This is a genomic window from Bacteroides sp. HF-4919 (assembly GCF_018860125.1).
Genome location: NZ_JAHKNF010000003.1, coordinates 173,015 through 288,357, shown reverse-complemented (window position 1 = coordinate 288,357; position 115,343 = coordinate 173,015). Strand labels below are relative to the sequence as shown.

Sequence of the window (115,343 nt, the reverse complement as noted above, 5' to 3'; positions counted from 1 at the left end):
GCAGGAAATAACCATTCTCTTTCAGCTCGGCCGTCATCGCATCCATTTCCTGCTCACAGAAGGTTGCCAGATGAGGTGATAGACTGTTCGGGTTCTTGTCGCGAATGGCCGACGGGGTCGCTACATGACTCATAACCACCATCAACTCCTGCTGGAGGGTATGCAGCAACCTTTGCCAATCATGTGTTTGCGGAAGCAATGAACGGATGATGCCGATCACCGCATTCAATTCATCGATGGTTCCGTTTGCTTCAATCCGGATATCGTCTTTTTCTACCCGTTCTCCACCATGAATACCGGTTGTTCCCCGGTCGCCGGTCCGTGTATAGATTCGTTTCATTATTCAAATAATTTAAGTAAATCAATCTCTCCCCAGTATAGATGCGTGTAACTGGCTATCACGTTTTTGTATCGGAACACAGGTGTACCGACAGGTATTCCCTTGGCATTGTATGCCTGAGTGACAGACTCCGGCAGTTCTTCCGTCTTCGGTTCGAATTGCGTATAGTGGAACTCGTGGCCGCGAAGATGCTGTCCGTTATAATCGAAAGACCGATACCCCAACGTCAAACGCCTATCAGCTTTACGGCTTGAAATATAGAAAGGAAATACCCCTGTTTGCGGTCCGGTCGCAATCCCCGGATGTTCCGGCCGGTCGAAGAGAATACCTTTAGAAAGGTAAATCATCCCTCCGCATTCGGCAAGCACGCGCCCGCCCGCCTCTACATAGTTACGGACAGACTGCATTCTTCGCCAAGCCCGACTCAGCCGGGTATGACATTTCTCCGGATAGCCTCCGGGAAGATAGAGCAGATCGGTTCCTTTCGGCAACGGACGATTGTGTTCAGGATTGAAAAAGGTAACGGTTCCCAAACGGCGAAGTATATCCAGATGTTCCTGATAGATGAAAGAAAAAGACTCTGCACTGCATGCCACGGATATTTTTAAATCTCCTTGTCGGAAAGTATCCGGAGTAGAAGGTATGGGGGCAGGAAGCATTGTCTCTTCAAGCAGGCGGGTATAGTCGATGTGTGTTTCCATTAAGGCGGTCAACTCCTCAAGTGCATCCGTCCCTCCCGAACGGCTGAAGTCCAACCCCAAGTAACGGGATTCCTGCACCAGATTCTCCCGCTTAGGCAAATATCCTAAACAGGAAATACCCAATTCGCTACATACTTCCTGTAGCATTTCGTAATGACGGGGAGACCCTACACGGTTAAAGATAACTCCCGCTATTCTTATCTCAGGACGGAAATGAAGGAAACCCGAAAGCAGAGGAGCCATCGAGTAGGCCGCCGACTTGGCATCGACTACCAATACGACGGGTAAATTCAGCAAGCGGGCTATTTCGGCCGAAGAACCCCGGTCACGGTCATATCCGTCATACATGCCCATCATCCCCTCCACAATACAGGCATCGGCCCCTGTGGCATAGCGGGCATAAAGTTCCCCCACATGCTCTGCCGAAGCCATAAAGGTATCCAGGTTAATGGAAGGACGCCCGCAAACTGCCGTATGATATTTGGTATCGATATAGTCGGGCCCGCACTTGAAAGGTTGTACTTTCAACCCTTTCTTTATCAATAGTGCCATTAATCCGCGACTGACCGTTGTCTTTCCGCTGCCCGAAGAAGGGGCTGCTATCAGAAACTGAGAAATCATCCTATACTCCATATTGTCAGTTTTTATCCTGCAAAGATACGGATATTTCTCTCTAAGGGTATATCTTTGTCTGTAAAAATGCGCTATGGCTGCTGGGTCGGCACCAGTTCCAGAAACATGGTCGTGGTCAGTAAAATCCCGATAGATACGCAGACAAGAATAAGTAACCAATTAATATATTTTGCTTTAGGCTTGGTATCGGCATGCAGATTGTTGAGGAAATACTCCCGGAAAAAGAGGTATAATGCGGGAATCGTTGCACTGGCCAGCAGAAAATCTTCCGGAATATTAAAGAAGTAAGTTTTCGACAAACCGATAAGAGACCAATGGCACAGGAACAATACCAGAAACATATTCACTTTGCGCGAGAATAACAGAAGCAGACCGATGGTGAAAACGGTTACCGAGCAAGGCATCACCGGCGATGTAATGCCGGGAAAAGCAAGTCCCCTTGCGACAGACACCAAAGGATATACGAATGGCAAAGCCAACAGCACGTACGAAAGCATATCGTATTTATGCGTACGCTCAAAAGTGGTATATCCGGTGACGGCATCCCACACCCATATCGTAGCCATAACAATCCAAAACACAGCCAATGCCCCGTTATAGCTGCGCTCGTCACAACAGATGGCATAGTATGCGATGGCAATCCACAAATACAGAAAAATCATATACAGTTTCATGCCCATCTTCACCCATGGACGGGGATTCTTTATTAGCATCACTGTCAGCAGCAAGCCGGCAACAATGATCAGCAACTGATAGATCCAGGTAGCAGAATTATAATACGCAATAGTTTTCCAGAATATCTCCATAAAATATAGATTCTTATTAAACAGATTAATTTATTAATGCCGCGTCAGGGAAAATGCTTTGTGAGGAAACAGGAACATGGGGAAAGTGGCTCCCACCGCCAACATAAAGATAACGGTACAGGTCACCAGTCCGTTGGCAAAGAATGTCTCCATGTATTTACCCAGCCGCTCCGGCTCGTTCATTGTTTGCAGACTCATAATCAGTGAAAACACCATGTTATAAGCAAACTTACCCGGAATCATCGGAAGCAATGCCGGTATATAGAGTACGGTCATCGGGCAATATACTTTCTGCCCGAGCCACAAGCTGCCGAAACCGATAATCAATGCTCCGAACAAAGAAGCCGTAGCAATATCCACCCCCAGAAAAGTCATCAGGCAATAACGGCAGGCATGTCCGGCAGCCGCAAGTAACGCAATCATCTTGAAAGCCCGCAACGGCGGATCGGATATAGCCCCAAAACCAATACCCGCAATTGCGGCAAAAAATCCATCGGAAAGAATATCTAAAGCTATCATATCAAACTGTTTTTAACCATTAACAATGTAAACGAAAGACCTATCGCAATGCTGACAATCAGCAGGGCAGCCTCCGTCAACCGGGCAAATCCCGTGAGGATATATCCTTCTACAATATCGATCACACCATTGATCAGCGGCACGCCCGGTACCAGATAAAGCACGCTGGTTGCAAGGGCTATCTCAGAGGTAGTGTCAAAAATAAGTGCTGTCGACGCACATAATGACGCAACAAAAGCGGAAACAATAAAAATGATATAATGATTTATTTTCTTCTTCTGCATCTGTTGCTTCAGGAAAAGTCCCGTGATAGTAGCCGAAAAGACAATGCTCATAGAAATGATATCACCACCAAACAACTTACAGAACGAAGCATTGGCGAATCCAACCAGCAAAAGCACAAACAACGGATCTATTTTCGGTGCCGATATAATTTTATTGAACTTGTCCGCCATCTCGTGTAAAGGCAGATGTTTGTCATAAACCTCCCAACTCAAAGCACTCAATTCAGAGTTGTGTTCAAAACTGATCGGATGGGCAGGAATATCAATTACTTCGTTACAGGCCTCACCCGTTTCGTTATCAATAATGGTCAGGATAATGTTTTTATGAAAAACACTCAACTTCACATCCACCCCATAGGCTTCTCCGATACGCTTCGAGTTACGGATGACACGTGAGGTGTGCACACCTGCTCCCATCAGATGGGCCGAATATCCGGCAATGAACTTGGATATGGAAATCAAAGATTCATTTGTAGTCATAATGCTCACTTTTTTAAATCGGGCGCAAAAGTACAAAAAAGATAGGAAAGAAAGACATGATGCAACCTTTCATTTTATCCAAATCTTGTTTCGCACCGCGTAATGTTGTTATTTCTAAAGTTAACCTAATGCCAAAATAAGGATTTGTGCAGTAAGTACCCGCAGGAACATGGTCAATGGATAAACCGTGGCATAACCAACCGCAGGCGCATCGCACGAAGTCAGGTCATTACAATAAGCCAATGCCGGCGGATTGGTGGTCGATCCGGCCAGCACACCGATCAACGTGTAATAATTTAACTTAAAGACACAACGTCCGATGATTCCTGCCAATAACAGAGGAAGCACAGTGATAATGATGCCATAACCAATCCACACATAGCCTCCCTCATAAATAATTGTTTCTACAAACCCTCTGCCGGCTCCCAGTCCCACACAAGCCAGAAAAAGTGATATGCCGATTTCGCGAATCATCAGATTAGCACTCATTGTAGTGTAGGTAATCAGTTTATACTGCGGTCCAAAACGGCTGATAAGGATGGATACAATCAATGGTCCTCCTGCTAATCCCAGCTTGACAGGCTGAGGAATGCCGGGAAACATAAAAGGAAGACTCCCTAAAATACATCCTAAAGCAATACCCAGAAAAATAGGAATCAGATTGGGATGGTTCAGCCGTTTCATCGAATTACCCAATACTTTCTCAGCGTGGCTTACTGCTAACTCACTCCCCACAATGGTAACACGATCTCCCATTTGTAACTGTAGTTGCGGGGCGGCTACTAAATCAACTCCCGAACGATTGACACGAGTGACACTGGCACCAAAATTATTGCGGATCTTTAGCTGTGAAAGTGTTTTGCCGTTCAATTCTGGTTTAGTTATCAAAATACGGCGGGACACTAACTCCTTATTCAACTGCTCCCATTCCATATCAATCGGTTTACCAAAAAAAGCTGTGATAGCCTCCATATCTATTGGAGTGGCAATCACCAATATTTTATCCTGCAGGTGCAATACCGTATCAGAGTTGACCAGCTCCGTCTCTTTCTTTCCGTCATGGTGACGGATACGTGATACAACGAAATTGCGGTTTACCAACGGACGTATTTCTTTGATTCTTTTCCCTTCCAAGGCTTCATTTCTGACTTCCAGAGAAACAGGCCGGACAGTTAGTTCCTGTAGATGTCCCAACCCCTGCTCTGCGTGGGCTTCCTCTTGTTTTGTATTAATATGAAGAAGATATTTTAGTCCCAGCAAAGACAAAATACACCCTACCACTCCCAACGGATACGCCACGGCATATCCCAAAGCGATCTCCGGGGCATCAATTCCATTCAAATCACTATTTGCCTGTTGAGCCGCACCCAGTCCGGGAGTATTGGTTACCGCCCCTGAAAGGATGCCCACCATGGTCGTTATAGGTATACCTGTTATAAGATGTATGGAAACCGTAATAATGACTCCCGCGAAAACAACCGTCATAGCCAATACATTCAGTGTAAAACCTCCTTTCTTGAAAGCGGAAAAGAACCCTGGTCCCACTTGTAAACCAATGGAATAAACAAACAGAATCAGTCCGAATTCCTTCAGAAAATGAAGTAAGTGCTCGTCCAGGTTCAAATTAAAATGCCCGAATACAATGCCGACAAATAAAATCCAGGTGACTCCCAAAGAAATACCTGCCACTTTTATTTTAGCCAACATGATACCAAATGCAATGACAAGCGACAAAATAAGTACGGAGTGTGCCACTCCTCCACCCCATAGGTTGGGGTAACCTTCAAAAAGATTTCTTAAAAGTTCCATAGTATAATATAGTTAGATTCGTTCAATACTTAGCTTTCCGGAAGATGTGTCGTCCTTCACGCTATGTGCAATGTCCTCCAAGCATGAATGACACAAACAGTCTGTGTAATTTTCTTTAATATAAGCGTATTGGAATGCGTCCAGTTTTACACTTGCACAATGACACAACCTTATATTGTCATGCCGGCACTCAAAAGCAGCACCACAACGAGGACATACCTTTTTCATCGGCATACCACCTTTCCATCTTTTTTGAAGTTAATCTTTTTTCGTACTGCTTTCCTAATCCCACGAGTAAAAACAGCCTTTGATGAATGGCAGGTCTTCTGACTTACTCCTTATCCTGAAGCCTTCCCGATGTTTCAAATCCGACACCAGTGGCAAAAGATGTTTCCAAGATATATAAACGGAGCTTCACAGCAGCGGGACTGTTTGGGACTTACACCCAATTCCCTTTTAATCCGAATGACGAGAATCTTCATCCGAAACCAATTCGGAACAAAGATAAAGAAAAAAACAGAGCGGGGAAGAATAATCAATAAGAAATGTAAAATACAATCCCATTCAGCATCTTCCATCATTGACATTTTGACATTCTGTCATCTTGTATTTTCTATGTGGCTTGTAGCACATTTTTCGGAGTCTGTCCCAGGCTTCTCCGGAAAAAGCGCCGTATTTACAATTCTCCAAAAACAAAAGAACATTCGTGAACATATCTTCTAAGCAAATTAAAATGTATCCACTGTATTTTGTAGCATAAAGAATATAAATAACTAATATTACAATCCAAACGATTAATCCGGCCGAGCATCGAGACGAAGTCAATCAGCATAAGAAACAGAGCTTTTAGTGCCTCTTTTTAGAGTGTTAACCTCACCCGGATACAATGTTAACTTCCTCTGAACGCAATGTTAACTTCCTCCGAGTACGATGTTAACTTCATATAAAGACAATATTAACTTCCTAAAGGCAAGAAATCGATCATCTCTGATCATCCAAAGTATATTTAATCACAAAACAGTCCGGATATCGTATACTAATGCCATATTTATGCGGACTACTTTTCTATTTCACACATATAGAATTCTTCCCTTGTTTTAAAAACAGAGTAAATCCCTTCTTTCTGCTACAAATAAGCAGTAAACCGCGTCCTTTTGACTGAAAGACATCCGCCTTTCCCAATATAAAAGGCTTCACTTCTCCGATATACCTATAAATAAGTATATTCTTTAATTTATTTCTATATAAACTAATAAATGTATATCTTTGCCCCCGCTTAGGTGATGCAGTCGAAACATTCCGTTCGATGCATAAAAGGGAATCCGGTGAGAATCCGGAACAGTGCCCGCTACTGTGATCCTTTTTTTGTAAATATTCAATATTTGCAAAGAAAAAAATGAAAAGCATTCTGCATATATACCACTGTCTAAACTGAAAAATTATGATGGGAAGGTAGCTTTTTAAAAAGGATAGTCAGGAAACCTGCCTAAGTAAATATAGTCAATAGTGTTATCTCGGGGTCAGGATAGCCTTTTATTAACTCTTTTCTACTTAACTTATGAATAAGAAAAGCTTAAACTCTTTTTTAAAAGAGAGTTTTTGTACTTTATGTAAGAACATGAAGTACAAAAAGTCATCCATTGTAGTAAATGACATTTTATTCAAAACTACTAATCTGTTTATCTTATGTTTTTTATTTATTACATGTTTTATAAGTTGCCAAGATGAACAACTTATTCTTGAATCACCGGTATCCACACGTTCAATTCCAACTCCTACTTTTGATTGGGAAAATGCAGATTGGATGCCAACACCAAGTGGGCAAAGTCGCATACCAAGTCCTTGGGTAGGACAAGGAAGCATTGCATCAATTTATGGTATGGATGTGATTAATGACAGGAAATCCTCAGATGGATGGGTATTATTATATAATACATTCGAAACCAAAGCTTCCGGTCCACTAGTTAATCCCTACTTTATACTTTATAATAAATACCGTGGAATCATGCGTATTTTTCTTTATACTACAACTCAATTTATCTCACCATCGACCTATCTTCAAGATGGGATTTCAATCATCTCTAATCATAAATCATCTCTACTCAATTTTATGGGAGAAGCTATAGTAGATGGAAGTAAAAACAAAGAAACTTACTCACAAATGCAACCAGCTCCAGATGACGGTTCACTTCCATTGGCATCTAACAAATGGTATATGATGCAATATGAATTAGCATATGATGAACAAATAGCACAATTACCTTATAACTCAATTCAGTTAAACTGGTATATGAATTATTATAATGTTGAAAAGATTGATCTAAATGGGGACTTCGTTGGAACAATTAAAAGTGCTATAGGTTCATCATCTGGGAATAACATTTTTTCAGGATTAGGAAATGTAGGCAAAGTAACAGGAACAGGTATCTTAGCAGGCATTGGAGATAATTTTTTATATAAAAACACCATAAATGAAGAGACTGGAGAGAATAAGTTAGGTTTGCCCAAAAGTATATTCAAATCTGCGGTAAAAGGTATTAAAAGTGCTATTTCCAAAAGTTCTAGTGATCTTCCTGGCGCCATTATAGGTGCCTTTAGTGCAATGTTTAGTAGTGGAAATGGAGAGAGTAAGTTAATCAACTTAAATATAGATGCTAAAATTACATTAGAAGGTACTGCTAAAAGTAGTGGTTCATTTCCTGGTAGTCCTATATCCTTTTGGATTCCAGGAACCTCTATACCATCTTCTGCAACAGGATATATACCTTATTATCAAGAATCATTAGGTGTATTTAATTTTATAGGAAAGCCCAAAATAGAAGTCACAGGGAAGGGAGAATACATTTACTATGATTATTTTGACGAAACTCCTGTTTGGGCTACATTAAACTTCCCCAAACTAGATCTTTCACAGTATATAAGAATTAATCCAACCTTAAAAAATATAGCAGATATACAAATAAGAGAAGCAAATTTTTTACTTGTTCCATATGTCGTTAAAGACTACTCAGATATGAATGTAGTATCAGTAACATGTGATAGTATAGGGGAAGGGTACATTAATACCTACACAACGAAATACTATGTAAACCCGACTGAAATCTTTTATAGATTTGAAGATGGTCCAAGTCCAGAATCAGCCTTTGATTTTTATGCTCGGATAATTCTTGATGTTAAGCCATATAATGGTAGTCCCACAATCACGATAGAAAAATTATTTTTATTAGAACAAGATTTTTCTAAAGTAAATGTAACAATGCGTAATTATCACTGATAATAATTCATAATATATATACAATAAAATGAGAAACAAAAGATGCTTACTGACCATTCTCTTGGGAGGATGTGCAGCGGTGGGTGCGTTTGCACAGCAACACGCAACAGGCAAAGACAAAGAGATGACTGTGGACCTGAACCCTGTAGTTGTGACAGGTACCGGTACACACCAAAGACTGAAAAACACACCGGCTCCGGTGGAAGTAGTAACTGCCAACGAAATAAAGAAAGCCGGTATCACAGACTTTCAGCAGGCAATGACCATGCTCGTTCCTTCCCTTTCATTCTCTACCAACTCAATGGGTTCTTACCTGATGATGAACGGCCTCTCTAACAAATATGTACTTATACTGATTAATGGCCGAAAACTGACAGGAGACATATCCAATAACATCGACCTTTCGCGCATCGACATGAGCCGCGTGAAACGCATCGAGGTGCTTGACGGCGCAGGTTCATCACTTTATGGTTCTGATGCCATTGCAGGTGTAATCAACATCATCACCAATGAACCGAAAGAACTGATGCAGGTGACTTCTACCACCCGATATGAAGATCATCGCCAACTGACACAAATGGTAAATGCGGACATCGCTACCGAAAAGTTCGGTTCGTATACCTCCTACAAACATGAACAAAGCGCAGGGTGGAGAAACAGTGACTTAGCATACGTAACAGATAGTAAAACAGGAGCAGTATCAACTATTCCCACCGTATCGCCTACATCCAATGGCTTCCACTCAAATTTAGTAAATCAAAAGTTCACTTTCCAACCGACTGAGAAGCTCTCTTTCTATGCTAATGGAGGTTACTACTGGAAATTAACAGATCGCCCTGTATACGATAAAAGTATCGACGGAGGTTCTAAATATGACTTGCATTACGAATCATATAACTTCGGTGTAGGCGGACGCTATAAAATCAATAAGCGTTCTTCTATTCAGTTGGATTTGATGAATGACAACTACATGCAAAATTATAAATATACTGTGGCTGACGACAAAAGCAAGATTGCCATCGGAGACTATGCCAAAACTAAAGAACAACATTTCTATGACGCAGAGTTAAAAGGTATCTTCAATTTTGCCAGAAACAATATGACTGTAGTCGGAGTAGATTACCGTTCAGAAAGCCTGGACCGTCCCAGTACAAAGGTAGATAAGTCTGTGTATACAGCATCTGCTTATGCGCAACACGAAATTAAATTATGGAATTGTCTGACCGGTATTGCCGGTGTACGCTACGATTATCACGAACTGGCAGGAGGACGCTTTACTCCGAAAGTGGCTGTGATGTATTCAGTAGGTGCTTTCAATATTCGTGGTACTTACTCCACCGGTTACCGTGCCCCTGGTCTGGACGAACTTTATTATTATATGAATAAAGGCAAAACGATCACACAAGGTAATAAAGATTTGAAAGCAGAACACAGTAATTATTATTCTGTTAACTTGGAATACAATACAAACCGCTTAAATGTCTCTGTTACCGGTTATTTGAATTATATAGATGATATGATTAATTCTACTACATATAAACTTGCAGATCTTCCTAACGGTGAAGAGTTACGTGCTCAGGCCCAAAAAGAGTTCAACCTGACAGACTCTGAAACAAAAGCGTTAGCTAACTACAAACTCTACGGCAACCTCGACAAAGGTGTTGTCAGAGGTTTTGAAGTAAACGCAGCCACCAACCTCGGTGCAGGCTTCAGCCTGAATGGAAACTATGCTTTCGCTTATGCACGTGGTAAAAGTGTGGACGGTGTGTGGGGTAACATCGAACGCTCGGTACGCCATACAGGAACCGTAGCGGGGAATTACAGCCATTCCTGGGATGACTATCTGCTGAACATCAACATCAACGGACGTTTCCAGAGCAAACGCTTCCATCCGGGACACAGCTATGGTGACGCTCCGGGTTATGGGGTGTGGAACCTGAACGTGAAACATTCACTGACAGGATTCGAACACCTGGGACTGGACTTCGGCATGGGGCTCGACAACATTTTCAACAAACGTGATACCCGTCCCAATGGCGTTAACTACGCACTTCTTTCTCCGGGACGTATGGCATATGTAAGTTTAACTCTCCGATTCAAGAAATAACCAATGAAAACATCTATTCTCTCTTTACTCTTGTTAGTTTCCCTCTTCTGCTCCGCGCACGAAGGGGGAAACTTCGTGGCCTCCGATATGCTGGCCACCATGCAACCGGGCGATAAAGCCGCCCTTCTTATGGTACACTTCGGTACTACATACGATGACACCCGTACCAAAACAATCGATGCCATCAATGCCAAAGCCAAAGAAGCATTCCCACAACTGGAAATGCGCGAGGCTTATACTTCACGTATTGTCATGCGCCGCCTCAAAGCTCGCGGCATTGAGAAACCCAGTCCACTGGAAGCACTGTTGAAACTTCTCGGAGATGGCTATACACATGTCATTGTGCAGAGTACTAACATTATAGAAGGTGTTGAGATGGAGTCGTTGAGACGTGACGTAGCCTCAGTAGCGTCATTCTTTAAAGAGATCCGGGTAGGTAACCCTCTTCTTTATTCGGTAGAAGACGCTGAGGCTGTAGTGGATATCCTGGGCAACAGCAAGCCGGAAAAAGGCAGTGTGGTCCTCGTCGGACATGGCACTTATACCCCAAGTACAGCTACTTATGCCATGATCGACTATATGCTGAAAGCCAAAGGATTGAAAAACTTTCATGTAGGTACCATCGAAGGTTACCCTACATTCGACACCATGCTTCAGCAACTGAAGGATAACAAAACCAAGCAAGTGACATTGGTTCCCTTTATGTTTGTAGCAGGTGACCATGCCAACAACGACATTGCCGTCGACTGGAAAGAAGCTCTTGAAAAGGAAGGCTTGAAAGTAGATGTACGTATGCAGGGATTGGGTGAAATACCCGCTATCCAACAACTGTTTATCGACCATGCCCGGTTTATGCTGAAGCACAAAATGGTGGACATTATGAAGAAAAAAGCCAAATATGCAAAAGAAAAAGACGAATGAAAAGAGTGATATTAATGGCAATAGGCAGTGCACTATTGCTCCCCTCGCAGGCACAGCTGCAAAACAAAAAATATACCAACTTCAATGATTCTATATTCTCAATCAACGAAGTAGTAGTGGCAACCAACTACAGACGAAAGACCGATGCCCTGAAACTGGATGTTCCCGCCAAGTTCATTCCCATTTCAACCAATTCAATCACTTCCGGGATGCTTGAGAAACGAAATATCCGGGACATACAGGAAGCTGCCCGTTTCCTCCCGGGTGTACGCTTCCGCACCTCCTACGGAGCCTTTACGCAGTTCTCCATCCGCGGATTCGATAATTCCGTGATTATGGTGGACGGAGTGCGTGACGAACGTTCATCCATCGACAATTCCTATCCGTTTATGGACCTGTCTTCCGTTGAAAGTATCGAATTGCTGAAAGGTCCGGCTTCGGTACTTTACGGACAGTCCGCCGTAGGTGGCGTTCTCAACATTGTCCGTAAAGCTCCCGTAAGCAAACAAAGCGTATACGCACGTCTCGCTTATGGCAGTTATTATAACAAACAGGCTACAATGGCGTTAGGCGGCAAACTGGTAGGTCCCCTAAACTATCGTGCAAGCGTCAACTGGCAAGATCAGGAAGGATGGAGAAGTAATGCTACCAAACGTCTTTCTGGATACCTGGCCCTTGGCGGACATCTGACTGAAAGCGACGAACTGGACATCCGTATCGGCGCCAACCGCGATTTCTATCCGACCGAGATCGGTTTACCTCCCACAATGTCTTATGATATACTCTCAGCCACAGACGGCAGCAAATACCTAAGCAAAGGAGATGCCCTGCCCGGACTGAACAAAAAAGCCCGCTACAACAGTGAATCGGACTTTATGTACAACCGTGGTTTCAACATATCCGTCCTGTATAAACACACCTTCAGCGAAGCGTTCAAGCTGATGGACAAACTCTCTTATACGTATGACGATATTGATTACTTCGGTACCGAGTCATTGGACTATCTGACAAGTGACAGCCCTATTTATGATCATTATTACATGACCAAAGACGAGCAAGGTAACGACACCAAAAAGTATATCTGTCTGGATTCCATCTATTACAGTTATCCGCTACGCTTCTCACATATCGCTAAAACAGTGAACAACCAACTGGAAGCAAGCGGTAAGTTCTATACCGGAGACATTGTGCACAACTATCTGGGCGGTTACTCTTTTGTATCCCTGATGCGTGAATCTTACATGGCTTATCGTAATAAAAGCACTGGAGCCACCGGCCCCGGAACCACAGGACACGGTTCGGTATATAATCCACACAGCATTGGCTGGATGGAAGCGCCTTTCAGATTTGTCACCGCACAGAAAACATTCACCCACGGATTTTACCTGCAAGACCTGGTGGAGTTCAGTGATAAACTGAAAATGATGCTGGCAGGACGTTATGACTTGTTCATGTACAAGACCGCCAACCTGAACACCAGCGACGGAGGACGCCATTATGACAAACCGGATGACGATGCATATAACAAAATCACCAACGGTGCCTTTACGTTCCGTGCCGGATTGGTGTATCTGCCTATTGACAAAGTGTCCATTTATGGTTCATACGGTACTTACTTCAAACCTATCCGCGCATTTTATGACGCTAATACCATTTACATTGATAAGGATGGTAAAGAGTTTATTCCGATAAATGGTAAAGAGGTATTCAAGCCGGAGAAAGGTTTCCAGGTAGAAGTGGGAGCACGATACGAGATCACACGTACATTGCAGGCTAACGTAAGCTTGTTCTATATTAATAAAGATAATATCCGCCAGACTCTTGCAAACAAAGGAGACATTGCCAATGGTGTAGAACTGGACAAAAAAGTTGTAGGGCAAGTGGGTAGAATGGATTCCAAAGGATTCGATATTGATATTACCTGGAGTCCTATTTACAACCTGTCTATGAGTGCCGGATACGGATACACCGACGCCAAAGTGCGTGACCTGGCCAACAACCCTTATATGCAGACAAACGCAAGCGAAGGCAAGCAGTATGCTTATATCCCTAAAAATACTTTCTACGCTTTCGGTGCCTATACGGTTTCAAAAGGTATGCTGAAAGGTTTGGGAGTGAATCTCTCTACCAGTTTCCAGGACAAAGTGTACCGCAACTCAGACAATACAAGTTCGTTCGATGCTTACTGGCTGACCGACCTCGGTCTCTCTTATACATTAAAGAGCAATGTGCGTCTGGGAGTCAACGTCAACAATCTGTTCAACAAGGAATACTGCAACCAGGCACTTGGCAATCAATTGATACCAAGCATGCCACGTAATTTCATGCTTTCTGCGTCTTATACTTTATAATGATGATCACGAAATTGATGTATACCATTCACAGGGTACTGGGCACACTGCTCAGTATCCTGTTTTTAGTTTGGTTCCTATCAGCTTTTGTCATGATGTACCACGGATTTCCACGTGCATCTCAAGCTGAAAAATTAGAGAAACTGGAACCCCTGTCTCCTTCACTGCCTTCTGTCGGCGAAATCACTTCCCGACTGCCCGAAGGTGAAAAAGTGAAAGGAATCCGGATAGACCGACACCTCGGACAGACCGTCTTCCACATCCGCACGGACAAAGGTGAACATAATCTGCCCGCTGACTCTGCTCAGGTACTACCATCTGTAGACGGATCCCGTATCCGCCGGATAGCGTCCCTATGGTGCAGTGCACCGGTGGAGCGGATAGATACGCTGAACCGGCTCGACCAATGGATTCCGTTCGGTAGCCTGAAGAAGGAGTTTCCCATTTATAAGTTCCATTTTGCCGATGCGGAGAGACACCAGTTATACATCGGCTCACAAAGTGGAGAAGTATTGCAGTTCACCACCCGTAACGAACGTTTCTGGGCATGGCTGGGGGCTATTCCACATTGGGTTTACTTCACCTGGCTCCGGCAAGATGCCGCTTTATGGAGCGTCACGGTGATCTGGCTGTCGGGCATTGGCTGCCTGATGACGATTGCAGGACTGTGGGTAGGTATCGACATCTGGCGCCGCTCACGCAAACAGGGAAAAGGTTTCTCTCCCTATCGCAAAAAGTGGTATCACTGGCATTATGTGACGGGAATCGTTTTCGGCCTCTTCGTGCTGACATTCTGTTTCAGCGGAATGATGTCACTGGCAGAAGTTCCGTCCTGGATCAGCAAACCGGTATTGGATAAAAATCCCACACGCGAAATAAAGAAAGGAGCACCGAGGTTAGAGCAGTATGTGCTGGATTACCGCCGGATATTAACCGAATATCCCGACGTACGCCAGATAGAATGGAGTAATTTCCGCTCGCAACCTTACTATATAGTAAAACGAAGTGAAGGAGATCTATATATCGATGCATCGGACTCCCTGTCGCGCCCGCTGAAACTGGACGAAAAGCAGATAACGGATGCCGTGAGAGCCATACATGGTGACAGCGCCCGGCTACATGCAGCACTGATCAACGAATTTGAAACCTACTACAGGGATATGACCCGAATGTACCGTAACCGCAGTCTGTTGCCCGTCTGGAAAGTCACTGTCGGCGACGCAGACAAGAGTTGTTACTACATCCATCCGGAAACGGGCACCGTACGATATGTGAACGATACGGCCCGTTGGAAATACTGGATGTACACTGCCCTGCACCGCTTACGCATACAGGGGCTGAACTCTTCGCCTACACTCCGTAAAACCGTTCTTTGGGTACTATTGCTGGGCGGTACTGTCTGTTCGCTGAGTGGTGTAGTACTCGGAGTGAGGTACATCGAACGTAAATGCAGAAAGAAAATAAAAAGATAAAATGAAAGGGTCCACCCATCTTTATGTTCCCGAATAAAAGGCTAAAAACGGATTAATCCGTATCTTTGCTACATAGTTTCTCTAAATCAGGAATAGGAAATGAATCAGGTTCACCACAGAGGACACAGAGGACACAGAGTTTTAATCTCTTGTTTATATGGATGTTTAAGAGAAAGATATTCTCTGTGTCCTCTGTGTCCTCTGTGGTGAATAATACTCAAAACCATTGCAATTATGAAACAACCCAAGATAATCGTAGCCGGCATCGGGCCGGGAAGTGAACAGGATATTACCCCTGCGGTGCTCGCTGCCGTGAGTGAAGCAGATGTAGTGGTGGGATACAAGTATTATTTTCGTTTTATCCGTGACTTTGTCCGTCCGGATGCCGAATGTATCGACACCGGAATGAAGCGCGAACGGGTTCGTGCCGAACAAGCTTTCGAATACGCCGAACAAGGCAAAACAGTCTGCGTCATCAGTTCGGGCGATGCAGGTATCTATGGCATGACTCCCTTGATATATGAAATGAAACGCGAACGACAGAGCGATGTGGAAATCATCGCCTTGCCCGGAATCAGTGCTTTCCAAAAAGCTGCCTCCCTGCTGGGTGCTCCGGTAGGACACGATTTCTGCGTCATCTCCCTCTCCGACCTGATGACTCCGTGGGAACGCATTGAACGCCGTATCATCGCCGCCGCACAAGCCGATTTTGTAACTGCCGTCTACAACCCCAAAAGCGAAGGACGCTACTGGCAGCTATACCGCCTCCGGGAATTGTTTCTGCAGGAAGGGCGCTCGCCGGAGACTCCGGTGGGATATGTCCGCCAGGCGGGCAGAGATGAACAGGAAATACACGTAACGACTCTTTCCGCATTCGATCCGGAAGAAGTAGACATGTTCACGGTCATCATCATTGGTAATTCGCAAACCTACTCTTTCGGTGAAACGATGATTACTCCCCGCGGGTATTATCGTGAGACAAAAGAAGACGCAACCGGCATCGGACAGGATATTATGATACGCAGTTTCCGTACCATCGATGGAGAATTGAAAAACAAAAACATCCCGCTCGACCATAAATGGGCTTTGCTCCATGCCATCCACACAACGGCGGACTTTGATATGGAAAAATTACTCTACACCGACCCCGGTGCAGTGGCTTCACTTTATCATGCCATCGGTGAGGGAAAATTGAAAACGATTGTCACAGATGTGACCATGGCTGCATCCGGCATTCGCAAAGGTGCCTTGCAACGTCTGGGTGTCGAGGTAAAATGTTACCTGAATGATGAAAGGGTAGCAGAAATGGCTGCCTCTAAAGGCATCACCCGCACACAAGCCGGTATCCGCCTGGCCGTAGAAGAACACCCGGACGCTCTATTCGTATTTGGCAATGCTCCCACGGCACTCATGGAACTGTGCGACCTGATCCGCAAAGAGAGAGCGCACCCGTCCGGCATCGTTGCCGCTCCCGTAGGTTTTGTCCACGTACAGGAGTCCAAGCACATGACCAAACCCTTCGTTCACATCCCCAAACTGATTGTAGAAGGCCGTAAAGGAGGCAGCAACCTGGCAGCCACACTGGTCAACGCCATCCTCTGTTATCCGGATGCCGAACAATTAAGACCAGGAAGAGACGTTTAAAAGGAGAGAAAACCCATTAGAAACTTAAAGACATGACAGATCACCATCATCCCACCCAATTCATTGTCATCGGTCTGGACGACAGCCCTGCTCCTTATCTCCCACCCTCGATACAGGTACTGATACGCGAGGGTAAGGTCTTTTCTGGGGGCTTGCGTCACCATGACATCATCTCCGCCTTCCTTCCCGAAGGGGCGGAATGGATCGATATCACTGTCCCTCTCGACGCGGTATTTGCCCGTTACGAGGCCTACGACCACATTGTTGTCTTCGCTTCGGGCGACCCGCTCTTTTTCGGATTCGCCAATACCATCCGCCGGCGTTTGCCCGAGGCGAGGATACAACTTTATCCTACCTTCAACTCCCTGCAAACACTGGCTCACCGATTAGTCATGCCTTATGACGACATGCGCACCGTATCCCTCACAGGGCGTCCCTGGCATGAATTTGACCGGGCACTGATAGAACGCACACCGAAAATGGGCATTCTCACCGACAGGGAACACACCCCTGCCGCTATAGCCCGACGTATGTTGGACTATGGCTACACTCATTATACGATGTACGTCGGCGAACATCTGGGCAACCCGGAACGGGAACGTATCCGCCGGCTGGAACTTCAAGAGGCGGCAGAACTGACCTTTGAATATCCCAACTGCCTGATTGTCCATCAGTACCCCGACACCTATACTCCTCCCCACCCCGGAGCGCGTATAAGTCTCCCTCCACTCGGAATCCCCGATGAAGAGTTCGAACTGCTGGACGGGCGCACCAGGATGATCACCAAAGCTCCCATCCGTCTGCTTACACTCAGTGCGCTGGAACTGAATCGCCGCGTCTCTTTCTGGGATGTCGGTTTCTGTACCGGCTCCGTATCCATCGAAGCCAAACTGCAATTCCCGCACCTGCACGTTACCTCCTTTGAGATCCGTCCCGAAGGACAAAGACTGATGGAGGTCAACAGCCGGCGTTTCGGCACTCCGGGCATCACCATCCTCATAGGTGATTTCCTTGAAGCCGACCTCGACACCATTTCCCGCCCCGATGCCGTCTTTATCGGCGGGCATGGCGGACATCTGAAGGAGATGATTGCACGCATCTCCCATTACCTCCTTCCGGGAGGATGCATTGTCTTCAACTCCGTATCCGAAGAAAGCAAGTCGCTCTTTATCGAAGGGATAAGAGAAGCCGGACTCCGGCTCCTCAGCGGAACAAGAATTGCCGTCAATGAATACAACCCCATTGAAATACTCAAAGCCGAACAACAATGAAAACAGCTATTATCGTAATATCAGAAGCCAGCATATCCATGGCGAAAACCCTCAAGCAGGAACTACCTGAGTCTGAAATTTTCTCTACCATCGCAAATGCCGACTGCCGGCATATCCCGGCCCTTCAGGAGGCAGTTCCACAACTGTTCCGCGACTCCGACGCACTTATCTTTATCGGGGCGATGGGCATTTGCGTGCGTGCCATCGCTCCCTGCATTGAAGATAAGAAGACAGATCCCGCCGTGCTATGCGTAGACAGTACGGGACGCTACGTCATTTCCGTACTCTCCGGACACGTCGGCGGTGCCAACGGACTCACCCAATATGTGGCAGGCATTCTGGGTGCCGAACCTGTCATCACCACCCGTAGCGACCGCACCGGACTCTGGGCACTCGACACCCTCGGAAAGAAATACGACTGGCAGCCCATCCCCGGCGAAAACTGCGACATGAACCACCTGATCTCCCTTTTCGTCGACCGTGCACCGACCGCTCTGTTACTCGATATTCGTGACGAAGGCACTGCCCAACTGGAACACACCTTGCCGTCACACGTAGATGTGTTCTATAACTTCAAGGACATAGATACCGGCAAATACCGCCTGTTGCTGCTCGTCACTCCTTATTTGTATGAAACTTCCGGCATGCAAGCACTCTACTATGTACCCAAAGTGCTGCACATGGGTATGGGACTGGCACGTAACGCCGGCCCGAAGAATGCCGTCATCACCCGCCTGATGAACACCTTACTGGAGGCAAACATCATACCTGCCGCCATTCGGACCATCTCCTCCATCGAAGAGAAAAAGCATGAAGAAGTACTGAAACTGCTTGCCGATGCTTATGAACTGCACTTGTACACAGCCAGCCAACTCAGCCAGGTAGATGTACCTACCCCAAGCGAGGTAGTCGATAAATACATGGGTACGCCCAGCGTATCCGAAGCCTCAGCCTTGCTGACAGCCGGAGGCGGCCCGCTGATTCTGCCGAAGCAGAAATGTGAGAACTTTACCGTTGCCATCGCCCTGGACAGCGCAGCCGTACGCCAAGGGCACATCGAAATTGTGGGAGCCGGTCCCGGCGATCCCGAACTGATTTCGGTACGCGGACGCCGTTTCCTTGAAGAAGCCGACCTGATTCTCTATGCCGGTAGCCTCGTCCCGCGCGAACTGACCGAATGTGCCAAAGCCGGAGCCACCATACGCAGTTCGGCGTCCATGACTCTTGAAGAACAGTTTGCCCTGATGAAAGACTTTTACGACCGCGGACAGCTGGTAGTCCGTCTGCATACGGGCGATCCCTGCATCTATGGTGCTATCCAGGAACAGATGAACTTCTTCGACCGATACGGCATGCGTTATCACATCACTCCGGGCATCTCGTCATTCCAGGCCGCGGCCGCTGCCTTGCAATCACAGTTCACCATCCCCGAGAAAGTACAAACCATCATCCTCACCCGAGGCGAAGGACGCACGCCCATGCCCGAGAAAGAGAAACTCAGCCTGCTGGCACGTTCGCAAAGCACCATGTGCATCTTCCTCAGTGCGGGTGTGATCGATCAGGTTCAACAGGAATTACTTGAACATTATCCTCCCACTACCCCCGTTGCCGCTTGTTATCATCTGACGTGGAAAGACGAACGCATCTATCGTGGCGAGCTGAAGGATCTGGCACAAATCGTAAAGGAGAACAACCTGACACTGACCACCATGATTGTCGTAGGCGACGCCATCGACAACCGTGAAGGATTATCACGCCTGTACTCACACCAATTCAAACATCTATTCCGTAAATAAAATGATACTGATATTAGGAGGAACAACCGAAGGAAAGAAGGCCGTCGGCATTGCCGAAGAAGCCGGAAAAACTTATTACTATTCAACCAAAGGAGACGAACAGGAAATCAGCCTGCAACACGGAATACGGCTCACAGGTGCGCTGACCCAGACCACCATGAAAGCCTTCTGCCGAAAGAACGGTATCCGCCTGCTGGTGGATGCCGCCCATCCCTTTGCAGAACAACTGCACGCAACGGTCACCGCCGTTTCACAAGCGCTCGGCATCCCTTGCGTTCGGTACGAACGCATGTATGATGACCTGTTCAAGCTGTTTAATGAAGAGATGTACGATGAATATCCGCTCAAATTGAGGGAAAAGTACGAAGAACTGTCAGAGTTACTCAACGAAGAAGGTATACATCGGGTACTTGCCCTGACCGGGGTCCAGTCCATCCCCAAACTAAAACCCTTCTGGAAGAAAAAGGAAAGTGAGTGTTACTTCCGCATTCTCGACCGCGAAAGCTCCCGCGAGATAGTCCGGAAGGCAGGCTTTCCCGAAGACCGCCTGGTCTATTATACTCCCGGCAAAGAGAACCTGCCCGAACTCCTCCGGCAACTCTCTCCGGAAGTCGTTCTTCTGAAAGAAAGCGGCGTGTCCGGAGGATTCTCCGAGAAAGTGAACATCATTACCGAACAGGGAATCCGTCTTTATATCCTTCTTCGCCCTTCTCTGCCCCCGTATGACCAGACAGTGAATGGAGTGAATGGAATGCGCCGTGCCATCGAGCACTTTCTGCCCGACTTCCTGCCCCTGCGCAGCGGACTTACCACCGGGACATGCGCAACCGCAGCCGCCAGCGCAGCTCTGCGGAAACTCCTGTCGCCCATACCCGGAAATAGAATAAAAGATGTTTCCGTTTTGCTCCCCAACGGAGAAAAGATTGCCGTCCCTGTCCATTCCGTTACCGGCTCGTTCACTGACCGGCGCATGGAAGTCTCCTGCACTGTGATCAAAGACGGAGGCGATGATCCCGATGTCACGAACGGGCTACCCATTGTAGCTACCGTATCCATCGATATTTCTGAAGAAAAGCCGCACACCGGAGGTGAGCGGCAACAGGTTATACAAATCCACGGCGGACAGGGTGTCGGTACCGTCACCCTACCCGGATTGGGACTGGAAGTAGGCGGACCGGCCATCAACACCACTCCCCGGCAAATGATTACAGAAAATCTGCTGCACATCCTTGACAGACACCCCCCCGTGCCCACTGCCCCCATACATGTCACCATCTCTGTCCCCGGAGGCGAAGAGGTTGCCGCTCGCACCTTCAATCCCCGCCTCGGTGTTGTAGGTGGCATTTCCATTATCGGCACCAGCGGTATTGTGAAGCCATTTTCTTCCGAAGCATTTGTCAATTCCATCCGCAAAGAAATGTCGGTAGCCCGGGCTACAGGTTCTCCCCGCATCGTCATCAATTCGGGTGCCAAGAGCGAGAAATACATCCGCAGTCTCTACCCTGAATTACCCTCACAGGCTTTCGTCCATTATGGTAACTTCATTGGTGAAACCATTCGGATCGCTGCCGAACTCGACATCCGGCAACTCACGTTGGGGGTTATGATCGGTAAAGCCGTAAAGCTGGCAGAAGGACATCTCGACACGCATAGCAAAAAAGTAACGATGAATAAGGAATTCCTGAAAGAGATAGCCCGTCAGTCCGGGTGCAACACTGCCACTGTAACAGCCATCGAAGGCATCACGTTGGCACGGGAACTTTGGGAACTCCTGCCCGAAGCGGAACTTCAGGCATTTTGTTCATTACTGATCGAACAATGCCATCGCCATTGCGACCCACTGTTGCCCGACGGAGAACTGACTATTCTGCTGATAACGGAAGAAGGGAAAGTGATTCGTTAACTGATTTTAATTACACACATCATTCTCTTCTTTGCCTATGATACCATTTTCCGAGTTTTTCTTTGCAACATAGAAACCACGTCCGGGCGTCCACTCCACACAAAACAATTCACTGACGTCCGGATACCCCTGCCGGGCAAGATTATCCTTCAGCCACTCTTCCGTTTTACCGGCACTCTCCAATGAAGAATCCAGCACTGAGCCACTGTTTACGAAAAGATACGATTCCGATTTGGAATTGCGGGTCGATACCGTAAGTTGCCCGTTTGTTTCAAAGCGCACATCATCCACATCCATCATCGAGAAGATGCCATTCTCACGCAAAAGGGTACGGAACTGTTCCATTTCCAGCCCGTTTCGTTTAAATTCTTTCAGATTAATCTGACCATTGCGGACAATCATCACCGTATCTCCCTTTATAAGGCGACGCAACGTTTTGAAACGAAGCAGATAGCGAATACCCATGTTGAAACAGGTCCACACCCCCAAAGAGAAAACGAGTTGCCATGCCGATACATCGGGACTATAGATAACACCTCCGACGAGCGCACCCAGCACAAAAGCATTGACTGAATCAAGAGGAGTCAGTTGCGCCATCTGTGTTTTACCGGAGATACGAAGAAAGAAGAGCACGCCCAGCATGCCTACCACAATTTTGACTATAATAGTAAGGTACATCATCTGCAATAATAGGATTTAATTTTACAAATAACAACATCCGAAACGAGATTTTGTTTACGAGCAGACCAAATTCTTCCCTCTCTTGTCACCACAAACATAGCAATCAGACTAATCCTACCAGTATACTCCCATTTACACTCTTGGACCTTATAGTAGCCCTCCTTTCTTTTTGTAATCTGTCGAATCCTTCGTAGCGACAATGAAAACAAGCACGTTTTTATCAGTTATTAGCAATCATCACCTTTGAATCAGATGAATTGTATCATTAAAGTAACCTCTATACTTTCCTCCCTCAGGCACAAATACGCCTTTTATTTCTTTAGAAGCAAAGTCATTACCAGTATAATAAATGCCAGAAGCTCCTACATGCCAGAAACCTGCCTTATAAACACAAACAAACTGAATGGTAGGTATATAAAACGTTGATTGCCCTGCTATATTATTATTCCAATAGTTCCCAGCCTCAATTCTACATACCTGTGTTCCCACATTGCGTTGTTTATGCATATTGCTCCCGTTTGCATCATGATAAAAATAATAGTTATCATTCAGGTAGCAAACTTCCAAAGCACATCCATTCATTCCTCCTGTCACTACAACCGTTCCATCCTGAATAGGAGTTTGTATCCCCACATATCCGGCATTGCCCTGCACATATGGAAAATAAAAATCTGTTGAGTGATGATTAGCAATGTCCCAATAAAACACTCCATTCTTCAACTGTTCATTTATCTGTACAGTACATCCTAAAGGAGTTTGAACTAAATTACGTGTATCAACAAAAAAATGTTCGCTACTCAATACTGTTTGCGGATTTGTTCTTAACTGCGTCAGTCCCATATAAAATATAATTATAGTCTCCTACTCTATTTACTATCAGGATTTTCGGATTCTTCCTTATAAGCTTACACCTCAAAAGTAGAAGCTTTACTGACGACAAACAACTATTTTCTCTTATTGAATTGCTATTTCTTCTGACTACCCCATTAATTTTTTAATATGAATGATAACCGATATAAACCGAGCAAGTCCACCTTTCCCCACCGGGAAAGCATGGACCTGCAACAAACAAAACAAGCAAGGGGAAGCGTCTGTCGCAGATAGCTTCCACACTATTAAGATATATGATTATTCTAAAATGATATTGAATGTATAGTTATTGTTTCGGCGGAGAGAATAGTCATTGATATCACTCCTGCCCAGATCAATGGTTTTTGTATACTCAGTCCCCCCTTTCGTTGCTTTTATTTGGAGTTGCGTGCGTTCATCCCGGTTTGTTCCTGTGGTTACATTTTCCGCCATATAGTAATAACGATAAGAAGAAGTTGTTCCCAATGTTCCGGCAGTGGTGATCACCTCTTCCGTATAATCACCGCTTTCCGGTGCCAGATACGTATCCGAAGGGAATAGATAACCTTTGGTCTGCGCCCGCTTCAATTGAATTTTCACGTTGCTGAATACTCCTGCCGTCTTGGCCGAAACAGCTATGTTGAGCCTGCATACCAGACGTCCCAATACCACATTCACAGCGGTGGTTCCGGTAGTAATCTCTCCTTCATAATAGCCGAAAAGACATACATTCCGGTCCGCACTCCGTTCTTTCATCCAGCCCATATCTACCACCAGACTTTTGAAACCATTCAGGTTATCAGGCCACGCGGGAGTCTCCGCATCTGTCAGATTGCCTACTATGCAAAGGGTGCTGCGCCCGGTCCTCAGTGCGACTCCTTCAAGCGTTGTATTGAGTACCGGTGTGGTCAGCACTATCTGTTCACTGCCGATCAGGATACCTTCACGGTCAAACTGCAGAATCCACAAATTACCAATCAGGTTTTCATAATCGGGTGCCATCGGCTGCTCCGCACGGGTAACCGCATCATTGGTAAAAGAAGCGGCAGTAAGCCCAATCGACACTTTTACCACGTCCTCTTCCTGATCCATCGGTTCATGGGATATGCAGGCACCCAACGTAAGCAGACAAACACTAAAAACGATATATCCGAATCTTTTCATGGGACTATTATTAAGTATTACTCTAATTTGTTCATTTCACCACAGATTACACAGATTAACACAGAACTTTTAATCGTAGATATCAACGAGATAAATTATAAATCTGTGTTAATCTGTGTAATCTGTGGTGAGCTCTTATGTATCCATTTCCACATTTTCCGTCCACGAACGGTTTTGCCAGGTCAGCACAGTCACCCCGTTACTGATCTTCACCGTAGCGGTATAGTTATACGAATGCCCTGCTGTCAGATACAAACCGGTCAGCAACATCTGATATTGAGTGGGGTTACCATTCACTTTCAGATTCAGCAACACGCTGATAGAGTGGGAACGTGCATCTGTGGGCAATATGCCGGTATGTGCCATCAGGCTGTTATCGGCATTTTGGGTGGCCTGTGTGATACGTACCGATGCACTTTGGTCACCCACTTTCACGGGCAGCACCTCTCCATTCACCCAGTCAAAACTGGTTGTATTGTCCAGTGGTTGCTGTATGCCACTGATTTCAATTCCTTCGGCAAGCATCTCCAAGGAGTGTACGCCCTCACCCGCTTTGACAGTAAACTGCATCCGTGCCGTCTGGTTGATGATGGGGGGCAGATACAGGGTCTGAACATTGTTCAATGTACCCCCTTCATCAATTTTCGTAATGGTCACCGCCGTCATGGCTGTTTGCGTATACCGGTCGTCGGTCGCAAGCAGATATTCTCCATTACCGATATTGACAAAACCCTTTGAGTTTAAGGCCTTGGCAGGTGACAGGATTCTGAAGTAATAAGTACCTGCCTTCATATAAAGAGGAGTGCTGCTTGAAGATATTACCGTCCCGTCGTCGTCTACTTCGCAGGGATAAAGCAAACTGCTGCCTGACGTACCGGCGTTACGTACCAGATAGGCTTTGGAATACTCTTCCATTAAGTTCTTGGCATTATCATATACCACCAGACGTATCGTACTCCCGTCTTCCAGCAGATAAATCGGTTTATCCTGCAATGTTTCACTATCCTGTGCCGTTGCACGGGTACGGACCGAAGGAAGCATAGAAGCGTAATATCCGCCAGCAATGGGATTCACCTGTACCAGTTCCTCCGTACTCTCCTCTTCGGGAGAGGCAGGGACACATGCCGTACAGAGCAGAACCATGATTACATACAACCAACTTTTGAAGACAATCATTCTTTTCATACTTACCATTTTATTGTGAAGTGACATCCCGCACACAACGAACGGAAACACCGGCAGCCCTATTCATAGAGTATAACGCAAAATAGCGATGGCTGGTATTACCTACATATTTAAACGAAGCGCCATACATATAAGCACCGGTAGGGGTCGATGTCGCGTATACTACCTCAGCACCGGCATTATACAGTACCGCTTGATCGGGATAAATATAACCGGAAACAGGAAGATTGATAAAATCACTGGGATGCGCCCAATCATAATCCGTATTACAAGTACTTATATTCAGGTCGGCATTTTTATCACATGGAAACCTCGAGATTGTAACATAGGCGCGATAGCGTGTTCCATTATCCGTTACAGACTGGTTGTCTCCAACCATCCCCAGTGTCCACATTAGGCGGTATGCTTGTGGAGTTCCCTGATACTTAATTGCATAAATGACTCCATACGATGCACCACTTGCCCGTTGACATACATAAACTGTTCGGGCACCTGCCTCCGGATCATTTGAAGCAACCTCTCTCCAGGATGTTCCGCTATGGTTTACAAATGTCAAGTCGCCATATCTCTCTGCCGTAGGCATAATTCCATCAAAATCCGCTTTAGTAGGCACGCGCCAGCCCGTCGGACAAGGGTCATTCTTTGTGTTCTTCCAATAAGTAGCACTGGTAGCAGTAGTATTATCCCAATCACCACTGACCCTAACGTAACTAAATGCCTTACCGGCATCTCCCGGATTAAGCGCTAAGGTCGCCACCGCAGGCCGCCCGATAGGAGCATCGCTCTCATGTTTCACTATCTGTGGGTAAGGGCTTGCACCTCCGTTTGCATCAATCATACTTTTAGGCCTTTGACGCATCACTCCGTCACTTCCCCTATAGTTTACTGTTTTAGGCAGATAATACGGAATACTTCTTCCCATCTGATACACATATCCTCTGGCTCCTTCCCATCCCTCAGCGGTTGTCATATCCGCACTGGTAGCCCCAAGATTCCGGTCCATCCACATCAGGCCATTAAAAGTCAAGGGTTGCCCCAGATATTGCGAATCATCATCATGTTCAATCCAATCGTATCGGCGGGGAATAATAGTAATAATCTGTACATCACTGTTAGTGATCGTAATGGTGAGTGCATACTCGTAATTGGGCAGGAAGCGGAAAGGCTCCGTCACGGTTTGACCACTTTCATCTTTCTGAACGTTCCCGTCATCTCCCATAACCGGAACACGAATTTCATACGTATCCGTTCGATTTCCACTGTTCGTTCCCATCGTAGCTACTTTTATTTTAAGTCCCTCCGCAGCCGTGGTTAGAGTCGGGAATATCAGGCATTCGGCAGCCGCACTGCCCGATTGCCCGTCTATAGTTACAGACTGCACACTTTCCGTCACAACTTGAGAGAATCCGCTGCCCAGAACCGCACGGTCACTTTTCCCTCCCGTATGGCTGTATTCTCCGGTCGAAAGCAAGAGCGCTCCTTCGCTATAATCACTGACAGAGATACCTTGCAACCGGATATTTTGCAATACATCTGTACCCGTTGAACCGCTTTCCGGTTTTTGCTTCACCACCTCAAACTTCAACTTAGACAAAGTATGCTTGAAGGGTAAGGTAATCACTCCCGAGTTGATACCCGATTGTCCTGTCAGCACAGCACGGCGCAAATCGGGCAGTGCTCCTCCGGCAGAGGAAGCGACGTTGCAAACAGGTAAGCCATCTGCTTCGGAACCGCATACCGGCAGAGTCGTATTACCGTATGTCAGTGCATAAAAGTCGAGGATTCGGCCTTCAAAACGGTCTTCGTCAGTACCTGCACTCAGATATTCTATCTGATGTGTGCCGTCCGCATCCACGACCTCCGTACCCTCCTGCCCATTCATCGTAGAGAGTCTGCCGCTCCACGAACTCCCTATAAGTCCGTATAGCCGGTATTTAGTACCGACTGTAAAATGATTCACCGACACATCTCCCGCACGGGTGATGGCCTGCTCTTCACTCGAGGAGAGTGTAAAGCTGTCACCACCCTGCGCAGGTATGTGTTCCTCTTCGGGAGTGCAGCCGGTAACCAGTGCAGCAGTCACGGCTACGGTTGAAAGAAAGAATCGTATTATTGTTTTCATATATTCAGCTCTTTTTATTTAGATTCACCACAGAGGACACAGAGGGCACAGAGTTAGAGTATTTAAGTTTACAGCCCCTCCCTTGTTCATCGTTCCCTGTTCACCGTTCATCTATGTACTTGGAACCGGTTCAGGAACCACCACGGGAATGGTCATTTTTCCTCCATCCCCCCACTCTTTCTCTTCGCCTTCCAGCGTAAAAGAGTCGATATCAAAATTGAGAGTGGTTCCATACGACTCTCCGGCTTGCAACTGAGTTACCGGGGCTCCGGATTGATCCATGAAATTCAGGTTGCCATCCAAAACAGGAAAGCTTGCCTTTCGCGCTCCTGTCGTAAAATTTACATCCTTGGCCACATCCGCTGTCAACGTAAGCCCCGGTGTACCCACAGAGGAAATATTGGTCAGCAAGTCGGTCGTGGCACAGGGTATCAGATAGAATACCGCAATCTGCGTATCTTCCGTACTCAATATCTGACCGGGATGATCGATAACCAAATCGGCGGAAGCCGGAGCCGCTACATAGTGTTTCACCCCCGTATCCCATTTCACCCCTCCGCACACTAACCGTGAGGGTACTGTCAACTTGAGGTTCTTGACATACAGCTTACCGACCGTGTTGTCCGTACGCCTTGCCTTGAGCACGATGCGTACGGCGGCATGCGCGAACTCCAACGCCCGTCCGAAAGGTTGCTTCCTGCTGCCCGTAACTCCATTCGGAGTAACCAGCACATCGGTCAGTCCTGCTCCCGAAGACGGTAACGAATAGGTGCCGTGATTGTCTGCCATAGTCATGGACGAAGGGCAAAGTCCCATCACCACCACCCGGGAGTTATCAGCCGGATAGTCCGCTTCCGTATTATAGGGTGCATCGGCGTAATCACCGATCCCCCCTGCCGGAGTGGAGATTTTATAAGGAGAGCCCAATGTCCCCGTACTGAAATCCGTCTCTTTCCAGAACAGCAGTAACGGAGTGCTTTCGCTGCCTGCCACCCCATCCGTACGGGTGAGAGCTACCTCCATGGGTACCTCCTGTTCATACTCTCCTTCTCCGGATGCACACGAGGCAGACAACAGACACAGGCAAAGCAGCAGGCATGCCCGGCAGAATCCACTCTTTTTTTCTTCTTTATTCATAGTTGTATGCTTTCTTTTTCAGCTTTCACCACAGAGCAACACAGAGGGCACAGAGAACATATTTTTCTCTTCAATACCCTATAAACAAGAGATTAAAACTTCGTGTCGCTCTGTGGTGAATCATATTTATTTTCCTTTCTACGTCGGCCTGACTGTGATTGTATTACCCGAACTCGTCACCCAGTCCGTCACTTTCATCGTGGCACGCATCGGCTGCGGCAAAGCGGCCGAAGGCAGGCTGAACCGGGTAATACGCAGCAGATAATAACGGTTGCGCAAAATGCCGGAATCCGTACTGAAAGCAATTGTGCCGTCGGTAGCAATTGTACCGTCTATATAAGTGTAATAATAGCCGATCCCGCCTTCGTAAGCGGTAAAATCAGTACGTTTCAAGGTACCCGCACCGATGACGGCCTTCATGCCCGCATAGCTGTAATAGTCACTCCCGTTGGTAAAGTAAGTGCCTGCCGCATGTGCTTCCGCATCGGCAGGTGTCGTCGTTGCGGGCAAGTAAGTAGCGGCATCGGCGGGAGATGTCAGGGTTTGCGTGGTTCCGGCCCCGGTAATAATCTGTTTGGGGACAAACTTCGCCGCTACCAGCAGATGGGTAGCCACCAGGCGGGGAATCTCCGCTTGGGTTGAACTGAGCGTTCCTGTCAGATCCAACCCGCCTTCAAGAGAGGCAGTAGAAGTGGCAGTCGTGTTCTCCGGACAATACAGTCCACCGGTATAAGCGCCGCTTGTCGAGGAGACAGTGACCGTAGCATTGTACCGGGTGGCGTCATACGCTTCCGGAGCGCTACCTTCTGCCCAGACACTGCCCAAGGTACGGTAAGCGAATTGCTGTTCAGACACATCGGGTGCCGACACATAATTTCCGCCACCATCTTTTACCACATACGGGTCTACTTCATAATTAGGATCTTTCCCATCCGAAGGCGCATTCAGATACACCTTCCGGTTCACCGTATTGAGGGCATACCGCACTTCCGACAAACGGATCCAGCCCTGATCATCCGCCGGACGAGCCGCATGATCGGACATCCGTACATACGCCCCTCCGTCGTCCGTATAGGTATCGCACACCAGCAGCACTTTAGCCACCACCCTTTCGAGCGCGACAGGCGAGGCCGTAAGATCTATATTCACATCGGTACCCGCACTGACCGTTACGGCATCGGCGGCTTTTCCGGTCATGGCAATGCCCTCCGCCTGACGGGCAAACTGTCCGATCACTTCGTCATATCCGTCTCCGGCAGCAGTATACAGTCCCAGGCCTCCCGCCTGCCCGCAAATGGCATGCACCTGGCCGGGCAACAGATTGGCACCCACATAGACCTTCTTCCGTCCGGGAGCGGTCGGTATGCGGGCCTGATACACGTCCGTCGCACCACTTGTCGCGCCGTAAACCACTTCGTACTGCACATCATTCCAATCTTCGTTTCCGCTCCCGTCGACAGATACCAGAAAAACGGCGACAGAAGAGATCTTCTCCTCAACCGCTTCGCCCGCCGATACGGCCGCCCGGGTACTTGCTCCCGCCACCCGCACCGAGAAACAGACACACGCCGTCACCCGGTCCGTCCCTGCCGGAGTGCCCGGCATATCGGTATCGTCGGAGCATCCACATGCCAGCAGGCAGAGCAGAAACCGAAAAAACAAGATAAATATGCTGCCTTTACAGTTGTGCATCATTCAGTCTGATAATCCATCCGTTAATGTTCAGCGCCTCCAGCCTTCCCATCGGGGTAAGGTAGAAAATCACGTTGAACTGATCTTCGTAATCAAGGTAATCCTGGTCGCTGAGCTCCACACCGCTGCTCTCTTCAAACAGGGGACGCGTCATCAGCAGATAATGCGTCAGGTCGACGTCCACTACTTTCTGTCCCGAGGTGCGGTCCGTCACCACCAGACGGGCCTCCTGCCCTGCCAGTAGGCGCAATGTATTCAAGCGGGCACGTGCCAGGCTGACTTCTCCCGTACGGGTGGCCGCCGGTTCCGTTTCGGACGCGGACTCCGTATGGTAGGCGGCATAAGTCACCCGGTTGCCCGTTATTATCTCGTTGTCGGCATTCAAGTGACCGTTATCCGCCAACAGGGTAAAGTCATAATCATCGGCATCCAGCCCCTCGCCCGAAGTGTCGTGCAGGGTGATGATGAACCGGTTGCTGTCCTTCAGCATCGGCACACTGACCGATGTCAGTTCCGAAGGCTGTATCCGGCTCAGCCGGACATGCCCATACCACAGGTGTCCCAGTTCGTCATCCTGACGTCCGTCCCCGTCACGTTCCAGCCAGAGGACCAACTCGTCACGGGTCGAACTGCCCGGTGTGAGCTGCGGTATCCGGTAATGCCGGTTGTCCCCTCCCGCCCAGAACACCAGTTCGTAAACATCTCCGTCTTTATATTCCAGTGGCAGGGTAATGATAGATCCGTTTTCAGTCAGCGATTGCCCGTTTTCAGTGTGCAGGCAGACAAACTGCCCCTGTGCGTCGAACACGTAGAGGGACAACGTGTCAATCTCGTCGGTGATGATGCCTATCCCGCTACCGGGCTGTATCTGTGCATGCAATGCAGACTGAAGACGAATGCGAAAACCACTGGGACAGTCACTGCGATCGTCCTTGGTCCACGAGCAGGCGGATAAGCCTGCCAACAGGCAAAACCATAAGAACGGCAGAAGCCGACTGCCGGAATGGGAGAAACAGGAGGTCTGAAAGTTATCGGACATGGTTGGGAAAATTTTATGATTGAACAGGGGGGGCACCACAGAGGACACAGAGGACACAGAGTTTTATGCTCTTGTTTATAGGGTATTGAAGAGAAAAATATGTTCTCTGTGCCCTCTGTGTACTCTGTGGTGAAAACCCATCTCAAAGCAATTACTTTTTTAGAGAAGACAGTGGGTTAACGTCCCAATACGGCACTATTCGTGCGTACTGTCCAGGGTTTGATACTTAACTTCACATTCAGCAATACGGTGGTCGGATCATCGGTTTCGGTATCGGTGATGATATCTTCGGTTACACCGTCTTTGCCCACACCTTGAATACTGGTGACAGTTACTTTATAGACATTGTTGCGGACAATGCCGAACTCCATCACGTCTTCTACCACATCGTCCGAAGAGATGTGCTTGATCCAATACGGATAATAACAAACGAACTTGCCATCGGCACTCCCTTTTTTGAAGCACTGGACGTCGTTCTTCTTCAGGTCAGCAGGGGCACCACTGGCAGAACTGGAAGTAGTTCCGTCCGCCAGCAATACGCCGGCTTCCTTCAGCGCTGCAATATCCTTGTAAAAGATGCCGGAATGATAGAAGATTTCAGACATGCTGGTAAATGTGGAGTTCTCTTCCACACCACCACTACCAGCCTTTTTTTGCATCATTTTACTCGGAGCTATTTCCGCTTTAAATACGATACCGGTTGTATATCCATTCTTCTGTTTATCCTTCAGCATCGTGTTTTCATAGCAGTAAGCGGCGACTTTGGTTTCTGCTGCACTGGAAGAATAACCCGGCATAGCCGTATAAGTTCCCCCAAAAGAGCCGAAAGACGACAAACCGAATGCACCTGATCCTTGCAGATACCAGTCGGCATAGCTACCGGCTAAAGCAGGGGTGGCAGCAAAAGTTTTACTATACGTTTGCGGATCTACCACATACGGCAATGAAGTGCTTGAGTTACCATAATTTGCCTCAGTCAAAGGACTCGTTGCAGTGCTTTCTTTATCCACATGACGGAAATAATAGCCCTCTTTCCGTACATTGACTACATAATAGCCTTTCAGGGTAATATCCGTAATATTTCCGATAGCAGTCACTGTGGTAGAAAACGAAGTGTATTTATTAGCAGTAGCAGCAGAATTTACACTGGTTCCTCCTGTCGTCACCGTAATCTTTCCCATCATACGCTCTACCGTTGCCGCAATGGTTTGTTCCGGATCTTTGGTGATCGTCTGGGCAATATAAGGAAGAGTATTCGTTTTATCATTGTTGGGAGAACGGCTCGCCATCACCAGTCCGGCCTCCGGCACAGCAGCTATCACGCCCGTAGCGTCAGCCGTTGTCTTTGCAAGGAAATCGGCTTCGGTCAAGCTATTCTTGCTGCTGTTATCCACTCCATTGACCGTACCGTTCACCACAATGTAAATACGATAGTCTCCCGGTGTCAAGGCTGTTTTCTTACTGGTCCATACAATCGTTTTAGCGTCGGCAGTGCTGGCTGTCATTTGTGTAAACTGGTTGATGGAAATAATCTCTTTCAACGTAGCGCTACCAAAGCTACTACCCGCTCCTCCCGGAAACAAATACAGGTTGGCGGTCTTCACTTTGTATTCATCCTCCATACCGGCTTCCGTATCTGTACCGCTATCATCTGCCGTCGTACCGGCTCTTGTTTCCGCCACGCCGTTCGGTACGGCAATGGTCACTGTGGTATAAGCTCTCGTTTCTTCCGGATTCTCTCCGCCCGGGATGTCCGTATCGTCGGAACAGGCGGACCAGGTTGTCAGCAGCAAAGCAGCCAACCCCATCATACTCATGTACTTTAGTCTTTTCATTTCTTTTTATATTATGTGATACACTTATTGCGTTATACCGGTTGTCGCGGCCCGTTGTTCCGCATTCATCTTTTTAAGGTTTTCTTCCGCCTCCCGGTTTCCGGCTTTCGCCGCTCTGTGCAGCCATATCGCGGCCTCTTTGTCGTCTCCGCACAACAGATGGCATACTCCCCGTACGTTCCACGAACGTTCGTCCGCCTCTACTGTTTTCAGCAGCCGGAATGCTTCTTCATAATCCCGCACCCGAATGGCGGCTATCGCACGGTTCACCGTATCCGCCACACTGTCAGGACGGTTGGCATACTCCACACGGATGTAGCAGGCATCGCGCAACTGCGGATAGAGCACATCCAGCACCGAACGATACGGACGCCCTCCCGCCAGAGCTTTCAGCCTGTCGTTCCGTTCTTCCTCCGGATGGCTGCGGAGAATGGCAAGCACCTCCTCTTTATACGTCATGTCGCTTTCATTTACCAGTTCGGCCAGCCTGCCCCAGTCTACTCCCCCGGCATTCAGTTCAAACAACGATACAGGCAGGTTCATACGGACCGAGAGAGCATGTCGTAAAGCCTCGGCACGTTTCGCCGACAACTTCCGGTTCAGCTCCGTCGCTCCTTCGGGCGAAGCATATCCGGTGATCGAGATACCTTGCAGGAATGCGCAACTGTCCGCACGCAGCAATCCGATGGCTTCCGTTATCCGGCGCAGGTTTCCGGCATTGGCCGAATATAGTGTATCCACCACTGCCGACGCCGCACGGAAACGAATACCGATGCCGCTTTCACGCAGGGGACGGCTACCTGCCTCACACAAGAACGGATAGTCAGCCGCATGTTCCGCTACCGACCGGCTCACCTGCGGAGCAACCTCACAAACCGAGGGACGATAGGGCAAAGCCACCGGAAAAGCACCGGAGGAAACGACGCTCCCCACCGTCTGTACCCGGCAGCAACCTTCCCGGTCGATGTCGAGCCGCAGGTTCAAACCACTCTCCATCCACGGAGCATAGCGCAGCGTATCGGTATACAAGAAGGTATCTCCATTGCGGGCGGTCAGCCGATGACCCGCCTCACCGGCACTGCCTTTCAAGAGACGTTGTTGCCTCGCCCTGCGTGCCATGATGCGCCCCGTCACCACAAACGGGCTGAGCAACACACTATCCGAGGCGTTGCCCAGACAAGGGGTAATCACCCAGCGGTGACGGGCACGCACTGCGCGGGGGGCTATCTTTATGGCAAACGAGACATATACCTGTCCACCCGCACGCTGCATTCGGACAGCAGTAAGGGCCACTCCTCCGGACGGCCCCGCCGCACGGGCAGACGGCATGCCGGAACACAGGGCAAAGGCCGCCAGGCAACAGGCTGACGCCAAAGCCTTCCGAAAGCATATTCTTAAACGGGTCGATCGTATCTTCTCTTTCATAAAACTTTTCATTTTAGCATATAAATCAAGCTGATGCCCACACGAGTCGGTGCCAGGAAGTTTTTCTTATCCGCTCCCCGATATTCGCCACAGGCAGGGCAATTAAAACGTTTGTACTCGGCATGTACCCATCCCGCGCCTACGGTAGCCTCCAGATTCCAGCGTTTGCCCAGCACCCACGAGTAACCGTATGAAAACCCTGCCATCACCGCCCACCCCTCGTAGCGGGAAGAGGCCGAATGGGAAACAAAAGGCAGACGCACCCGGCTCAGGTTGTACTCTCCCCCTCCGGCATGCACGCCCAGAAAATGCCCGTAGAACGATTGGCAAAGCCAATAGCGCGCCTCCCCCTGTGCCATCCAGAATTTCCACTTCCGGTTGTTCTCAAAGCTCCACGGACAGGCGCTTCCCGAAACATCGAGTGTCCATCGGGAGGCCAACGCCCACTCGGCGGCAAGCGAAGGAGCGGTCGTGACATCGTACAGTAGGTTGGTTTTCACCGCTACTTGCTGTGCCAGCGCAGAGCCCGAAACGAGCAAAAGCAATATGAATAGTTGTTTTTTCATTCTGTTAGTTTATCTGAAACAAACCGGCAATCCGTTCATAAATCGGTCAAAGGTATCTCCGACAGATAGACGCGGGTCATCTGGTTGATGATCCCTAACTTATGGGCGGCACGATGATAGCGTGCGTACATTTTCTCACAATCCGGTTGATTACAATTCAGATATTGGTTCGTGGCTACCATTACGTCAAGCAGGGAAATTTGGAAAAGAGGACGGGTCAGCTCATAGATTTCCGGAGTGACATCACCGGCGTGATCCGCCTTGACACGTATCAGCCCTGCGGATTCCAATTGCGCCAGAAGTTTGTCAAGAGACTTACAACTACATTCTAATTCCTGGAAGTTTACTGTTTCCTGAAGGGAAATATGACGCAAGACAGATATGGCTGTCAAAGTTAACGGCGTAAGCATAAGCTATTTTGTTTTGTTGTGTGATCGTCCGTTACTTTGTAGGTAACGGCATTTAACATAAAGTAGATTCGGATAGGGTTCCTGACAGAATACTGATATTTAAATAATAAAAAACATCTGATGATGGCAATAGAATATTCATCCGCGTTAAATAACAGTAAACGTGGCCAACCCCTCTTATAGTTTTTTTAGGAGAAAATAGGGAAAACTAATGCAAAGCATGCATCTTTTTTAAAATTAATTGCCTTTTTTATAAAAAACTTGTCTTTTTATTTGTTTGTGTGAAAAATAATATCCAATTTTGCAGCAATAATTAAATGCCGTTACCTACAAAGTAACGGTCTATACACTTCTCTGATTACAAGAATAATACACTCTATTTTTCGTTTTTCAAACCGCATTCAGCACATAGCGGATTATCTTCCTGTTTGTCCGATCTACTTCCCTATCTCCAAAAGGCTTCAGGTAAGTTTCCGTCACCTTCACCGAGGAGTGTCCCAACGCACGGCTGATAACTCCTACGGGAGTCTCCTGATGAAAAGCGACCGTGGCCCACGTATGGCGGGCGGTATATGAACTGAGCCTGCCTCCCAGTTTCAACTCCACCGAAACCCGTTCCAACTGCCGGTTCAGGTTACGCAGGGCACATTGATATTCCTGATAAGGAGTGGGGTTTTTCTTTGTATGCCGCTTTCGAGTACGGGGTTGCCCCAGGATAGGCAGCAGATAGCTCGGATGGCAGTTCTCAGCCATCCTCCTGTTGATAATTTCCATCGCCTCATGCGGTACGGTGATGGTCACCTCCTGCCCCGTCTTGTGGCGGCAGTAGGTCAGCACTCCTTTATCGAGATTATTCCTGCGCAAGTGAGCCAGATCGACAAACGGGATTCCCCGAAGCATAAACATCAGCACAAACCAGTCGACGGCTTTCCCTGAAGCGTTTCCATCCGGATGTCCTGCCATCCGGATCATCCGCCCCACTGTCCCCGGACTGACAGCACGTTTCACGTCGGAGCGCGTACCGGTGTATACCTTATCGAAAAGCCCGGTCACATATCCCGGGCGGCCTTTCATCCCTCTGTTGTAGCCCGCACGCAAGGCACGCATGTAAGTCGATACCGTGTTCCAGCTCAACCGTTTTCCCAGCAGCCAATGTTCATACTTGTCCAGAAACACCGGACTCACCTCTTCGAATCCGATCTCCTCTTTTCCTGCACTCTCCCTAAGTGTACGCAGCATATTATGGTAGATACGCCGGGCCGGTTCACGCCCCTCTTCTTTGAGCCTTTCAATCTCCGAAATCATAAATACTGTTAATGTTTCATTCATCTTATTCATTGTTTTTAGTTTACAAATTTCCTTTAGATATAAATTGTGTAAATAGCCGGATAACAGAATCTATATCTTTACAAAAAACATCTAAAGAGACTTTGCAGAACAATCCCCGGGACGATATGCTATACTCTTTTTGTATATCTTTGCCGATCCTAACGTCGTTTTAACAAACATTGGCATCCGCCATCCCATACAAACCTCAAAGTAAAATGAAAAAGAGCATTCAAGACCTGAAAGAGTCATTAAGAAAGAAGGAAGAGAAACAACAGCGACTGCGTGAAAAAGAAGAATCGATAGAAAAAGACATCCGTGTGCTGCGCTACCTGATAGTTAGGGAGGAACAAGCCGCCTCACCACAAGCCCCCCGGAAACGAAAAATCACCCGAAAACAGGTAGGCAGCTTTTTCAGCCGGATCGCCCTATTTTATGAAGACCTGCAACGACGCCTGAACCTCCGCATCACTTACCGCTGCTTCTGCCGCTGGCTCTGCACCCGCTACGAGTTTGAGTCACGCTATCGCGACCGCCACAAGCTGTCGCCTTGCACGGTACTGGGATATTTTAAGAGAGAAAGGGGTGGATGAAGGGGAAGTAGCCTCTGCTCTTTAAAAGAGTAATGTATTGTTGGGGAGTATATAAAAAAACGACCCGCCTATTTGAGCATTGTTAAGAGGCTTGGCAGGTTCTATTGGTTGTAAATATAGAACTTTTCTTTCAAACTACAAAATATATTCTTTTCGTATCGCCCGTACACTTCTGTGAGAATCTGTGTAATCTGTGGTGAGTTATCCTCCTATCACCCACTCCCCAATATTCCGTTCTTCCTTCTCGAAGGCTACACCCACCTTCACTACTTTCCGCCCGTCCGCCTGATAGGGCAGCAGATATCCCTTTTCATCAATCTGCCTCAAGGCAGCCTCGGCGCTGTCGTTCAGTTTGAACTCAAACACGTAGATGTAGTCCGGTGTCTTCACCACCGCATCGGCACGCCCCCGGGCACTCCGGACCTCCGTTTCCGTAAACTGCCCCATAAGTTGGAAGACGAGGTAGAACACCGTCTGATAATGCCGCTCCGTACGGTCGTTCAGGTCGTAGGGGATACCGGCAAAGAAGCAGCGCAGGCGCGTGAGGAAAGCGTCTACATCGCCGCTCTCCAACTCGCGGATGAACTTGCCGATATAGAACGAGGTGTCTGTCTGGGCTATAGGAGTGTAGAAGGGACTGACGAAGTTGAGGAAACCATATTTCACCTCCTCATTGGGGAACCCCAGCGTGTACATCCGGAAGCGCTCGTCGTAGTCCTTAATCGTCAGATATCCGCTCTGATAAATCATGGGTATCGGATTGTTTATATCCGCGCGGTCGTCGCTCAGCGAAGCCTCATTCACCTCAATGCCCTCCATCTCCCTCAGGTCGAAATCGGTCTTCTGCAGCATCTCCACCAGGAAGGTGGGCGTGCCGCTCGCAAACCAGTAATTGCCATACGAACGCTTCTGCAAGGCACTCAACACGCTGAAAGGATTGTACATGGAGGTGAATTCCTCGTCTTTGGTGAACCGGTATCCGTCATATTGGCGAGTCAGCCGATCCATCACCTGCCGGCAGGTCGCATCACTTTTCACTGCCAAGGCTTCCAATTCGGGAGAGAAGGTAGCTTCTATCTCCGCACGGGTCATGCCGCAGAGGGTGTTATAGTCGAGGTCGAAACTGATATCGTTCAGTTGGTTCAGATTACTGAAAATGCCCATTTGCGCGAACTTGGTCACTCCGGTAATGAAGACGAACTGCAACCAAGGGTCGGCATCTTTGAGCACAGTATAGAAAGCGGTCAGCGTCTCCCTGAAATCGTGTTGCAATTCCTGATTGTCGAACGAACGCAGCAAGGGTTTGTCATATTCGTCGATAAGCACCACCACGCGGCGCCCCGTCTGTTCGCAGGCGCGCCGGATGACGGTCATGAAACGTCCGGAGTGCGTAATGCCTTCTCCTCCCGTCCGGTATAACTCTTCCCACTGCCGCAACTGCCGCTCAAGTATATCGACCAGCCCCTCACGACTGTCATACTTCTCCGCATTGAGGCTGAGATGCAGCACGGGATATTGTAGCCACTCTTTTTCCAATTTCTCGATAGCCAATCCGCGGAAGAGTTCCTTCTTACCTTGAAAGTACGCCTCGAAAGAAGACAGCAACAGGCTTTTGCCAAAGCGGCGGGGACGGCTCAGGAAACAGGGATTACCCGCTTGAGCCAGTCGGTAAATCAATGCGGTCTTATCTACATAAAGGAAATTTTCGGAGCGCAGTTTCTCAAAACTCTGTATCCCTATCGGGAGTTTTCTAAGCGGGGCATTGATCGGTGTATCCATGGGGCATTGAAGTTAGTCTTTTGCAAATGTACACAATTATTTTTTAGATTCTCACATTTGGTTACAAGAATGTAAGGGATGCAACAATTGTCCCTTCTTTATTATCCTTATACCCATGAATACAAAGATAACATTTTCTTTTGTGTTTTACGTGTTGTATATTAAAATTCAACAATCCACTTTTCAATGTTGCGGGTTTTGGCACTGAAGTTTACACCAATCTTAAAAAGTTTACGGCTGTCTGCCGCAAAAGGTTGCGCATAATGTTTCTCGTTGATCTGGCGGAGAGCTTCTTCAGCGGTACCATCCAGTTTGAATTCCATCACATAAATAAATTTATCTGTTTGCAAAACGAGATCGATGCGCCCTTCACTTGTGCGATATTCCACATTGGTATAGAACCCCATTAACTTGAAGACAACAAAAAGCACATTCTGGTAATGGAGTTCCTGCTCGCGAATTATCTCGTAAGTGGTATCCGCAAAGAAACTTTGCAAACGGCGGAAGAAAGAGTCATAGTCTCCGGCGCGAATCTCACGGACAAACTTCTGAACTTCAAACGGAGCTTCTACCTTATCGGTATTCGCATAGTGGGGAAGCAGGAATTTCATGAACCCCTCCTCCACTTCACGGTTCGGGAATCCCAAACGGTAAATTCCAAATTCACGGTCATACCCCTTAATGGTAAGGTAACCGCTTTGATAAATCACAGGAATAGGATTGGTAGAGGAAGAGTCGATGCTGTTCAATACATCCGCATCGGTTTCCACATGCGCCATTTTATGAAGATCATAGTGATGCATCTGCAACAGTTCTACCAAATAGGTAGGAGTACCCGTTTCAAACCAATAATTTCCAAATTTCATTTTATAGAACGTATTCAGCAGGCTGAAAGGATTGTAAATGCCGATCGAATCTTCCACAAAATGATACCCGTCATAGCATTCCTTCAATTCACGGCACACCTCTTCATAACCCATCCTCTGCCTGTCGGCAAGTTCGTACAACTCTTGCTCCAGATTGGTCCGTATTTCCTCTTCAGTGATGCCGCACAATGCCACGTAACGTTCGTCCATCGACAAATCAATCAGATTGTTCAAAGCACTGAACACACTCACTTTACCAAACTTGGTGACACCGGTCAGAAAAGCAAACTGGATGTATCCATCCATTGTTTTGATGGCTCCATAAAAGGCTTGCAACGTCTTGCGAAACTCTTTTTGCAATTCTTCATCCCCGATGGATTGCAGCATAGGCTTATCATATTCGTCGACCAGAATGACTACACGATGCCCCGCCTGCTTGCAAGCACGCTCTATGACACCGGCAAAGCGCAGAGACAAAGAGCGCTCCGAAGGTTCAGCTCCATAGAGTTTCTCCCATGCCACAATTGCTTTCTCCAATATATCCTCAAGACTTTGCAGTGAGTCATATTTCTCTATATTCAAATCCAGATGCAATATCGGGTGTTTTATCCATTCTTTCTCGAGCTTTTCCATCGCCAGCCCTTCAAAGAGCTCCTTTTTTCCCTGAAAATAGGCTTCGAGGGTAGAAACAAGCAAACTTTTTCCAAAGCGACGGGGACGGCTCAGAAAATAATAACTCCCGGTCTTTACCATTTGATAAACCAATGCTGTTTTATCAATATAGAAAAAGCCCTCTTTACGGATTTTCTCAAAATTCTGTATCCCGATAGGATAGATTTTATTGCTCATATTCTTTTATTCCGGATAAATAACAGACAAACTTATAAATACAAAGATAACATTTTCTTTTGTATTTTACGTGTTGTGTCTTAAAAGAATGGTTTTGAGTATTATTCACCACAGAGGACACAGAGGACACAGAGTTTTAATCTCTTGTTTATTAGGACATTTAAGAGAAATATATCCTCTGTATCCTCCGTGTACTACCGTTTCGAAAAGAATGCGAACGGGGCGTATAGCGAAATATATCCTCTGTGTACTCTGTGGTGAATTATATTACCCCAAATACAATCAAATCAGTGCTGCAATACCGGTTCCTATCAGGTTGGCATTGCTCATGTTATTGATATGAACTTCCACATCTTCCAGTTGGAGTTCGCGAAGAAGTTCCTGCAATTTCTCCATCACAAGAATGTTGTAACTTTTATCTTTCCGGCTCTCACTCCAGAAGAGGCTTCCTTCGGCTATCAGACAAATCCGATGAATATCTTTGTTGTATGATTTCAGCAATGCGATCAGTCCGGCAAGGGACGCGGCAACCAGTTGGGCCGATCTGCTATAGATCCAACGAGCCACCTGCACATAAATATCTTTATGGATATCCGGATAGTTCATGATGGCAGTCAGCTTCCGGGCATCGAACTTTTCTTCAAATTCATCCAACGGAAAGGCCGCTTTCAAGATATCCCCTAAATACATGCCGGACACCGCTTTCTCAAAACGCTGTTTGCCCATGCTGTCGGACATTGCATCCACCGTATCATCCACCGCTGTCAAGAATGGCGGATGAAAGTTGCCCGACTCCAGATTGACAGGAATCAAACCCTCTACACTGTATGCCGGATCCAGTTTCTTTATCTTGTCAGCGGGAATAAAAGTGGCCATATTCGTACCGGTCCCGACAATCAGGCCGATATAGGCGTCGTAACTCTTGTCGGTAAGCCCGGCAAACAAACTGGCGATCGTGTCATTCAGAACTTTGATGCCTGTAAATTTTATTTTATTCTTTTCATTCAGATAGTCGAGTAAAGGTTTCCCCACAAACTGCCCGACCATTTTCCGGATATCCACTCCTTTGGTCCAACGAAGCAGCTTTGCATCTCCTCCGGGCACTGATTCGGCGGGATAAGAAAAACAATAGCCAATAGGCATTTCCTCTTCCCGTTTTATCTCCACAATCAGATCGGCCAGTTCTTTGAACAGTTCTTCGCGCGTATAGCCGGGCGACTTCATGACGGACATGTCTTTCTTCCAGCCATTGTTCGGGTAGATGACCGGCTTTTCTTGCGTGAAATCGACAATCGCCACCCGGTAGTTGGTACCTCCCAGATCGAGGACTAAGGCTTTCCCTTTGACGTCGGCCGCCTTGGGCAGAATAAAGGTAGGAATACATTGTATCTCTGCATTTTTTTTACTTAATCCTTCTTCCACTTTCTCCCGGAATGCATAGGCAATTCCTTTGAGTTGTTCGTTGTCCAGTTTGAAAATATTCTTTTCCATGGTGTTGGTTTTATGTATGGATGATCTTTATTTCTGTAAATAACAACTGAGGAGGATTTTTGCTCAAAACCGGGATAAAAACGATTTCACCACAGAGGACACAGAGGACACAGAGTTTTTTTAGACAGAAGAACAAAAGAACAGATAATTCTTTATTGGTTCATCTGTTCTTTCGTCTGAAAACAAATAGAGCGCAGCTAATTAATCTCTGTGTCCTCTGTGTCCTCTGTGGTGAAAGAACAGAACAAAACCCATGCAAGCATTCAGTTCCGTTACATAGTAAAAAAGTCTTTCTCGATAAGCTGAGAATATGCTACTTTGCCACGTAAACAAAAACAACAAGAATGAAAGACTTAAATTTTGACTGGCTGCTGAGTGGAAGCTGCCTGCTGTCGGACGTGGCGATGGCGTATTTTACAACTTGTGTTTATCCCCGCTCGGCGGGCAGACAGATGCGTGAGCAGATAGAACGATATCCGGACTTGCATGCCGAACTACTGGAAGCAGGATACAAACGCTCCAATACACTGCTGACACCCCGGCAAATCTGTATCGTGATACAGCATTGGGGAATGCCCGACACGGTGTACCAATGGCTACGCGAACATCCGGAGGATCGGGTCCAAAAACTGTTCGCCGATCGCAAATTCGACTGATATATGTTAATATATCTTTTTGCTTATTATTTATTTATGTGCAGGTCTGCATGTTGGCGGCTTCCGGAACAGCCTCCGTAAACAACTGACGGACAACGGACTACAAGTCCGAAAGCATGTTGGTGTCCGTGTTGGTGATTTGGAGGCTCTGAATGACGGCAACAGAGGGTCTGAAAGGGTGAAAACAAGGCTCGGTTTCACCCCGGTAGAGTGTGCGTAGGACGGCAATAGGAATCGCCGTACACTTTTGCACCAATCTGCACCAATCTGCACCAATCTTTTGCATCCTTGCCCTTCTATGCGTAGCTTTGTCATGCCGTTCGGAAAAGGACGGCACATTCAATAACCTTTAAAACGAAATTCCATGAACGCACCGACCGAGACAATTCTGAAAAAAGGATATATCCTGATTCCCAAATCCATGATCGAAGATTTCTTCAAAACCGGATCGCAAACCGAGGGCTACCTGGAAGCATGGATACAGGTATTGACGCGGGTCAACTACTCCGATACGGAGGTTTGTGTACAAGGCAACCGGATCGTTTGCCGGCGGGGTGAAACCGTATATACCTACAAACAGTGGGAAAAGACACTGGGATGGAGCCGATACCGTACCCGACACTTCTTCGAAACGTTGTTCAAATCCGGAATCATGGAGGCGGTAGAGAATCCCGCCGGAATCACCCTGCTCCGGGTAACAGACTATGACCTCTGGACCGGACATAAAAAAGCCACCACCACCCGGGACAGCCATGCGATGGAAGGCTTTGCCGACTTCTGGGATCTTTATCACCGGGTCACCCAAAAAGATAAGATAAACATAGCCCGTGCCCGGAAAGAATGGAAAAAACTGACAGTAACGGAAAAGAAACTGGCACTGGAAAACATCGAGGAGTATTACACCCACCAAAAGGACATACGCTTCTGTAAACAGGCAGCCACATATCTGGAAGATAAGGCGTTTCTGAACGAATACGAATTTTAAGATTATTCACCACAGAGGGCACAGAGAGCACAGAGTTTTAAGCTTTTATTATGGGATATTGAAGAGAGAGAAATTTCTCTGTGCCCTCTGTGTCCTCTGTGGTGAACTATACCCCAAACCATATACCATCTAAACAATATGCTACAACCCCAAGCACCCGAACTCGAGGAAACCATCCTCGGAGCCTGCCTGATTGAAAAAGAAGGCATGGCACTGATTGACGAACTGCTGAAACCGGAAATGTTCTATGTCACCCGTCATCAACTGATTTACGCCACATTGCAGGCGATGTTCCACACCGGTACGAACATCGACATCCTCACCGTCACTGAGGAGCTTCGCAAACGTGGAAAGCTGGACGATGCCGGAGGGCCGTTCTACATCACCCAACTGAGCAGTCGGGTGGCAAGTTCGGCACACCTGGAATATCACGCACGCATCGTTCACCAAAAGTACATCCGAAGGGAAATGATCGTGGGATTCAGCAAACTGCTGACACTCTCCGGCGACGAAACCATCGACCTGACAGACACGTTAGTGGATGGACACAACCTGCTGGACAGGCTGGAAGGGGCATGTGGGCACAACAGGCAGTTGCGCGATATGGACACGCTGATGCAGGCAACCCTGACCGAAGCGGAAGGACGCATGCAGAAAAATAAGGACGGAGTGACCGGAATCCCCACCGGACTGGCCGAACTGGACAAGATGACAGGAGGATGGCAAAACAGCGATCTGATCACCATCGCTGCCCGTCCGGCAGTGGGGAAAACCGCCTTTGCACTCCATCTGGCAAAAGCTGCGGCAACGGCCGGACACCACACGGTGGTGTACAGCCTCGAGATGCAAGCCGAGCGGTTGGGCGACCGCTGGCTCCTGTCGGCAGGAGAAATGGACCCATACCTCTGGCGAAGCGGAAAGCTATCACAGGAAACATGGCTACAGGCCAGGCAAACGGCCGGAGAACTGGCAAGGCTCCCCATCTGCGTAGACGATAACCCGGATATGAGCATGGACCGTGTACGCTCGAGCGCCCGGTTGCTGCAAAGCAAAGGGAAGTGTGACTTTATCATTATCGACTACCTGCAACTGTGTGACATGCGCACCGAACAAACCAACCGGAACCGGGAACAAGAGGTGGCACAGGCAAGCCGTAAAGCAAAATTGCTGGCCAAAGAGCTGCACATCCCGGTCATCTTGCTAAGCCAACTCAACCGTGGCTCCGAAAACAGGGCGTACGGACGTCTGGAATTAGCCGACCTGCGTGAGAGTGGAGCCATCGAACAGGATTCCGACCTGGTGCTCCTCCTCTATCGTCCGGCACTGGCACATCTGGCAACAGACAAACAAAGCGGATATCCGACGGAGGGACTGGGAGTAGCCATCATCGCCAAACACCGCAACGGGGAAACGGGAAACGTATACTTCGGACACAACAAGAGCATGACAAAAATCGGCGACTACGTTCCGCCCATGGGATGGATAAAAAAGAATGCCAGATAGAGGCTCCGTTTTCTTAACATACACATCGTTATTTTCATCATTTTACTTGACTTTGCCTGTTTGATTTCGTATCTTTACGTAGTGATTGAGACAAGAAATTTATTAACCTAAACCTTAACTTTTTATTGTATGGAAGTATCAGTGGAGCGCTATCAGCGCAAGAAGTATGTCAATCAGGAGAACTCTCCCGTGTTGTATTACATCCGTCAAAAGGCCGGAACAGCCAAAATCGTAGATATCGACGCACTGGCGGAAGATATCCAGACCAATTGCGCCCTGACAACGGGCGATGTGAAACACACCATAGAGGCGCTGGTGGAACAGCTGCGAAAGGTGCTGACGCAGGGAAACAAAGTGAAAATAGAAGGACTGGGAACCTTCCACATGACGCTGACCTGCCTGCCGGGCGAAACCGAGAAGGAGTGCACGGTGAAGAATATCAAGCGGGTGAACGTGCGGTTCATACCCGATAAGGCAATGAAGCTGGTGAACGCCAGCCGGAGCATGACCCGAAGCCCGAACAACGTGAACTTCGCACTGGTATCGGCAGGAGGAAACGCAGAAGGCGGAGGAAGCGGAGACGGGGGCATTGTGGACGACCCGACGGCATAAATCCGCACCACAGATTACTCAGATTTACACAGATTTAAATTTTAAGTTCGATTACAGAGAAAATAAATCTTTATCTGTGATAATCTGTGAAATCTGTGGTGAAACAAACTTAATACAGCAAAAACAATGAAGAAAATACAAAAAATACTGGAATGCCTACTGGCATTCCTGATGTTTCTCCGCGGGGGGAACACCGAAAAATAGAACCGGAACTATGAGAGAAATCAATCTGATCGTTATTCACTGCTCCGCAACCAGAGAAGACCGCTGCTTCACGGAGCATGACCTGGAGGAGTGTCACCGAAGACGGGGATTCGAAGGAGCGGGCTATCACTTCTACATACGCAAGGATGGGAAGATCATCACTACCCGACCGGTGGAACGGGCCGGAGCGCATGCCAAGGGATTCAACGCACACTCCATAGGCATCTGCTACGAAGGAGGGCTGGACTGCAACGGACAACCAAAGGACACCCGGACAGAATGGCAAAAACATTCGATGCGGGTACTGGTGAAAGTATTGCTGAAGGAGTATCCCGGAAGCAGGGTATGCGGACACAGGGATCTGAGTCCGGACCTGAACGAAAACGGAGAGATAGGACCCGAAGAGTGGATCAAGGCATGCCCGTGCTTTGAGGTGAAAGAGGAAAGCTTTTAAATTCACCACAGAGATTCACAGAGTCTCACGGAGTTTTTAATGTTTTTCACCACAGATTACACGGATTATCACAGATTTATCTATTTCTCAATCTGTGTTAATCTGTGTAATCTGTGGTGAGCTCCGTTCATTTTTAAACTATTAAAAAATCTCAGCTTCACAAATATAAAACAAATTTATTATTCAAATCATTCTTACTCAATCATAAAAACGTAGGAGTAAACTCTATTCCAAGAGCACGAGCTATGCGGAAAAAACTTGAAATTTGAATATCCGTCTCTCCTTTTTCCACACGGGCAATATAACTTCTTGCAGTACCAACCTTTTCAGCCAGTTCCTGTTGAGTTATCTTTAATTGCTTTCGGCGATCACGTAATATCTCGCCGTAATACCATGCTATTGACTTCTCATGAAAAGTTGTGCGAGACTCAGTTCCGACCTCCCCATATTTGCTGTCCAGCAGTTCACCTGCCGTATGCAATCCGGCTAATTTATTTTCATCTAACTTTCTCATAGCTCAAAGTCTTTTAATATTCGTTCTGCAATCTTTATTTGTTTACTATAATCCTTTGTGGACTTCTTTAAGAAACCATTCAGAAGTAGTATTTTTTTTGAAAGAATGATATTATCATTATCAACAGCAAAAAGAATAGTTCTGTATTCATTGGTATTTACAGACACCCGCATCTCGTATAAATTTTTATTTTCCAAGTGCTTCACAAACTTCGTGCTAAGTACATACTCAGTTCTAATAATATCCATCGTATGCTCAAATTTAACCTTTACTTTATCCTGTAACATACTATAGAATTCAACAAATTCATCCGAGAAATAAAGTTCACGTATATCGTTACCTTTCTTATCTGTTGCTTTCATACCACAAATGTAACCAATTAGATACAATTAAACAAGCAAAATATAAACTCTTGCGAATATTTAACGCTGACTGTTATCTTAAAGCAACGGTAAACGGTAAACAAAAAAAAGGAAGCTGAATCAAATGATTCAACTTCCTTTTTCTTTGAGCGGAAAACGAGACTCGAACTCGCGACCCTAACCTTGGCAAGGTTATGCTCTACCAACTGAGCTATTTCCGCAATGTAGTGCCCAGAACAGGACTCGAACCTGCATGCCTCTCGACACACGCACCTGAAACGTGCGCGTCTACCAATTCCGCCACCTGGGCATTGACTAATCAGGAATCTGCTGTTTAAATGGAGAGGAACAGATAACCGACATTCTTGTTGAGCGGAAAACGAGACTCGAACTCGCGACCCTAACCTTGGCAAGGTTATGCTCTACCAACTGAGCTATTTCCGCAAAACAACTTTAATAAAGAATGTGAAGAGAAGGAGACTCGAACTCCCACGACAGTAATGTCACTACCCCCTCAAAGTAGCGCGTCTACCAATTCCGCCACCTCTCCAATCTCGATTAAAGCTTTGAACTATTCTCACCTTTTGTGCCCAGAACAGGACTCGAACCTGCATGCCTCTCGACACACGCACCTGAAACGTGCGCGTCTACCAATTCCGCCACCTGGGCAAAAGGTTTCCAACATTTCAAAGAGAGCGGAAAACGAGACTCGAACTCGCGACCCTAACCTTGGCAAGGTTATGCTCTACCAACTGAGCTATTTCCGCATTTGCAACCGTTGTTTCTCGATTGCGGTTGCAAAGGTAGGCATTTTCTTGATATCTGCAAGCATTCGGGATACTTTTTTCTCAGGAAAATGTGCATTTTGTTTTTGCCAAACGACAAATGTTTTGATTATCAACTCATTCTATTGCGATAATCTTCATAGGAAAATTGCTTGAAGATTTCAGCATTTCCACTCGCCGTCCACAAAGCAATGGCAGGATGGTGAATCCCGTTGAACATATTTGTTTTTACCATCGTATAATGTATCATATCTTCAAAAACGATACGTTCGCCGATCTGCAATTCATGATCGAAACTCCAGGAACCCATATAGTCTCCGCTCAGGCAGGAATTACCTCCGAGCCGATAGACAAACGGTCCCTCCTCTCCCATCACCGCCCCGCGAACGGCCGGTTGATAAGGCATTTCCAGACAGTCGGGCATGTGACAGGTAAAGCTGACGTTAAGAATGGCGGTACGGATACCACGGCTCTCGACAATATCTACCACCTCGGAAGTCAGTACCCCGGTTTGCCAGGTGAAAGCCGAACCGGGCTCAAGGATGATGCGCAAATACGGATAACGTTTCTTTAAGCCCTGCAACAAGCCTATCAGGTGCCCGGTATCATAATCTTTACGGGTCATCAGATGTCCGCCTCCCAGGTTGAGCCACTTTATCTGAGAGAACCACGGGGAGAACTTCTCTTCAAGATGTTGCAAAGTACGCTCGAGTTCGAACGAAGATGATTCACAATGGCAATGGCAATGAAAACCCTCGATCCCCTGCGGCAACTGTTCGGGCAGCAGATCGGCAGTGATGCCGAAACGGGTGCCGGGAGCGCACGGATTATAGAGTTCGGTCTCCACTTCGGAATATTCGGGATTGATGCGAATGCCGCAAGAAATGTCACTGCCTCCGGCTACGGTCATCGGGTAGAACCGGTGGAACTGCACCATGGAATTGAACGTGATATGACTGCTGCAACGCATGATTTCCAGAAAGTCGGCTTCGGTATAAGCCGGAGAATAAGTGTGTGCCTTACTGCCGAACTCTTCGAGTGCCAGGCGCGCCTCGTAGACGGAGCTTGCCGTGGAATGTCCGATGTATTCCCTGAAAATAGGGAATGAACGCCACATGGCAAAAGACTTGAAAGCAAGGATGATTTCAACTCCGGCCCGGTCGGCCACACTCTTTATCAGACTGAGGTTCTTTCTCAGCAATTCTTCCTCCATGATATAGCACGGAGAGGGAAATTGGGTAAAATCTATCATAGTCAACTACAAGGTTCACCACAGAGGACACAGAGGACACGGAGTTTTTATTTTCCAGGTTTATAGAAAGATCTTAAATTCTTCCTCTGTGAACTCTGTGTTACTCTGTGGTGAATAATTATTCTATTACTTTAAATCTCGCAAAACGCAGCAGCAACTGTTTATCGCCCGCATTACGGAAATGGATCGTTGCTTTGGCATTGTCGCCCGAACCTTCGACACGAATCACCTGACCTATGCCGAAACGCTCGTGTTCAATGGTCTGCCCGGGTTGTACACCTGTAATGCCGGCTCCGGGAGCTACCGATGGGGATACCGTGGTACCACTCACCCTCTTCAAGTTACGGGGGACGGTCGGAGCAATGATCTGCTCCTTCGGACGTTCACGCTGCGGACGGTCGGCAGACGGACGGGCAGAAAAACGCTCGGCAGACGGACGGCGGGAGTATCCCTCCTCCATTTCGCGGCGGAAACGGCCGGCTCCTTCGTCAACGCTACGGCCTAAAGCTGCCTCCTGCGGAAGTTGCAGGAAGCGGGTGTCGATATCCCTCAGGAACCGACTGGGACTGCCGCACTCCATCTTTCCGTAACGGAAACGGGTTTTGGCAAACGAGAGGAAACAGTGTTCCTCGGCACGGGTGATGGCGACGTAGAACAGGCGGCGTTCTTCTTCCATCGCGCGCGGTGAATCGCCCGCCATGCCACTGGGGAAGAGATTCTCTTCCAACCCTACCACAAATACATTGCGGAACTCCAGCCCTTTGGCAGAATGCACCGTCATCAAAGTCACCTTCTCACCATCTCCCTCCTTATCGGAATCCTGATCGGTGAGCAGGGATACTTCGGAGAGAAAGTCGATCAGTGAAACATTTGTGTTCCCCTCTTCCTGACGCATGGCACAGAAATCATTCATACCGTTCACCAGTTCCTCGATGTTCTCTTTGCGGCTCAGGTTTTCGGGCGAATTGTCCTGACAGACGTCATTGATAATACCGGACTGGCGGATGATTGCCGTACCTATTTCATAGGCATTCTTCTCCGCCACCTCGGTCATGAACTGTTCGATCAGTTCACGAAAGCCTTGCAACTTGGTGTGTGTATTTTTATTAATAGTAAGTCCGTAAGTGATGGGGTCGCACAGCACAGTCCACAGGCTGACATTGTTGTCGGTGGCGGCTTTGATAATCTTCCCCACCGTAGTATCACCGATACCGCGTGCCGGATAATTGATAATCCGCTTGAACGCCTCTTCGTCGTTGGGATTGACCACCAGACGGAAATAAGCTATGATGTCTTTTATTTCCTTACGCTGATAGAAAGAGAGGCCGCCGTAAATCTTATAAGGCATGCTCCGCTTACGCAAGGCCTCCTCGAAGACACGGCTTTGGGCATTGGTGCGGTAAAGGATCGCAAAATCAGAATAGCCATAATCGTGTTCGCGACGCAGCTGAGCGATTTTATTGGTCACGATATCGCCCTCTTCCACATCGCTGTAGGCTTGGAATACACCGATGGCTTCCCCCCGTTCTTTCTCGGAGAAAACCTCTTTGGGGATCTGCCGCTCGTTCTTTTCGATCAAGCTGTTGGCTGCACGGACGATGGTCTGGGTAGAACGGTAATTCTGCTCCAGCTTGAAGACTTTTGTGTCGGGATATATCTTGGTGAAATACAAAATATTGTCAATGTCGGCTCCCCGGAAAGAGTAGATGCTCTGCGCATCGTCACCCACCACACAAACACGCTGATTCTCCTTAGTGAGCTGCAACACAATGCTGTGCTGCGCATAGTTGGTGTCCTGATACTCGTCGACAAGCACATAACGGAACTGCTCACGATAGCGCGCCAGCACTTCGGGAAAATCGCGGAAAAGAATATAGGTATAGACCAGCAAATCATCGAAATCCATTGCTCCGGCTTGCCGGCAACGCTCCCAGTAACGGCTGTAAATGTCGCGTATGGCAGGCATCTTGACCGCAGCATCTGCCTCGTAAGCCTCCTTGTTGGTAGCATAGCCCGAAGGAGACACCAAATGGTTCTTGGCATTGGAAATGCGAGCCTGTACACTGCCGGGTTTATAGGTCTTTTCGTCAAGCCCCATCTCCTTGATGATGGAACGGAGCAGGCTCTTGCTGTCCGCCGAGTCGTAGATGGTGAACTGTGACGTAAACCCGATGTGGGATGCCTCGGCACGAAGAATACGGGAGAACACCGAATGGAATGTACCCATCCAGAGATACCGTGCACGCTGTTCGCCCACCTGCCGGGCAATGCGCTCTTTCATCTCACGGGCGGCTTTGTTAGTAAAAGTCAGTGCCAGGATGTTCCAGGGATTGTAACCGTTCTCGAGCAGATAGGCTATCTTATAAGTAAGTACGCGTGTCTTTCCGGAACCGGCACCGGCAATGACCAGTGAAGGACCATCACCGTAGAGCACCGCTGCACGCTGGCTTTCATTAAGTTCTTCGATATAGTCGGGCATAAAATTTATCTGTTAAATCTCTATTCACTGGCAAAGATAGAGGAAAGTTTGGACAACTCCGAACATTTAGGCCCTATATCCCGTTATATATTTATAGAAATGAAATAAAAGATTTGAATTTATGAATACATTATTAATGTCTTTAATATTTACAACCATGACTTACGAAATGCCTAAACTTCCGTACGCAAACAATGCGCTGGAACCTGTAATCAGTCAGCAGACCATTGATTACCATTATGGTAAACATCTTCAAACATATGTAAACAATCTCAATAGCCTCGTTCCGGGCACCGAATTTGAAGGAAAAACAGTAGAAGCCATCGTAGCTTCGGCTCCCGACGGAGCCATCTTCAACAATGCCGGACAGGTGCTGAACCACACACTCTACTTCCTGCAATTCGCACCGAAACCGGCGAAAAACGAACCGGAAGGTAAGTTGGGAGAAGCCATTAAACGCGACTTCGGAAGCTTTGAGAACTTCAAGAAAGAATTTAATGCGGCTGCCGTAGGATTGTTCGGTTCGGGATGGGCCTGGCTGTCTGTGGATAAAAACGGGAAACTGCATATCACCAAAGAAGCCAATGGAAGCAACCCGGTGCGTGCCGGACTAAAACCGCTACTGGGATTCGATGTGTGGGAACACGCTTATTATCTCGACTATCAGAACCGACGGGCCGACCACGTAAATAAACTGTGGGAGATCATCGACTGGGATGTAGTGGAAAAACGACTGTAATTCAGAAGTATTCACCACAGAGGACGCAGAGGACACAGAGTTTCAAATTCGGGAAAAGAACGAATTTGACTCTGGTGTCCTCTGCGTCTTTTGTTTCCTCTGCACCACTCTCTGCCTACTCCGTGGTGAAATAATCCCTGATTTACTTTTTTCTTATCTCCTTTTTCACTTACTTTGCTCCCGTAAAGACAAAGGGGTGCCACCCGGTGGCTGAGATCATACCCTAAGAACCTGATGCAGTTAGTACTGCCGAAGGGATTGTGTATTTCTTCTTATCGTTTCTCTCCGCATGCACTCTCTTTGTATTTACTTTCATTTATCTATAAATACATATACGAATATGAAAGTACAAGTGAACAACAAAGAAGTGGAAACTACCGCAAGCACCATCACCGGGCTTGCCACGCAATTGCAACTTCCCGAAAACGGCATTGCCATCGCTGTGAACAACCAAATGATCCCACGTCCGCAATGGAACGAATTCAGCCTGCACGAGAATGACAACCTGATTGTGATTAAAGCAGCCTGTGGAGGATAAATCATGCTGAGCCTGCAATTTATCACTCACCAGACCGGGAAATACTCTTATTTCGAATCGGCATGTATGGCCCTCGAAGGAGGATGCAAATGGATACAACTGCGCATGAAAGAGGCATCTCCGGAAGAGGTGGAAACAGTAGCCCGGCAGCTGAAACCTCTTTGCAAGACACACGGGGCCATCCTGATTCTTGACGATCATGTGGAACTCGCCCAAAAACTGGAAGTGGACGGAGTGCATCTGGGCAAAAAAGACATGCCTGTCAGCGAAGCCAGAAAAATCCTGGGCGAAGCATTCATCATCGGAGGTACAGCCAATACTTTTGAAGACGTGAAAATGCACTTCAGCGCCGGTGCCGACTATCTGGGCATCGGCCCGTTCCGGTTTACTACAACCAAGAAGAACCTCAGCCCCGTACTGGGACTCGAAGGATATACCTCTATTTTATCGCAAATGGATGAATGCGGCATCCGGATTCCGGTAGTCGCCATCGGAGGCATCGTAACGGAAGATATCCCTGCCATCATGAAAACAGGCGTAAACGGCATCGCCCTCTCAGGAGCCATCCTGCAAGCGCCGAACCCGGTAGAAGAAACAAGAAGGATTCTAAACATATAAGGAAATGAATCGAACTCACCACAGAGTACACAGATTTTCACAGATTCTTTAATTTAACTCTCAGTAAAATAAATTATTAATCTGTGAAAATCCGTGTAATCTGTGGTGAGCTCAAAACAAAATCAGAAATGGAAAAGCTAATTATTGCGGGACGTGAATTCAACTCCCGCCTCTTCCTGGGAACAGGAAAGTTCAACTCAAACGAATTGATGGAACAATCGATACTGGCCTCGGGCACCGAAATGGTAACAGTGGCCATGAAACGTATCGACATGGAGAATTCGGAAGACGACATGCTGAAACATATCGTGCATCCACACATCCAACTGCTGCCCAATACCTCGGGAGTGCGCAATGCAGAAGAAGCGGTGTTTGCCGGACAAATGGCACGCGAAGCCTTCGGGACCAACTGGCTGAAGCTGGAGATACACCCGGATCCGCGCTATCTGCTGCCCGACTCGGTAGAGACTCTGAAAGCAACCGAACGACTCGTGAAACTCGGATTTGTGGTACTGCCTTATTGCCAGGCCGACCCGGTACTCTGCAAACAACTGGAAGAGGCGGGAGCGGCCACAGTGATGCCGTTGGGAGCACCGATCGGAACCAACAAAGGTTTGCAGACCAAAGAATTCATCCACATCATTATCGAACAGGCGGGTATCCCGATAATAGTGGATGCCGGAATCGGTGCGCCGAGCCATGCGGCAGAAGCGATGGAGATGGGAGCATCGGCGTGTCTGGTAAATACTGCCATTGCCGTAGCCGGCAACCCGGTAGAAATGGCAAAGGCCTTCAAGCAGGCAGTCGAAGCAGGACGAATGGGCTATGAAGCAGGACTCGGCATGCAGACTACCGGATTGGTGGCAGAAGCAAGTTCACCGCTGACGGCATTTTTAAACGAATAAAAAAACAGTCCCACCTCTAATAACGAATTTATGGAACAAAGAATAAAATTCCCCCGCTCCGAGAAAGTATACCTGTCCGGAAAACTTTTCCCCGAAATCCGCGTAGGTATGCGGAAAGTAGAGCAAGTGCCCAGCACCACTTTCGAAGGAGAGAAAAAAATCATAACTCCCAACCCACACGTATATATCTATGATACAAGCGGACCTTTCAGTGACCCGGACATAGAGATTGACCTGAAAAAAGGTCTCCCCCGGCTACGGGAAGAATGGATACTGAAAAGGGGGGATGTAGAGCAACTTCCGGAGATCAGTTCGGAATACGGACGGATGCGGCGGGACGACAAAAGCCTCGACCCTCTCCGCTTTGAGCACATCGCACTGCCCTACCGGGCCAAATCCGGGAAACATATCACCCAAATGGCATATGCCAAACAAGGTATCATCACTCCGGAAATGGAATATGTGGCTATCCGCGAAAACATGAACTGTGAGGAACTGGGTATCGATACTCACATTACTCCTGAATTTGTATGCCGGGAGATAGCCGAAGGACGGGCGGTTCTGCCTGCCAACATCAATCATCCCGAAGCCGAACCAATGATTATCGGCCGTAACTTTCTGGTAAAGATCAATACCAACATCGGTAACTCCGCAACCACGTCGAGCATCGACGAAGAGGTGGAGAAAGCGATGTGGAGCTGCAAATGGGGAGGTGACACGCTGATGGATCTTTCAACGGGAGAAAACATACACGAAACACGGGAATGGATCATACGCAACTGCCCGGTTCCGGTGGGTACGGTACCCATCTATCAGGCACTGGAAAAGGTAAACGGCAAAGTAGAGGACCTGTCCTGGGAACTGTATCGCGACACACTGATAGAACAGTGCGAGCAGGGAGTGGACTACTTCACCATTCATGCGGGAATCCGCCGGCACAATGTGCACCTGGCGGAAAAGAGGCTTTGCGGAATCGTATCCCGCGGCGGGAGCATCATGAGTAAATGGTGCCTGGTGCACGACCGCGAGAGTTTCCTTTACGAACACTTTGACGACATCTGTGATATTCTGGCACAATATGACGTAGCGGTATCATTGGGAGACGGTTTGCGGCCGGGTTCCACCCACGATGCCAATGACGAGGCACAGTTTGCCGAACTTGATACCATGGGCGAACTGGTGGTGCGCGCCTGGGAAAAGAACGTACAAGCCTTCATCGAAGGGCCCGGACACGTGCCGATGCACAAAATCCGCGAGAACATGGAACGTCAGATCGAGAAGTGCCACAATGCCCCGTTCTATACACTCGGCCCGTTAGTGACGGATATTGCACCAGGATACGACCACATCACCTCTGCAATCGGTGCGGCACAAATAGGCTGGCTCGGAACAGCCATGCTCTGCTACGTGACGCCCAAGGAGCACCTGGCATTGCCCGATAAAGAAGATGTACGCGTCGGAGTGATCACCTATAAGATTGCCGCCCATGCAGCCGACCTGGCCAAGGGGCATCCGGGAGCCCAGGTACGGGACAATGCGTTGAGCAAAGCACGCTATGAATTCCGCTGGAAAGACCAGTTCGACTTATCGCTCGACCCGGAACGCGCATTCTCTTATTTCCATGCCGGACGACACACGGACGGAGAATATTGTACCATGTGCGGACCGAACTTCTGCGCAATGCGACTGAGCCGGGATTTGAAGAAAACTAAAAAACAAGAATAAGACCAACTGTCATGGAAAGAACAGACGAATACCGGAAAGCATTGGATGTACCCATCTCCGAACTATCCATAGACCGGATCATTGAGGAGATCCGCCGGCAGCCGGAGAACTTTGAGGCCCTCTATCATCTGACGACAGACGAGAAGCGATTGGTCTCCTGGCGGGCACTGTGGGTATGCGATAAACTTTGCAGGCAATACCCCGATTGGTTCGCCCCGCTCCGGGAAGAACTGACCGGAAGGCTGGTGACCTGCAAACACGATGGTTCCAAGCGCCTGCTTCTCTCCATACTCTACCATGCTCCCGCCGAAGAAATCCCATCGGTTGAATTGCTTAACTTCTGTCTGGATTGCATGCTGTCTCGCCACGAAAGCATAGGCGTGCAATCCTTAGCCGTCCGAATGGCCTACCACCTGTGCAAGCACGAACCCGAACTGCTCAACGAACTGCGGACCATACTGGAAAGCACAGATACGGAACTGTATTCGACCGCTGTAAAAACGACTGTGCGGAACACATTGAAGAAAATAAATCAGAAGAATAAAAAGAAAAAATAAAATGTTTTCAGATGAATTAGAAAAGATTTCCTGGGAAGAGACGACTAAAATCATCTATTCCAAAACCGACGCCGATGTGCGCCGCGCATTGTCAAAGGAACATTGCGATGTAAACGATTTTATGGCATTGATTTCGCCGGCTGCCGCCCCCTATCTGGAGACTATGGCGCGTCTCAGCCGGAAATATACGCTGGAACGCTTCGGAAAGACAATTTCGATGTTCGTTCCACTCTATATTACAAATTCTTGTACAAACTCGTGTGTATACTGTGGCTTTAACCACAATAATCCGATGAAACGGACCATCCTTACGGAAGAGGAAATGGTAAACGAGTACAAAGCGATCAAGAAACTGGCTCCGTTCGAAAATCTGCTGTTAGTAACAGGCGAAAATCCTGCCAAAGCAGGAGTAGATTACATTGAACGGGCCCTCCTGCTGGCAAAGCCTTATTTCTCTAATCTGCAAATTGAGGTAATGCCACTTAGAGCAGAAGAATATGAACGGCTTACGTATGCCGGACTGAATGGAGTCATCTGCTTTCAGGAGACTTACAACAAAACCAATTATAATGTGTATCATCCCCGTGGCATGAAATCGAAATTTGAGTGGCGTGTCAATGGTTTTGACCGTATGGGACAAGCAGGTGTACACAAAATAGGCATGGGGGTACTGATCGGTCTGGAAGAATGGCGCACGGATGTCACAATGATGGCCTACCATCTGCGCTATCTGCAAAAGCACTACTGGAAAACGAAATATAGCGTCAACTTCCCCCGGATGCGCCCCTCGGAGAACGGAGGTTTCCAACCTAATGTTGTGATGAACGACCGGGAACTGGCACAGGTGACTTTTGCCATGCGCATCTTCGACCACGATGTGGATATCTCCTACTCTACCCGCGAAAGCGCAGAGTTCCGTAACCACATGGCTACGCTCGGGGTGACTACCATGAGCGCCGAAAGTAAAACGGAACCGGGAGGCTACTTTACCTATCCGCAGGCACTGGAGCAGTTTCATGTCAGCGACGAACGGAAAGCCGTGGAAGTGGATGCCGCACTGCGTTCACTGGGGCGGATACCCGTTTACAAAGACTGGGACACGGCACTGACCCTGACTCAATGCTAACGATAAAGACGAATCATGGAAAGATACAACAGGCAAATCATGCTTCCGGAAATAGGAGAAGCAGGACAAGCAAAACTCAAAGCTGCCAAAGTATTGATTGTGGGCGTAGGAGGACTGGGTTCTCCCATCGCCCTCTATCTGGCGGGTGCAGGAGTAGGTACCATCGGACTGGTGGATAACGATGAAGTAAGCCTCAGCAATCTGCAAAGGCAGGTGCTCTATACGGAAGAAGAGGTGGGAGACCTAAAAGCGATTTGCGCTTCACTGCGGCTCAGTGCCCTGAACCGGGAAATAGAGGTAAATGCCTGTCCGGGACGGCTCAGCAAAGACAATGCCCGTGAATTGATAAGGCAGTACGACATCGTAGTGGACGGATGCGATAATTTTATCACCCGATATCTGATAAATGACGTCTGTGTAGAGTTGGGAAAACCCTATGTATACGGTGCCATCTGTGGTTTCGAGGGACAGGTTTCTGTCTTTAACTACGGGAGCGAGGCACAACGGAAAACATACCGTGACCTCTATCCGGATGAAAAAGAGATGTTGCGTATGCCTCCTCCTCCCAAAGGGGTAGTCGGAGTAACACCGGCAGTGACGGGCAGTGTGGAAGCAACCGAAGTCCTGAAGATTATCTGCGGATTCGGCGAGGTTCTGGCAGGCAAACTATGGACAATTGACTTACGGACATTGCAATCTAACATATTTTCACTATAAAGGTTGGTTTCTGAGTAAGTTAATTACTAACTTTGCTAAACTTAACAGTTTAACAACAGAAATGAAACTTATCGTAGTAACGACGCCTACTTTCTTTGTAGAAGAAGATAAGATTATCACTGCTCTCTTTGAAGAGGGATTGGATATTCTGCATCTCAGGAAACCGGAAACGCCGGCTATGTATTCGGAACGCTTGCTCACACTGATTCCGGAAAAATATCATAAACGCATTGTCACCCATGAACACTTCTACCTGAAAGAAGAATTCAACCTGATGGGAATTCACCTAAATGCCCGCAACCCGAAAGAACCGCATGACTACTCCGGGCATATCAGTTGTTCCTGCCACTCGGTGGAGGAAGTGAAAAACAAAAAACACTTTTACGACTATGTGTTTATGAGCCCGATTTACGACAGTATCTCAAAAGAAGGATATAACTCGCCTTACACGGCTGAAGAATTGCGTCAGGCAGGTAAAGACAAAATCATCGATGGCAAAGTAATGGCTTTGGGAGGCATCACGCCGGAGAATATACTGGAAGTAAAGGATTTCGGATTCGGAGGTGCAGTGGTTTTAGGAGACTTGTGGGGTAAATTCGATGCCTGTTCCGACAGAGATTATCTGGCAGTGATAGAACACTTCAAGAAACTGAAAAAGATGGCGGACTGAGCCAAAGAATAACGGACTAAATAAAATAGGGTGACTTCCTTATGAAGGGAAGCCACCCTATTTCGTTGAAACCTATTTGATTAAAATTCGTAATGGAATCCGAATGTTAAGTCTTCGCTACTTGCGCTAAAGCCGAATCCGCTGTTATTCATATAGTCGTCCTTATAACCCAAGAAACCACATTTGGCAACCAAACTGAAATGTTGGTTCAGTTTTATGGCAATACCCGGTTTCAGACCGATCTCAAAACCGTTTATTGCATCTCCGCCATCTTTCACCTTAGTGGTAGCAAAGCCAAACCCACCATCGATAAACAGACGTACAATCTTGTTCTCGTAATAAGAAAAGCGTGCATAAGGAGCAATAGCAAAAGAATTAATCGTTTTATGACTTATATAATCATGGTTAAACTGGAGTTCAACGCCCAGTGCCCATTGTTCACTCAGGTTGTATCCGATTTCCGGAGCGAGCTTGAAAGAAGTAGTATTAGCGTCATCATTACGCCACAAACCTACGGTACCTCCCATGTAAATGTCCTGAGCTTTGACAGATAAAGTTGCAATAGCAACAAATAAAAACAATACAATCTTTTTCATCTTCTTAGTAGTTTTAATTAAATGTACCTATTTTGAAAACAAACAAAAGAATTATTTCACTTTTGTTTCGGGTCGCAAAAGTATAGTATATTCATTAATTAAACAACTATTTCCGCCACTATTCGCTGAGTGAATATAAAAGAAAAGCCGCTTGTAGTTGATTTACAGCGGCTTCTCTATTTTAATATTTATCGGTTTCTCAGAACTTATAACCTACACTGATCGAAACATTCAGATTTTTACCATTTACGTCGTCCATTACATCGACAAATCCGAACTGGCCGTCAAGCCCTACGATGATCTTGCCAAACTCCGCGGCCACACCGATACCCAAACCTACATCGCCACGTTTCAGCAGACCGTCGTCGCCAAAGGTATCAACTTCCAAACGTCCTTTACCTAAATCGACTTTAGAATTACCCCCGATACCGCAAGCAAAATAAGGACCGGCACTCAACACAATATTGGTATTATCGGCCACTTTGAAACGCGCCGCAGCCATAACCGGCAGTTCCAGATAAACAGCATTCACACTCAGTTCATCCTTCTTGACACCTTTGGAAGATACGAACAAAGAGGGTTGCAAAGACCAGATTTCATTAAATCCATACTCCATACCACCGCCTATCTTGAATCCAACTTTGGCATTCATGTCAAAATCACCGGTATAATTACTGATATTCATTCCCACCTTGGCATTCCAGCTCACTTGAGAAAAGCCCACAACCGAAACAAGGGCAAACAATACAAACACAAGATTTCTTTTCATAATTCTGTAATTTTAGTTTGTTAAAAATATAATAAGTAAGGTTTCATAAGATAAAGGAAATATTTTTATTTGAATTATACAAATATTCACTCTACATTTTATCCACTCCCCCTGCTTCTGCTTTCTCTTATTCTGTTTCCATAAAAAAACGAGGCTACCCTTTCACGGGTAGCCTCGCCTAACCAGTTATCTGAAATCTATTTAGTCTTCGATAGCTGCTTGTGCCGCTGCCAGACGTGCAATAGGCACACGGAACGGAGAACAACTAACGTAATTCAAACCTACTTTATGGCAGAACTTCACAGATGAAGGCTCACCGCCATGTTCACCGCAGATACCGCATTTCAAATCCGGACGGATAGCACGCCCTTTTTCGGTTGCCATACGTACCAACTGGCCTACACCATTCTGGTCGAGTACCTGGAACGGATCTACCTTCAGGATCTTCTTCTCCAGATAAACCGGAAGGAAAGAAGCGATATCGTCACGAGAGTAACCGAAAGTCATCTGAGTCAAGTCGTTGGTTCCGAACGAGAAGAACTCGGCAGACGAAGCGATACGGTCGGCAGTCAGAGCTGCACGAGGAATTTCGATCATGGTTCCAACCTTGAAGTCAATGCGGTCTCCCACCTCTTCGAAAAGCTTTTCTGCTTCGGCACGGATCACACTTTCCTGCTGCTGGAACTCGTAAAGAATACCTGTCAGCGGCACCATGATTTCAGGATGTGTTTCTATTCCTTCTTTCTTCAGTTCAAGAGCGGCACCCAAAATGGCACGAGTCTGCATCTGTGTGATTTCGGGATACGTATTTCCCAAACGACAGCCACGGTGACCCAACATCGGGTTGTGTTCGCAAAGTGATTCTACACGCTGCTGGATATATTGCAAACTTACCCCCATCGTATCGGCCATTTCTTGCTGTCCTTTCAGATCGTGAGGAACGAATTCATGCAAAGGAGGATCGAGCAGGCGTACGGTCACCGGACAACCGGCCATAGCCTCAAAGATTCCTTTGAAGTCGGCTTGCTGATACGGAAGGATCTTAGCCAGTGCTTTGCGGCGCCCTTCAGCATTTTCTGCCAGGATCATTTCACGCATAGCCTTAATTTTTTCACCTTCAAAGAACATGTGTTCCGTACGGCAAAGGCCTATACCTACCGCACCGAAGTTACGGGCAACCTCAGCATCATGCGGAGTGTCGGCATTAGTACGTACTTGCAGGCGGGTATATTTATCGGCCAACTTCATCAAATCGGAAAAATCACCCGATAACTCAGCAGCCTTCGTTTCTACTTTACCTTGGTAAACTTCACCCGTACTACCGTTCAAAGAGATGAAATCACCCTCTTTCAGCAACACGCCGTCCACTTCTACTGTACGGGCTTTATAGTCGATGTTCAGTGCACCGGCTCCCGAAACACAACATTTACCCATACCGCGGGCAACCACGGCTGCATGTGAAGTCATACCTCCACGTGCGGTCAAAATACCTTCAGCAACTGCCATACCGGCCAAATCTTCGGGTGAAGTCTCGATACGAACCATCACAACGCGTTTTCCGGCAGCATGCCATTCGGCTGCATCGTCAGCAAAGAATACAATCTGACCGGTAGCAGCACCCGGAGAAGCCGGCAAACCGCGAGTCAGCACTTTAGCCTGTTTCAAAGCAGACTTATCGAATACCGGGTGGAGTAATTCATCCAGCTTATTGGGTTCTACACGCATCAGGGCAGTCTTTTCATCAATCATTCCCTGACGGAACAGATCCATTGCGATCTTTACCATGGCAGCACCGGTACGTTTACCGTTACGTGTCTGAAGGAACCAAAGTTTGCCTTCCTGAACGGTGAACTCCATGTCCTGCATATCTTTATAGTGATTTTCGAGCTTAGTCTGCAATTCGTCCAGTTGTTTATATATTTCCGGCATTGCTTCTTCCATAGAAGGGTATTTCGAAGCACGCTCTTCTTCGCTCACACCAGCCAACTGAGCCCAACGCTGGGAACCGATCTTGGTGATCTGTTGCGGAGTACGGATTCCGGCAACAACGTCCTCGCCCTGTGCATTGATCAGGTATTCACCATTGAAAAGGTCCTCACCTGTGGCAGCATCACGTGAGAAGCAAACACCTGTAGCAGAACCATCGCCCATATTACCGAATACCATTGCCTGAACACTTACGGCAGTACCCCATTCGTCAGGAATTCCTTCCATCTTACGGTACAGGATGGCACGTTCATTCATCCATGAATTAAATACGGCGCAAATTGCTCCCCAAAGCTGTTCGTATGCACAAGTCGGGAAATCCTTGCCGGTCTGTGCTTTTACAGCAGCTTTAAATTTCTTCACGAGTTCTTTCAGGTCTTCTACCTCAAGCTCGTTATCCAGTTTCACGCCTTTGGCATGTTTCACCTCTTCGATGATGGCTTCAAACGGATCCTGGTCTTCTTTGTTAACAGGCTTCATACCCAATACTACATCACCATACATCTGTACGAAACGACGGTAAGAATCCCATGCAAAACGGGCATTTCCTGTTTTACGGGTCAAGCCTTCAACCACTTCATCGTTCAAACCCAGGTTCAGGATCGTATCCATCATGCCCGGCATGGATGCACGCGCACCCGAACGCACAGAAACCAGCAACGGATTCTCTACGTCACCAAATTTTGAACGCATCAGGTTCTCTATATTTGCAATGGCTTTTTCTACTTCTTCTTTCAGGAGAGATACGACCTTTTCCTGTCCCATCTCGTAATATTCGGTACAAACGTCAGTTGTAATTGTGAAGCCCGGAGGTACGGGGACACCGATCAGATTCATTTCGGCAAGGTTCGCACCTTTACCCCCAAGTAAGTTTCGCATACCGGCTTTTCCTTCTGCCAGTCCATTACCAAAGGTATAAACTCTTTTTTTGTCCATAATACGATTTTAAAGTTATTAGTTGTGATTCTTTTCTGTTCGCAAATCTAAGGATATTTCGCAAACCAGAAAACTTTTATATGAAAAACTTTCTATCAAAATGCAATTTCGACATTGCAATCTGCATTATTTCACTTCATATAGAGAAATACGAAAAAAAATACCTACTTTTGCGAAAGATTTTATTAATATGGCGTAGAATGGTGATTTTATATATTCACGCTTTATACATAAAGAAATCATTTTAATATAATTCAAGGAGTATTGTGGCTAGAAAGAAAAAAGAACTTCCCCTGCTGGAGAAGGTGACAATAACGGATGTGGCTGCCGAAGGAAAAGCCATCGCAAAAGTAAATGACCTGGTAGTTTTTGTGCCTTACGTAGTGCCGGGCGATGTGGTGGATCTGCAAGTCAAAAGAAAAAAGAATAAATATGCCGAGGCCGAAGCGGTGAAGTTTCACGAACTCTCGCCGATACGTGCCGTTCCTTTTTGCCAACACTATGGCGTATGCGGCGGATGCAAATGGCAGGTATTGCCTTACGCCGAACAAATCAAATACAAACAGAAACAGGTGGAAGATAACCTCCGTCGCATCGGCAAGATCGAATTACCGGAGATCTCTCCTATCCTGGGATCTGCCAAAACCGAATTTTATCGGAACAAACTGGAATTTACCTTCTCAAACAAACGCTGGCTGACAGCAGAAGAAGTGAAACAGGATGTAAAGTACGACCAGATGAATGCAGTGGGATTCCATATCCCGGGAGCATTCGACAAAGTGCTGGCTATCGAAAAGTGTTGGTTACAAGACGATATTTCCAATCGCATCCGAAACACAATCCGTGATTATGCTTACGAGCACAATTACTCTTTCATCAACCTTCGTTCACAGGAAGGAATGCTCCGCAACATGATTGTGCGTACTTCAAGTACCGGCGAACTGATGGTAATTCTAATTTGTAAAATTACCGAAGAGCATGAAATGGACCTCTTCAAGCAGTTATTGCAGTATGTGGCCGACCAATTTCCGGAAATAACCTCTCTCCTATACATTATTAATAATAAATGCAACGACACCATCAATGATCTCGATGTACACGTATTCCGTGGCAACGACCATATCTTTGAAGAGATGGAGGGCCTGCGTTTCAAAGTGGGACCGAAATCGTTCTATCAGACCAATTCGGGGCAGGCATACAACCTCTATAAGGTAGCGCGCGACTTTGCCGGATTAACGGGTGGCGAACTGGTGTATGACCTGTATACCGGAACAGGAACCATTGCTAACTTTGTATCGCGACAGGCACGGCAAGTGATTGGCATCGAATACGTGCCCGAAGCCATTGAAGATGCGAAAGTAAATGCGGAAATTAATGGAATAGAGAATACGTTGTTCTTTGCCGGAGACATGAAGGATATCCTGACTCAGGACTTCATCAATCAGTATGGACGTCCGGACGTAATTATCACCGATCCTCCCCGGGCAGGAATGCATCAGGATGTGGTAGACGTAATCTTGTTTGCCGAACCAAAACGAATTGTATATGTTAGTTGTAATCCGGCAACGCAAGCCCGTGATCTTCAGTTGCTCGACGTTAAATACCGTGTGAAAGCAGTGCAACCGGTAGATATGTTCCCACATACCCATCACGTGGAAAACGTAGTGCTGCTCGAACTTAAATAAGGAAACGAATATGAAAAGAATGAAACGAACTCCGGCCGAAAAGGCACGTGCGCAATATACAGGTTATCTGGTGAAAGAGCCTATGGAACTAATGGACTTCCTCGCAGCGAAAATGCCTGATGCCAGCCGTACCAAGCTAAAGTCACTGCTCAGCAAACGAATCGTACTGGTTGACAATGTGATTACGACACAGTTCAACTTCCCTCTGCAACCGGGCATGAAAGTGCTTATCAGCAAAGATAAGAATAAAAAGGAATTCCGTCATCCGCTGCTGAAAATCGTCTATGAAGACGCTTATATCATCGTAGTAGAGAAAAAAGAAGGCTTACTCTCTGTTGGCACCGACCGGCAAAAGGAACGCACAGCACAGCATATCTTAAGTGAATATGTGGGGCGTTCGGGGCGTGGAAACCGTATTTTTGTAGTTCATCGTCTGGATCGTGACACCTCAGGATTGATGATGTTTGCCAAAGATGAAAAGACACAACGTACACTGCGTGACCACTGGCATGACATCGTGACGGACCGTCGTTATGTAGCAGTAGTTACCGGCGAGATGGAAAAGGACAGCGACACCGTCGTATCCTGGTTGACAGACCGTACCTTATATGTCAGTTCAAGCAGCTACGATGACGGTGGTTCCAAATCAATCACCCACTATCGCACTATCAAACGCGCCAATGGATATTCATTGGTAGAACTGCGACTGGAAACCGGACGTAAAAATCAGATACGTGTACATATGCAGGATTTAGGGCATCCTCTGATCGGAGACGGGCGTTACGGTATCGACGGCGGCCCCAATCCTCTCGGGCGTCTGGCGTTGCATGCTTTCAAACTTTGTTTCTATCATCCGGTAACAGATCAGCTGATGGAATTTGAAACTCCTTATCCCCCGGCATTCAAGAAATTGTTTCTCAGAAAATGATACTAAAATGGGCGTGAAACAACTATTTCACGCCCATTTTGATATATCCCACCTGTCAAATATAAGTATTATTCCATCCTAAGCTCAAAATTAAATCCCGGTGCATTGTCCGAAAGATAAAAGATACCGCTCAGCCGATCTCCGTATACTCTTACGTCATCCATAAAAGAAATACCGTTAGTTCCGTAATCCAACACTAAATTACGATTATAAGAGTCGCCCCAATACCACCGGAAACGATACTGATCATACAAAGCGCCGTCAGAAGCATAAAACTGGGTTTCCACCCCAAAACCGTCAAGCCCGAATTCAAAGGTACTAAACAAGGCTTCACCGTTATCGGCATTCATCCCCACATCGCCTGTCCATGCCCGTCCGGCAATGACATATTCAATCTCTCCCTGATCGTCTTCACAGGATGCCAATCCGACAGCCAGCAGCAGTACCAGCAGAATCTTTAAATAGCCTTTCATGTTTCTATCTCCTTCTCTAAATTAGTTTCTGTTGTATTTTGAATCAACAAATACAACGACCTTTCCGTTCAGCTTTCCGGAAAGATTATGTTCGCGCACCCACACATTATCAAAATAAGTCATCCCGTTTACGCCATAGTCAAAAACAATTCCTTCCATCGAATCGTCTATCCAGGACCAAGTCAGATTATTTGTTTCTGTCCGGTAAGGTTGGTTTTCATTCAAATGATAATAAGCATAAGTTTCTGCCAGCCGTCCGCTATCATCAAACTTCAATGTATGGCGCACCCATTCATCCGCATCATTTTTATCAGAATCATTCACCCAAGTCTTTCCGCATAACTTTGCATTACTGTTTCGCAAATAATCATCTGAATAATACTTGTCGCCACAAGAGCTCAAGCCTACTATAGCTACCAATAAAAGCAGCGTCTTCATAAAATTCAATGTCTTCATAAGTGTCATTTGTCATTAAATTAATAATACAAGGGACAAATATAAGGATTGTTTTCTAATAAAAAGGAAATAGGATTAATAAAAACATTTCAAACAAATAAAAACCACATTGTTCGCTTCGGAGGCATTCTGTTTACCTTACCTGAATTTTCAAAAAGAAACCTTTAAGAGGAAGTAAGCTACAGATTGCTTCATTTATAGAAGAATCGCTAACTCTATATAGAAACAAAAGTCCTCAGATAGAACTTATATTTAATAGAAAACGGATAAAAAAAGAAATAACATACACTTTTATCACTATCTAATGATAAATATGCAAAAACACTTAGACCTTTATTAATATCCTCTAAGTCTTTTGTTAACTTCATCCAAGTCTTTTATTAACTTCGTCTAAGTATTTTGCTAACTTCATCCGAGTCTTTTGCTAACTTCATAATCCCCAAAGACGTTTCCCACTGTATAAGACCACTTTTTTTATTTATTAGCACTCGCAGAAGCAATCATACAAAAATAACATATACGTGCATAAACATAGACATTCATAACACAATAAACGATATTAGAACTATCAATAAACGATATCACAGTAAAACAATGGAATAACATTCTTTTTGAATTATACAAATTCCGCTATTTCGCGTTCTTTTCCACAAGGATTGATATAGGACCTGAAAAATCAAATCTGAGCAGCATTAAAATACAAAATGACAAAATGAGTTATTGAGTATTAATTGCTACTTTTCACCTCCGACTCGCAGAAATAATCTTTCCCGATACACAGCATTTCCCCTTTTTATTCCCTACATTTGTGCTACGAATAAAAAATCAAGATAGTAAAATGAAAAAGTTTATTAAAGGAGTCCGGTTTACTCCTTCCAATTATCCGGATGAAATAGAAGATAAGATACAGAAATACAGAAAACAAGGCTATAAACTTCCCCCACGCAAAGTGCTCCGTACGCCGGAACAGATTGAAGGTATCCGTGAAAGTGCCAAAATCAATACGGCGCTGCTTGACCACATCGCGGAAAACATTCGTGAAGGAATGCCTACAGAAGAGATCGACCGATTGGTTTATGATTTCACAACAGCTCACGGTGCTATTCCCGCTCCTCTTAATTATGAAGGATTCCCTAAAAGCGTCTGTACCAGTATCAATGATGTGGTATGCCACGGAATACCCAGTCCGACCGAATTTCTGCAAAGCGGAGATATAGTCAACGTGGACGTATCGACTATTTACAAAGGCTATTTCTCCGATGCATCACGTATGTTCATGATCGGTGAAGTCAGTCCGGAAAAACAAAGACTGGTGCAAGTTACCAGAGAGTGTATGGAAATCGGTATAGCAGCCGCACAGCCTTGGGCACGGTTAGGAGATGTGGGTGCCGCTATTCAGGAACATGCCGAGAAGAACGGTTATAGCGTGGTCCGTGACTTATGCGGGCACGGAGTAGGTATCAAATTCCATGAAGAACCCGACGTAGAACACTTCGGACGCCGGGGAACAGGAATGTTAATTCTTCCGGGCATGACTTTCACCATCGAACCGATGATCAATATGGGAACGTATGAGGTCTTTGTCGACTCTGCTGATGACTGGACAGTCTGCACAGACGACGGATTGCCGTCTGCACAATGGGAAAATATGATTCTGATTACTGAAACCGGAAACGAAATATTGACTTATTAAATGGAACTGACTCTCCTCTTGATTATTGCAGCCTTGCTGGTTGCCCAGCTTGTATTGACACTAACCCGCAACAATCGCTCGCAAAGCGAAGAGATGCAACGGGCATTGCGTCAACAAATGCAGGAAAACCGGGAAGAGTTGAATCGCAGCATTCGTGAGTTGCGCATGGAAATGACGCAAACCCTGAATCAGGGTTTACAACAGTTGCAGGACGCCATGCATAAGAACATGATGACCACCGGAGAACTGCAACGCCAGAAGTTCGACGCAATGGCACGTCAGCAGGAAACGCTGATACAGTCTACTGAGAAGCGTCTGGATGACATGCGCGTGATGGTTGAAGAGAAATTACAAAAGACTCTTAACGAACGTATCGGACAGTCCTTCGAGATAGTCCGTTCGCAACTTGAAAACGTGCAAAAAGGCCTGGGAGAAATGAAGTCTCTCGCACAAGATGTGGGTGGTCTCAAGAAAGTTCTGAGCAACGTGAAAATGCGCGGGACCTTTGGAGAAGTCCAGTTAGGTGCTCTTCTGGAGCAGATGATGAGTCCTGAACAGTATGAAGCAAATGTCAAGACCAAGAAGAGCGGAACCGAATTTGTAGAGTTCGCCATCAAACTTCCCGGGAAAGACGATGCAAACAGTACCGTTTATCTGCCAATCGATGCAAAATTCCCAAAAGATGTTTACGAGCAATATTATGATGCCTTTGAGGCAGGTGACGCTGTACTGATGGAATCATGCGGGCGTCAACTGGAAACAACCATAAAAAAGATGGCAAAGGATATTCATGACAAGTATGTCGACCCGCCGTTTACAACGGACTTCGCCATCCTGTTCCTCCCCTTTGAAAGCATTTATGCAGAAGTAATCCGCCGCACAACTTTAGTGGAAACACTACAAAAGGATTTCAAGATTGTCGTAACTGGGCCAACTACTTTGGGAGCTATACTGAACAGCCTGCAAATGGGATTCCGGACACTTGCCATACAGAAACGTACTGGTGAAGTATGGACTGTATTGGGAGCCGTAAAAACTGAATTCGGAAAATTCGGAGGACTGCTTGAGAAGGTGCAGAAAAATCTGCAAAGTGCAGGTGACCAATTGGAAGAAGTAATGGGAAAACGCACCCGCGCCATCGAACGCAAGCTCCGGCAGGTCGAAGAGCTCCCACACGAAGAAAGCCGGAAAATCTTACCGATTGACGATGGCGGAGAAGATGATTAATTGATAAAGCAACGAGATATAAGGTCATGGAAACAACACTTAAGGATCAGTTCATTACCTTGTGGGATACTTATTTTCCACAAGCCGGACTCCCCATAGCATTTGAATACTCGGCAGATACACAGAATCTTCCGGTAGTGGAAGCTCCGAAAGGACATCGGTGTATCATTGCCCAACTGACACAAGTACAACGAGGAAAAACTCTCTGTATACAGGCAGATTCTGTGGGATGCCGGGGTGGAAAACGGTATACAAGCTTTACGGACAAGATGTTCCCCGGGTTTGAATGTTTCCTTTCACACAATGGGCAAGGAGAAGGAGAACGATACAAACAAACGCCGGAATTGGCTGCGGAGGCTCTGGCACAGTTACCCGTACTTCCTATCAAGGGGGAAAACCTGATTTTCAAGCGTTGGGACAAACTGGAAGCAGAAGACACACCGGAAGCGGTTATTTTCTTTGCATCTGCCGATGTTCTCTCCGGATTGTTCACACTGGCTTGTTTTGACAATGCAGATCCTGATGCAGTGATTGCTCCTTTTGGTGCAGGCTGTGCCTCCATTATCTATCATCCGTACCGGGAACAACTGGACGGAACCAATCGGGCAGTGTTAGGATCATTCGACCCTTCGGCACGCAAATGTATGAAATCCGACCTTTTGTCTTTTGCCATTCCATTTAACAAATTCAAAAAAATGGTGTTGCAAATGGAAGAAAGCTTCCTGAAGACAGCTACGTGGGAAACTATTAAAAAGAGAATGGACAAATCCAATCAGTCTTAAATAAAAGAGCTATTCCGGAGAGTTGTTTCACCGGAATAGCTCTTATCAAAGTAACCGAAACCGGTTCTTCTTACCAGTTCTCTCTGAGTATCTGTTTCATTTTCAACACTGTCCCCATATTACATTCACGATCAACCTTGACCCTCACACTAAGTTTCCGACCATCTTTCAGTTTCTCCCGATAATCGGTTACTGCCTGTTGTAACTCCTCTGCCGTAGGATTCTTCAATTCTTTAAGCAAATCCTTACCGGACATAAAATTCAACTCGATCCCACTCAGACAATCTCCATTTTGGGAGCCAAACTTCTTCAAATTCTCATATTGCGAAACAACGATGGGGAATTCCTTGTCAAGAAAATCTTTACTATCATTACCCGAAGCAATAGCAATGCTGTCACGTATTTCGGTATATGCATCGTAAACCGCCTGCAATGCCTGCCTTGCTTCATCCACGTTGGTTCCTCTGTCACACCAGAACCCAACAATCTGTTCGTCTTTACGACCAGACTTTTCTTTCTCTCTCCGTTGTTTATACAAAAGCTTTTCCTTAACTTTATCCTTCAGATTTTCTTTGAGAACATAATCTCCATCGAACAGCATCACATTCCTGGCATTCATTAGCAATTGATTCATCCGGTTCTCAGGGGTAGTAGGGGCAACCTTCTTTCCAAATTTCCGAAGGTTGTAGGCCTCCTCTTCATTCCTCAACAGTTTCGACAGAGTTTGATAATCCATTGCTTGTTTTTGGTGCAGTCCGGGCACTGTCTGTACAAATGTCTCCTTCACTTCGGGCCGGGCGAACGCATAAAGCGTTCCGGCCATCACGGGCACAAAAAGCAACAGCTTCAAACGTGCCCACCCATTGGTTCTTTCTTTCAACATCATGGTGATTCGGTTTTTAAGTTTACTGTGATTGAAACCGTTGGCCATAGAGTAGAGCCTTGTACCAACAGCCTTTTTCACTAACAAAAGTTGATATCTCGTTGCATCGATGCCATTATTTATCACTCCGTCGTCTGCCTCAAATTCGTGAACTTCCTGTAACTCACGTTTCAACAGCCACACGGCCGGATTAAACCAGAATAGAATGAGAAGAAGTTGAATCCACAATAAATCCAGCGTATGCCAACTACGCAAATGCATCACTTCATGCAGCAGAATTTCTTGTGAATGACCATAATCCGCTTCAGAAATCACAATAACCCTCCCCCAGCTAAAAGAACCTACCGTTTGAGAAGTCAATGCCAATGTATACTTTCCGTATCTGCTCCTCCTGGCATGTAATATCAGACGCCACATACGAATCGCAGACAGTACAAAGCCTAAGAACACTACGACGCTCCCTATCAAATAGACAACTCCCCCTACTCTTATTAATTCATGCCGGAATGTGATATCAGGAGAAGTATGTCGTACCCTTTCAGGCGAGTTTGCCAACCGCCCCATTCCTCCTTCCTGAACCAACTCCAACGAAGAATCGGAATAACCTTCTTCCACCAATACACGATGGATGACCTGAAAAGGAGTATGGAAGAGATGCTCTTCCTCAGTAGTAAACTCCATCAAAGGGAGGACGACACATACCGACATCCCCACCAGCAATGTCAATCAGTTAAAGCGAAAGAAAATGCTGCGGCTCAGCAACGCCCGATAAAACACATAAAATAATATCAGGCAGAAAGCTGACTTGAGCAGGTAAAACAAGAAAGTTCCCATAAGATTATTTTTTACGTCCTTGTTCTATCTGGCGAATCAAAGCTTTCAGGTCTTCAACAGATAACCCTTCTTCCTCAATAAATGCCGATACAACATTGGTGTAGGAATTATCATAATATTGGGAAACAACTTCATGAAGAGCGGAGCGCTTATACTGCTTCTCTGAGATCAAGGCAAAATACTGATAGGTATTGCCATAAGCTTTATATCCGACAAACCCTTTCTCTTCAAGACCCCGTACGATAGTAGATACTGTATTATAATGGGGTTTGGGCTCGTCATAATACTTCAGAAGTTCACGGACAAACATTGCACCTTCTTTCCAGAATATGCGCATGATCTCTTCTTCTTTGGCAGTAAGTCTTTTCATCGTAATTAAGAATTAAAAGGTTCTGATACCACAAAGATAACAAATCATTCAGAACAAACAACTGCAACCATTAGTTATTCAACTAATGCCATAAGTTATTTAACTAATCTTAGCAGGAGATTAGAAGACTACCTTATTATATAAGAAGATCATCTTTTCCGGGGCAAGACCCAATGCAAAACCAGATATCCCAATATACCTGCTATTACCGTACCGGACAAAACACCGAGTTTAGCTTGGTTCAACAATACGGGGTGAGTGGAGCCAAACGAAAGATTGGCAATAAAGAGTGATACCGTAAAACCAATGCCTCCCAATAATGCCACTCCGGATATGTTCTTCCAGTTCATCCCTAAAGGCATTGGAGTGAGTCCACTCTTGATGGCCAACCAGGTAAAAGAATAAATCCCAAGAAACTTGCCAGCCAACAGCCCCAGAGCAACCGCATAGGTAACTCCGCCAATGACCTCGCCTTCACCACTGAACATAACACCGGCATTGACAAAAGCAAATAATGGAAGAACAAGGTAATTCACCGCACCATGAAGATTATCTTCAAGTGATTGAAGCGGACTGATGACTCTGTCGGAAGCCGACTCAACCTCCTTCAGCTTAGCTATCTGCTGGTTGGTCAATACGATATTATTTGCTCCCATTTCGGGGAATGTACTGATAATACGCCGGATACGCTCAATATAAGTACCGACATTCAACTGAGGTTTAGCGGGAATGACAAAAGCCAGAATGACACCGGAAATCGTACTATGGATACCCGATTGCAGGAAAAGATACCAGATAACCACCCCAACGACTAAAAAGAAAATCTTATTAGTGGCTCCTTTCTTACCTATAAAATATAACAGTACGTAAAGTAATGCCGCCCATAACAAATACTCATAAGCCACATGTGAACTGTAAAAGATAGCAATCACCAAAATACCGCCTATATCATCGACTACCGCAAAAGCTGTAAGGAAGATTTTCAAACTTAGCGGCACACGCTTGCCCAACAGACTGAGTACTCCCAAGGAAAAGGCAATATCGGTCGCCATGGGGATAGCCAACCCTTGTCCTCCTTCAGTGCCCGGAGCACAAATCATGGAATAGATTACAACAGGCACTACCATTCCGCCACATGCGGCTATGAATGGCAGTGCAGCTTTACGAAACGAAGAAAGCTCACCTACCAGCAACTCCCTCTTAATCTCCAACCCGACCATCAGGAAAAAAATCGTCATCAATCCGTCATTGATGAACTCAATCATTGTCAGATTGTGTCCCGCATGCGAAAGTAAATTAAAGCCTCCGATACGGAAATGAAGTTCGTGCGACAAAAATTCCTGATACACCGGTGCCACAGGAGAGTTAGCAATTACCGCAGCAGCAATCGCTGTTACAAATAATAAAATACTCGCCGTAATATTCATCGACGAGAAATCCTTCATCGAACGTAAAACTGTCATAATATGTATTTATAGAATTAGGTTTAAGTAACTTTATGCCTTTGCTAAGTTGTATAACTCCGCAATGCCAACTTCTTCACCCATAGAACAAAGATGCCGGTCAGGATCAGGTTTAACACGATCGTAAGCACTGAGATCACTAAAGCAGGGCCACCCAGATTGTATCCAAGGGCAATAAAAATAATTCCGGCTCCTACTTCACCACGGGTAAACATACCGATAGAAAGTGCCAGTCGTTCGCTGAACTTCCGGTCCCGGTAAAAGAATACGGGGAATAACTTACCTATGTTTGAAAGCAGTGAAACAATCAACACATGCAACGTTATCATTCCCCATGACATCATTTCCTGTGAGCCTGTCACCGAATGGGTTCCGGCATGCGTCTCTGCAAAGTTCACCCCAATAAAATGCGGCATACTGAGTCCGACTAAAAACATAAACAGGAACGAGACTCCCGTCGAAACTTTGTGCTCCACCGGAGTATCTATCTCTTTATGTTTCATGATCATACCCAGCACAAAAGCCGGCAACAGCACTTCGATATGAATGCTGCCCTCTTCGCCATACAACTGCTTGCTGAAGTAATAAACAGCCTGTGTAGCAACAAAAACAAGTACCGAATAGCCCATTATCGCTTTCCAGTCCTGACGCCAGTTATATTTGCCCAACTGTTTCCAACCTAATGAAAGCAGCAAAAAGACGATAAAGATAACCACAATCAGTTGCCAGCGCATACCGATCATCATTATCTGCAGAGGAATCATCAATAAAATCGTATCAAGGTCATCGAAGATAGCCAGCACCTGAATCTTTTTATAAATCCAACTTGACTTAAGTCCGATAGCAGCGAGCATTGTGAAAAGGATACCTGCCGACGTAGGAGCGGCAAAACGGCTTAACAGCAAATTCTCTTTCCACGCCTCCCAACTATTCCAAAACTCAGGAGGAAGAAGTACAAACACATAATAAAGGGCAATCAGGAACCAAGGCATAGCGGCAGTAGCCATCGCAATAAAATAATCTTCAGCGTAACTTCGCCAACGGGTCTTATCTACTTCAAACTCACGCCCGACATTAATCATAATAAAACTCAGGCAGACATAAAGAAGAATACTAGATACAGTTTTTACAGCAGCATATCCTTCACCTGCCAATGATGGCAGGAATTGTGATAGTAAAAGGCCAATAATCAAAAAGGCCGAAAAAGACAGAACTTTTCTCATTTTTATTGTTTATCGTTGTTTTAAAGGCAATTGCCAGGGAAAGCTCTGCGGACAGATGGCAATTACCTGGTATATTAGAAACTGGCTGCAACGAAATTTGTTCAGAAAGATTTCTGCTTTTTATCACGTTGCAGCCCTTATTTCCTAATCCAGTTTAAGCACGGCAAGGAACGCCTTCTGCGGCACTTCCACGTTGCCGATCTGCTTCATACGTTTTTTTCCTTTTTTCTGCTTCTCAAGCAATTTACGTTTACGGCTGATATCACCTCCGTAACATTTCGCCGTAACATCTTTACGCACAGCCTTGATCGTCTCACGTGCTATGATTTTGGCACCGATGGCAGCTTGGATGGCAATCTCAAACTGCTGTCTCGGAATCAGTTCTTTCAATTTTTCACACATCCGGCGTCCCATATCGTAGGCATTATCGAAGTGAGTCAAGGTGGAAAGCGCGTCAACCGATTCGCCATTCAACAGAATATCCAGTTTCACCAACTTAGACGGACGGAAACCATCCGGATGATAATCAAACGAAGCATAACCTTTCGAGATACTCTTCAATCTGTCATAGAAGTCGATCACAATCTCGCCCAAAGGCATATTGTAAAACAGCTCGACGCGGTTTCCAGATATATATTCCTGCTTCAACAGCTCTCCCCGCTTGCCAAGGCAAAGCGTCATGATAGGTCCGATATAATCGGTAGTTGTAATAATGGAAGCTTTGATATAAGGCTCTTCTATGTGGTCAATCATTGTCGGATCGGGCATACCGCCGGGATTATGAACTTCCGTCATATTGCCTTGCTTATCGTAGATATGATAAGATACGTTAGGAACCGTAGTAATGACGTTCATATCGAACTCACGATCCAGACGCTCCTGTACAATTTCCATGTGAAGCAACCCCAGGAAACCGCAACGGAAACCGAATCCCAGCGCCAAAGAAGATTCCGGCTGGAAAGTCAACGAAGCATCGTTCAACTGCAACTTCTCAAGCGAAGCCCGCAGATCTTCAAATTCTTCGGCCTCAATAGGATAAACTCCGGCAAACACCATCGGCTTCACCTCTTCAAATCCGGCAATCGCTTTATCACAAGGACGGGCTACATGGGTAATCGTATCTCCCACTTTCACCTCTTTCGAGGTCTTAATACCAGAAATGATATATCCAACATCCCCCGTCCGTAATTCTTTACGGGGAACCATTTCCATCTTTAACACTCCAATTTCATCGGCGACGTATTCCTTTCCGGTATTGAAGAACTTCACTTTGTCCCCCGCACGGATAACTCCGTTCGTGATTTTGAAATAAGCTATAATTCCACGGAAGGAGTTGAATACAGAGTCGAAGATCAAAGCTTGCAACGGTGCGTCTTCATCACCTTTCGGATGAGGTATACGCTCTATTACTGCTGCCAGTATTTCTTCAACACCCATACCCGTCTTACCGGATGCACGGATAATTTCATTCCTCTTGCATCCCAGCAACTCTACAATCTCGTCTTCCACCTCTTCAGGCATGGCACTCGCCATATCGCATTTATTAATGATCGGAATGATTTCAAGATCGTGCTCAATAGCCATATAAAGATTTGAGATGGTCTGTGCCTGGACCCCTTGTGATGCATCTACAATAAGCAACGCACCTTCACAGGCAGCTATCGAGCGGGACACTTCATACGAAAAGTCAACATGCCCCGGAGTATCAATCAGGTTCAAAATATACTTTTCCCCCCTGTATGTATACTCCATCTGTATGGCGTGACTTTTAATTGTAATCCCCCTCTCCTTCTCCAGGTCCATATCATCAAGCATCTGCCCTTCTGTCACTTGAATGGTATTAGTGAACTCCAACAAGCGGTCCGCTAATGTTGATTTACCATGGTCGATATGAGCTATGATGCAAAAATTTCTGATTTTATCCATCTGATACTATTATCTTAATTTAATTTGGTGCGCAAATATACACAAATGCCAGAACATAAAAAAATGCGCTGATAACATATCATAATGTATCAACGCATTTTTTTATTGGGGAAGTAGCCCACTCCTTAGTTCAATGTAACGAAGATTTCACCTTCGATTTCCTGAGTAGAGATCTTGTCTTCTCTCAACAGCCATCCGAGGCCAAGGAACAAATCTTTATCTACCAACTTAGTCGCTTTCTTAATCTGCTTGGCAGTCAGTCCTTCTGTTCCATTCAGTGCATTCCAGATTTTACCTGCAATTTCACCTGCTTTTTCTTTCAACATTTGCTTTAGAAATTTTAGTTAGACATGAGTTAAAACCTGAACAAATCAGATTTTATTTCGGCTGCAAAGATAGTTATAATTATGTTATATAACAGATTATTAGTAAGTTTTTTCTCTTCTTTGTAATGAAAACATCAATTTAACAGCTATTTTTTCTGTTTTTCGAGATATTCAGCCCATATTCTGGCTGCTTCTTCTACCATTTTCGAACAAGGTCTTTTGGCATAGTACTGTTCTGTCCGGGCCTCCGGTTCGGATGAAACCGGCGCTTTCTTCTTTAAACCAAGCAGTTCGCCACAATTCAACGAACCATTTCGTTTCTTGAATTCGGCTGCAAGCTCTTGTACCAAAGCATAATTGGCAGCCTTCCCTTCACGATCGGCTCCGTCGACAGCTCCCTTCTCCAATCCGGCAAGCAGAAACATGCCACAAGCCGCTCCGCACGTTTCACGCATGCGCCCGATACCTCCACCGAACGAAGCAGCCATACGCAGTGCCTGTTCTTCAGTAAATCCATACATATCGGCAAACGCAGCTACTACAGACTGCGAACAATTATAACCGCTCTTAAAAAGCTCAGAGGCCCGGTTTATTCTATCTTCCAGTGTCATTTTATATCTTTTTAATTTCTTGCAAATTTATTAAAAAAGTATCTTTGCCGGCAACTAACCAATGATTTTTATGGCAACAACTTTCGATATACGACTGCCGCACTATCCGCGCGGCTTTCATCTGATCACTCATGACGTCCTCTCCCTTATCCCTGAATTACCGGAAAACGGACTGTTGGTCGTGTTCATCAAACACACCTCGGCAGGCATCACCATCAACGAGAATGCAGATCCGGACGTGCGCCATGATTTTAATACGTTTTTCAACAAACTGGTACCCGATGGGGCACCTTACTTCATCCATACCGAAGAAGGACCGGACGATATGAGCGCACACATTAAGGCGTCATTAATAGGAACATCGGTCACCATTCCCATCCGAAACCACCGGCTCAACCTCGGAACCTGGCAGGGCATTTACCTGTGTGAGTTCCGTGACGGAGGAGACAGACGCAAACTGAGTATCACCATTCTCGAATAATTCAGCCGACTTCCAATGCCATCGGACAATGGTCGGAATGAACGGCATTGTTCAAGATAACGGCCTCTTTCAATAAAGAGCGCACCGGTTCGCTTACCATACAATAATCAATTCTCCACCCCTTGTTCTTAGCGCGTGAGTTGAAACGATAACTCCACCAGGTGTACTCTTGCTTTTCGGGATAAAGCGTGCGGAAGGAGTCGATAAACCCTGCGGACAGGAAGCGAGTCATCCATTCCCGTTCTTCAGGCAAGAAACCACTGTTGGTGGCATTACGTACAGGGTCATGAATATCGATGGGTTCATGACAAATATTATAATCCCCGCAAAGAATCAGATTCGGACGGGATTTTCGCAGTTCGGTCACATACTTTTGGAACGCTTCAAGCCAAACCATCTTAAAAGCCTGACGTTCATCTCCGCTCGTACCCGAAGGATGATAAACACTCACCACCGACAAGTCGCCAAAATCCGCACGGATAAAACGCCCTTCGTTATCATACTCTTCGATACCCATCCCATATTCGATGTGGTCGGGCTCGATTTTGGTCAATATGGCCACTCCGCTATACCCTTTCTTCTGTGCAGAGTAAAGATATGCTTTATATCCAAGCGCCTCGAATGCCTCTGCCGGATATTGGTCGGGTTGCAATTTGGTTTCCTGCAAACAAAGCACATCGGGATTCTCTTCTGCCAACCATTCGGGCAACCCTTTATTCACCGCGGCACGAAGTCCGTTCACGTTATAAGTTATAATTTTCATCGTCTATATTTTATGAGAACAACAACATGATATTCAATACAGTCACTATCGCAGCAATGGCATAAAGCACAAACGTGCTCCATCTGCTGTTTACATAATCTCCCATCACCTTACGCGAAGAGGTCAGACCTACTTGTAAGAAAACGGTAAACGGAAGCTGGATACTCAGCACCATCTGGGAAATGATCAACCCCTTAAACGGATCACCAATAAAGAAGATCAGCAGCAACGCAATGCCCAACGATAAAATGACTCCTACCTGAGAGTGGCTGTCCTTGATGTGATAAGATTCACCAAAGATACCGGCAAAAATAGATCCGGCTGCCATCCCGCTGGTGATTGTAGACGAGATACCTGCCATAAGTAATGCCAGAGCAAAGACAATGGCTGCATTGCTACCAAGCAAGGGTTCAAGCAATGACTTTGCCTGTTGCAATTCTTCCACCTGGATACCGCTTTTAAAGAAAGTAGCGGCTGCCAGCAGAATCATAGCACTGTTGATGGCCCATCCCACAATCATGGAAAAGAGGGTATCAAACAGTTCATACTTTAATACCTTTTTTATAGATGCATCATCTTGCTTGTTATATTCGTGGCTTTGAATCACCTCCGAATGGAGGAAAAGATTATGAGGCATCACCACCGCTCCCAATACACTCATAATGATAAGCATACTTCCTTTGGGTATAGACGGTGTCACCCAACCTTCGATTGCCATAGGCCAGTCAATGTCTACCAGAAAAAGTTCATAAATGAACGACAGCCCGATCACCGATACAAAAGCGATAATAGAGCGTTCGATTTTCTTATATGAATTTGTAAAAAGCATAATGGATACAAAAACAGTTGTCAGCACCGCTCCCCAGATAATGGGAATATCAAGCAGCATCTCCAGAGCGATAGCCCCTCCCAGTATTTCGGCCAGTGATGTGGAGATGGAAGCGAGTACGGCTGTACCCAGAATAGGGCGTGATACCCACTTAGGAGTATACCGTGTGGCAGCCTCCGAAAGGCAAAGTCCGGTCACAATCCCCAAGTGGGCAACATTATGCTGCAATACGATCAGCATGATGGTGGACAGCGTGACCACCCACAACAGTGAGTAACCAAATTCTGAACCTGCTGCAAAATTAGAAGCCCAGTTACCCGGATCAATAAAACCTACAGTAACCAATAAACCGGGACCAATATATCTGAAGACGTCCAAACCTCCCAGATAGCGTTTGTGGTCTTTACTTCTCAAATCTTTAAAAATATTTTTCATAAGGATGTCATGTCTCTTGTTTTTCCTCTAATTTACAGAATGTATCTACAAAGATAGCTATTAATAACAAGCAAGAACCTTGTTCGGTTCACTTTTAACAACTATCTTTGTTCCATATTCACACATTAAAAAGATTAAGCAAATGAAAAAAATCATTCTCGGAGCTTGCGCTGTTCTTTTCACGCTGGCTTCTTGCCAACAAGCTAAACAAAAGGTTTTCGAACTGGCTTCTGAACAAGTAAACAAACAGTGCCCTATCACTGTAGATGAAATGACAAGAATGGACAGTACCACTTATTCGGGCAAAGACAATACATTTACCTATTTCTATACCCTGAGCGGACAGGCTGACGATCCTACCATGTCAGAACAACTGAAGAAATCATTGGAAGAAACCTTGCCGGAAACAATAAAGAACACTGAAGAGATGAAAGTGTACAGAGAATCAGATGTGACGATTAAATATATTTATCTGTCAGGTAAAACGCAAGAAGAGCTGATGCAGGTAACAGTTACTCCCGAGATGTATAAATAAGAAGCTGTATTCTATTAAAAAATAAGGGAGGCGATGAACTGACAGTTCATCGCCTCCCTTATTTTTTAATAGAGCCTTTAAATGGTGCAAACAGAAGCTACGTTCGTAGTTGACAGAGGCTCTGTTTACCCCGAATACAGACTTTGTTTTTTAGAAACCCATCTCGTGCAAAGCACGGCATAGTTGGTCGGGACATGAAGTAGAACGAGTCCCACAACGGACCCCTTCAAGTCTCGTGATCACCTCTGACACAGGCATTCCCGTCACCAAACGTGAAATGCCCTGCAGGTTGCCGTTACATCCACCCCAAAAAGCAATTTCCTTCACGATGCCATTCTCAACATCCAGTTCAATGTTCGTGCTGCAAGTGCCCTTGGTTTTATAAACATATTTCATTACTCTTCGCCTTCGTCCTCAGCAGGTTTCATGTTTGTGTACACATTCTGTACATCTTCATCTTCTTCCAGACGCTCTACCATCTTATCGATCGTGGCACGTTGTTCCGGAGTCAGATCCTTTTCATCATTCGGAATACGGGTAAACTCAGCACCCTTCACTTCGAAACCATTCTCTTCAAGATATTTCTGAATCTGGGCAAATGACTTCGGATCACCGTAAAGTGTGATTTCATCACCATCTTCATCATATTCTTCTTCTACTCCGTAATCAATCAGTTCCAGAATCAGATCATCCATGTCCACACCTTCTTTCTTTGTGATAGTGAACATTGACTTCCAGCTGAACATAAAATCAAGGCTACCCGAAGTACCCAATGTTCCGCCAAACTTATTGAAGACACTGCGAACATTAGCCACAGTACGGGTCGTATTGTCTGTAGCAGTTTCTACAAATACTGCAATACCAAACGGACCGTAACCTTCATAATTCATCTCTTTGTAGTCCTTTTGGTCCTTGCCCATTGCATTCTTGATAGCGCGTTCCACGTTATCCTTCGGCATGTTCTCACGTTTGGCAGTGGCAACTACTGCACGCAGATGCGGGTTGTTTTCAGGATCGGGACCACCGGCTTTTACAGCGATAGCAATTTGTTTACCGATTCTCGTAAATGTACGGGCCATGTTGCCCCATCTTTTCAGCTTGGTAGCTTTTCTATATTCGAACGCTCTTCCCATTGGTTTAAAATATTTGCCTCACCCCGCCTCCCCTATCCCGATAGAAGAAGCGAGCGTGAGTTTTATTAATTATTTAATTGTTATTTTTATGTTCCGTATTATCTGAGCTTTGCTCCCAGTTTATCTTCAAGGTTCTTCACCAGTTTCGACATGATTTTATCAATCATTTTATCGTTCAGAGTCTGACTCTCGTCCTGAAGCAGGAAGCTGACAGCATACGATTTCTTACCGGCTTCAAGATTCTTGCCTTCATAAACATCGAATAAAGAAACTTCTTTCAGAAGCTTTTTCTCCGTTTCATAAGCTATCTTCTCGATCTCGGCAAACTGTACTTTCTTATCCAGTAACAGAGCCAAGTCACGTTTTACGGCCGGAAACTTAGAGATCTCTTTATAGCTTACTTTCACTGAACGGATGGCTTTCATCAACTCTTTCCAGTTCAGGTCTGCATAATAAACTTCATTATCGATATCAAAAGCTTTCAACAGTTTCCTGGTAATTACACCGAACGTAGCCAGTCTCTTGCCACCTTTGGTGTTCACAGTCAAGGCTGTAGAATAAATATCGTCACTCAGGTTACCCACCACCAGTGTATGCAATTCCAGTCCCAAACGTTTGAGAATATTCTCTACGTAAGCTTTCAGTTCATACACAGAACTGTTTTCATCTGCATGTGCCCAAGAGTTTGATACCATCTTACCGGTTACCCACAAGCCCAAATGGTAGTCTTCTGAATAAGGAGCCAATACCTTTTCCGGATTCTTCTTTTCTGCATCAAAATGGTAACAATTACCGAATTCAAAGAATTTCAAGTCGGCATTCTTACGGTTTGCATTGTGAGCAATGCTTTCCAAGCCACCGAACAACAATGTCTGACGCATGCAATTCAAGTCTGCACTCAAAGGATTCAACAGCATCACCAGATTCTTGGCAGCATAAGTTTCCATACCATCGTAATAGGCTGCCCGAGTCAAAGAGTTATTCAATATTTCGTTGAAACCGCAACCAACCAGTTGTTCGGCTATCAGATTCTGTAACTTATTCGACTTGTCACAATCTCCTTTAGTAGTCAGACTCGACTTCAAAGTCGATGGAATTTCCACATTATTGTATCCGTAGATACGCAGGATATCTTCGATTACATCACAATCACGCTGTACATCTACCCGATAAGGAGGTACTGCCAATGTCAGTCCTTCGGCTGTCTCGTTCATGATTTTCATTTCAAGACTGGCAACAATGCTCTTAATCGTCTCTACCGGAATCACTTTACCAATCAGGCTGTGTACCTTTTCGTAAGTCAACTCGACAATAAAATCCTGTGCAGGAGCAGCACAGATATCTTTAATCTCCGAAGAAATGGTACCTCCGGCGAGTTCTTTCACCATCATGGCTGCCAGTTTCAGACAGTAGATAGTGATATTCGGATCGATACCTCTTTCGAAACGGAAAGAAGCATCTGTATTCAGACCATGGCGACGGGCAGTCTTACGTACCCATGTCGGATGAAAATAAGCACTTTCGATAAACACATCCGTTGTGGCTTCTGTAGAACCGGAATCAAGACCTCCGAAAACACCTGCAATACACATGGCGTCTTCTTTGTTGCAAATCATCAGGTCACGTTCATTCAACTTACGTTCTACTCCGTCCAGTGTAACAAACGGTGTACCCTCCGGCATTGTTTTCACAATCACTTCGCCACCTTTTATTTTGTCCGCATCAAAGCAGTGAAGCGGCTGCCCGAAAGCATGAACAATGTAGTTAGTAATATCCACTACATTATTAATAGGCCGCAATCCGATGATACGCAACTTATTCTGCAACCATTCCGGGCTCTCTTTTACTGTAACGCCCTTCACAGTAACGCCTGCATAACGAGGACATGCTTCACTGTTTTCCACAGTTACCTTGATATCCAGATCATGATTTTCGACAGCAAAAGCATCGACAGACGGCTTGGTTAATACAGCTTGTTTACCATTCTGTATCAGATAAGCATACAAGTCACGCGCCACTCCATAGTGTGAACAAGCATCCGCACGGTTCGGAGTAATATCTACTTCAAGTACATAGTCGCTCTTTACATTATAATAATCTTTGGCAAGTGTTCCCGGCACTGCGTCTTCCGGCAATACAATGATGCCGTCATGTGATGTTCCGATACCAATTTCGTCCTCAGCACAAATCATACCAATAGACTCTACACCACGAATCTTCGACTTCTTGATCGTAAAACATTCGTCACCATCATAAAGCTTCGTGCCCAGAGTGGCAACAACTACTTTTTGTCCGGCAGCGACATTAGGTGCTCCGCACACAATCTGAGTAGGTTCGCCGTTACCCAAATTTACGGTTGTGATGTGTAAATGGTCTGAATTCGGATGTTCAACGCAAGTCAGCACTTCGCCAATCACGAGGCCTTCCAGTCCGCCTTTAATCGTTTGAACTTCTTCCACTCCACCTGTTTCCAGTCCGATAGAAGTCAGCGCAGCCGCCACTTCATCGGGCGTCAGATCGAAATTGACATACTCTTTCAGCCAATTATAAGAGATATTCATATCATTAAGTTTTTTATGTTTTCAAAAGTGACCCGCAAAGTTAATAAGATTTTTTGGTTGACAGGGAATGAATGCTTATAAAAAAACTCCCGGTCACCTTTAAAAAAGGATGACCGGGAGGCTTTTTTCATCAGACTTGCCACCGAAGCATCATTCTGTCATCTGATGCAGGTGGAAATATTTCTTCATAAACAAGACATACACTACACTTAATACGATGATTGCTCCCATCAAATAGCAATAACCATTGCCGGGAATTAACAGATAGCCAACTATAATTACAGCTTGTGACATCATATAAATCAATGAGACCACCACATGTGGAATTTTCAATTCATTTGCCATCAACTGGTATAGATGCTTGCGATGCGGCAAACCAATATTTTCATGTAACATAAGCCGATGGATAATAGTCAGTACACTGTCTACTCCATACACCGCAAGCAAAACGATCCAACTGAAATTCTCTGTTCGAATTATTAGTTTGCCTACCAAAAAAAGAACAACGAAAGCAATACTGACCGATCCGACATCTCCGGCAAAGCATTTTGCTTTCTTGCGAAAATTGAAAAAATTAAATACCAATACCGCACAAAGCATAGTGTATATAAGATCCCCTTCCACAAAATGAACCATTTGCATATTGACAAAGGCTAAAGCAAGTAATACAATTAAAGAATAACCTCCTGTTATGCCATTAATCCCGTCCATAAAGTTATAAGCATTAATAATTCCCGTACAAACAATCAGGGCAACAAAGACCGTCCACCAAGGCAAACTGAACAATCCCCATTGATAGAACATTAAAGCCATTGCCGTAAAATGAAAGACTAAACGCAATCCTTGCGAGGTAGAACGGATATCATCCACAAAACTGATAAAAGTAATCAAGGTCAAGGCCAATATGAACCAGGGATATTCGAAATGGTTTGTCAGAAAATAAACCAACGCCCCCAAATAAAAGATAATTCCCCCACCCCGCAGCGTGATCCGGGTGTGCGAACTACGCTCGTTAGGTTTATCGATAATGTTACATTTATCAGCGATACGAAAATAAAGAAGTTCTACTAAGAATAGCAGAACTAAAATCATCAAATAATACATAAATTATTCATTCTTGTCTATTAAATGAAACCAAAACTGAAGCCCTAAAAAGACTAAAGCTGCCAATCCCATCAAAAGCCCTATTATCCAAAGAAGAATATCCACCACACTTTCTTCTATTCTATTCGAAAATTCTCTAAAACATTCATAGGTTTCCATCCAAGTTCTCGTACTGCCTTTTCATTACTAAAGGTCAAAGAGCTTGTGATTTTGCGAAGTTTCAAAGAATTAATCGGAGCTTTTGCTCCCAGACAGTCGCCCATTACAGCCATACTTTTAGCCAACCAATAAGGAATAGATATTGGTGCTTTTTTATTCAATTGTTTACACATTACCATCTCTAATTCACGAAAACTCGGCTGGTAACTATCACAAACATTATATATTCCACCCTTTTCTATTAACATAGGAAGAAGATTTGCAATATCCTGAACCATCAGAACACTCTTTCTTGCTTTTCCTCCTGCAATACTCAGATACTTATTAGTTTTAATCCCATGAATCATCGCTCCTAAATTTCCCGGAGGATTAGGTCCGGCAATCAATGAAGGACGGAGTATACTTAACTTTACATTATACATAGCACACCATCCTTCCAGGTATTTCTCAGCCTTAATCTTACTCAAAGCATAAGGAGTCGTTCCATTTAAAGGATGCTCTTCCGTGATATTCTCACCCGAATCACGACCATAAACGGCAACGGTACTAATAAAAATGAAAGCTTTAGGAATACCACTATTCTCTAAAGCAGTGCATAAGTTCTTGGTACCCTGAAGATTTACATCAAAAAAGAGTTGTTTCTCTTCTTCTGTTTTAGGAATAGAATGCGCTTTACCTGCAGCATGGAGTACAACATCGTACTTGATATTCAGTTTAGGAACATCCGACACTAAATTTATAGTATAGTTATCCCGAAGAGTCAGCCCTACAGTCCTAATTTGATATTTATCTTTCAGTAGAGAATAAAGATTGCTGCCTAAAAAGCCAGAAGCACCAGTAAAAAGAAGATTCATTTTAGATAATTCTACAATAATTTAAAGAAGTTAGTCTCTCAGAAATTTTCTATAAAAGACTAAACGTAAATAGTTAGGTAAAAGACGTATTACAAAGTGTATCGGTGTACTTTTTACTAATCCTCCCAAGGATATAAAATGCATCTTCCACATTTCACAATGAAACTTCAATTCATTAACAGCATATGTCCACCCTCCACGACGTTCCAACATAGCAGTCGAAAATCGAAAATAAAGAAGACTTTCTTGTATATTATAAAATTTAGCTCCACTATTCAACATCCTTACCCACAAGTAATAATCCTCCAAAAGAGGAAAATGTCGATAGCCACCTGCCGCCAATACTGCACTCTTTCTGAACATCACTACAGGATGATTTATAGGATTTCTCATTTGAGCAAATTTATATATATCTTTATGGTGTTCTGGAAGTCTACGAGTTGATATTACATTATTACAATTATTTTCAAACTCATCAACCCATGCTCCAACAACATCTACTTCTGGCATTTTCTGAAAAACATCTATTTGCTTTTCGAAGCGATTACGTTTTGCAATATCATCAGTATCCATACGAGCCACCAATTCAAACGTACAATGACTTAGTCCTTCATTCAAAGCCTTACCCAAACCTTGATTAGTTGACAATGTTATAACTTTTAATCTCGAAAATCGAATAGAAAAATTAGCTATTATCCGCTCTAAATCATCTGTTAAAGGTCCATCTTTAACTAAAACGATCTCGTCTGGTAGTAATGTTTGGTTAAAAATACTATCCAAACTTTGCTGAAAAAAAACAGGCTGTTCTTTTTTATAAACAGATAAAAGGACTGAATATTTCATAATATCGGATACCTATTGAGAGGAGCTTACTTTTTTATAAATGTCATACAAGCTTTTTTGTATTTTTTTTTCACTAAATATATTTCTTATAGCGTCAATATTAACTTTTACATTCATAGCTTTGTCAATTGATGCCACAAAAGCACTTTTATCTCCATACGGAAATACTGTATATCCACTCACATTTTGAAGATGGTCAACAATTCGAACTCTATTAGATACCAAAACAGGAGTACCACAGTTTAAAGCTTCTAACACTACGTACGAGAAAGCTTCATATCGAGATGGAACTACTAATAAAGATGCTTGAAAATACAATTTTAACAATTCACTATCCGACAATTTATTATGAATAATAAAATCATTACGCAAATTAGTAGAATCATTTGTAACACAATGTATTTCATATTTATTTTGAGGTAACTCTAACAAATAATCTGGAGATTTATTACTATCATTACGTCCCACAAATAATATCATATTCTTCTTTCTTTCTACTACGTTTACTGTGGAAGAGTTTCTAAAAAGCCAATTAGGTAATAGTACTGTAGATTTATTATAGCGAGAAAAAAAATTAAAATCTTCATGATTAATACACACTATTGTAGAAATCTTAAATAATAGAGGGCGTAATAATACATAAAAAAACAATCTACCCAAGATCGGCTTTTCCAATGCATTAAATGGATGAAAATGAGGAGTATAAACAACTTTTTTTCTAACATTCAGTGCAACTAAAAGACTTTGCCAGACTGTAAAATTAGCAAAACCATGCACGTGTACTATATCACAATTACTATCAATTATAGTTCGTTTCAATGATTTCTTTTTAAAAAAACGCTTATTAAAAATAGTTCTGTTTTCAATAGACTCTATAGAAGCCATTTGCACTTCCACCTCTGAAGAACAAAACATTTTACAAATATTATAACAATGTCTTTCAATTCCTCCAAAAGGACCCGCAGGATTTTCTGCTATCAGTAATATTTTCATTTTAATATTTTCTCATAAAGTTCAACAACTTCTTTCCAAGACTTTGGTATGCCATTTTGCAAATAATGAATATATTTTTGTTGATATTTGACAAGCTTACTATTATTTCCTTCTGTGATTTCTTTCAATATAACTTTAGGAGCTTCACTAGAAGATGTTTTAACATACATCGTTTTGAGTAATTGAGGAGTGCAAGAGCCTTCGTATGACACAACTAATGTCCCATTAGAGATAGCAGCAAGAAAAGAGCCTCTTCTTTCTGAAAGTCCATCAGGAAATGGCAAAAAAGTAACTTTAGATTCATTTAATAGAGAAGCAACCTCCTTATTCTCTCGATTATAGATTTGCTCAACCCTTGCATCTGCATATGTATTTAGCAATTTATCTATATATAACTTATGCTCTGGAAGAATTTGCCCTATTAAACATATTCTTGCATTTTCCCTGTTTTTCCTTAAATACAAAGCCGCCACAAAAAAATCTTCTAAACCTTTCTCTGGTCTCAAGAGCCCAAAATAGCATAAATCAATAGATCTACAATCCCAGTCTTTAATTACATTACAAGCCTCAATATTTGAGACTATTTTCACAACGCCCATCCTGTTAAGTGAAATTTTATAATATCTATGTGCGTACTCTTTTTCATATTCACTTGTCAAGATTACTTTATGCGATATAAAAAATAGTAAAGATGCTAATTGAGCCTTTAGAGTTCTTTGAGATAATTCATGCAATACGACTACCACCTTTTTATCGGTAAACAAAGAATAATAAATACAAAGCAACTGAGGCAATAGATTCCACCCATACCCTAAAGTAGGATATTGGATAACTATATGAGAGAATTGAAACTTACTAATATCCGACTTTTTCTGAAAAAATGTAGATATCTTCCAAACAGAAGAATTATACAGACTCCACTTATCTCTATCTGCAGCCTTTAAAAAGCATGCAGTATAATCACCGACTCCACATATATCAGGTGGGTAGGATCCTGTTATCATTAAATATTTATTCATTGAAATTAATTAATAAATGCCCAAAATGGAGTATATGGTATATATAAATCAGGATATATGCTTAATGCATTTACCAATTGCAAAAAACCATACAATCCAAGAACTAAGCAGAAAACAGTTTTTAGTCTTCCAGATGTATAAGAATATATTCGTGCTACAAGTACTATTTCAATCAGCGCAAAATAGGTTGTCAAGATTTGAAAAAAAGATCCAATAAAACATAGATAACCAATAAACCCAATGACATAAAGATTATAAAAAAAACAGGTCATTGGGTCTACCTTACTCTTTTTGAAAACATAAATATAAAAACTTAACAGTATACTCCTCTTAATAACTGCCAACGTTGTTGAAAGTAACAAGCTTCCCGTACTATAAGTCATTGCGGCATCTTCTGTATCAGAATAAACCAGCATTTTATCTACAATGGGATTATTGATAATAGTAGATAACAGCTTTCCTGCATATTCCATCATTTTAATAGGAAGTTGAAATACGCCTATTAAGAGAGCTAGAATTAAGAAAAAGATTGTTCTCTGTAAAGAAAATATTTTCCGAGAAACGAAAACTGAAACAATATTTACTAATGCCGAACGATGAAAAGCAAATGCCAGCCCCCAATATATAGTATACCATTTCTTTTTATTTTGATATATAAAATAAAACATCCAAAGCACAAAGACCAATGACATCATTCTTCTATTAGAACCCATAAAATGAGATATCATAAAGTTGGTATAGAAGAAGAATAATGATAAATTTGGATATGGAGATATTTTGTTTAATAGCTTAGATAGCAAAAAAATAGTTATACCAGAATTAATTAAAAGAAAGAGTACATAATTATCAGTGAATACCCTTATTATTGCATTAAAGAATAGATACCCAACATCAAATGAATTGGCCATCAATAAAAAACTCAAATCAATTTTGATTTCCTGAAAAAGTAACAAATATGAATTCCAGTCCGTTCCAGTCTCCCATCTACATCCAATAACAAGAAATAGTATAAATGAAGAAAGTAAAAAACTAAACTTTTTATAATAGGAAAATTTTTGAGAAGATTCTAACACAACAAAAAGCCATAAGTATAACAACAAAAATAAATACAAATGACCATTTTCTAAAATTAAATTTATTCCAGACAAAATTTATCAAAAAGCTTTAAGAAGATACGTAAAAAAGCACAAAACATTATGCCATTACAATACTAATAAATATTATTATCTAAATATTTATCATCTAAAAGATGTATTTGAGATTCCAAACGAGAATATGGATGTAACAAACGAATAAGCAGGAAATAGCGTTCATAGCCCAAGATAGAAAATAACATTTTCATAAACAGATTAAAATATTTCAACTTTTTTTCAGCATTAGGGAAATTCTGTTTGGTAAGTTTATCTAAATTCGATTTAGTTGTCACTATTAATTTTTTTTTAGCTAATAATGAATAAAATACACCATTTATAAGAAAAGGATTATCATCTTTCATTCCCTTAGAAACCATCGATCGATATAACCGACGATGAACACTAGTAACAACATTACCATTACTATAAAAGCCATAGCTATATTGTAAAGAAATAAAACAGTCAAAGAATTTCACATTTTCTATTATAGCTTTCCCATACATAAAAAGTATTTTTTCAATATCACTATATTTTTTTATATTTAAAATATTTTTTTGAACAGTTCCACCTTTCTTCAACTCTTTATAATCATATCCAGAGTAATGTACAAAAATCACCCGATCTTTCCTATCTTTATTACAACGTGACCTTACATACAACTGATTATCTTCTTCAAAAATTTCACGCTCATAAAAATTCCATGGAGCGATATTCATCCCCAAGTTAAAAGATATCTTCAATTCTTGTGGAGAGAAAAAAGAAGGGAGAAAGTCCATCCACTTTTGATCAGTATACAAGAAATTATAACTGTCTATATAACAATCATTGCGAAGTCTAGCATGCCACCACTTAAGCATTTGTAGAGCTGAAGCACTACGTTTAAGTCCGCAAAATCCAAGATTATACATTCCGCAACTATGCCAAATATTTTCAGGAGAATCACTTAAGCCTTTATCTAATATTTGAGTTATATGGGGTGTTAGTAATATGTTACATTCATCCAACATTTTAAAAATTTGTCCAATACTACTGTAGAAATATATATCTGGATCTAAATATATTATCTTATCAAAATTTGTATTTTCAAATAAATATAAAAAAGAGGCAGGCTTTATGGATGTACAGAATTCCGTTAAATTATATTTAAAACTCATTTCATGCCATGTACCAACATCTAAACCCAAACATTCTTTAGCGATTAATACATTAGCAGGAAGTTTACTCCTTAAATCTTCGGAAACTTCATCTGCAACAATAATATAAAACGATAAATCACCATAATACTTACGTATAGAAGACTCTAGTATTAAAGCCAAACCAATATAATTTTTAGCAACTATAGTAAAGGCACAATTTTTCATTTGAATATCTTATTTTAAAATTACTAGCTACTCATTCTATCATTATCCATTTTTGGGGATAATAATCTTTAGTTTCTATATCTTTTATAAAACATTTAGGGTGAAGAACTATTCCATTAGAATAAGGAGAAAGCCAAGCCGCCCACCAACTGAATGTGCTATTAGCATTAATATGATGCCTACATTCAGACATCAAATACATATCTCGCCAAGAGTCTTTCCCCTTATTACAATCTACATAATACATATTCTCTGTTCCAAAAGTTTTCATACACCAATTTATATCATTAGAGAAAATATAAAAATTAGGCTCTAAAATTTTTTCTTTAAGATATAGAATTGCTTTCTCATAGTAATCTATTGTACAAACTCCATTAAATTGATAATAAGGGTCAGAAGGTTTATCTAAATAATCTCCTCTCCGAATGTGAATAGACACACTATTATTGTCTAAAAATATTTTATTAAACCACTCTGTAAAATACGGAGAATTTGTAACTTCTGGAAATTTAAAAACCTTTTTTACCTCAAACTCAATATCTTTAAAATATTTTTCACTATGCCACCCTCCCCAATAAAAACTTATAAAGTTAGAACTAGGTTTTAATAGTTCCTCTCGATAATCATAATTTTTAGGTTCATAGATCATTCTTATACCCACCAATGAAAACAATCTATTAACTATCCTTTTATTAAAAATATATCCATAAAAGTAGCTAATAATCTTATCTAAATAATTTCTATTTAGCTCTATCCCAAAAACTCGTTTTAATTCTGCCCCATTATGTACATTAGTTGATTTAGGATCAAATATAACATGGCAATTCAAATTATCTTTTTTTTTTGCTAAATAAAAGGCATATTGAGACATTTGATTGCCCAAACCATTAAAAATAACAACAATATCCATTATACATTTATTTTATTTCTATATTGTTTGTATGATTACTTATACCTAACCGCTGGACAAGTACAGTTTTTACTAATCTCTTTTCCGAATCATTAATACCTATAAAATAAGCCGAGATAGCAAGAAATACCAATGAAGTTATTGAAGATAATATCAACCGAACGAAAGACTCTTCTTTTATTATATACCTTACACAATAGACTACGCAAAATGTTATTATACCAACTAAAAGCATAGGTATAACAACTGAGCAAAAAAAGCGTCCAAACGGAAAATTCATTTCCATTTTAATGCATATACAACTCATAATAAACAAAAGTATTTCTAATCCAAATGCAAGTTGCATACAAACAATAATATCCATACCACGCTCACAACAAAAATAACAAATAGGTAAATACATAAAACTAAGGAAACTCCCCCCTAACTGCAAATTCCGGATACGCCCCATTGCTAAATAAATAGGAGAAAAAGCACTGGCAATCGAATGTATAAAACATATTACTATGCCCCAACAGACAAATTCTTGAGTATATGCAGGAAACGATTTTAACCATATAGTAAGTATATAATGTGATTCTAACAAAAATGGAATCATCATAACAAGAATAAGATAACCTTGGGCCTTTGCCGAAACGAAAGTTAAATTAATACTACGTTCAATATTACCTTGACTATAAGATTTTGTTATTTGAGGTGATATTGCAATTCCTATATTTGAGGCAAAACTATTGAAGACAGACATCACCTGCATACTAATGCCACGTGCTGCATTAAGTGACAAATTATAGAAAATATTAATTATAATATTCATGCCTTGATCTTTTAAGATACCCGCTGCCGTTCCAATACCCATCCATATAGAAAAAGAAGTCATTTGTTTAGAAATATTCTTATTTAAAATAAAATGGTATTTCGATTCCTTAAAATGAAAATTACAATATATCCCATAAATAATACGAGACATAACACTTACCAGAACTAAAAGAAAAGCATAAACACATAATCTATCGAATGTGACACTAGACAATGATAAAACTACAACAACTTTAGCAACAGATTCTAACACACTCATTACAGCATAAAAGTCCATGCGTTCATGAGCTATAATAATAGCTTGATATGGTACTACAAGAAGATTCATTGAAAAAACAAATAAAGAACAATAAAAAACAAAGTAAGCCGCTTTTATTCTATCTGGAGGTATATTAAGATATCTACTTATAAAATACGATCCCAAAATAAATCCAATTACAAATACAACTATTGCTATAATAATAAGCAAGTTAATTATTGTAGATATTGTTTCCTTCAACTTATCTGGATCACCTACGCCTATTTCATACATAATAAAACGAGCGGCTGTACCTGAAAAAGCTCCTGTCAAAATAGACAACGTAGAAACAAAGCCTCCCACCAAAGAATATAAACCAAAGTCATCTACCCCCAGCACCTCCAGCACTACTCGACTAGTATATAAACCAATAGCCATGGCGAAAAATAACCGTATATATAAATATATGGTATTTTTTAATATACGTCTATTATTTACCGAGTTGTTTAACATCTCAAAAGGACATAAAATTGTTAATGTTTTAAATTAACATTTTTCAAGTGTAGACCAGAATTGTCTTCTTTTAATTATCAATCTTATTTTATTTACAATTTTATTTGGCATAATTGAGAGCAACACATATGCCAAAAGAGAAAGTGTAGATGCTCTACCCTTTATTTGTTTAATTAAAGGATGATTCGTTTTTATCAATGCAGGATATAATTTTTCTTTAAAATCTTTCCGTTGGTCAATAGGTATATACGAATAGTCTTTATACATTCTATTTACTACATCTTTAAAATCCTGTCTTAAAGGAGAATCCATGAAAAAGTAATCAGCTATAAAGCCAAAAGCACTGATATCCAAGGCATCTCTCGCTATACCGCCGCCCCAAATATTACTTGTTCCCATTACTGCTTGAATATAAGATTGCTTACGGTACATTAATTTATGACCATTCAACAAATATTTCCAAAAATAAAATTCAAAAGCATAACAAGATCCTATAAACACAGGGTCCATCTCTACACTTTTCACAGCTTCTGTTTTAAATATTACAGCACTGATAAAACTGCCCAATGGCAATATACTATTGCATAAAGCAAAGTAGTTTCTTGCCTCAATTTCCTTAGAAAAATCAACAATTAATTGTTCTTTTTCCCTTAAATAGTCAACATGACATATAAATTCACGTCTAGTGTTTACAATATCTACATCGGAAATAAAAAAATCTATTTGTGGATTTTCATTCAACATATTTAGCAGATACTTCAAACCTCCTGCTTGAAAATAATCATCATCTCCTTTCAATATAGAATACTGCCCTGAAGACATAGATAAAACTTTGATAAAATTTCTATCTGCCCCTATATTTGTTTCATTATGATTAACTAAAATCTTAAATTGAGGAAAATCAGAATGAAGTTTTTCTAATTCTTCTTTTGTATTATCCGTAGAAGCATTATTAGAAATGCAAACTTCAATTTGGCTTTCCACTCCTAAATCTATAGCTTGTTTAAACAAATCATGCAACGTATCAATTAGAAAAAAGCAACGATTGTATGTGGGGATACAAATTGATATAGTCATAATATATGTTGTATTAAACTTTAATAAGTATCCTATTACTTGGATAAATATTGATTTTTCATGTCACAGTTTTAATAAATAATCCAAGATTTCGCTACATTCTATCTTAATATTAAACAGCTTTAAAGCAGATAATAAAACTAATAATGGATATTTATTAAATAAATAGGCAATCAAATGTAAATCAATGAATACGCAAAAAATAATTCATCGTTTATTGAATTTTTCTAATCCTTCTTGTAAAGAAATAGCAGGTCTCCATTGTGGCAGGCATTGGTAATGTTCCATTGGTTCCATCACTTCACGATTTTTATAAGCTCTCTTTCCTAAGTTAACTTTTATATTGCACTTCAATATATCAGAAAATAATTCTATAAGTTCTTTTAGACGTATTTTTTCACCTGTATACACACCGTATATCTCATTTTCAATTAGACGATCTGAGTAAAGTAGTTCACAAGCTTGTAAATAGGCAGAACAAACATCTGAAATATAAACCATATCAAGATACTGTTCACCTGGTGAAACATCAATACTACGTTCTGTATCTGCTATTTCTTTCAATAAATTAAGTAATTTCGGACGTTTATCATCTTCTCCATAGACATCATATAACCTTAAAGTTATTACTCTAATCCCAAAAGCATCTACATAATATTTTAATATTTTCTCAAAAGCTTCTTTAGTAGCCGCATATAAGTCAACAGGATTATATTCATCTGAATTGTAATTTTGCCAATAAGTACCAGTATTAATAAATAGGCGAGTAGTACTATACTGCATAGCCTCTAAAATTTGTGTTCCAAACAAAATATTACTCTGTATAAGAGCCGGTATTTGTTCGGATTTACAATTTGTGTATACAGCGGCTGCCAAATGAAATACTACAGTAGGATTAGCTCTTTTAAAAAAAGAAATTAATTCTATTATATTTTCAGTATATATAAAAATATTTATCCTATCAATTATTCTCTCAATATTCTTATAATTAGAGTTTTCTCGAAGTATGATAAAAATTTCCCACTCCCTATCAAGCAGATAATGTACTAAGTGAGAACCAATGTAGCCTGTTGCTCCCGTTATAACGCAAGTCCGTTTCACTTTTTAGTATATAGCTCTATTTGATTTACACAAATACTGTAGACACTTTCTTCTTGATAACGTTTGTACCAGTCTACGGTCAATGCTACTGTCTGATTTATATCCATTCTGGATTCCCACCCCAACATAAATTTTGCTTTAGAAATATCCAACATTAATAGTTTAGCTTCATGCAAGGTATTGGGATCGGATAAGTCTCGCAATTGACCACTCCCATAGTTTTCCACCACTTTAGTAGCCACATCCCATACTGTGGAAATAGATTCTGCTCTTGGGCCAAAATTCCAACCTTCACAATATTTTATAGGCTCTTTCCACATCCTTAGGGCAAGAAGCATATAACCGCTTAAGGGTTCAAGTACATGCTGCCATGGACGAATCGCTTTAGAACTCCTAATCTCTATTTCTTTGCCGGCTTCTAAAGCCTTAATACAGTCTGGAATAATACGATCTAATGCCCAATCACCACCACCAATCACATTACCTGCACGTACACTGGCAATGCTTTTACCATGCTTCTCATATTGCTCGGGATGGAAAAAAGAGCGACGCCAAGAGGCTATCGCTATTTCAGCTGCCCCTTTACTACTTGAATAAGGATCATAACCTCCCATCGGTTCATTTTCCCGATATCCCCAAATTTGCTCTTTATTCTCATAACATTTATCAGTGGTAATCATCACCCCCACTTTTACACTATCGGTTACACGGATAGCTTCAAGGACATTAATTGTTCCCATAACATTGGTTTCGTACGTCTCAACCGGAATATCATAACTAAGCCGTACTAGTGGTTGGGCTGCTAAATGGAAAACAAGTTCAGGCTCGTATTCTTTAAAAATGGCTTTCATACGTCCCCCATCACGAATATCAGCACGGATATCAGCTTTTATGTTCTTTCCTATGTCGGAAAGAACATAATTATCTCGCTCTGTGAATGGTTCTAAGCCCACACCTATCACCTCAGCACCCAATTCGTGCAGCCAAATCGAAAGCCATGAACCTTTGAAACCGGTATGACCAGTAACAAGTACTCGTTTACCTTTATAGAAGTTATTAAATATATCTATACTCATATTCCTACCATACTTTCCAGGGAGCTTTCCCATTATCCCACATGTCATTTAATTCTGTATTATCTCTGAGTGTATCCATTGGCTTCCAGAAACCAGTATGTCTAAAAGCATGCATCTTACCGTCTTTAGAGATAGACTCCAATGGTTGACGTTCAAATATCGTAGAATCACCGTCCTTTATATAGTCAAATACTTCTGGTTCGCAAACAAAGTAACCGGCATTAACCCAGTTACGATCTCCGTCAGGTTTTTCTTGAAAAGAAAGTACTTTATCCGTAGCCAAATCTATTTGCAGAGCACCAAATTTTCCTCCTGGTTTATAAGCTGTTAGAGAAAGGATTCCTCCTGCAGCTTCGTGTGACTGAATTGTATCAGTTATATTCAGATCAGCCACCCCATCCCCATAAGTTAATAAAAAGCGTTCATTTCCAATATATTTTTGAACTCGTTTGATACGACCACCAGTCATCGTATTTAAACCCGTATCAACCATAGTCACTTTCCAGTTCTCTGAATGATTATCATGAATAGTTGTAGTATTATTAGACAGATCAACTGTCATATCGCAATTGTGCCGAAAGTAATTAGCAAAGTATTCTTTGATTACATATTGTTTGTAGCCACAGCAAATAACAAATTCATTGATTCCATAATGACTATAAATTTTCATTATATGCCAAAGGATGGGTTTACCACCAATTTCTACCATCGGCTTAGGAATCAAATTGGTTGCTTCACTCAAGCGAGAGCCAAAGCCACCGGCAAGAATTACAGCTTTCATTTGTTACAAAATTCTTTTATGGTTGTAACCATATGATCTAACATTTCCTTCGTCATTCCCGGATATACTCCTATCCAAAGAGTATTGTTCATCACAAAGTCAGTTCCTTTCAATTCACCAACTACCCGATATCCTTCTCCTTTTTTGCGCATTTCATCAAAGGCTGGGTGCTTCAACAGATTTCCAGCAAATAGATTACGGGTTTGTATTTTTTTACTTTCTAAATGGACAGCTAAATCATTACGAGTAAACCCGGCATCTTCTTTTACCGAAATAAGGAATCCGAACCAACTGGGATTAGAGTTTTTTTGAGGTTCCGGCAGAATGATATTTCTTGTTCCTGTAAGTCCTTCTTTAAGATAAGTAAAGTTATGACGACGTGCCTCCACAATATCATCCAATTTATCCAGCTGTGCACAACCGATCGCTGCTTGCATATCTGTTACCTTCAGATTATATCCGAAATGAGAGTATACATATTTATGATCGTAGCCAAGTGGTAATTCACCGAACTGCTTACTAAAACGATATTTACAGGTATTATCTACTCCACCGACACACCAACAGTCACGCCCCCAATCGCGGAATGAATTAACCAACTTGTGGAGTAAAGGATCATTAGTATAAACAGCACCACCCTCTCCCATAGTCATGTGGTGTGGAGGATAGAAACTACTGGTACCAATGTGACCAATTGTGCCTGTTTTCTTTTCTACTCCATCAATCATATAAGTAGAACCAAGTGCATCGCAATTATCTTCTACCAACCAAAGATTGTATTTATCACAGAATGTCTTGACAACTTGCAAATTAAATGGATTTCCCAAAGAATGAGCAATCATAACTGCTTTTGTTTTTGACGATAAAGCTGCTTCTAACTGTTCTATATCAATATTGTATTCAGGAATAGTAACATCCACAAAAACAGGAATAGCACCATATTGAATACAAGGTGTTACTGTCGTAGGGAATCCGCAAGCAACCGTAATCACTTCATCACCACGTTTTACTCTACGTTCCCCCAACTGAGGAGAAGTCAAAGCCATAAATGCAAGTAAATTAGCAGAAGAACCGGAATTAGTAAGTGAACAGTAATCTACCCCTAACCATTTAGCAAAACGGACTTCAAATTTATGTGCCCACGGACCGGCAGTCAGCCAGAAGTCAAGGGACGAGTCAACCAGGTTCACCAATTCGCGGTCATCGAAATAGCGACCGCCGTAGTTGACAAAACTTTTACCGGGTTCGAAGGAGGGGGAGGACCCGTGAACCTCTTTGTAGTATTCCCGAGTTAAATCGAGAATTTGTTGCTTGAGTGTTTCTTTCTTACTCATATAATGTATTGTTTATATCAAACTGTAGTTCTATGCTATGTAACAGAGGATGCGTGTAGTCTTTACCACTCAATATAACCTGGTCTTGTGGTATCTTCCAGGCGATATTCAAATCCGGATCATTCCAGGCAATCGCCCCTTCAGCTTCTGGATGATAGAAATTATCACACTTGTATTGGAAGATGACCTCTCCGCTCAGCACACTAAAACCATGTGCGAAGCCACGCGGAATAAAAAACTGACGGTGATTGTCTTCTGTCAATTCAACCGAAACATGTTTTCCAAATGTGGGAGAACCTTTGCGGATATCGACAGCCACATCAAGAACTGCACCCTTGATTACCCGTACCAGTTTGCTTTGGGCAAAAGGAGGTTTCTGAAAATGGAGACCGCGAATGACCCCGTAGCTCGATTTGGATTCATTGTCCTGAACAAAAGTCGTTTGACATACCTTTGATTCGAACTCCCCCTGATTGAAGGATTCAAAAAAGTAGCCACGGTCATCCTGAAACAGACGGGGCTCAAGGATAACAAGACCTTCGATTGATGTTTTTATTATATTCATCGGAATAAAAATTCTACTTTATGGATAATTCATCGATAACTTTCAACAGATATTGCCCATATTGATTCTTCAGCATCGGACCTGCCAATGCTTTCATCTTTTCAGGAGAAATCCAGCCTTGCCTCAGGGCTATGCCTTCCAAACAGGCCACTTTCAATCCCTGACGTTTTTCAATAACCTCAATAAATGTACTTGCTTCGGACAAAGAATCATGAGTGCCTGTATCCAACCAGGCGAACCCCCGTCCTAAAAGCTGGACCTTCAGTTCCCGATCGGACAGGAACCGTTGATTGACCGTTGTGATTTCCAATTCTCCACGAGGGGAAGGCTGAATACTCTTGGCTACTTCCACCACCTTATTGGGATAAAAATAAAGACCCACAACGGCATAATTGGACTTAGGGACCTCAGGTTTCTCTTCGATGCTGAGAACATTCCCGGCCCTGTCAAACTCAGCTACACCATAGCGTTCGGGATCACTTACCCAATAACCAAAAACAGTTGCTTTGTTCTCCGATTCGGCTGTATGGACTGCTTCACGCAGCATACGGGTAAAACTTTGCCCATAAAAGATATTATCACCAAGAACCAGACATACAGAATCATTGCCTATAAACTTCTCACCAATAATAAATGCCTGTGCCAAGCCGTCGGGAGAAGGTTGCTCGGCGTACTCAAAACGTACTCCAAAGTCAGAACCGTCACCCAGCAAACGTTGAAAGCCGGGTAAATCGTATGGAGTGGAGATAATCAATATTTCACGAATCCCTGCCAACATGAGTACAGAGATAGGATAATAGATCATCGGCTTATCAAATATCGGAAGCAACTGCTTACTGACTCCTTTCGTTATCGGATATAAGCGAGTGCCCGAACCACCAGCCAAAACAATACCTTTCATGATAATAGATTACAGATCAAATATTAATCAATAGAACTATTTGGATACTGATTTTCCTCTATCATCTTCAGCATATCTACAGCCTCCTGTTCATCTATCGATAAAGTTTTATTATCCCAATAATCTATAATTGCATGAGCTTCCTTTGCCAACTCTTCCTCAAAAACTTCTCCATAACAATATGTCAAAAGCTGACACTTGAGCAAAGAAGACGGGAGAGACTCTAACACAAGCAAGGAACGATCCAGAATAACCTGTTTCTTAGATTCCTTGTCGCCATAATCATAGATTGTTGCATTGTAGCCCATCAAGAGAACCAGGCAAAGTCGTGCTTCTTCTTCCGGATTTTCTCCTTTCAAAGCAAACAAAGCATCAGATTTTTGAAGCACTTCAGTGTTTAATTGACGGAAACTGTCGGTATAGATAGGAGAACCGTCAGCGCCCAAATACAATAATTCGTGAGCCACATGTTGCAGCTCATGAATCTGGGTCATAAGAGTATTCATTTTATATGATAAAATATTACTGATTACGGTGCGAGAATGCGAAGGTAGCTTTTAGGAACCTTGACACTGGCAGATAAAACGCCACGAATACGGATAGTGACATAAGTACGATTAGAAAGACTGGCCAGTTCACCTTCAACTCCACAAAAATCTCCCTTGATAACTTGTACTTTGGTGCCAACTGCGAAACAATCATCGTTGAGGATAACAGCAGCAGGGTCGAGATTCATGACAAACATAAAATCTTTCATCTGCTTATCGGGAACAATAAGCATACTCTTAGTGTCAAAATCACGCATATAGAAAAGACGAACCCCGTATTCGTTGGCAATAGCACAAGCAAACTCTTTGGTAGCATGTACAAAAATAAGATTACGAATGACAGGAACTTCTACACGACGCCGGCGATATTTCAATTGACGAATGACAAATTGGGTCGGCAAAAAGTACTCGACACCTATTTTCTCTAATGCGTCACGAGTAGTAAGCTCCTGATCCTTACGGGTACGGGCAGCGAACCAATATTCTTGTTGTTGAGACATTTAGAAGGATATATTCCTGAGTGATTTACTTAAGTCCGGGTATGCTTCGCAGTTGGGTGAGACTCTTTTTCTCAGCCAAACTGCAAGATTTTTTATGACTTATTTTAGGTGGAAACGAACGGATTCAATCAATTGATGTTTCAAAAAACGTTCGTCTTTTGAAACATCAATTATGGAGATAAAAGACCACATGCAAAATAAGTAAAAAGCTGTTTTTATTATCAGATTATTATCTGATAATCAGCATATAAAGAAGTATATTTACTTTTTCATCTAAAAATATTTTGCACATCAAAATTTAGTTCATACCTTTGTGCTATTAAACGAACGTCTTTTGAAACACATTCACTGCTGAATATCAGTTAATTACAAAAGAATTTATTCTTTTTGTTCTTTTTACGCTTACCACATAACATACTGATAATAAATAAATTACCTAACAAAATAAAATCTTCATTATTCCATCTATAGAGGTTTAGAAATTATATACTCCCAAAAGCATTCTGTCACATTGTATTTTGAGTAGCCTCAGGAATCCCTTATTTACGGACCACTGACTAAGTTGTTATAAAAAACACCGGGATTCCATTTTCACCAATATCATATCTCCACCAAATAAATCAGATCACCAGTCACAAGTTCAATAAACATGTGCTAATTTCAATCAGTAAGCAACGGCAACGGCATCCTATACCTCCAAAATAACATTCAGGAATGATTCATATTGACCTATGCTACAGAAGAGAATTCTATAGTTTTTGTTCAATAAATGAAACCGTTAGGCAAAAAGTAGGAGAATTTTCAATAAAAATGAATTTCGTAACTATACGAAGTTAACTTCGTATTTTCTTATAACTAACTTCTTCTTCACAAGAAGTTAATGTTTTGCAAAGACGAAGTTAACATCGTATGAAGAGTACACGTATGAAGAAACGAATTAAAGGCAAGTTTATGCTCCATCACTTGCTATTTCATCACTTTCTCAAGACAACAGAGTTTTTAAAACAAGAAAAAAGCAGACTTAAAGATACCAGAATCTCTATTTTACTATCAGAATAACAGAAGAGGCAAACTTAATGAGGAATAGAAAAGGAAGTCGACAAGAGATAAAGTATTTACCTCCCGTCGACTAATAATGATTTTATGATCGTGATACTTGGAATCCCTTATCCGACAGCGTCATTTCAACGAAGCGTGCACGAGGATTCGGAGCGTTTTCTGTCAGTATCTTACGAATACGAACAGCAGCTTGCGGATCTTTCGCTACCATATATAGGTACCCGCCACCACCGGCTCCTGGCAATTTATATCCCAAAGTATAATCTTTTATCAGATCGATAATTGCCTCCACAGCCGGAGGATTCGTTCCGCTATCCAATGCTTTGTTTTGTTCCCAGGTTTTTCCTACCAAACGGCCAAACTCAACAAAACTTCCACGCTGTATAGCTTCATTCATATCCAATGCATGTGCCTTCATTTCCGAGAGCAAATTGAGATGCAACGATGAATTGAGGAACATGGAACTGACTATTTCTGCCAAGATTCCTTTTGCCGTACGAGTTATGCCGGTATAATAAAGCAAGTGACAGTCTTTATATTCAGGATGCGTAAATAAATGATCGGGCAGCCAACGCACCAATGGGCTTTGAGCAAAGCCCGCCTCGGTCTGAAGAAGCTTCACACCCTGCAACACACCTCCATACTGATCCTGCCATCCACCACCGGTAGTCAACAATTGTTCAAGAACAAGGGTGCGTTGACAAATCTCATTCTTATCCCAGACTAAACCACAGAAATCGTTAATGGCACCAAGTACGGTAGAAGCTAAAATAGAACTTGTACCCAAGCCGGAACCTGCCGGAATAGCCGCCAATAAAGTCACTTCAATACCTGCACCGAAATCTTTAAGCTGTTCCTCCAATGAAGCATAAGATACAGCAGAAAACGCAGGTGCAAAGCCTGCCAACGATAGAGCGGCTTTCGGTATAGAGAATGGTGAACCGATCTTCTTATAATCCTGCAATTCATCAAACGTAGATACTATTTCCATGGCACCCATATCGATAGAACGCAGGACGATATGGAAGTCTTTGCACGGCTTCACATAAACCTGTAAGGGAGGTTGTCCGTTCAACTCAATGGCCAGATTCACAACGTTTCCTCCCGAATAAAGTGAATAAGGAGGAGTGTCGGTCCACCCTCCTGCCATATCGATACGTACAGGACTGCGTCCCCAAACAATCTGATCGGAATATACATCCAGTTTTGGTTCACTCTTGCGGTTGCTGATCTCGCCCAACAATCCATCGCGCAGCAGATCAAAAGCAGCCTGTTCTTCCGGACGATAGTCTTTCCCGTCTAATTTCAAAATACGCGCACGCAACATCCGGTTATGGATTCGTGACATCTGCAGAGCATCCTCAGGCAATAACTCAGGCATATCCAAACCAAGACGTACAAAATCTTCGGCCGCATCGGCCAGATCGAGCTGATAAAAAACACTTTTTTCATGATTAACGGCCAATGCTTTCCAGTTTCCTTTCCGAAACTCTTCACGCTGTGCATACAAACGTTTCAGATTGGCACCTGCCGAAATCTCGTCTGCAGAGAAACGTTCGGAACGTAACCAAATGCTCTTTCCCTCTTCCAACTCAGGCTCGGCCAACATCCACCTCAACACCAATCCCAATTCTTCAGCAGAGTTAACCAAAGGAAATACAGAAGCAGCCTGCAAGTCGTCCGTACGTCCTTTCAAATCTGTATATGAAAGACCACGTTTCGCCATCCATTCACCAAAAGGAATACCCGTCAGGATTGTTTTAGAATCTCTCAAATCTCCTTTGAAGACATCGTCCAGACCGTATGGACGGGCAACAAAGCCCTTATCTCCCATCGGAACCACATCTACACACACTCCGGCAGGAACAGTCAATGTCCAGTCATTTTCCGGAACCCCGGTAATAATATGTCGTGAAGCAATCTTCCACTTTGGTCCGATATGACTGTTCTCGATCCATAAATCAGCATTCTCGGCACAAAGAGGTATCCGCACTACAGCATTTTGGACAAACATAGCCGGATTGGGTTTTACTTTACGGTGCATGATACGACGCTGATCGTAAACCTTATTCTGTACGGAAAGAGTTGAAGAAATCAGTTCTTTACTGGTCCCGTAATGATAGAACTCTCCTCCCGGCAAAGGCAGAATAGCAACGGATAGCGTATTGACCTCTTCGTCTTCAATACGGGGATGAGTTCCCAAAGCTAATCCAAAATCAGAATAAAGATCATAATACTTTAGTTCTTCAGAGCTTTCTTTATGAGAACGTTTCATCAAGATTTCTACGGCACGGTCACTCAAAAGCCATATACCTATGTCCATCAGGAACAAATGGGTCTTCGATAAAGATTCCAATTCTGCCAACGAAGGCTTCTGAAGCATAAAGTCGAGTTGTTCGGGATGTTTGCGATCGGAAGCAAACACACCATGATGGGTAGCCAGAGACGGATCTACCCACAGTCCATAACAAACTACATCCGCTTCGGGAATAGTCTGCAAAGGTTTCTCCGAACGAATATAGACATCACCACTCGCAATCAGTGTATGGAGTTTATCCGGAGCCAAAGACATGATTTTTTCATATAAGGGAAGTTGCAGAGAAAGCAGATTTTGTCCCAGATGTTGCCCTCTCTCCCACCGGAACACAGGAACCGGAGTGAGAATCTTTCCAGAAGGTGCATAGCCGGGTAAACGGCGGCTTTGCCCACCCGCATGAAGAAGAATTCTTTTTTCTTTTTCAAGCCACTCTCCAAAAGTAGCGCCATCTGAATATTCATTATAACATTCTTCAAGCAGCCAGGATGTTCCACCACCGGAACCAAGTTTCTTACCTACCGGGTCGGAAGTACAAAACCAATCGGTACGGTTCACCCTCTCCAGTTCATGAAAAGACTGAACCAGATTGGGCGGTAAAGATAGTAGTTTTTGCATATTGTCAGAGTTTAAATATACGTTCCATCATTTTCCACTTCTCATGTGACGCTTGTCCGGGCAATGAACGCTGAAAGCGAGACATATAAGCCTCCCATTCTGCCTGCCGGGGAAGTTTAGCCAAGCGCTCATTATCTTTTATCCAATCGAATTCATCTACCGTATCGACAATCATAAAGAGTGTATGTTCGTGGATATAAATCTGCATATCGAGTATCCCGACTTCACGGATACCGGCTTTAATTTCCGGCCACACATGCTGATGTGCTGCGACATAAGCACGAATCAATTCCGAATCATTATACAATTCGAGTGTTTGGCAATATCTTTTCATGGTATTATAAAATTAAATAAATATCTCTTTTAAAAAGGCAGAGGTCCGTCATTTCCACCTCCGAACGGATTACTACTCTGAGGGGCAAATTCAGCAGGAGGCGGAGGTACTGTTCCGGTATTATTCATTCGTGATCCGAGCATGGCCCCGGCATCAGGCAACGGAATTACCATATCGTCATCCGGATTCTGGAAACGGGTATACTCACCTTTAAATCGTAGCAGAACATCGCCAACCGCACCATTACGATGCTTAGCGATAATAATTTCGGCCATTCCACGGAGATCGTTTCCTTTATCATCCTGAAATATCTTGTAATATTCGGGGCGGTGAATGAAACACACCATATCGGCATCCTGCTCGATTGCACCGGATTCACGAAGGTCACTCAACTGAGGACGTTTTCCTTCAAGTCCTTCACGACTCTCGACACCACGATTCAACTGAGACAGAGCAATAATCGGAATATTCAACTCTTTGGCAAGCCCCTTCAACGAACGTGAAATAGTACTAACCTCTTCCTGACGGCTGCCAAATGCCATACCGCTGGCGTTCATCAACTGCAAGTAGTCAATGATGATAATTCTTACTCCATGCTCACGAACCAATCGACGTGCCTTAGTTCGAAGTTCAAATACGGACAGAGAGGGAGTATCATCAACATAAAGCGGTGCATCCAGCAAATCCTTCAATTTATAATCGAGCTGTTGCCATTCATAAGCTGCCAATTGTCCGCTCTTGATTTTTTCACTCGGAATTTCACAAACGTTCGAGATCAGACGATTGACCAACTGAACGTTACTCATTTCAAGAGAAAACAAGGCTACCGGATTCCTGAAATTCACGGCAATATTCTTAGCCATTGAAAGTACAAAAGCCGTTTTACCCATGGCCGGACGGGCAGCAATAATTATCAAGTCGGATTTCTGCCATCCGGAAGTCATCTTATCCAGTTTGGTATATCCACTCTCCAATCCGCTCAGACCATCGGTACGTGCGGCGGCTTTCTGAATCTGTTCATAAGCCTCGGCAATAATCGGATTGATCTGCGTATAGTCCTTCTTCATGTTCCGCTGTGAAATCTCAAAGAGTTTCCCTTCGGCCTCTTGCATAAGATCGTCTACATCGAGAGTTTCGTCAAAAGCCTTACTCTGTATGTTACTTGTAAAAGTAATGAGTTCTCTTGCCAAATATTTTTGTGCAATAATACGGGCATGATATTCAATATGGGCGGAAGATGCCACTTTACTGCTCAATTGAGTAATATAAAACGGTCCTCCGACTTCTTCCAGCTCACCACGCTTACTGAGCTGCTCCTTCACAGTAAGAATATCTACCGGTTTTTGATTAACGGCAAGATCGGTAATAGCTGCATAAATCAATTGATGCCTATGTTCGTAAAACGATTCCGGACGGAGAATCTCACTCACCAGCGAATAGGCATCTTTTTCAATCATCAAGGCCCCGAGCACAGCTTCTTCCAGTTCCGGCGCTTGCGGCTGGATACGCCCATAATCATTTACGGGTTGAACCTTGGACTTAGTGGTACTACGGGTATTTCTTCTTTGTTCGGCCATCTGTATTTTTATTGAAATATAGAAAATGAATAGTGGATTAAGTTGTATACATCCACAAAATGTAGGCAAAGATAATTCTCTATTATCAATTTTCCATTATCAAATCTGAATTATTTATTTAACTTTGCGTCCATTAGATAGCATTAATCATTAACCACGAATCATTAATAGTCCAAAGACATGATTACATTTCCGAATGCCAAAATAAACCTGGGGCTGAACATTACTGAAAAACGTCCGGACGGATACCATAACCTGGAAACAGTGTTCTATTCTGTACCTCTGGAAGATGCTCTGGAAATTACAATATTGAATGACTCTAAACAGAAATTTGCTTTGCATCAATCCGGTCTTGAAATCAGTGGAGAACCCGAAAACAATCTGGTAGTAAAAGCTTATCTTTTACTTGATCGGGAATTTCAATTACCCCCGATAGATATATACTTGTACAAACACATTCCTTCGGGTGCCGGATTAGGAGGTGGCTCTGCAGATGCTGCTTTCATGCTGAAGCTGCTAAATGAAAAATTTCACCTGCATCTGACAGATGAGAAACTGGAAGAATATGCTGCCATGTTAGGAGCAGACTGCGCTTTTTTTATAAAAAACAAACCAACTTTCGCAGAAGGTATCGGGAATGTCTTTTCCCCTGTCGATTTATCACTGAAAGGGTATCAGTTAGTACTTGTAAAACCCAATATCTTTGTCTCGACGCGGGAAGCTTTTTCATTCATTAGGCCCCGCCATCCCGAACATTCATTAAAAGAAATCATCAAACGTCCGGTAAACGAATGGAAAGACAACATGCTGAATGATTTTGAAGAAAGTGTCTTCCCACAGTACCCTGTAATCGAAGATATCAAAAAAGAACTTTACCGCAAAGGAGCCGTATATGCTGCCATGTCTGGTTCCGGTTCATCTGTCTTCGGTTTATTCAACCCTGAAGAAGAAATAGCAGATTTAGATTTCGGCCAGGCATTCTGTTTTCAAACGAAATTGAAATAGCCCCATCATAAATTATAATACAATGAAAAACTACTTATTGGCATACGGATGTGCTATGCTTTTATTAGCCTCTTGTACCTCTCCATCAAGAGAAACGAAAGCGCCCGGACAGATAGATATTGTTGGAAAAATTAAAAATCCAACGGAACTTAAAGCCTCCGATTTTCTAAAGGAAATCAATTATATAGCATTAGAAACCACAGACAGTTGTCTGATCAATAACAATCCGGATATACAAGTTTATAAAAACAACATTATCGTTAGCACAAACAAGCAATGCTTAGTCTTCGATAAAACCAACGGCAAATTCATACGTTCTATCGGACATGTAGGTAACGATCCGGGAGGATATAGTGAAGCGACTTTCTGGATCGATGATGTGGCAGAAGAACTATATTTTGTCGGGTGGAACGGTAGTTTAATGCGCTACGATCTGAAAGGTAATTATTTAGGCGAAGTTAAGGTTTCCAAAAGCTTAGGCCCAAGAAATCCTGCTTGCTTTGTTTTCACAGATTCATTAATCATCAGTTACCAATCTGACCTTTTCCCGATAAAAGGAACGGAAAAGAAGCCCCCTTTTCTCCTCCTTGACAAAAAGGGGGAAATATTAGACAGTATCCCATCTCTACTGCCAGTTATACCCGTAGCCATAAATACAATACGAATAAACATATTAAAGAATGAAAAAGCACGAGAGTTCTACGGCAACATGGGGATCTATGGCATGATAATAGCATACTTTAACAGTGATGAGGTCATTGAATCTCCACGGATGCTTTCTACATTATGGAAACATGATGGAAAAGTACGTTTTAAAGAAGCTTATCTGGACACAATCTACACCTTATCCGGAAATAAGTCACATCCTTATCTGGTTTTCAATACAGGAAAATATCATTATCCGGTAGAAGAAAGATACCAGAAAAAGAAAAATGATGAAAGAATTAAAATCGATCATGTGATGGAAAGTGCTTCAATCATCATATTCCAGTTCAGGCAGAGAGATGAGGTATACACCGGCATATACAATAAAAACACTCAAACGACTCAAGTAAGCAAAGGACAGAGTTTTATGAACGATATTGATAACTTCATGCCTCTGAATCCCCGTAGATGCAATGCTGATAATGAATATGTAGATCTTATTCAGGCAAGTAGTGTTTTAGAATGGATGGAAGAGCATCCGGAAATTAAACCAAATGGCAAGTTTGCTTTTGCAAAAGAGATCAACGAGGAATCTAATCCGGTAGTCATCCTTATGAAATAGATTTTTCAAGAATCAAAAAACTAAATATTTTGGTTATTTAACTACAACAAATAGTTTAATCACTAAAATATTTAGTTTATTTGTCCTTCATAACGAACAACAGGTATTTTATAACCTAAAATAAATGATAAAAACATGAAGAGACAAATTGTACCATGTGGCATTTTCGCCCTATTATTATTATTGCCTTCTTGCAATAGAACACAGCAAACCTCGGAAATCAATCAGATAGATATTGCCGAAGGAATAGAAAAACTGGCAGAGCTCAAAGTATCTGATCTTGGAAAAACAATCCAATACATCCCTTTAGAAACAACAGACTCTTGTTTAATCGGAGATTTTCCGGAAGTTAAACTTTTGGATGATAAGATTATGATCCATAATGGGAAACAATGTTTGTTGTTTGATAAGCAAACCGGAAAGTTTATTTGCTCCGTAGGACATAGAGGAGATGATCCGGAGGCTTATAATAGTACTAATGGATATCTGAATCCACAAAACCAGTTGTTATATTTTAACCGTGAACCTAATCAACTGGTAAAATATGACCAAAAAGGTAAATTTGCGGGAATCATCACCATTCCCACTCCGGAAACCTCAACCGGCAGTATTCAAATAAATCGTCCCGGACTCAACGGATTTATATTTTGTGATTCTATTATTGTAGGACATTATGTAGGTGGTTTGGGTCAGAAATGTCCCAGTTCGGTATTATACTTTTCTGAAAAAGGCAATTTTATAGATACAATCCCTAATATTATACCTGAATTAGGTACCGGGCAGGTAGACGATATTAGCAGTATTTCCGTACGCAAAGGATTCGGACTGTTAGGTGGTATCATCCACATACAATACAGTAATGGAAAGCAGAGCATTTGTGTGCCTAATCATACGGCACTTTGGAAAAATAATAATGAAATCCGTTTCAAGGAATTGTTTACTGACACCATTTATACATTGAAAGATTATCAATTGGAAAAACACATGATATTCAATACCGGCAAATATCATTGGCCGGCAGAAGAACGAACACTTTCGGAAAACAATAGTGACCGTATCCTGGTCAGCTATGCAATAGAGAATAACAAATTACTCTATTTCCAATTTATCAGAGGACTATACACAGAAAAGGCTGTTTTATACAATGGAATTTATGATAAAAAGACGAAGGTAACCCATATAGCTTTAGCTGATAATAAATTCATCGATGACTTAACTCAGCTTATGCCTTTCAACCCTACTTTCTTTAATGAAAAAGGAGAATATGCCTCTTTAGTCCAGGCAGACGACATTCTTAGCTGGCTGGAGGAACATCCTGAAATAAAAATAGAGAAAGAACTAAGTGTCTTAAAAGAATTGAATGAAGAATCGAATCCGGTAGTAGTATTGGTAAAGTGATTTAAAAGTGTAATCACATTTTGTTCTCAGACAATAATCTGACAAAGCGGAAGAAGATAAATCAAATAAAGTTCATAATAAAAAAACAGTACCACGACTCACGTCGTAGTACTGTCACAACACAAACACAAAATAAAACACGACAAAACTACTATGCAATCTTACCTGTCTATGCCGGGGAGGCATAAGTACCAATTATGGATATTCACATACACATAAACAGCATCAGGCCGATTTGCATCCTATAAACAAATGTATAAAAACATTTGTTCATTTCTTATATGTTAATTAAAACAATATTCTAATTTATTGGATACCTCTTTCACGAAGTTTCAACTGCCAAGCCCATGCAGAGCGCAGTGTATCTTCAAGAGTTTCCTGTGCCTTCCATCCTAATTCATTGTTTGCATAATCAGGATTAGCCCACACTTTTTCTATATCACCGGCACGGCGCCCTACAATCTGATAGTTCAGTTTTACGCCTGTAGCTTTCTCAAATCCGTTGATCAGTTCAAGAACCGAAACTCCACGACCTGTACCGATATTGAAAGTCTCAACTTTATCTTTTTGTTTCTTTTCAAGAATACGTGCGATAGCAATCACATGTGCTTTGGCAAGATCTACAACATTAATAAAATCACGGATACATGAACCATCGGGTGTATCATAATCATCACCAAACACGCTCAGTTTTTCACGAATTCCGATAGCTGTCTGGGTTAAATAGGGAACAAGATTTTGTGGTACGCCATTAGGAAGTTCTCCCAATAATGCTGTTGGATGAGCACCGATCGGATTAAAGTAGCGCAACAAAATAGCATTTATCGGAGCACCTGAAGTTACAGTATCCCTGACAATCTCTTCGTTAATCTGTTTTGTATTTCCATAGGGAGAAGTAGCTTTCTTAATCGGAGCATTCTCTGTTACAGGTAATTCATCCGGTTCACCATATACAGTACATGAAGAAGAAAATACAATACCTTCTACACCATGTTTTGGCATCAGCTCAAGCAGATTGATTAAAGAAACCAGATTATTGCGGTAGTACAGCAATGGTTTTTCTACAGATTCACCTACTGCCTTGCTGGCTGCAAAGTGAATAATTGCCTTAATACCTTTATATTTATTGAACACGGCATCCAAACCGTTAAAATCCAAACAGTCCAGTTTCTCAAAAACAGGACGAATACCTGATACTTTCTCGATGTTATCTACTACATCAGCATTTGAATTAGATAAGTTATCAATGATGATTACTTCGTATCCACTGTTTTGCAGCTCTACTACAGTATGAGAGCCGATATATCCGGTTCCGCCTGT

The 115,343-nt window shown here is 43.9% G+C and carries 101 protein-coding genes, 6 tRNA genes and 3 riboswitches (2 of these 110 running past the window's edge); of the genes, 35 read left to right on the top strand and 72 right to left on the bottom strand.

Going from position 1 to position 115,343, the window contains the following annotated elements:
• The 7 genes from KO473_RS07335 to KO473_RS07305 form a co-directional block, all read right to left on the bottom strand.
• Window positions 1–340, bottom strand: the 5' portion of a protein-coding gene (locus KO473_RS07335; protein WP_032537088.1) for a cob(I)yrinic acid a,c-diamide adenosyltransferase. It extends 233 nt beyond the left edge of the window; only the first 340 of its 573 coding nucleotides appear in the window; its start codon is at window positions 338–340; the stop codon falls past the left edge of the window.
• Window positions 340–1,674: a cobyrinate a,c-diamide synthase gene (locus KO473_RS07330; protein WP_032537089.1), complete on the bottom strand. Its 1,335-nt coding sequence runs from the start codon at window positions 1,672–1,674 to the stop codon at window positions 340–342. Before KO473_RS07330 ends, KO473_RS07335 begins: the two co-directional genes overlap by 1 nt.
• Before the next feature lie 71 nt (window positions 1,675–1,745).
• On the bottom strand, window positions 1,746–2,480 hold the full coding sequence (locus tag KO473_RS07325; protein ID WP_005820389.1) for a DUF6064 family protein: 735 nt from the start codon (window positions 2,478–2,480) through the stop codon (window positions 1,746–1,748).
• 33 nt (window positions 2,481–2,513) lie between these two features.
• A complete protein-coding gene (locus tag KO473_RS07320; RefSeq protein ID WP_005777972.1) occupies window positions 2,514–2,999 on the bottom strand; it encodes a threonine/serine exporter family protein in 486 nt (161 codons plus the stop codon).
• Window positions 2,996–3,763 (bottom strand): threonine/serine exporter family protein, encoded by a 768-nt coding sequence (locus tag KO473_RS07315; RefSeq protein WP_005806347.1) that lies wholly within the window; start codon window positions 3,761–3,763, stop codon window positions 2,996–2,998. The genes KO473_RS07320 and KO473_RS07315 overlap by 4 nt, the downstream gene beginning before the upstream one ends.
• Before the next feature lie 120 nt (window positions 3,764–3,883).
• The gene (locus KO473_RS07310; protein ID WP_005777975.1) at window positions 3,884–5,572 is read right to left on the bottom strand and encodes a putative transporter; all 1,689 of its coding nucleotides are present in this window, start codon (window positions 5,570–5,572) and stop codon (window positions 3,884–3,886) included.
• A 12-nt stretch (window positions 5,573–5,584) separates the two neighbouring features.
• Window positions 5,585–5,806 carry a cysteine-rich CWC family protein gene (locus KO473_RS07305; protein WP_229067049.1) on the bottom strand — a complete coding sequence of 74 codons (222 nt, stop codon included), beginning with the start codon at window positions 5,804–5,806 and terminating at the stop codon, window positions 5,585–5,587.
• A 64-nt stretch (window positions 5,807–5,870) separates the two neighbouring features.
• Window positions 5,871–6,080: riboswitch (cobalamin riboswitch) on the bottom strand.
• Between the two features lie 753 nt (window positions 6,081–6,833).
• A riboswitch (cobalamin riboswitch) is annotated at window positions 6,834–7,077 on the top strand.
• A gap of 53 nt (window positions 7,078–7,130) precedes the next feature.
• Here KO473_RS07305 and KO473_RS07300 point away from each other — a divergent pair.
• From KO473_RS07300 to cbiD, 9 genes are all read left to right on the top strand, one after another.
• Complete coding sequence (locus KO473_RS07300) at window positions 7,131–8,846, top strand: hypothetical protein (RefSeq protein ID WP_005820396.1); 1,716 nt, start codon at window positions 7,131–7,133, stop codon at window positions 8,844–8,846.
• A 28-nt stretch (window positions 8,847–8,874) separates the two neighbouring features.
• The gene (locus tag KO473_RS07295) at window positions 8,875–10,953 is read left to right on the top strand and encodes a TonB-dependent siderophore receptor (RefSeq protein WP_005820398.1); all 2,079 of its coding nucleotides are present in this window, start codon (window positions 8,875–8,877) and stop codon (window positions 10,951–10,953) included.
• 3 nt (window positions 10,954–10,956) lie between these two features.
• On the top strand, window positions 10,957–11,874 hold the full coding sequence (locus tag KO473_RS07290) for a sirohydrochlorin cobaltochelatase (RefSeq protein WP_032537091.1): 918 nt from the start codon (window positions 10,957–10,959) through the stop codon (window positions 11,872–11,874).
• Window positions 11,871–14,225: a TonB-dependent siderophore receptor gene (locus KO473_RS07285; RefSeq protein ID WP_005820402.1), complete on the top strand. Its 2,355-nt coding sequence runs from the start codon at window positions 11,871–11,873 to the stop codon at window positions 14,223–14,225. The genes KO473_RS07290 and KO473_RS07285 overlap by 4 nt, the downstream gene beginning before the upstream one ends.
• A complete protein-coding gene (locus tag KO473_RS07280; RefSeq protein ID WP_005820404.1) occupies window positions 14,225–15,697 on the top strand; it encodes a PepSY-associated TM helix domain-containing protein in 1,473 nt (490 codons plus the stop codon). Before KO473_RS07285 ends, KO473_RS07280 begins: the two co-directional genes overlap by 1 nt.
• Window positions 15,698–15,931: 234 nt before the next feature.
• Window positions 15,932–17,341, top strand: coding sequence for a precorrin-3B C(17)-methyltransferase (gene cobJ / locus KO473_RS07275; protein ID WP_005806359.1), 1,410 nt, complete (start codon window positions 15,932–15,934; stop codon window positions 17,339–17,341).
• A gap of 32 nt (window positions 17,342–17,373) precedes the next feature.
• A complete protein-coding gene (locus KO473_RS07270) occupies window positions 17,374–18,612 on the top strand; it encodes a bifunctional cobalt-precorrin-7 (C(5))-methyltransferase/cobalt-precorrin-6B (C(15))-methyltransferase (protein ID WP_005820406.1) in 1,239 nt (412 codons plus the stop codon).
• A complete protein-coding gene (gene cobM / locus KO473_RS07265; RefSeq protein ID WP_005820408.1) occupies window positions 18,609–20,408 on the top strand; it encodes a precorrin-4 C(11)-methyltransferase in 1,800 nt (599 codons plus the stop codon). Before KO473_RS07270 ends, cobM begins: the two co-directional genes overlap by 4 nt.
• A gap of 1 nt (window position 20,409) precedes the next feature.
• Window positions 20,410–22,311: a cobalt-precorrin-5B (C(1))-methyltransferase CbiD gene (cbiD, locus tag KO473_RS07260; protein ID WP_005820410.1), complete on the top strand. Its 1,902-nt coding sequence runs from the start codon at window positions 20,410–20,412 to the stop codon at window positions 22,309–22,311.
• A gap of 6 nt (window positions 22,312–22,317) precedes the next feature.
• On the opposite strand, the gene KO473_RS07255 is transcribed toward cbiD, so the two are convergent.
• The 13 genes from KO473_RS07255 to KO473_RS07195 all read right to left on the bottom strand — a co-directional run bounded on the left by KO473_RS07255 (window position 22,318) and on the right by KO473_RS07195 (window position 37,754).
• On the bottom strand, window positions 22,318–22,992 hold the full coding sequence (locus tag KO473_RS07255) for a DUF421 domain-containing protein (RefSeq protein ID WP_005820412.1): 675 nt from the start codon (window positions 22,990–22,992) through the stop codon (window positions 22,318–22,320).
• A gap of 237 nt (window positions 22,993–23,229) precedes the next feature.
• Window positions 23,230–23,832 (bottom strand): hypothetical protein, encoded by a 603-nt coding sequence (locus KO473_RS07250; RefSeq protein ID WP_005777993.1) that lies wholly within the window; start codon window positions 23,830–23,832, stop codon window positions 23,230–23,232.
• Window positions 23,833–24,120: 288 nt separating this feature from the next.
• Entirely contained in the window at window positions 24,121–25,023 is a 903-nt protein-coding gene (locus KO473_RS07245; protein WP_032537412.1) for a DUF4906 domain-containing protein, read from the bottom strand.
• Window positions 25,024–25,140: 117 nt separating this feature from the next.
• The gene (locus KO473_RS07240; protein WP_032537486.1) at window positions 25,141–26,190 is read right to left on the bottom strand and encodes a BF2992 family fimbrillin-A clan protein; all 1,050 of its coding nucleotides are present in this window, start codon (window positions 26,188–26,190) and stop codon (window positions 25,141–25,143) included.
• Between the two features lie 10 nt (window positions 26,191–26,200).
• A complete protein-coding gene (locus tag KO473_RS07235) occupies window positions 26,201–28,312 on the bottom strand; it encodes a fimbrillin family protein (protein WP_216035096.1) in 2,112 nt (703 codons plus the stop codon).
• 111 nt (window positions 28,313–28,423) lie between these two features.
• Complete coding sequence (locus KO473_RS07230) at window positions 28,424–29,449, bottom strand: hypothetical protein (protein WP_005820421.1); 1,026 nt, start codon at window positions 29,447–29,449, stop codon at window positions 28,424–28,426.
• Window positions 29,450–29,587: 138 nt separating this feature from the next.
• Window positions 29,588–31,141, bottom strand: a complete 1,554-nt coding sequence (locus tag KO473_RS07225; protein ID WP_032537487.1) for an Mfa1 family fimbria major subunit — start codon at window positions 31,139–31,141, stop codon at window positions 29,588–29,590.
• Complete coding sequence (locus KO473_RS07220) at window positions 31,128–32,180, bottom strand: FimB/Mfa2 family fimbrial subunit (RefSeq protein ID WP_005820425.1); 1,053 nt, start codon at window positions 32,178–32,180, stop codon at window positions 31,128–31,130. Before KO473_RS07220 ends, KO473_RS07225 begins: the two co-directional genes overlap by 14 nt.
• A gap of 176 nt (window positions 32,181–32,356) precedes the next feature.
• Entirely contained in the window at window positions 32,357–34,015 is a 1,659-nt protein-coding gene (locus tag KO473_RS07215; RefSeq protein WP_032537413.1) for an Mfa1 family fimbria major subunit, read from the bottom strand.
• Window positions 34,016–34,039: 24 nt separating this feature from the next.
• Window positions 34,040–35,440 (bottom strand): hypothetical protein, encoded by a 1,401-nt coding sequence (locus KO473_RS07210; RefSeq protein ID WP_005820428.1) that lies wholly within the window; start codon window positions 35,438–35,440, stop codon window positions 34,040–34,042.
• Between the two features lie 8 nt (window positions 35,441–35,448).
• Window positions 35,449–36,006 (bottom strand): DUF3575 domain-containing protein, encoded by a 558-nt coding sequence (locus tag KO473_RS07205; protein ID WP_005820429.1) that lies wholly within the window; start codon window positions 36,004–36,006, stop codon window positions 35,449–35,451.
• Window positions 36,007–36,041: 35 nt separating this feature from the next.
• Window positions 36,042–36,416 (bottom strand): hypothetical protein, encoded by a 375-nt coding sequence (locus tag KO473_RS07200; RefSeq protein WP_005820430.1) that lies wholly within the window; start codon window positions 36,414–36,416, stop codon window positions 36,042–36,044.
• 390 nt (window positions 36,417–36,806) lie between these two features.
• Window positions 36,807–37,754: a Tsr25 family tyrosine-type DNA invertase gene (locus tag KO473_RS07195; RefSeq protein WP_082192941.1), complete on the bottom strand. Its 948-nt coding sequence runs from the start codon at window positions 37,752–37,754 to the stop codon at window positions 36,807–36,809.
• Window positions 37,755–37,960: 206 nt separating this feature from the next.
• Between KO473_RS07195 and KO473_RS07190 the strand changes: the two genes are divergently transcribed.
• A complete protein-coding gene (locus KO473_RS07190) occupies window positions 37,961–38,335 on the top strand; it encodes a hypothetical protein (RefSeq protein ID WP_005806391.1) in 375 nt (124 codons plus the stop codon).
• Between the two features lie 201 nt (window positions 38,336–38,536).
• On the opposite strand, the gene KO473_RS07185 is transcribed toward KO473_RS07190, so the two are convergent.
• From KO473_RS07185 to KO473_RS07175, 3 genes are all read right to left on the bottom strand, one after another.
• Window positions 38,537–40,114, bottom strand: a complete 1,578-nt coding sequence (locus KO473_RS07185) for an ATP-binding protein (RefSeq protein ID WP_005820432.1) — start codon at window positions 40,112–40,114, stop codon at window positions 38,537–38,539.
• Between the two features lie 161 nt (window positions 40,115–40,275).
• Complete coding sequence (locus tag KO473_RS07180) at window positions 40,276–41,829, bottom strand: ATP-binding protein (RefSeq protein WP_216035095.1); 1,554 nt, start codon at window positions 41,827–41,829, stop codon at window positions 40,276–40,278.
• A 282-nt stretch (window positions 41,830–42,111) separates the two neighbouring features.
• The gene (locus tag KO473_RS07175; protein ID WP_005820435.1) at window positions 42,112–43,320 is read right to left on the bottom strand and encodes a hexokinase; all 1,209 of its coding nucleotides are present in this window, start codon (window positions 43,318–43,320) and stop codon (window positions 42,112–42,114) included.
• Between the two features lie 344 nt (window positions 43,321–43,664).
• On the opposite strand from KO473_RS07175, the gene KO473_RS07170 reads away from it, so the two are divergent.
• The 6 genes from KO473_RS07170 to KO473_RS07145 all read left to right on the top strand — a co-directional run bounded on the left by KO473_RS07170 (window position 43,665) and on the right by KO473_RS07145 (window position 47,734).
• Window positions 43,665–43,976, top strand: a complete 312-nt coding sequence (locus tag KO473_RS07170; RefSeq protein ID WP_005778027.1) for a DUF4248 domain-containing protein — start codon at window positions 43,665–43,667, stop codon at window positions 43,974–43,976.
• Window positions 43,977–43,995: 19 nt separating this feature from the next.
• Window positions 43,996–44,196 carry a hypothetical protein gene (locus KO473_RS23385; RefSeq protein ID WP_232303442.1) on the top strand — a complete coding sequence of 67 codons (201 nt, stop codon included), beginning with the start codon at window positions 43,996–43,998 and terminating at the stop codon, window positions 44,194–44,196.
• Window positions 44,197–44,340: 144 nt separating this feature from the next.
• Window positions 44,341–44,961 carry a hypothetical protein gene (locus KO473_RS07160; RefSeq protein WP_005820438.1) on the top strand — a complete coding sequence of 207 codons (621 nt, stop codon included), beginning with the start codon at window positions 44,341–44,343 and terminating at the stop codon, window positions 44,959–44,961.
• A gap of 138 nt (window positions 44,962–45,099) precedes the next feature.
• A complete protein-coding gene (gene dnaB, locus KO473_RS07155) occupies window positions 45,100–46,464 on the top strand; it encodes a replicative DNA helicase (protein ID WP_005820440.1) in 1,365 nt (454 codons plus the stop codon).
• A gap of 129 nt (window positions 46,465–46,593) precedes the next feature.
• Window positions 46,594–47,076, top strand: a complete 483-nt coding sequence (locus tag KO473_RS07150) for an HU family DNA-binding protein (protein ID WP_005820443.1) — start codon at window positions 46,594–46,596, stop codon at window positions 47,074–47,076.
• Window positions 47,077–47,290: 214 nt separating this feature from the next.
• Entirely contained in the window at window positions 47,291–47,734 is a 444-nt protein-coding gene (locus tag KO473_RS07145) for an N-acetylmuramoyl-L-alanine amidase (protein ID WP_005820445.1), read from the top strand.
• Between the two features lie 202 nt (window positions 47,735–47,936).
• On the opposite strand, the gene KO473_RS07140 is transcribed toward KO473_RS07145, so the two are convergent.
• From KO473_RS07140 to KO473_RS07095, 10 genes are all read right to left on the bottom strand, one after another.
• On the bottom strand, window positions 47,937–48,248 hold the full coding sequence (locus tag KO473_RS07140) for a helix-turn-helix domain-containing protein (protein WP_005820447.1): 312 nt from the start codon (window positions 48,246–48,248) through the stop codon (window positions 47,937–47,939).
• Entirely contained in the window at window positions 48,245–48,610 is a 366-nt protein-coding gene (locus KO473_RS07135; protein WP_005820449.1) for a type II toxin-antitoxin system RelE/ParE family toxin, read from the bottom strand. The genes KO473_RS07140 and KO473_RS07135 overlap by 4 nt, the downstream gene beginning before the upstream one ends.
• A 148-nt stretch (window positions 48,611–48,758) precedes the next feature.
• Window positions 48,759–48,831 (bottom strand) — tRNA-Gly (locus KO473_RS07130).
• Between the two features lie 7 nt (window positions 48,832–48,838).
• Window positions 48,839–48,920 (bottom strand) — tRNA-Leu (locus KO473_RS07125).
• A gap of 61 nt (window positions 48,921–48,981) precedes the next feature.
• A tRNA-Gly gene (locus KO473_RS07120) sits at window positions 48,982–49,054 on the bottom strand.
• Between the two features lie 22 nt (window positions 49,055–49,076).
• Window positions 49,077–49,160 (bottom strand) — tRNA-Leu (locus KO473_RS07115).
• Window positions 49,161–49,197: 37 nt separating this feature from the next.
• Window positions 49,198–49,279: transfer RNA gene (locus KO473_RS07110), tRNA-Leu, on the bottom strand.
• A gap of 25 nt (window positions 49,280–49,304) precedes the next feature.
• A tRNA-Gly gene (locus tag KO473_RS07105) sits at window positions 49,305–49,377 on the bottom strand.
• Window positions 49,378–49,507: 130 nt separating this feature from the next.
• Window positions 49,508–50,647: a carboxynorspermidine decarboxylase gene (nspC, locus tag KO473_RS07100; protein ID WP_216035094.1), complete on the bottom strand. Its 1,140-nt coding sequence runs from the start codon at window positions 50,645–50,647 to the stop codon at window positions 49,508–49,510.
• Between the two features lie 118 nt (window positions 50,648–50,765).
• Window positions 50,766–53,126: an ATP-dependent helicase gene (locus KO473_RS07095; RefSeq protein ID WP_122130454.1), complete on the bottom strand. Its 2,361-nt coding sequence runs from the start codon at window positions 53,124–53,126 to the stop codon at window positions 50,766–50,768.
• 121 nt (window positions 53,127–53,247) lie between these two features.
• Between KO473_RS07095 and KO473_RS07090 the strand changes: the two genes are divergently transcribed.
• From KO473_RS07090 to KO473_RS07050, 9 genes are all read left to right on the top strand, one after another.
• A complete protein-coding gene (locus tag KO473_RS07090) occupies window positions 53,248–53,865 on the top strand; it encodes a superoxide dismutase (RefSeq protein WP_005778049.1) in 618 nt (205 codons plus the stop codon).
• Between the two features lie 182 nt (window positions 53,866–54,047).
• Window positions 54,048–54,140: riboswitch (TPP riboswitch) on the top strand.
• A gap of 65 nt (window positions 54,141–54,205) precedes the next feature.
• The gene (gene thiS, locus KO473_RS07085) at window positions 54,206–54,403 is read left to right on the top strand and encodes a sulfur carrier protein ThiS (RefSeq protein WP_005806415.1); all 198 of its coding nucleotides are present in this window, start codon (window positions 54,206–54,208) and stop codon (window positions 54,401–54,403) included.
• A gap of 3 nt (window positions 54,404–54,406) precedes the next feature.
• Window positions 54,407–55,021, top strand: a complete 615-nt coding sequence (locus KO473_RS07080) for a thiamine phosphate synthase (RefSeq protein WP_005778053.1) — start codon at window positions 54,407–54,409, stop codon at window positions 55,019–55,021.
• A 128-nt stretch (window positions 55,022–55,149) separates the two neighbouring features.
• Window positions 55,150–55,926, top strand: coding sequence for a thiazole synthase (locus KO473_RS07075; RefSeq protein WP_032537415.1), 777 nt, complete (start codon window positions 55,150–55,152; stop codon window positions 55,924–55,926).
• A gap of 30 nt (window positions 55,927–55,956) precedes the next feature.
• Window positions 55,957–57,651, top strand: a complete 1,695-nt coding sequence (gene thiC, locus KO473_RS07070; protein WP_005778057.1) for a phosphomethylpyrimidine synthase ThiC — start codon at window positions 55,957–55,959, stop codon at window positions 57,649–57,651.
• Between the two features lie 11 nt (window positions 57,652–57,662).
• Window positions 57,663–58,208, top strand: coding sequence for a hypothetical protein (locus KO473_RS07065; RefSeq protein WP_005820455.1), 546 nt, complete (start codon window positions 57,663–57,665; stop codon window positions 58,206–58,208).
• A 1-nt stretch (window position 58,209) separates the two neighbouring features.
• Complete coding sequence (gene thiH, locus KO473_RS07060; protein ID WP_005778061.1) at window positions 58,210–59,334, top strand: 2-iminoacetate synthase ThiH; 1,125 nt, start codon at window positions 58,210–58,212, stop codon at window positions 59,332–59,334.
• A 15-nt stretch (window positions 59,335–59,349) separates the two neighbouring features.
• Window positions 59,350–60,051: a HesA/MoeB/ThiF family protein gene (locus tag KO473_RS07055; RefSeq protein ID WP_122130453.1), complete on the top strand. Its 702-nt coding sequence runs from the start codon at window positions 59,350–59,352 to the stop codon at window positions 60,049–60,051.
• Between the two features lie 61 nt (window positions 60,052–60,112).
• Window positions 60,113–60,721, top strand: coding sequence for a thiamine phosphate synthase (locus tag KO473_RS07050; RefSeq protein ID WP_005778065.1), 609 nt, complete (start codon window positions 60,113–60,115; stop codon window positions 60,719–60,721).
• 80 nt (window positions 60,722–60,801) lie between these two features.
• On the opposite strand, the gene KO473_RS07045 is transcribed toward KO473_RS07050, so the two are convergent.
• From KO473_RS07045 to ppdK, 3 genes are all read right to left on the bottom strand, one after another.
• Window positions 60,802–61,317, bottom strand: a complete 516-nt coding sequence (locus tag KO473_RS07045; protein ID WP_005778068.1) for an outer membrane beta-barrel protein — start codon at window positions 61,315–61,317, stop codon at window positions 60,802–60,804.
• Between the two features lie 199 nt (window positions 61,318–61,516).
• The gene (locus tag KO473_RS07040; RefSeq protein ID WP_005820457.1) at window positions 61,517–62,086 is read right to left on the bottom strand and encodes a porin family protein; all 570 of its coding nucleotides are present in this window, start codon (window positions 62,084–62,086) and stop codon (window positions 61,517–61,519) included.
• Between the two features lie 201 nt (window positions 62,087–62,287).
• Entirely contained in the window at window positions 62,288–65,008 is a 2,721-nt protein-coding gene (ppdK, locus tag KO473_RS07035) for a pyruvate, phosphate dikinase (protein ID WP_005820458.1), read from the bottom strand.
• Between the two features lie 266 nt (window positions 65,009–65,274).
• Here ppdK and rlmD point away from each other — a divergent pair, with 266 nt between their 5' ends.
• Window positions 65,275–66,693, top strand: coding sequence for a 23S rRNA (uracil(1939)-C(5))-methyltransferase RlmD (gene rlmD, locus KO473_RS07030; protein ID WP_005806432.1), 1,419 nt, complete (start codon window positions 65,275–65,277; stop codon window positions 66,691–66,693).
• Between the two features lie 10 nt (window positions 66,694–66,703).
• A complete protein-coding gene (locus KO473_RS07025) occupies window positions 66,704–67,621 on the top strand; it encodes an RluA family pseudouridine synthase (protein ID WP_005778080.1) in 918 nt (305 codons plus the stop codon).
• A 68-nt stretch (window positions 67,622–67,689) separates the two neighbouring features.
• Here the strand turns inward: KO473_RS07025 and KO473_RS07020 are convergent, their stop codons facing one another.
• Window positions 67,690–68,094: a hypothetical protein gene (locus KO473_RS07020; RefSeq protein WP_005778083.1), complete on the bottom strand. Its 405-nt coding sequence runs from the start codon at window positions 68,092–68,094 to the stop codon at window positions 67,690–67,692.
• Between the two features lie 21 nt (window positions 68,095–68,115).
• On the bottom strand, window positions 68,116–68,559 hold the full coding sequence (locus KO473_RS07015; RefSeq protein ID WP_005806437.1) for a hypothetical protein: 444 nt from the start codon (window positions 68,557–68,559) through the stop codon (window positions 68,116–68,118).
• 829 nt (window positions 68,560–69,388) lie between these two features.
• Here KO473_RS07015 and map point away from each other — a divergent pair.
• From map to KO473_RS07000, 3 genes are read left to right on the top strand one after another with little or no spacing between them, the layout of a single operon-like run.
• The gene (map, locus tag KO473_RS07010) at window positions 69,389–70,243 is read left to right on the top strand and encodes a type I methionyl aminopeptidase (protein ID WP_005806458.1); all 855 of its coding nucleotides are present in this window, start codon (window positions 69,389–69,391) and stop codon (window positions 70,241–70,243) included.
• Window positions 70,244–71,470 (top strand): DNA recombination protein RmuC, encoded by a 1,227-nt coding sequence (locus KO473_RS07005; RefSeq protein WP_005820463.1) that lies wholly within the window; start codon window positions 70,244–70,246, stop codon window positions 71,468–71,470.
• Window positions 71,471–71,496: 26 nt separating this feature from the next.
• Window positions 71,497–72,252: a DUF169 domain-containing protein gene (locus tag KO473_RS07000; RefSeq protein WP_005778091.1), complete on the top strand. Its 756-nt coding sequence runs from the start codon at window positions 71,497–71,499 to the stop codon at window positions 72,250–72,252.
• 70 nt (window positions 72,253–72,322) lie between these two features.
• Here KO473_RS07000 and KO473_RS06995 read toward each other — a convergent pair whose 3' ends face one another.
• From KO473_RS06995 to KO473_RS06965, 7 genes are all read right to left on the bottom strand, one after another.
• Window positions 72,323–73,843, bottom strand: a complete 1,521-nt coding sequence (locus tag KO473_RS06995; RefSeq protein WP_005820465.1) for a M56 family metallopeptidase — start codon at window positions 73,841–73,843, stop codon at window positions 72,323–72,325.
• Window positions 73,844–73,973: 130 nt separating this feature from the next.
• Complete coding sequence (locus tag KO473_RS06990) at window positions 73,974–74,339, bottom strand: BlaI/MecI/CopY family transcriptional regulator (protein ID WP_005778094.1); 366 nt, start codon at window positions 74,337–74,339, stop codon at window positions 73,974–73,976.
• Window positions 74,340–74,488: 149 nt separating this feature from the next.
• On the bottom strand, window positions 74,489–75,802 hold the full coding sequence (gene nhaA, locus KO473_RS06985; protein WP_005820467.1) for a Na+/H+ antiporter NhaA: 1,314 nt from the start codon (window positions 75,800–75,802) through the stop codon (window positions 74,489–74,491).
• A 44-nt stretch (window positions 75,803–75,846) separates the two neighbouring features.
• Complete coding sequence (locus KO473_RS06980) at window positions 75,847–77,025, bottom strand: sodium:proton antiporter (RefSeq protein ID WP_005778097.1); 1,179 nt, start codon at window positions 77,023–77,025, stop codon at window positions 75,847–75,849.
• A gap of 144 nt (window positions 77,026–77,169) precedes the next feature.
• The gene (gene lepA / locus KO473_RS06975; protein WP_005778101.1) at window positions 77,170–78,951 is read right to left on the bottom strand and encodes a translation elongation factor 4; all 1,782 of its coding nucleotides are present in this window, start codon (window positions 78,949–78,951) and stop codon (window positions 77,170–77,172) included.
• Between the two features lie 125 nt (window positions 78,952–79,076).
• Complete coding sequence (locus KO473_RS06970; RefSeq protein ID WP_005778103.1) at window positions 79,077–79,277, bottom strand: winged helix-turn-helix domain-containing protein; 201 nt, start codon at window positions 79,275–79,277, stop codon at window positions 79,077–79,079.
• A gap of 146 nt (window positions 79,278–79,423) precedes the next feature.
• Entirely contained in the window at window positions 79,424–79,888 is a 465-nt protein-coding gene (locus KO473_RS06965; RefSeq protein ID WP_005806471.1) for a C-GCAxxG-C-C family protein, read from the bottom strand.
• Between the two features lie 70 nt (window positions 79,889–79,958).
• On the opposite strand from KO473_RS06965, the gene KO473_RS06960 reads away from it, so the two are divergent.
• A complete protein-coding gene (locus KO473_RS06960) occupies window positions 79,959–80,369 on the top strand; it encodes a secondary thiamine-phosphate synthase enzyme YjbQ (protein ID WP_005806473.1) in 411 nt (136 codons plus the stop codon).
• 1 nt (window position 80,370) lies between these two features.
• On the opposite strand, the gene KO473_RS06955 is transcribed toward KO473_RS06960, so the two are convergent.
• Both KO473_RS06955 and KO473_RS06950 read right to left on the bottom strand, forming a co-directional pair.
• A complete protein-coding gene (locus KO473_RS06955; RefSeq protein ID WP_005778108.1) occupies window positions 80,371–81,132 on the bottom strand; it encodes an exodeoxyribonuclease III in 762 nt (253 codons plus the stop codon).
• 10 nt (window positions 81,133–81,142) lie between these two features.
• Entirely contained in the window at window positions 81,143–82,396 is a 1,254-nt protein-coding gene (locus KO473_RS06950) for an Nramp family divalent metal transporter (RefSeq protein ID WP_005778109.1), read from the bottom strand.
• 142 nt (window positions 82,397–82,538) lie between these two features.
• On the opposite strand from KO473_RS06950, the gene KO473_RS06945 reads away from it, so the two are divergent.
• Window positions 82,539–82,931, top strand: a complete 393-nt coding sequence (locus KO473_RS06945; RefSeq protein WP_005778111.1) for a hypothetical protein — start codon at window positions 82,539–82,541, stop codon at window positions 82,929–82,931.
• A 150-nt stretch (window positions 82,932–83,081) separates the two neighbouring features.
• On the opposite strand, the gene KO473_RS06940 is transcribed toward KO473_RS06945, so the two are convergent.
• The 24 genes from KO473_RS06940 to dnaB (KO473_RS06825) form a co-directional block, all read right to left on the bottom strand.
• A complete protein-coding gene (locus tag KO473_RS06940) occupies window positions 83,082–83,327 on the bottom strand; it encodes a TIGR03905 family TSCPD domain-containing protein (RefSeq protein ID WP_005778113.1) in 246 nt (81 codons plus the stop codon).
• Window positions 83,327–84,064, bottom strand: a complete 738-nt coding sequence (locus KO473_RS06935; protein WP_005778114.1) for a YebC/PmpR family DNA-binding transcriptional regulator — start codon at window positions 84,062–84,064, stop codon at window positions 83,327–83,329. Before KO473_RS06935 ends, KO473_RS06940 begins: the two co-directional genes overlap by 1 nt.
• A 98-nt stretch (window positions 84,065–84,162) precedes the next feature.
• Window positions 84,163–86,625 carry a phenylalanine--tRNA ligase subunit beta gene (pheT, locus tag KO473_RS06930; protein ID WP_005820479.1) on the bottom strand — a complete coding sequence of 821 codons (2,463 nt, stop codon included), beginning with the start codon at window positions 86,623–86,625 and terminating at the stop codon, window positions 84,163–84,165.
• Window positions 86,626–86,775: 150 nt separating this feature from the next.
• Window positions 86,776–87,729: a glycosyltransferase family 4 protein gene (locus KO473_RS06925; RefSeq protein ID WP_005820481.1), complete on the bottom strand. Its 954-nt coding sequence runs from the start codon at window positions 87,727–87,729 to the stop codon at window positions 86,776–86,778.
• Window positions 87,730–87,845: 116 nt separating this feature from the next.
• Window positions 87,846–88,742, bottom strand: coding sequence for an NAD(P)-dependent oxidoreductase (locus KO473_RS06920; RefSeq protein ID WP_005820483.1), 897 nt, complete (start codon window positions 88,740–88,742; stop codon window positions 87,846–87,848).
• Window positions 88,743–88,772: 30 nt separating this feature from the next.
• Entirely contained in the window at window positions 88,773–89,585 is an 813-nt protein-coding gene (locus KO473_RS06915; protein ID WP_005820486.1) for a glycosyltransferase, read from the bottom strand.
• Between the two features lie 12 nt (window positions 89,586–89,597).
• Window positions 89,598–90,578: a glycosyltransferase family 4 protein gene (locus KO473_RS06910; RefSeq protein WP_005820487.1), complete on the bottom strand. Its 981-nt coding sequence runs from the start codon at window positions 90,576–90,578 to the stop codon at window positions 89,598–89,600.
• Complete coding sequence (locus KO473_RS06905; RefSeq protein ID WP_050550834.1) at window positions 90,575–91,597, bottom strand: glycosyltransferase family 1 protein; 1,023 nt, start codon at window positions 91,595–91,597, stop codon at window positions 90,575–90,577. Before KO473_RS06905 ends, KO473_RS06910 begins: the two co-directional genes overlap by 4 nt.
• Before the next feature lie 5 nt (window positions 91,598–91,602).
• Entirely contained in the window at window positions 91,603–92,745 is a 1,143-nt protein-coding gene (locus KO473_RS06900; protein WP_005820491.1) for an EpsG family protein, read from the bottom strand.
• Between the two features lie 62 nt (window positions 92,746–92,807).
• Entirely contained in the window at window positions 92,808–94,091 is a 1,284-nt protein-coding gene (locus KO473_RS06895; RefSeq protein WP_005820493.1) for a hypothetical protein, read from the bottom strand.
• Window positions 94,092–94,122: 31 nt separating this feature from the next.
• The gene (locus KO473_RS06890; RefSeq protein WP_005820495.1) at window positions 94,123–95,001 is read right to left on the bottom strand and encodes an alpha-1,2-fucosyltransferase; all 879 of its coding nucleotides are present in this window, start codon (window positions 94,999–95,001) and stop codon (window positions 94,123–94,125) included.
• 7 nt (window positions 95,002–95,008) lie between these two features.
• Complete coding sequence (locus tag KO473_RS06885) at window positions 95,009–96,568, bottom strand: lipopolysaccharide biosynthesis protein (RefSeq protein WP_005820497.1); 1,560 nt, start codon at window positions 96,566–96,568, stop codon at window positions 95,009–95,011.
• A gap of 33 nt (window positions 96,569–96,601) precedes the next feature.
• On the bottom strand, window positions 96,602–97,645 hold the full coding sequence (locus tag KO473_RS06880) for a glycosyltransferase family 2 protein (RefSeq protein ID WP_005820499.1): 1,044 nt from the start codon (window positions 97,643–97,645) through the stop codon (window positions 96,602–96,604).
• 207 nt (window positions 97,646–97,852) lie between these two features.
• Window positions 97,853–98,746, bottom strand: coding sequence for an NAD(P)-dependent oxidoreductase (locus KO473_RS06875; RefSeq protein ID WP_005820500.1), 894 nt, complete (start codon window positions 98,744–98,746; stop codon window positions 97,853–97,855).
• Window positions 98,743–99,822, bottom strand: coding sequence for a CDP-glucose 4,6-dehydratase (rfbG, locus tag KO473_RS06870; protein ID WP_032537489.1), 1,080 nt, complete (start codon window positions 99,820–99,822; stop codon window positions 98,743–98,745). Before rfbG ends, KO473_RS06875 begins: the two co-directional genes overlap by 4 nt.
• 4 nt (window positions 99,823–99,826) lie before the next feature.
• Window positions 99,827–100,603, bottom strand: coding sequence for a glucose-1-phosphate cytidylyltransferase (gene rfbF / locus KO473_RS06865; RefSeq protein ID WP_005820502.1), 777 nt, complete (start codon window positions 100,601–100,603; stop codon window positions 99,827–99,829).
• Complete coding sequence (gene rfbH, locus KO473_RS06860; protein WP_005820503.1) at window positions 100,600–101,937, bottom strand: lipopolysaccharide biosynthesis protein RfbH; 1,338 nt, start codon at window positions 101,935–101,937, stop codon at window positions 100,600–100,602. The genes rfbF and rfbH overlap by 4 nt, the downstream gene beginning before the upstream one ends.
• Complete coding sequence (gene rfbC, locus KO473_RS06855; RefSeq protein ID WP_005820504.1) at window positions 101,930–102,502, bottom strand: dTDP-4-dehydrorhamnose 3,5-epimerase; 573 nt, start codon at window positions 102,500–102,502, stop codon at window positions 101,930–101,932. Before rfbC ends, rfbH begins: the two co-directional genes overlap by 8 nt.
• A 13-nt stretch (window positions 102,503–102,515) precedes the next feature.
• Complete coding sequence (gene rfbA / locus KO473_RS06850) at window positions 102,516–103,403, bottom strand: glucose-1-phosphate thymidylyltransferase RfbA (RefSeq protein ID WP_005820506.1); 888 nt, start codon at window positions 103,401–103,403, stop codon at window positions 102,516–102,518.
• Between the two features lie 23 nt (window positions 103,404–103,426).
• A complete protein-coding gene (locus KO473_RS06845; protein WP_005820508.1) occupies window positions 103,427–103,897 on the bottom strand; it encodes a UpxZ family transcription anti-terminator antagonist in 471 nt (156 codons plus the stop codon).
• A gap of 35 nt (window positions 103,898–103,932) precedes the next feature.
• Window positions 103,933–104,451 carry a capsular polysaccharide transcription antiterminator UpeY gene (gene upeY, locus KO473_RS06840; protein ID WP_005778177.1) on the bottom strand — a complete coding sequence of 173 codons (519 nt, stop codon included), beginning with the start codon at window positions 104,449–104,451 and terminating at the stop codon, window positions 103,933–103,935.
• A 1,141-nt stretch (window positions 104,452–105,592) separates the two neighbouring features.
• Window positions 105,593–108,442, bottom strand: a complete 2,850-nt coding sequence (locus KO473_RS06835; protein WP_005820511.1) for a bifunctional fucokinase/fucose-1-phosphate guanylyltransferase — start codon at window positions 108,440–108,442, stop codon at window positions 105,593–105,595.
• A gap of 4 nt (window positions 108,443–108,446) precedes the next feature.
• Window positions 108,447–108,776 (bottom strand): L-rhamnose mutarotase, encoded by a 330-nt coding sequence (locus KO473_RS06830; protein WP_005820513.1) that lies wholly within the window; start codon window positions 108,774–108,776, stop codon window positions 108,447–108,449.
• A gap of 29 nt (window positions 108,777–108,805) precedes the next feature.
• Window positions 108,806–110,353 (bottom strand): replicative DNA helicase, encoded by a 1,548-nt coding sequence (dnaB, locus tag KO473_RS06825; RefSeq protein ID WP_005820516.1) that lies wholly within the window; start codon window positions 110,351–110,353, stop codon window positions 108,806–108,808.
• Window positions 110,354–110,533: 180 nt separating this feature from the next.
• On the opposite strand from dnaB (KO473_RS06825), the gene ispE reads away from it, so the two are divergent.
• From ispE to KO473_RS06810, 3 genes are all read left to right on the top strand, one after another.
• Complete coding sequence (ispE, locus tag KO473_RS06820; RefSeq protein WP_005820517.1) at window positions 110,534–111,358, top strand: 4-(cytidine 5'-diphospho)-2-C-methyl-D-erythritol kinase; 825 nt, start codon at window positions 110,534–110,536, stop codon at window positions 111,356–111,358.
• Between the two features lie 22 nt (window positions 111,359–111,380).
• A complete protein-coding gene (locus KO473_RS06815) occupies window positions 111,381–112,625 on the top strand; it encodes a DUF4934 domain-containing protein (RefSeq protein WP_005820518.1) in 1,245 nt (414 codons plus the stop codon).
• A gap of 135 nt (window positions 112,626–112,760) precedes the next feature.
• The gene (locus KO473_RS06810; protein ID WP_005820519.1) at window positions 112,761–114,023 is read left to right on the top strand and encodes a DUF4934 domain-containing protein; all 1,263 of its coding nucleotides are present in this window, start codon (window positions 112,761–112,763) and stop codon (window positions 114,021–114,023) included.
• Window positions 114,024–114,329: 306 nt separating this feature from the next.
• On the opposite strand, the gene galE is transcribed toward KO473_RS06810, so the two are convergent.
• Window positions 114,330–115,343 carry the 3' portion of a UDP-glucose 4-epimerase GalE gene (gene galE / locus KO473_RS06805; protein WP_005778195.1) on the bottom strand. The gene runs 21 nt beyond the window's last position, so 1,014 of the gene's 1,035 nt are visible here — the last part of the coding sequence; its start codon lies off the right edge, out of view; its stop codon occupies window positions 114,330–114,332.

What these genes read in the sequence shown, in the direction of transcription:
- KO473_RS07175 (WP_005820435.1), bottom strand. Translation starts at nt 43,320, where the DNA reads ATGGAAAAGAATATTTTCAAACTGGACAACGAACAACTCAAAGGAATT.
- KO473_RS06920 (WP_005820483.1), bottom strand. Translation starts at nt 88,742, where the DNA reads ATGAATCTTCTTTTTACTGGTGCTTCTGGCTTTTTAGGCAGCAATCTT.
- KO473_RS07000 (WP_005778091.1), top strand. Translation starts at nt 71,497, where the DNA reads ATGGAAACAACACTTAAGGATCAGTTCATTACCTTGTGGGATACTTAT.
- KO473_RS07015 (WP_005806437.1), bottom strand. Translation starts at nt 68,559, where the DNA reads ATGACACTTATGAAGACATTGAATTTTATGAAGACGCTGCTTTTATTG.
- KO473_RS06810 (WP_005820519.1), top strand. Translation starts at nt 112,761, where the DNA reads ATGAAGAGACAAATTGTACCATGTGGCATTTTCGCCCTATTATTATTA.
- rfbG (WP_032537489.1), bottom strand. Translation starts at nt 99,822, where the DNA reads ATGAGTATAGATATATTTAATAACTTCTATAAAGGTAAACGAGTACTT.
- KO473_RS07160 (WP_005820438.1), top strand. Translation starts at nt 44,341, where the DNA reads ATGAACGCACCGACCGAGACAATTCTGAAAAAAGGATATATCCTGATT.
- rfbC (WP_005820504.1), bottom strand. Translation starts at nt 102,502, where the DNA reads ATGAATATAATAAAAACATCAATCGAAGGTCTTGTTATCCTTGAGCCC.
- upeY (WP_005778177.1), bottom strand. Translation starts at nt 104,451, where the DNA reads ATGTCTCAACAACAAGAATATTGGTTCGCTGCCCGTACCCGTAAGGAT.
- KO473_RS07140 (WP_005820447.1), bottom strand. Translation starts at nt 48,248, where the DNA reads ATGAGAAAGTTAGATGAAAATAAATTAGCCGGATTGCATACGGCAGGT.
- KO473_RS07225 (WP_032537487.1), bottom strand. Translation starts at nt 31,141, where the DNA reads ATGCACAACTGTAAAGGCAGCATATTTATCTTGTTTTTTCGGTTTCTG.
- KO473_RS07185 (WP_005820432.1), bottom strand. Translation starts at nt 40,114, where the DNA reads ATGGATACACCGATCAATGCCCCGCTTAGAAAACTCCCGATAGGGATA.
- KO473_RS06880 (WP_005820499.1), bottom strand. Translation starts at nt 97,645, where the DNA reads ATGACTATATCAATTTGTATCCCCACATACAATCGTTGCTTTTTTCTA.
- KO473_RS07250 (WP_005777993.1), bottom strand. Translation starts at nt 23,832, where the DNA reads ATGGGACTGACGCAGTTAAGAACAAATCCGCAAACAGTATTGAGTAGC.
- KO473_RS06935 (WP_005778114.1), bottom strand. Translation starts at nt 84,064, where the DNA reads ATGGGAAGAGCGTTCGAATATAGAAAAGCTACCAAGCTGAAAAGATGG.
- dnaB (WP_005820440.1), top strand. Translation starts at nt 45,100, where the DNA reads ATGCTACAACCCCAAGCACCCGAACTCGAGGAAACCATCCTCGGAGCC.
- map (WP_005806458.1), top strand. Translation starts at nt 69,389, where the DNA reads ATGAAAAAGTTTATTAAAGGAGTCCGGTTTACTCCTTCCAATTATCCG.
- KO473_RS07195 (WP_082192941.1), bottom strand. Translation starts at nt 37,754, where the DNA reads ATGAATAAGATGAATGAAACATTAACAGTATTTATGATTTCGGAGATT.
- KO473_RS07300 (WP_005820396.1), top strand. Translation starts at nt 7,131, where the DNA reads ATGAATAAGAAAAGCTTAAACTCTTTTTTAAAAGAGAGTTTTTGTACT.
- KO473_RS07200 (WP_005820430.1), bottom strand. Translation starts at nt 36,416, where the DNA reads ATGCTTACGCCGTTAACTTTGACAGCCATATCTGTCTTGCGTCATATT.
- KO473_RS07145 (WP_005820445.1), top strand. Translation starts at nt 47,291, where the DNA reads ATGAGAGAAATCAATCTGATCGTTATTCACTGCTCCGCAACCAGAGAA.
- KO473_RS06845 (WP_005820508.1), bottom strand. Translation starts at nt 103,897, where the DNA reads ATGACCCAGATTCATGAGCTGCAACATGTGGCTCACGAATTATTGTAT.
- KO473_RS07310 (WP_005777975.1), bottom strand. Translation starts at nt 5,572, where the DNA reads ATGGAACTTTTAAGAAATCTTTTTGAAGGTTACCCCAACCTATGGGGT.
- KO473_RS07305 (WP_229067049.1), bottom strand. Translation starts at nt 5,806, where the DNA reads ATGCCGATGAAAAAGGTATGTCCTCGTTGTGGTGCTGCTTTTGAGTGC.
- KO473_RS07320 (WP_005777972.1), bottom strand. Translation starts at nt 2,999, where the DNA reads ATGATAGCTTTAGATATTCTTTCCGATGGATTTTTTGCCGCAATTGCG.
- KO473_RS07095 (WP_122130454.1), bottom strand. Translation starts at nt 53,126, where the DNA reads ATGCCCGACTATATCGAAGAACTTAATGAAAGCCAGCGTGCAGCGGTG.
- KO473_RS07240 (WP_032537486.1), bottom strand. Translation starts at nt 26,190, where the DNA reads ATGAAAAGAATGATTGTCTTCAAAAGTTGGTTGTATGTAATCATGGTT.
- KO473_RS06995 (WP_005820465.1), bottom strand. Translation starts at nt 73,843, where the DNA reads ATGTCGGTATGTGTCGTCCTCCCTTTGATGGAGTTTACTACTGAGGAA.
- KO473_RS06925 (WP_005820481.1), bottom strand. Translation starts at nt 87,729, where the DNA reads ATGTATTATTTGATGATTTTAGTTCTGCTATTCTTAGTAGAACTTCTT.
- KO473_RS06955 (WP_005778108.1), bottom strand. Translation starts at nt 81,132, where the DNA reads ATGAAAATTATAACTTATAACGTGAACGGACTTCGTGCCGCGGTGAAT.
- KO473_RS06940 (WP_005778113.1), bottom strand. Translation starts at nt 83,327, where the DNA reads ATGAAATATGTTTATAAAACCAAGGGCACTTGCAGCACGAACATTGAA.
- KO473_RS06970 (WP_005778103.1), bottom strand. Translation starts at nt 79,277, where the DNA reads ATGTTGAAAGAAAAAGCAGGTGAAATTGCAGGTAAAATCTGGAATGCA.
- KO473_RS06890 (WP_005820495.1), bottom strand. Translation starts at nt 95,001, where the DNA reads ATGGATATTGTTGTTATTTTTAATGGTTTGGGCAATCAAATGTCTCAA.
- KO473_RS07230 (WP_005820421.1), bottom strand. Translation starts at nt 29,449, where the DNA reads ATGAATAAAGAAGAAAAAAAGAGTGGATTCTGCCGGGCATGCCTGCTG.
- KO473_RS07080 (WP_005778053.1), top strand. Translation starts at nt 54,407, where the DNA reads ATGCTGAGCCTGCAATTTATCACTCACCAGACCGGGAAATACTCTTAT.
- ppdK (WP_005820458.1), bottom strand. Translation starts at nt 65,008, where the DNA reads ATGGACAAAAAAAGAGTTTATACCTTTGGTAATGGACTGGCAGAAGGA.
- KO473_RS07050 (WP_005778065.1), top strand. Translation starts at nt 60,113, where the DNA reads ATGAAACTTATCGTAGTAACGACGCCTACTTTCTTTGTAGAAGAAGAT.
- KO473_RS07075 (WP_032537415.1), top strand. Translation starts at nt 55,150, where the DNA reads ATGGAAAAGCTAATTATTGCGGGACGTGAATTCAACTCCCGCCTCTTC.
- KO473_RS07210 (WP_005820428.1), bottom strand. Translation starts at nt 35,440, where the DNA reads ATGAAAGAGAAGATACGATCGACCCGTTTAAGAATATGCTTTCGGAAG.
- rfbF (WP_005820502.1), bottom strand. Translation starts at nt 100,603, where the DNA reads ATGAAAGCTGTAATTCTTGCCGGTGGCTTTGGCTCTCGCTTGAGTGAA.
- KO473_RS07205 (WP_005820429.1), bottom strand. Translation starts at nt 36,006, where the DNA reads ATGAAAAAACAACTATTCATATTGCTTTTGCTCGTTTCGGGCTCTGCG.
- nhaA (WP_005820467.1), bottom strand. Translation starts at nt 75,802, where the DNA reads ATGACAGTTTTACGTTCGATGAAGGATTTCTCGTCGATGAATATTACG.
- thiS (WP_005806415.1), top strand. Translation starts at nt 54,206, where the DNA reads ATGAAAGTACAAGTGAACAACAAAGAAGTGGAAACTACCGCAAGCACC.
- KO473_RS06910 (WP_005820487.1), bottom strand. Translation starts at nt 90,578, where the DNA reads ATGAAAATATTACTGATAGCAGAAAATCCTGCGGGTCCTTTTGGAGGA.
- nspC (WP_216035094.1), bottom strand. Translation starts at nt 50,647, where the DNA reads ATGATAGATTTTACCCAATTTCCCTCTCCGTGCTATATCATGGAGGAA.
- KO473_RS07235 (WP_216035096.1), bottom strand. Translation starts at nt 28,312, where the DNA reads ATGAAAACAATAATACGATTCTTTCTTTCAACCGTAGCCGTGACTGCT.
- pheT (WP_005820479.1), bottom strand. Translation starts at nt 86,625, where the DNA reads ATGAATATCTCTTATAATTGGCTGAAAGAGTATGTCAATTTCGATCTG.
- rfbH (WP_005820503.1), bottom strand. Translation starts at nt 101,937, where the DNA reads ATGAGTAAGAAAGAAACACTCAAGCAACAAATTCTCGATTTAACTCGG.
- thiH (WP_005778061.1), top strand. Translation starts at nt 58,210, where the DNA reads ATGTTTTCAGATGAATTAGAAAAGATTTCCTGGGAAGAGACGACTAAA.
- KO473_RS07285 (WP_005820402.1), top strand. Translation starts at nt 11,871, where the DNA reads ATGAAAAGAGTGATATTAATGGCAATAGGCAGTGCACTATTGCTCCCC.
- KO473_RS07255 (WP_005820412.1), bottom strand. Translation starts at nt 22,992, where the DNA reads ATGATGTACCTTACTATTATAGTCAAAATTGTGGTAGGCATGCTGGGC.
- thiC (WP_005778057.1), top strand. Translation starts at nt 55,957, where the DNA reads ATGGAACAAAGAATAAAATTCCCCCGCTCCGAGAAAGTATACCTGTCC.
- KO473_RS07295 (WP_005820398.1), top strand. Translation starts at nt 8,875, where the DNA reads ATGAGAAACAAAAGATGCTTACTGACCATTCTCTTGGGAGGATGTGCA.
- dnaB (WP_005820516.1), bottom strand. Translation starts at nt 110,353, where the DNA reads ATGGCCGAACAAAGAAGAAATACCCGTAGTACCACTAAGTCCAAGGTT.
- KO473_RS06830 (WP_005820513.1), bottom strand. Translation starts at nt 108,776, where the DNA reads ATGAAAAGATATTGCCAAACACTCGAATTGTATAATGATTCGGAATTG.
- cobJ (WP_005806359.1), top strand. Translation starts at nt 15,932, where the DNA reads ATGAAACAACCCAAGATAATCGTAGCCGGCATCGGGCCGGGAAGTGAA.
- KO473_RS06905 (WP_050550834.1), bottom strand. Translation starts at nt 91,597, where the DNA reads ATGAATAAATATTTAATGATAACAGGATCCTACCCACCTGATATATGT.
- KO473_RS07170 (WP_005778027.1), top strand. Translation starts at nt 43,665, where the DNA reads ATGAAAGACTTAAATTTTGACTGGCTGCTGAGTGGAAGCTGCCTGCTG.
- ispE (WP_005820517.1), top strand. Translation starts at nt 110,534, where the DNA reads ATGATTACATTTCCGAATGCCAAAATAAACCTGGGGCTGAACATTACT.
- KO473_RS06895 (WP_005820493.1), bottom strand. Translation starts at nt 94,091, where the DNA reads ATGAAAAATTGTGCCTTTACTATAGTTGCTAAAAATTATATTGGTTTG.
- KO473_RS06945 (WP_005778111.1), top strand. Translation starts at nt 82,539, where the DNA reads ATGAAAAAAATCATTCTCGGAGCTTGCGCTGTTCTTTTCACGCTGGCT.
- KO473_RS07150 (WP_005820443.1), top strand. Translation starts at nt 46,594, where the DNA reads ATGGAAGTATCAGTGGAGCGCTATCAGCGCAAGAAGTATGTCAATCAG.
- lepA (WP_005778101.1), bottom strand. Translation starts at nt 78,951, where the DNA reads ATGGATAAAATCAGAAATTTTTGCATCATAGCTCATATCGACCATGGT.
- cobM (WP_005820408.1), top strand. Translation starts at nt 18,609, where the DNA reads ATGAAAACAGCTATTATCGTAATATCAGAAGCCAGCATATCCATGGCG.
- KO473_RS06990 (WP_005778094.1), bottom strand. Translation starts at nt 74,339, where the DNA reads ATGAAAAGACTTACTGCCAAAGAAGAAGAGATCATGCGCATATTCTGG.
- KO473_RS07330 (WP_032537089.1), bottom strand. Translation starts at nt 1,674, where the DNA reads ATGGAGTATAGGATGATTTCTCAGTTTCTGATAGCAGCCCCTTCTTCG.
- KO473_RS06815 (WP_005820518.1), top strand. Translation starts at nt 111,381, where the DNA reads ATGAAAAACTACTTATTGGCATACGGATGTGCTATGCTTTTATTAGCC.
- KO473_RS06915 (WP_005820486.1), bottom strand. Translation starts at nt 89,585, where the DNA reads ATGAAATATTCAGTCCTTTTATCTGTTTATAAAAAAGAACAGCCTGTT.
- KO473_RS07020 (WP_005778083.1), bottom strand. Translation starts at nt 68,094, where the DNA reads ATGAAAGGCTATTTAAAGATTCTGCTGGTACTGCTGCTGGCTGTCGGA.
- cbiD (WP_005820410.1), top strand. Translation starts at nt 20,410, where the DNA reads ATGATACTGATATTAGGAGGAACAACCGAAGGAAAGAAGGCCGTCGGC.
- KO473_RS06835 (WP_005820511.1), bottom strand. Translation starts at nt 108,442, where the DNA reads ATGCAAAAACTACTATCTTTACCGCCCAATCTGGTTCAGTCTTTTCAT.
- KO473_RS07215 (WP_032537413.1), bottom strand. Translation starts at nt 34,015, where the DNA reads ATGAAAAGACTAAAGTACATGAGTATGATGGGGTTGGCTGCTTTGCTG.
- KO473_RS07190 (WP_005806391.1), top strand. Translation starts at nt 37,961, where the DNA reads ATGAAAAAGAGCATTCAAGACCTGAAAGAGTCATTAAGAAAGAAGGAA.
- KO473_RS07040 (WP_005820457.1), bottom strand. Translation starts at nt 62,086, where the DNA reads ATGAAAAGAAATCTTGTGTTTGTATTGTTTGCCCTTGTTTCGGTTGTG.
- KO473_RS07055 (WP_122130453.1), top strand. Translation starts at nt 59,350, where the DNA reads ATGGAAAGATACAACAGGCAAATCATGCTTCCGGAAATAGGAGAAGCA.
- KO473_RS07290 (WP_032537091.1), top strand. Translation starts at nt 10,957, where the DNA reads ATGAAAACATCTATTCTCTCTTTACTCTTGTTAGTTTCCCTCTTCTGC.
- KO473_RS07065 (WP_005820455.1), top strand. Translation starts at nt 57,663, where the DNA reads ATGGAAAGAACAGACGAATACCGGAAAGCATTGGATGTACCCATCTCC.
- KO473_RS07005 (WP_005820463.1), top strand. Translation starts at nt 70,244, where the DNA reads ATGGAACTGACTCTCCTCTTGATTATTGCAGCCTTGCTGGTTGCCCAG.
- KO473_RS07220 (WP_005820425.1), bottom strand. Translation starts at nt 32,180, where the DNA reads ATGTCCGATAACTTTCAGACCTCCTGTTTCTCCCATTCCGGCAGTCGG.
- KO473_RS07280 (WP_005820404.1), top strand. Translation starts at nt 14,225, where the DNA reads ATGATGATCACGAAATTGATGTATACCATTCACAGGGTACTGGGCACA.
- rfbA (WP_005820506.1), bottom strand. Translation starts at nt 103,403, where the DNA reads ATGAAAGGTATTGTTTTGGCTGGTGGTTCGGGCACTCGCTTATATCCG.
- KO473_RS06960 (WP_005806473.1), top strand. Translation starts at nt 79,959, where the DNA reads ATGGCAACAACTTTCGATATACGACTGCCGCACTATCCGCGCGGCTTT.
- KO473_RS07090 (WP_005778049.1), top strand. Translation starts at nt 53,248, where the DNA reads ATGAATACATTATTAATGTCTTTAATATTTACAACCATGACTTACGAA.
- KO473_RS07045 (WP_005778068.1), bottom strand. Translation starts at nt 61,317, where the DNA reads ATGAAAAAGATTGTATTGTTTTTATTTGTTGCTATTGCAACTTTATCT.
- KO473_RS07180 (WP_216035095.1), bottom strand. Translation starts at nt 41,829, where the DNA reads ATGAGCAATAAAATCTATCCTATCGGGATACAGAATTTTGAGAAAATC.
- KO473_RS07270 (WP_005820406.1), top strand. Translation starts at nt 17,374, where the DNA reads ATGACAGATCACCATCATCCCACCCAATTCATTGTCATCGGTCTGGAC.
- KO473_RS06965 (WP_005806471.1), bottom strand. Translation starts at nt 79,888, where the DNA reads ATGACACTGGAAGATAGAATAAACCGGGCCTCTGAGCTTTTTAAGAGC.
- KO473_RS06980 (WP_005778097.1), bottom strand. Translation starts at nt 77,025, where the DNA reads ATGAGAAAAGTTCTGTCTTTTTCGGCCTTTTTGATTATTGGCCTTTTA.
- KO473_RS07135 (WP_005820449.1), bottom strand. Translation starts at nt 48,610, where the DNA reads ATGAAAGCAACAGATAAGAAAGGTAACGATATACGTGAACTTTATTTC.
- KO473_RS07325 (WP_005820389.1), bottom strand. Translation starts at nt 2,480, where the DNA reads ATGGAGATATTCTGGAAAACTATTGCGTATTATAATTCTGCTACCTGG.
- KO473_RS06950 (WP_005778109.1), bottom strand. Translation starts at nt 82,396, where the DNA reads ATGAAAAATATTTTTAAAGATTTGAGAAGTAAAGACCACAAACGCTAT.
- KO473_RS06885 (WP_005820497.1), bottom strand. Translation starts at nt 96,568, where the DNA reads ATGTTAAACAACTCGGTAAATAATAGACGTATATTAAAAAATACCATA.
- KO473_RS07025 (WP_005778080.1), top strand. Translation starts at nt 66,704, where the DNA reads ATGAAAAGAATGAAACGAACTCCGGCCGAAAAGGCACGTGCGCAATAT.
- KO473_RS07315 (WP_005806347.1), bottom strand. Translation starts at nt 3,763, where the DNA reads ATGACTACAAATGAATCTTTGATTTCCATATCCAAGTTCATTGCCGGA.